Below are 112,283 nucleotides of genomic sequence, written 5' to 3'. Positions count from 1 at the left end.
AAGCGCTGGCTGATGCGGAGAAACTGCTGGCCAAGTTGGAAAAGCAACGCGTCAAGGCGCAGGAAAAACTGCATAACGGCCGCCTGAAGTTGCAGGACGCGGCCAAGGCAGGCAAAGCCAAGGCCCAGGGCAAAGCGCAGAAAGCCATTGGCGAACTTGAAGGGTTGCTCGACTCGCTCAAAGAGCGCCAGACGCAAACCCGTACTTATATTCAGCAACTCAAGCGCGATGCCCAGGAAAGCCTGAAACTGGCCCAGGGTGTTGGCAAGGTACGCGAGTCGGCTGGCAAGGCACTGGAGCAGCGCGCGGTAGCGGCGAAGTCGGCCAAGGCTGCGGCCAAACCAGCGGCCAAGGCACCTGCAAAAGCGGCCGCCAAGCCTGCGGCCAAAGCGGCTGCTAAACCTGCAGCCAAGGCGCCAGCCCGCGCAGCAACCACCAAGGCCCCAGCGCGTACCGCAGCTGCCAAGCCGGCCGCAGCCAAGGCACCGTCCAAAGCGGCTGCAGCCAAACCCGCCGCTGCCAAAGCTACCCCGGCAAGAACCGCTGCCGCTAAACCCGCTGCCAAGCCTGCTGCAGCCAAAACCGCTGCTGCCAAGCCTGCTGCGAAAGCGGCGCCGGCCAAAGCTGCAGCCGCCAAGCCTGCTGCAAAACCGGTAGCGGCCAAAGCTGCAGCTGCCAAGCCTGCAGCAAAACCTGCGGCCAAGCCTGCCGCTGCCAAAGCTCCAGCCAAGCCGGCCGCCAAGCCAGCCGCAGCCAAGCCAGCAGCCAGGTCCGCAGGCAAACCTGCTGCCAAGCCAGCCGCCAAGCCGGTTGCCAGCAAGCCAGCCGAAACCAAACCGGCCACTGCGGCTACCCCAGCGACCAACTCGGCTACCCCGGCAGCACCTTCGGCCCCGGCCAGCACCCCAGCTCAGGCGCCGTCTTCGGCCTCCTGAAGCCCTGCGGCCGCGACGCGCAACTGCTCCAGCGCGTCGTGGCCACGGGCCTGGTCTGGCGCAAGCCAGGCCAGCCAATCTTGCGAGCCAACCTGCCCACCTGCAGGCCACTGCTGCGCACACGCCTGCAGGCGCTCCAGCAACGTCCTTTCCGCTTGCAGTTCCAACCCTTTCACTTGCTCCCTCAGCGCCGCCAGGTGCGGTTCGTGCTGCGCGGCTGCCCGCCACGCCTGGCGCAGGCTGCGCAGGGGCGTCACCACTTCCTGCTGCCAAGGTTCGGCAAGCGCACGCAAGGCCTGCACGCGCGCAGGGTCCGGCGTGACGCCACGCGCCTGCAACCAGGTTGCGCACAGAAGCAGGCAGACATCGCCGCCCAATGCCTGCACGTGCAAGCAGGCCGCTTCGACACCCGGCCGTGCATACAGGGCCAGGGCGTGATTCCACAGGTCGGTGTACATGATTCCACTCACGCTACGGGCCGAGGAAGCTGGTAGACTCCGCGACCATCATGATCAGACTATCCAACCTCACTTTACAGCGTGGTCCGCAGCGCTTGCTAGACGGCGCCGAGATGACCCTGCACACCGGTCACAAGGCCGGCCTGATCGGCGCCAACGGCGCCGGCAAATCCAGCCTGTTCGCCTTGCTGCGCGGCGAGCTTTCGCCCGATGGCGGCGACTGCCAGTTGCCCGGTGACTGGCGCATCGCGCACATGCGCCAGGAGGTCGACACCCTCGATCGCCTGGCCGTGGACTATGTGCTTGACGGCGACGTGCGCCTGCGCAAGGTCCAGGCCGAGCTTGCCCTGGCCGAGCAGGCCCACGACGGCACTGCCCTGGCGCGCCTGCACAGTGAGCTGGAAAGTGCCGACGGCTACACCGCCGATGCGCGAGCGCGCAAGCTGCTGGCCGGCCTTGGCTTCACCAACGAGCAGATGGACCGCCGGGTAGGCGACTTCTCCGGTGGCTGGCGGATGCGCCTGAACCTGGCCCAGGCCTTGATGTGCCCGTCCGACCTGCTGCTGCTGGACGAACCGACCAACCACCTGGACCTCGACGCCATCCTGTGGCTGGAAGACTGGCTCAAGGGCTACCCCGGCACGCTGTTGCTGATCTCCCACGACCGCGACTTCCTCGATGCCGTGGTCGACCACGTGCTGCACGTCGAGCAGCGCAAGCTCAACCTGTACAAGGGCGGCTACAGCGCCTTCGAACGCACCCGTGCCGAGCGCCTGGCGCAGCAGCAGCAAGCCTACGAGAAGCAGCAGGCCCAGCGCGCGCACATGGAAAAGTACATTGCCCGCTTCAAGGCCCAGGCCACCAAGGCCCGCCAGGCGCAGAGCCGGATCAAGGCCCTGGAGCGCATGGAAGAGCTGTCGGCGGCGCATGTCGACTCGCCGTTCGACTTCGTCTTCCGTGAGTCGCAGAAAATCTCCAGCCCGCTGCTGAGCCTGTCCGAAGGCCGCCTGGGCTATGGCGACAAGGCGATTCTGGACAAGGTCAAACTGCAGCTGGTGCCGGGTGCGCGGATCGGCCTGCTCGGCCCCAACGGCGCGGGCAAGTCGACCCTGATCAAGAACCTCGCCGGCGAGCTGGAGCCGCTGTCGGGCCGCCTGGTGCGTGGCGAGAACCTTGCCGTGGGCTACTTCGCCCAGCACCAGCTCGACTCGCTGGACGACAAGGCCAGCCCGCTGCTGCACCTGCAGCGCATCGCCCCGGCCGAACGCGAGCAGACCCTGCGCGACTTCCTTGGCGGGTTCGACTTCCATGGCGACCGCGTCGACGAGCCGGTGGTGAATTTCTCCGGCGGCGAAAAGGCCCGCCTGGCCCTGGCGCTGATCGCCTGGGAACGGCCAAACCTGCTGCTGCTCGACGAACCGACCAACCACCTCGACCTGGAAATGCGCCTGGCGCTGACCATGGCCTTGCAGGAATTTTCCGGCGCCGTGGTGGTGGTTTCCCACGACCGTCATCTGCTCAAGAGCACCACCGACGAATTCCTGCTGGTGGCTGACGGCAAGGTCGACACCTTCGATGGTGACCTCGACGACTACAGCCGCTGGCTGGTCGAGTACCGCCAGCGCAGCGCGCCGGCGAGCACGGGTTCGGCCAACCCGGACAAGACCGACAAGAAGGCCCAGCGCCAGGCTGCTGCCGCCTTGCGCCAGCAACTGGCGCCGCACAAGAAGGCCGCCGACAAGCTGGAAGCCGAGCTCAACCAGGTGCATGCGCAGTTGGCCGAGATCGAGGCGGCGTTGGCTGATAGTGGGCTGTACGAGGCGGCGCGCAAGGATGAGCTGCGTGACCTGCTGGCTCGCCAGACCAAGCTCAAGCAGCGCGAAGGCGAGCTTGAGGAAGGGTGGATGGAAGCGCTGGAAACCCTTGAGAGCATGCAGGCTGAGCTCGAGGCGTTGTCCTGATCGCTTGGTGTCGAGAGTGCGGGCCCTATCGCCGGCAAGCCGGCTCCCACAAGTAGCCGGCGATAGGCGAAAGGATTTCTGTAGAAATCACTGGTCATTTTTTCACCAACCCCTTAGCTTAACGTTTTGAAACATACGTTGAGCGAGGTGTGTGATGTCGATGGAAGTGTGGTTGGGCTTCTTTGCCGCGTGTTGGGTGATCAGCCTTTCACCGGGCGCCGGGGCGATTGCCTCGATGTCCAGCGGCCTGCAGTACGGTTTCTGGCGCGGTTACTGGAACGCCCTGGGCCTGCAGCTGGGCCTGATCGTGCAGATCGCCATCATTGCCGCCGGCGTCGGCGCCATCCTCGCCGCTTCCGCCACCGCGTTCCAGGTCATCAAATGGTTCGGCGTCGCCTACCTGATCTACCTGGCCTACAAGCAATGGCGCGCCCTGCCGATGGACATGACCGAAGAATCCGGCGTGCGCCCGATCGGCAAACCGCTGAGCCTGGTGTTCCGCGGCTTCCTGGTCAACGTCAGCAACCCCAAGGCGCTGGTGTTCATGCTCGCGGTGCTGCCGCAGTTCCTCAACCCGCATGCGCCGCTGTTGCCACAGTACATCGCGATCACGGTCACCATGATCAGCGTCGACATGCTGGTGATGGCGGGCTACACCGGCCTTGCCTCGCGGGTGCTGCGCCTGTTGCGCACGCCCAAGCAGCAGAAGCGCTTGAACCGTACCTTTGCCGGGTTGTTCATTGGCGCTGCCACCTTCCTCGCGACCTTGCGCCGCGCGCCGATCTGACCGCTTGCCAGGGGCCTTGTGAAGGCCCCTTTTCATTTCTGCCGGTCCACCATTCCCTTGAGCAAGTCCAGCGGCATCGGAAACACGATGGTCGAGCTCTTGTCGCCGGCAATCGACCCCAACGTCTGCATGTAGCGCAGCTGCATGGCCCCGGGCTCCTTGCTCAGCATCTGCGCCGCCTGCATCAGCTTCTCGGAAGCCTGCAACTCGCCTTCGGCATGGATCACCTTGGCCCGCCGCTCGCGTTCCGCCTCGGCCTGGCGGGCAATGGCACGGACCATCGATTCGTTGAGGTCGACGTGCTTGATCTCGACGTTGGCCACCTTGATGCCCCAGGCGTCGGTCTGCGCATCGAGCACATGGCGGATGTCCAGGTTGAGCTGCTCGCGCTCGGCCAGCAGCTCGTCCAGCTCGTGCTTGCCCAGCACCGCGCGCAGGGTGGTCTGCGCCAGCTGGCTGGTGGCGACCAGGAAGTCCTCGACCTGGATGATCGCCTTCTGCGGGTCGAGCACGCGAAAGTACAGCACGGCATTGACCTTGACCGAGACGTTGTCGCGGGTGATCACATCCTGCGGCGGCACATCCAGCACCACGGTGCGCAGGTCGACCCGGACCATCTGCTGGATCACCGGGATCAGCAGGATCAACCCCGGCCCCTTGACCTGCCAGAAGCGCCCGAGCTGGAACACCACGCCACGCTCGTACTCGCGCAGGATGCGAAAGGCCGAGAGCAACAGCATCGCCAGCACGACCAGCACGGCGCCAAAACCCACTTGCATGAACATCGTCATTCCCCTTGCGCCGCTGCGGCGGCGCTCACTTCCAGCATGACCCCTCGGCGTGCCGTGACGCGCACGTGCTGGCCGGTTTGCAGGGGTGTGGCGCAATGCACTTGCCACTGTTCCCCCTGGGCCAGCACGCAGCCGCAGAAGGGGTCGTTCGCGGTTACCTGGGTCACGGTGACCAGGCTGCCGACCAGGCCGGCATCGCCGCTGACCAGCGCCCGCCGGCGCGCTTTCAGGGCCATGCCCAGCACGCCGCCGATCAGCAGTGCAGAAAGCACCGCCAGGGTGGCGATCAGCGTCAGCGGGATGCCGAAGCCGGGGGCGTCGGTGTCGACCAGGATCAATGCGCCGACCACGAAGGCCACGATGCCGCCGAAGCCGACCACGCCGAAACTGGGCAGGAATGCTTCGGCAATCATGAAGGCGATGCCGAGCAGCACCAGCGCCACGCCGGCAAAGCTCACCGGCAGCAGCTGCAGGGCGTACAGCGCCAGCAGCAGGCAGATGCCACCAACCACGCCACCGACCGCGGAACCCGGGTTGATGAATTCGAACAGCAGGCCGTACACCCCGATCATGATCAGGATCAGCGCCACGCTGGGGTTGGTGATCACCGCCAGCAGGCGCGTGCGCCAGTCGGGCAGGTGTTCCACCAGGCTCGCGTCGCGGGTGTGCAGCTGGCGCGGCTGGTCGGCGGCGGTCACGGTCTTGCCGTCGAGCTGGCGCATGAGCTCGGGCAGGTCGCTGGCCAGCTGGTCGATCACCTTCAGGCGCAGGGCTTCGCTGGCGGGCAGGCTCACCGCGTCGCGCACTGCCTGCTCGGCCCACTCGGCGTTGCGCCCGCGCAACTGCGCCAGGCCACGGATGTAGGCGGCGGCGTCGTTGACCTGCTTGCGCGCCAAGGTGGCGTCATCGCCTGAAGGGCTGGCCTTGTCGTCCTTGGGCAGCCCGGGCGCGCCACCGATCTGCACGGGCGTCGCCGCGCCGAGGTTGGTGCCGGGGGCCATGGCCGCCACGTGGCTGGCATAGAGGATGTAGGTGCCGGCGCTGGCGGCACGGGCGCCGCTGGGGGCAACGTAGGTGGCTACCGGCACGGGGCTGGCGAGGATCGCCTTGATTATCTGGCGCATGGCGCTGTCCAGCCCGCCCGGGGTGTCCAGGCGGATGACCACCAGCTGCGCGCCCTGGTCCTTGGCCTGCTCCAGGCTGCGCACCAGGTAGTCGGCGCTGGCCGGGCCAATGGCGTCATCGATGCTCAGCACCCACACCGCGCCGGGCGCGGCGCTGCCACTCGGGGCGAAGCCAAGTACCAGCATCAGCATCAACCAGCGGCAACATCGAGCGAGCACCTGTCGTCACCTCGCGGGCCTGTGTTCTAGAAGTTTAGCTGTGGCTGCCGGGGTACGGCCTAAACTTGAAGATTGGGGGCGAAACCGGAGGTGCATCATGCGTATGGCCAAGACCTTGCAGCAGCGCCTGGACCAGGCCAACTGCGATTACGACATCATTCCCCACCCACACTCGGCCACCAGCCTTGAGTCGGCGCGCACGGCCGGGGTGCCTGCCGAACGGGTAGCCAAGTCGGTCATGCTCGATGACCGCCATGGCAACTACCTGATGGCCGTGCTCCCGGCCAACCGGCACCTGGACATGAGCAAGGTGCGCGTGTCCGGCGCCTGGCAGCTGACCCGCGAAAGCGGCCTGCCGAGCCTGTTCGGTGATTGCGAGCGCGGCGCCATCCCGGCCATGGGCGACGCCTACCAGATAAAAATGCTGCTCGATTCGAGCCTTACCCGCCAAGGTGATGTCTACCTGGAGGCGGGTGACCACGATCACCTGATCCACATGAGCATGGAGCAGTACCTGAAACTGGTACCGCAAGCCGAAGTACGCGAGCTGTGCTGATGTACACACACCAATGTCGGGTGGGCGTCGTGGACGGCCTGCCCGGCACATGAGGAGGAAACATGGACGCACCGATTCATCCATTCGCCGAACTGTTCAAGCAGCTGGGGCTGGCGGACGATCCGCAGAGCATCGACCAGTTCATCACCAGCCATTCCCCTTTGAAAAACGAAATCAAGCTGGTGGACGCGCCGTTCTGGAACGACGCCCAGCGCGCGTTCCTGAAAGACAGCATCATTGAAGATTCCGATTGGGCCGTGCCCTTCGATCAACTCAACGAGGCTTTGCGCCGCCCGCGAAAATAAAGCGCCGAGCGGCACCTGATGAGTGATTTGGCCGTTGCTATGCTCAGGAAAACAATAAGGGGATAGGCGCAATGAAAGATCCCTACGCACCAGGTTTCTGGTGCTCCGTGACGATCCTGGGCACCCTGACGGCCAGTTACTTCTACGGCATCCGCCAGACCCAGCAGATGAACCAGGCCGTGCAGTTTCTCTACGCTGCAGCCGCAATCACCGCGGCGGTGGCGTTGCTGGCATTGACGTGGATCGCCTGGCAGCAGTTGCACCTGAACCGGCGCGAAGTGGCCCAGGGGCGAACGTTGCTGACCATCTGGAACACCAAGGTTGCGCTACGCCGCGTCGAGACGGTGTTCGACCGCTATTTCTGGGGTAGCTACTGGCATTCGGGGCGCACCTTCGAGGAGGTGATGGGCGAGCTCAAGGGCACGCCGCTGGAGCAGAGCCTGGATGCCCTGAAGCGCCAGTGCCGGGCGCTCGACCGCGAAACCCACGACCATCATCACCACTGGCTGGCCAATGCCCGCGACCTTTCCAGCGTGGCCACGGCCATGGCGCGCGAGCGCTACCAGCTCGACCTGTGCGAGCCGTCGAGCACCGGCCATGGCAACACGGCAGTGCTCAATCGTGACCTGGAAGTGCTGGTGTACACCTGGTCGGCGCGCCTGCGCAGCTTCGACCATCAGCTGGACGAGCTGGAGCGCGCCTATCACTGAGTGGGCTCATTCGCCGCGGATGTACTGCTCCAGCTGCTTGATCAGGCTGGCCTGCTCGGCGATGGTTTCCTTGACCAGGTCGCCGATCGACAGCAGCCCGAGCAGCTCGCCATTGCTGACCACCGGCAGGTGGCGCAAGTGGCGGTCGGTCATCAGGTTCATGCAGTACTCAAGGTTCTGTTTCGGCTCGACCGTGACCACCGGCGCGCTCATGATGTCGCGCACAGGCGTTGCCGCCGACGAGCGGCCCTTGAGCACCAGCTTGCGTGCGTAGTCACGTTCGCTGACGATGCCCACCACCTGGTTGTTCTCCACCACCGGCAGCGCGCCGACGTTTTTCTCCGCCAGCATTTTCAGGGCGTCGAGTACCGAGTCATCCGGGCCGATGGTGTAGACGGTCTGGTGCTGGGACTTGGTCTTGAGGATTTGTTCGACGTTCTTCATACAGGCCTCTGCGGGTGGTAAACCGAGCTCTTGGAGTAAATAAAGCATCCAGCACGCCGGCCTGCACGGCAATGCAGGAAACGGCATGGAGTCGATTGAAAAACGTCATTGCCCTGCTTGAGTACCCGGTACCCGCACGTGGGCGAAATTACCTATACGGAAGTGGCCTTCGGGTTGGGGCCGAAGCGGTTGTCGCCAGGAGTGCCGTCCTGGATCAGGAAAATCAGGTTCACGATCGGCAGCAGCAGCCACCAGCCGCTTCGGTCGCTGTCATGCAGGCGACGTACACCGACAGCGATGGTGGGAAGCAAGAGCCCCCAGTTGTAAATGTTGATGAGGATCTGTGAATCACCCGCCAAGGCTTCGACGACAGCGATGGCAAGGGAGATCAGCGTACTGACCAGAAGAAACAACCAGTATTCCTTGCGGCGGGCGCGCCCTTGGAACGTGGCGTATTTCTTCAGCACCCTAGGGAATACATTGCCGAAAGTGATCGGCGTGTTGTCGGCTACAGCTGTAGCTGCCACACCACCGTTGGCAACCTGGGGCGCGCCACACCCCGGGCAGCTCAAGGCGGTTTCATCAATCTGTTTGGCGCAGCCGCGGCAGAACACCATGCTCATTTGTTTTCCCTCACCGTTGATTAGCTTCTTGAAAGACCGATGTAGAAGAACAGCGATATGCCAGACAAGATCAAGCCGGCGATGGCGAGGCCATTGCCGGGCCTCTTCTGGCTGATGCTGATGATGCCCATGATCAGGCCCATGCCGGCGAACAAACTCAGGCCCAGCAGGGTGTCGTTGTCCCATTCACCGTCATCGAACAGCGTGCTCAGGCCGTTGACGCCGAGGATCAGGGATATGGCTCCCAGCCACGGTGTTTGGCCACCGCTGGCCTGGGTGTTTGCAGGCACTGCAAATTGAGGGGCGCCACATTGTGGGCAGGTGGGTGCCGATTCGTGCAGCTGACGAGCGCAGCCGCGGCAAAAAACCATTGCCATTTGTGAGTCCTTTCAAACGGTCGGCGAACATGTTCGTGGGAACAGGCTCAGGAGGTTAGCAAATATCTCGTTAGTGGCGAAACAATAGCGCCGATGGATCGATCGGGAATGCTGTCGAAAAAAGGCGCCTTAGGCGCCTTTTTTCATGGAAAACGATCAAAGCTTGGGCATCTGCCCGATCCGCGCCACCATCTCGCTCACCACCTGCAGGTCGAGCATGAACTGCTCCACGGTCTTGAACTCGTTGTCGTTGTGCCCGGTGTACTTCACGTCCGGCATGGCCAGGCCGAACTGCACGCCGTTGGGCAGGTCATGCACCGAGGTGGCGCCGGCCGATGTGCCGAACGCGTGCTGCATGCCCAGGTTCTCGCTGGCAACATCGAGCAGGGCCTTGACCCATTCACCCTCGGGGTTGCGGTACATCGGCTCGTCGAGGCTGTAGTTGAAGGCCACCGAGGTGTGGCTCTGGCGGGCCCAGTCGCCCAGCTTGTCGGCCAGTTCGTCCTTGATCGTGGCCAGTGGCTTGCCCTTGGGGATGCGCAGGTTCACCGCCAGTTTCAGGCCTTTCTTGTCCACGCCGACAAAGGTCAGCGAGGCGGTCAGCGGGCCCATGAAGTCGTCCTTGAACGCCACGCCGAGCTTGTTGCCCAGGTAGTCCAGGCCCCAGTTGTCGGCGGCATAGCGGGCGGCGTCGGTGAACTGGTTGTGCTTGAGCGGCACCTGCTCGCCCAGGCCGTTGATGAACCCGAGCATGCGCGCCACCGGGTTGACCCCGGATTCCGGCTCGGAGGAGTGGGCCGAAACACCGGTCACCGTGAGCAGCACCTTGTCGCCTTCGGCCTTGGCGGTGATCTTGAAGTCGTTGCCGTTGCGCTGCACGTAGTCGGCGCCGGCTTTTTCCAGTTGCGCGGCCAGTTGCGCCGGCTTGTCGCTTTTCAGCGTGGCCACCGAGGTGGTCGGAATCTGGTTGGTGGCCAGGCCGCCGGTCAGGTTGACGATTTCCGCACCCTTGCCGCTGGCCGGGCGTTTGCTGAAGCTGGCCATGATGGTGCCGTAGCCTTTTTCGGCGATCACCACCGGGTAGCCGCCATCGAGCGCCAGGTTGTAGTCGGGCGTCGGGTTGCGGGCGAAGTAGTAGGGGATGGCCTCTCCGCTGGTTTCTTCGGTGGTGTCGATCAGCAGCTTGAACTGCCGGGCCAGGGGCAGTTTCTCGTCCTTGGCCACCTTCAGCGCATACAGCGCCACGACGATGCCGTTCTTGTCGTCCTCGGTGCCGCGCCCGTACATGCGGTCGCCGACCAGGGTGACCTTGAACGGGTCCAGGCGGGTGCCGTCGTCCAGCTTCCAGTTGTCCGGGTTGACCGGCACCACGTCGGCATGGGCATGGATACCCACCACTTCCTTGCCCTCGCCGAGGGAAATCTCGTACACGCGGTTGTCGATGTTGCGGAAGGCCAGGCCAAAGCCTTCGGCCAGGGCCTTGATCTTGTCGGCGATCTTGAGGAACTCGGGGTTCTCGTGCTGCGGCACGCCTTCGACGCTGAAGGTGGGGATGGCCACCAGCTCGCGCAGGGTTTCGGTGGCAGCCTTGCCGTACTTGATGCGGGTGTACAGGCCCAGCAGGCGGTTGATCTCGTTCTGCTGCTCGGCGCTCAGCGGCTTGTTGGCGAGGAAGGCCTCGAGGGTTGCGCCGAGGTTGTCGGCCTTGGCCAGATCACTGCCGTTGAGCTTGCCGATGAACGCCTTGAAGTCGGCAGGATCGGCGCCGTCGTAGGCCTTGATGATGGCCGCGGACTGTTGCTGCGAGAGGTTGGCGTGGGCGGGGAGCATGAGCAGGCCGGCACTGGCCAGCACGAGCGTTGCAGTCAGTTTTTTCAGGAGCATGAGCGTGCGCATTCCTTCGCGAGACGGGAAAAAGGATGCTCACGCTATCACCAATGCGCAGTGGCACGGGAGTGCCTGGAGTGCGACATGTCGCACAAATGAAAAAGCCCCGGGCTCAGGCCCAGGGCTTCTCGTGATATGGCGCACTCGGCGGGATTCGAACCCACGACCCCTGCCTTCGGAGGGCAGTACTCTATCCAGCTGAGCTACGAGTGCAACGCGCACGCATGATACCCATCTGATTCGGCGTCGTCCATCGCCTTGATCTTTGGCCATTTTTCCCGATTGCCCAGGCCGGCCACGACAAACCCATCTATCCATATGCATTAACAGTATTTCCAGCGCGTTTCTTATGCCCGCTACTATCTGGTCACAACTTGTTATAACAAGTCACCGAACAGCGAAGAGACCCATGGCCGAACTGCTCCCCCTGTCCCCCGTACCGCTCTACACCCAGCTCAAGGCACTGCTGCGCGAGCGCATCCTCGACGGCACCTACCCTCCGCACAGCCGCATGCCCTCGGAAAACGAGCTGGGCAAGGCGTTCGATGTCAGCCGCATCACCGTGCGCCAGGCGCTGGGTGACCTGCAGAAAGAGGGGCTGATCTTCAAGATCCACGGCAAGGGCACCTTCGTCGCCAAGCCCAAGGCGTTCCAGAACGTCAGCACCTTGCAGGGCCTGGCCGAGTCGATGACGCAAATGGGCTACGAAGTGATCAACCGCCTGCGCAGCTTCCGCCACGTGCCGGCCAGCGCCCTGGTGGCGGCGCGGCTGCAGGTCGAGGAGGGGAGCCTGGTGACCGAGATCCGCCGGGTGCGGCTGATCAACCGCGAGCCGGTCTCGCTGGAGCTGACCTGGCTGCCCAAGGCCGTGGGCGAAAAGCTGGAGAAGGCCGACCTGGTCACCCGCGACATCTTCCTGCTGCTGGAAAACGACTGCGGCATCGCACTCGGCCACGCAGACCTGGCCATCGACGCCGTGCTGGCCGACAGCGACCTGACCCAGGCGCTGGAGGTGCAGGAGGGCGCGCCGATCATGCGTATCGAGCGCCTCACCCACACCGCCGACGGCGCGCCGCTGGACTTCGAACACCTCTACTACCGCGGCGATGCCTTCCAGTACCGCCTGCGCATCGACCGCCAGAAAGGGAGCACGGCATGAGCATCCAGACCCAGGACTACGACATCATCGTCATCGGCGGCGGCACCGCCGGCCCGATGGCGGCGATCAAGGCCAAGGAGCATGACAAAGCGCTGCGCGTGCTGTTGCTGGACAAGGCCAACGTCAAGCGCAGCGGCGCCATCAGCATGGGCATGGACGGCCTGAACAACGCCATCATCCCCGGCCACGCCACGCCCGAGCAGTACACCAAGGAAATCACCGTGGCCAATGACGGCATCGTCAACCAGGCCACTGTGCATGCCTATGCCACCCACAGCTTCGAGACCATCGAGCAGCTCGACCGCTGGGGCGTGAAGTTCGAGAAGGACGAAACCGGCGACTACGCATTGAAGAAGGTGCACCACATGGGCGCCTACGTGCTGCCCATGCCCGAAGGGCACGATATCAAGAAGGTGCTCTACCGCCAGCTCAAGCGCGCCCGCGTCGAGATCAGCAACCGCATGGTCTGCACCCGCGTGCTGCTCGATGGCGAAGGCGCCGCTGCTGGCGTGCTCGGGTTCGACTGCCGCAGCGGCGAGTTCCGCGTGGTGCGTGCCAAGGCGGTGATCCTTGCCTGTGGCGCCGCCGGGCGCCTGGGCCTGCCGTCCTCGGGCTACCTGATGGGCACCTACGAAAACCCGACCAATGCCGGCGACGGCTACGCCATGGCCTACCACGCAGGCGCGGAGCTGGCGAATTTGGAGTGCTTCCAGATCAACCCGCTGATCAAGGACTACAACGGCCCGGCCTGCGCCTACGTGACCGGCCCGCTGGGCGGCTACACCGCCAACAGCAAGGGCGAGCGCTTCATCGAGTGCGACTACTGGAGCGGGCAGATGATGTGGGAGTTCCACCAGGAACTCGAAGGCGGCAACGGCCCGGTGTTCCTCAAGCTCGACCACCTGGCCGAGGAAACCATCCAGAACATCGAAGAGATCCTGCACAGCAACGAACGCCCCAGCCGTGGCCAGTTCCATGCCGGGCGCGGCACCGACTACCGCCAGCACATGGTCGAGATGCACATCTCCGAGATCGGCTTCTGTTCCGGGCATTCGGCCTCGGGGGTGTGGGTCAACGAGAAGGCCGAGACCAGCGTCAAGGGCCTGTACGCCGCCGGTGACATGGCGGCAGTGCCGCACAACTACATGCTCGGTGCCTTCACCTATGGCTGGTTCGCCGGTGTCAACGCCGCGCAGTACGTGGCCGGGCGCGCGCTTGCCGAGGTCGATGCGGCCCAGGTCGAGCGCGAGCGCGAGCGGGTGTTCGCGCCACTGCAACGCGAGCACGGCCTGCCGCCCGCGCAGGTCGAGTACAAGCTGCGGCGCATGGTCAACGACTACCTGCAGCCGCCCAAGGTGACCAAGAAGATGGAAATCGGCCTGGCGCGGTTTGCCGACATCGAGCGCGACCTGGCCCAGATGAAGGCCAGCAACCCCCACGAACTGATGCGCGCGATGGAGGTGACGGTGATTCGCGACTGCGCCGAAATGGCCGCCCGCGCCTCGCTGTTTCGCCAGGAAAGCCGCTGGGGGCTGTACCACCACCGGGTCGACTTCCCCGAGCGCAACGATGGCGAGTGGTTTTGCCATTGCCACCTGAAGAAGGGCGATGACGGCCAGATGACCAGCTTCAAGAAGGCTGTCGAACCCTACCTGATCGCCCTGGATGCCGAGGAACAGACCGCCTACGACCGGCTGCGGGTCAAGGCCGATGCCGCATGAACCGGGGCCGCGCCCACACGGTCAGCGGTGATCGGTGTGGGAGCCGGCTTGCCGGCGAAAGGGCCATCAGCCTCACCGAATAACCAGAACAAAGGACCCCGTGACATGCCCTACCAACCCCAGGAAATCTTCTTTCGCAGCAGCGCCCCGGTCACCATCGACGAAGACAAATGCATTGCCGAAAAGGGCTGCACCGTGTGCGTCGAGGTCTGCCCCATGGACCTGCTGGCGATCAATCCGGCCACGCAGAAGGCCTACATGGCGTTCGACGAATGCTGGTACTGCATGCCCTGCGAGAAGGACTGCCCCACCGGTGCGGTGAAGGTCGACATCCCTTACCTGCTGCGCTGAACCACCCGCCACTACGGACCGCGCCATGACTGAACGAAACACCGACAACCCCGAGATCCTTGCCCTGCTGCCGCGCCTTGAGGCCAGCGACGCTGGCGTGCGGCGCATCGCCCTGATCGAGCTGGCCGACCTGGAAGACCCGGATGCCTTGCCTTGGCTGACCGATGCGCTGCTGGTCGATGCCGCCGCCGAGGTTCGCAGCGAGGCCGCCCGGCTGCTCGAAGCCTGGGAGGAGCCCGAAGTGGTGCAGGCCTTGTGCGCCGCGCTGGCCGATGGCGCCGAGCCGGTGCGCCTGGCAGCAGCCCAGAGCCTCAGCGAACTCAAGAGCCTCGAAGCCGGCCAGCTGATTTTGCCCTGGGCCAGCCACGCCGATGCCTTCGTGCGCGCCAGCGCCCTGCGTGCCTTGCGCGAGCTGCGCCTGGAAGAGGCCGCGGCGCCGGCGCTGCTGGCGCTGGCCGATGACGATGCGGCCGTGCGCCGCGAGGCGGTGGGGATTCTCGGTTGGCTCAAGCATCAGCCCGCGTTGCCGGCCCTGGCCCGGCTGGCCGAGGCCGAGCCGGACACCGAAGTACGCCGGGCGGCCATTGGCGCGCTGGGCCTTGCCCGCGACAGCGCCGTGCTGCCGGCGTTGATCGCCGCGCTGCATGACGAGGCCTGGCAAGTGCGTGAAGAAGCCGCCACCACCCTGGGCAAGGTAGGCCAGGAGCAGGCCGGCCCGGCACTGGTCGCGGCGCTTGCCGATGGCTTCTGGCAGGTTCGCCTGCGCGCTGCGCGCTCATTGGGGCGGCTGCGCCATGCCGCGGCGCTGGACGCGCTTGGCGAGCTGCTCGGCCATGGCATAGCCAACCTGCGCAAGGAGGCTGCCCTGGCGCTGGGCGAGCTGGGCCAGGCGCGTGCCTTGCCGGTGCTGCAGGCTGCCGAGGCAGACAGCGACCCGGAGGTGCGCAAGGCCGTGCGCATTGCCTTGGCGCAACTGCGCGGGGCAGCGTGATGAATGCGCCGGCGGCCATTCGCAACCTGCGTGGGCCTGGGGCGTTGGTGTTGCAGTGGGCCGATGGCGAGCGCAGCATCAGCCACGCTCGCCTGCGCGGCGCCTGCCCGTGCTCGCAATGCCGTGCGGCGCGGCTTGCCGGGCGCATCGCCGTGGTCCGCGAGGATGTGCGCGTGGAGCGGGTCGAGGTGCAGGGGTATGGGGTGCAGCTGGTGTTCAGCGATGGGCATGAGCGGGGGATCTATCCCTGGGCCTACCTGCACGATCTGGGTTGAAGCGACCGGCCCCATCGCCGGCAAGCCGGCTCCCACAGGTACAGCGCAGGGCTTGAGAACTGTGCGGTCCCTGTGGGAGCCGGCTTGCCGGCGATAGGGCCAGTAGCCTTCACAAGGCAATCAGCTCCGGCCTCAACCCCTCGACGCGCCTTGCTGGCGCCGGCAGATACCCTCCATCCCCCGTGATCTGGTGCAGCACCTTCTCGCGCAACCCATGCAGCGCCACCCCCGTGCGCAGCCGCGGGTGCGGCAGGTCGATCTCGACCACCGCTTTGATCCGCCCCGGGCGCGGCTCCAGCACCACCACCCGGTCCGCCAGGTAGGTGGCTTCCTCGGCGTCGTGGGTCACCAGCAAGGTGGTGATCCCGGCCCGTTCGCGGATGGCCAGCAGCTCATCCTGCAGCTGCTGGCGGGTCAGCGCATCCAGGGCACCGAACGGCTCGTCCAGCAACAGGATGCGCGGGCTGGCCACCAGCCCGCGGGCGATCGCCACGCGCTGGGCCATGCCGCCGGAGAGCTGGTGCGGGTAGGCCGACTCGAAGCCGACCAGGCCCACCAGCAGCACGAATTCATGCACGCGGCGGGCGCGTTCGCCCTGGGTCAGCGGCTCGTTGACCAGGCCCAGGGCGATGTTCTGCTCCACCGTCAACCAGGGGAACAACCGATGCTCCTGGAACACGATCCCGCGCTCGCCGCCAATGCCGCGAACGGCCTGGCCATCGACGCGGATGTTGCCGCTGTAGTCGGTGTCCAGCCCCACCAGCAGGCGCAGCAGGGTCGACTTGCCACAGCCGGACGCCCCGACGATGGCAATGAACTCGCCTTCGTTGATCGACAGGTTGAAATTGCGGATGGCCTCGAAGGGCTGGCCATCGACGCTGAACACCTTGCCGACGTTGTCGAAGCTGACCAGCGCGGGCGTGCTGTCGGGTTGGTTGGCGGCCAGCAAGTGCGATGTGTTGAAAGCGTTCATGCGGTTCTCCAGCGCGTGGCGCGCGATTCGAGGCGTTGTCCAAGGGTGCCGAGCAGGGCGCCGACCAGGCCGATCAGGACCATGGCCGCCATCACCTGGTCCATGCGAAACAGCTGCTGCGCGCCGATCATCAGGCTGGCGATGCCGCCGTCCGAGGGCATGAAGTATTCGGCGCCGATGGTGCCCAGCCAGGCATAGATCAGCGACAGGCGCAGGCCGGCGAAAATCGCCGGGGCAGCGCCGGGCAGCACCAGCAGGCGCAGGCGTTGCCACAGGTTCAGGCGCAGCGTGCGGGCGGCTTCGCCCAGTTGCGGCGAGAGGCTGGCGATGCCGCGCTGGGTGGCGATCAGCAGCGGGAAGAACGCGGCCAGGGCGACGAACACCTGCTTGGCGCCTTCACCCAGGCCGAACCAGGCCGTAAGCAGCGGCACCCAGGCAAACAGCGCGACCTGGCGCAATGCCGACAGGCTCGGCCCGAACAGCCGCTCGGCGGTGTGCGAAAGGCCCAGCAGCAGGCCCATCAGCAAGCCCGCGCCGCCGCCGAGCAGCAAACCGCCCAGGGTGCGCTGCAGGCTCAGCAACATGGCTTGCGGCAGCGAACCGTCGGCCAGGCCAGTGAACAGCGTGTGCAGTACTTCAAGTGGCGAGGTCAGGATGTTCGCGTCGACCCAGCCCAAGCTGCTGCTGGCCTGCCACAGCGCCAGCAGCGCTGCCGGCAGCAGCAGGCTTTGCCAGCCCTTGGGCACTGGCCCGCGCTGCTGTTCGCCGGTAGCCGGTTGCGGCCAGTACAGCAGGCGCTTTTCCAGGGACGAAAAGCTGCGCTCCAGCAGTGCGCCGACCAGGCCGATCACCAGGATGCACAGCAGCACCAGGTCGAGCATGAACAGCTGCCGGCCCCACACCATCAGGTAACCGATGCCTTCGCTGGAGGCCAGCAGTTCCACGGCCAGCAGCGAGGTCCAGCCTGTGGCCAGGGCCAGGCGCACGCCGGTGAGGAAGGCGGGTAGGGCAGCCGGCAGCAACAGCCGCAGGAACAGCAAATGCCGCGGCAGGCGCAGCGCGGCAGCGGCTTCGCGTAGCTTGGGCTGGGCATCGCGCACACCGACCAGGGTGTGCAGGGTGACCGGCACTACCACGGCCTTCACCAACACCACCAGCTTGAGCAGTTCGCCGATGCCGAAGCACAGCATGAACAGCGGGATCCACGCCAGGGTGGGGATCTGCGCCAGCGCCACGAAGGTCGGCAGCACCAGCGTTTGCGCACGCCGCGAAGTGCCCAGCCAGGTCCCCAGCAACAGGCCGCTGGCGATACCGGCGAGCAGCCCCCAGAACAGCCGCTGCAAACTTATCCACAAGTGCCCCCAGAGCTCGCCGGAGCCAAACTCCAGCGCGCTCTGCCACACCAGCGAAGGCGCCGGCAGGATCTGCTCGCTCATCCAGTGCTGCCGGCTCGCCACCACCCACAGCAGCGCAATCAGCAGCGGCAGCACCCACGGCAGGGTGTGGGAGCGGCCCAGTGCCGCGAATGGGCCAAGCAGCGGCCCCCGAATGCCCTCTCGCCCCTTGCTCAGAACTCCATTCATCAGGCATCTCTCGAAGCGTTTCTAGGTTATGCACTTATGGAATGAAAAATTCACATATGTGCCTTTCAAGAGATAAGAGCATGCAGCTCTTGCAGGCGGAAGCCTCCTGCCATTGCGTTTTCCTCATATTTTCCATGCGTTTTCCGCAACCTGCCCGGTGGGCCGCATACCGCTTGGTTTATGTCTTCTGGTTACTAAAAAATGAAGTTTTGATCTTTGTAGGTTCTAACCAGACCTGCCTAGCTTCTGGCCAAAGCGCCGGCCCTCGCCGGTGGCAGCCTGCCAAGGAGCCTTGCCATGAAAACCCCATTGCGCCACCTGATCCACGCCCTCGGGCTGGTCGGCCTGTTCACCCTCAATGCCCAGGCCGCCGAGCCGGCCAAGCCCGAAACCATCCGCATCGCCGTGCCCGACCTGAGCGCAGGCAGCAAGCACAGTGCCGGCGGCGTGGTCGATGTGCTGCGCGATCAGCAGCTGCTGGAGAAGGAATTCGCCAAGGACGGCATCCGCATCGACTGGCACTTCTTCAAAGGCGCGGGGCCGGTGATCAACGAGGCGCTGGCCAACGGCCAGGCCGACTTCGCCTACCTGGGCGACCTGGCGGCGATCGTCGGCAAGGCCAATGGCCTCGACACCCGCGTGCTGACGGCCGGCGTGCGTGGGGTGAAAAGCTACCTGGGCGTGGTGCCGGGCTCCGGCATCAAGACCCTGCACGACCTCAAGGGCAAGCGTGTCGCGGTGTTTCGCGGCACCGCCAACCAGCTGTCGTTCGCCAGTGCGCTGGCCAGCCAAGGCTTGTCCGAGCGCGACCTGAAAGTGATCAACCTGGACTTCAATGCGGCCAACGCCGCCATTGCCGCCCGGCAGATCGACGCCACCTGGGGCCTTTCCAGCCTGCTGTCGCTGCGTGAGCGCGGCCTGGTCGAGCTGCCGGTCAGCTCCCGCGACCTGCAAGGCGCCGGCAGCACCCAGGCGGTACTGCTGGGCACCGGCGAATTCATCGGCAAGTACCCCGAGCTGGTGCAGCGCCTGGTCAATGCCCAGGAGCGTGCCGCCAGGTGGCTGCGCGACGAACACAACCGCGACGCCTATGTCGACCTGGTGGCCAGCAATGCGAACTGGCCGCGCAGCATCCTCGCCGACGACCTGGCCCAGGAAGACCTCGCCCACTACTTCGATCCACGCCTGGATGCAGGCTTCGTCGCCCAGCTGCAGCAAGGCGTCGACCTGGCCGCCAAGGAACGCCTGATCCGCCGCAGCTTCCAGGTGGCCGACTGGATTGATACCCGCTTCCTCGATGCTGCCTTGCAACAGGAACAGGCCGTGCAGGCCGCCCGTTGAACCCACACCCGACCATGACTGAGAAAGGACCACGACCATGAGCAATGCCGCACTGGCCACCGCGCCGCAAGCCCTCGAACTCGATATCCACCCGGTCGCCGGCCGCATCGGCGCCGAAATCCGCGGGGTGAAGCTGTCCGCCGACCTCGATGCCGACACGGTCGCGGCCATCCAGGCCGCGCTGGTCAAGCACAAGGTGATCTTCTTCCGCCAGCAGGCGCACCTGGACGACCTGAGCCAGGAAGGCTTCGCCAAGCTGCTCGGCGAGCCGGTGGCGCACCCCACCGTGCCGGTGGTCGACGGCACCAAGTACCTGCTCCAGCTCGATGGCGCCGAAGGCCAGCGGGCCAACTCCTGGCACACCGACGTGACCTTCGTCGATGCCTACCCCAAAGCCTCGATCCTGCGCAGCGTGGTGGCCCCGGCTTCCGGTGGCGACACCGTGTGGGCGAACACGGCTGCGGCCTACCAGGAGCTGCCCGAGCCGTTGCGCGAGCTGGCGGACAAACTGTGGGCGGTGCACAGCAACGAATACGACTACGCCAGCATCAAGCCCGACGTCGACCCGGCCAAGCTCGAACGCTACCGCCAGGTGTTCACCTCGACCGTATACGAGACCGAGCACCCGGTGGTGCGGGTGCACCCGGTCAGTGGCGAGCGGGCGCTGCAGCTGGGGCATTTCGTGAAACGCATCAAGGGCTATTCGCTGGCGGATTCGCAGCATTTGTTCGCGGTGCTGCAGGGGCATGTGACGCGCCTGGAGAACACCGTGCGCTGGCGCTGGCAGGCGGGCGACGTGGCGATCTGGGATAACCGGGCGACGCAGCATTATGCGTTGGATGACTACGGCACCCAGGCGCGCATCGTGCGCCGCGTGACCTTGGCGGGCGAGGTGCCGGTGGGGGTCGATGGGCAACTGAGCCGGACTACGCGTAAGGGCTGATATTGCTGGGGCCGCTTTGCGGCCCTTTCGCGACACAAGGCCGCTCCTACAGGGGATCGCGTATTCCTGTAGGAGCGGCCTTGTGTCGCGAAACGGGGGCAAAGCCCCCGCCCATCACCCCTCGCCATCACAGGCAATCAGTTGCCTGACCAGCCCCTGCGCCAACGGCGACAAGCCATACCCCACCCGGCTCACCACCCCGTAACGGGTGTAGAACGACTCCTCCTGCTCCGGCGCCAGGTCCGCCAACTCAAGCGCCACAAGCCCTGTCTGGTAGGGCCGCAGGTTGGCACTGCAGGCGATGCCGATGGTGTCCGAGTGCATCACCACATTCAGCAGTGCATAGCCATGCTCGCATTCCACCGTCGGCAGAAAGTCCTGCCGGCCGCTGAGGTCGCTGAGCACCTTGCGGATGTTTGGCGGGCGGAAGGTGGTGGCCAGCGGGTAATCGAACAGGTCCCGGGCATTGACCTGGCTGCGCGTGGTCAGCGGGTGGCCGGCGCGGCAGCAGAAGTGCCAGCGCTGGGCTGTCAGCTTGTGCACGCGGTAGTCCGGGTCGGACTCGAACTGGCGCGTGTCGGCGACGAAGAACTCGATCTCTTCGGCCATCAGCTTGCGGTTCAAGGCCTGCCAGTTATCCACCTGGAAGCAGGTGCGCGCCGCCGGGTATTCGGCGACGAAACGCGCCACGGCCCGCGGCACCAGGCCGCCGGCTGGCGCAGGGCCGGAGCCGAAGCGCACCACGCCGGTGGTGGCGCCGTTGAACTGGTGGATCTCGTTGACCAGGTTGTGCGCCCCGTGCACCAGGCGCCGCGAATGCTCCAGTACCAGCAAGCCCTGGCGGGTGGGCGACAGCTCCTTGCTGGCGCGGTCGACCAGGCGGCAGCCAACGTTGTGCTCCAGGGTCTGGATGCTGCGGCTGAAAGCCGATTGCGACAGGTTCACCGCAGCCGCCGCAGCGACAAAACTGCGGTGCTCGACAAGGGCGATGAAGTGGCGGAGCTGGCGGAGGTCGATATGCATTTTCTACATGGAAACTTTCGGTCGAATGCAATTGATGAACAGGGTGAGCCCCCTTATAAAGGGTGTTACTTATTCCACAAAATATGAATTACAAATATTTATATCACTTAAAAGAATATAAGCCCGACTGACCGCGATTCGGTTCCGCCAACGGAAATGCTCGCTCAGGGCCCATGCCTCAAGGAGCATTTGCATGACCCGAGTTTCTCGTTGGCCAACGCGCGTGTCGCGGGCCGCCTTGCACCCCCTGGCCGCTGGCGTGTTGCTGGCGGCTTCGGGCAGCAGCTTCGCCGAAGCGCTGCCCAGCACTGCCACCCCCGGCGTGGAACAGGACGCCAAGCTTGGCACCGTCACGGTCAATGCCCGGCGCCGCGAGGAAACCGCGCAGGACGTGCCCACGCCGATCAGCGTGCTCGACAGCGAAACCCTGGAAACCCAGCGCATCTACCGTGTGCAGGATCTGCAACAGCTGGTGCCCAGCACCAACGTGGCCTATGTGCATGCGCGCCAGTCGAGCATCTCGATTCGCGGCCTGGGCAACAACCCGGCCAGCGACGGCCTGGAAGGCAGCGTCGGCATCTACCTCGACAACGTCTACCTGGGGCGCCCGGGCATGGCGGTGTTCGACCTGCTCGACGTCGAGCAGCTCGAGGTGCTGCGCGGCCCGCAGGGCACGCTGTTCGGCAAGAACACCACGGCGGGGGTGCTCAACATCACCACGCGCAAGCCGACCTTCCACCGCGAAGGCAGCATCCAGCAGTCGATCGGCGAAGATGGCTACCTGCAGACCCAGGGCAGCTTCTCCGGGCCGATCAGCGACACCCTGGCCGGGCGCATCAGCGCCTACCACACCGAAGACGACGGCTACGTGAAGAACATCCACGACGGCCACGACCTCAACGGCGGCAAGCGCCAGGGCTTTCGTACCCAACTGCTGTTCAAGCCCAGCGAAACCTTCAACCTGCGCTGGATCGGCGACTACAACGAAGAGGACTCCGACAACGGCATCCTCAGCCTGTACAGCACCGGGCCGACCATCAATGGCGTCAACCGCTACGAAAGCCTGGCGGCCCAGGCGGGCGCGACGCTGGTATCGGGCAAGCACCGCAAGGTCAATTTCGACGCCGACCAGCAAGTGACGGTGTTCCAGGGCGGCACTTCGGTCGAGGCCAACTGGACCCTGCCCAACGACTTCACCCTGACCTCGATCACCGCCTACCGCTGGTGGGACTTCACCCCGCGCAACGACGACGGCCTCAACGTGCCGGTGTTCTACAGCGCCGGGGTCTCGGTGCGCGACAAGCAGTACTCGCAGGAAATCCGCCTGGCCTCGCCCACTGGCGGTGCCTTCGACTACGTGCTCGGCGCCTACTACTTCAAGCAGGACCTGGACAACACCTCCTTCACCTATTACGGCCCCCAGGCCGACGTCTGGAACCTCACCCCGGCCGGCGCGCTGAACAACGTCAACACCATTGGCGACGGGCACATCGACACCGACAGCTACGCCCTGTTCGCCCAAGGCACCTGGCACCTCACCGAGCGCCTGGACTTCACCGCCGGCGTGCGCGGCACCTATGAAGAAAAAAGCGCCTGGGTAACCCGCGATGCGCCGGCAGGTGGCGCTGCAGTAACCGGTGCCGCCGCAGCGGCGCGCCAGGGCCGGGTGGGGGCCTACGATTCGGGCGACCTCAACCAGTACAGCTTCAGCCCCTCGGGCCTGCTCGGTTTGAGCTACCGCTTCAACGAGCAACTGCTCGGCTACGCCACCCTGACCCATGGCGAGAAGTCCGGCGGCGTCAACCTCACCGTGGGTGCGGCGCCGCGCCTGGGTACCGATTCGTTGCTGGTCGGCAGCGAGCGGGTCAACAACGCCGAGCTGGGCCTCAAGAGCACGCTGTTCGACGAGCGCCTGCTGCTCAACGCCAACCTGTTCTGGGCCGAAGTACATGGCTACCAGGCCAACGTCTACGACGAGACCAACCGCGTGCAGTACCTGGCCAACGCCGGCAGCGTGCGCTCGCGGGGCCTGGAATTCGAAGCCACGGCGCTGCCGATTCGCGGCCTGACGGTGAACTTCAACGGCTCGTGGAACGACGTGCGCTACACCGACTACGAAGATGCCCCGTGCCCGCCGGAAGTGAGCCTGGCCAACGCCGCCGCCACCTGCGACCTGTCCGGCCACCAGGTGGTCGGCGCCTCCAAGTACATCGCCAACCTCAACGGCCAGTACAAGTGGCAGCTGGCCGAGCACGTCGAGCCCTACGTCACCGCCAGCTATGCGTTCCGCTCCAAGGCGGTGGGCACCATCGACGATTCCGACTACGGCCAGATCCCCAGCTACGCGCTGGTCAACCTCTCCACCGGCGTGCGCCTGGACCAGGGCGACGGCGTGCTCGACCTGTCGCTGTGGGTGAAGAACGCCGGCGACAAGACCTACTTCACCAGCCTGTGGAACTCCGCCAACGGTGGTTATGCCGGTGTGCTCGGCACCCCGCGCACCTTCGGCGCCACCGCCCGTTACGACTTCTGAGTAAAAAGGAGCTTTGCCATGAATGCCAAAACCGAAAACCCCGTATTGCCTGAAGGCGCCTGCCTCACGGCCAAGGTGCCCGAGCATGACGACGCGCTGCTCGGCGATGTGCTGGTCAACCCGTACCGCCTGGCGCCGCTGACCGCGATCATCCGCGACGGCGGGCGCGCCCTGAGTTCGGCCCACGTGCGCGTGCTGGGCCGTGGCGAGCGCGGTGTCGACATCGCCTACGAGGTGTCCGACCGTTCGCTGTGGACCTACGGCGGCATCCCGGTGTTCGGCCTGTACCCGGACTACGTCAACCAGGTGGAAGTGACCTACAAGCTCGATGGCGAACGCATCCGCCAGCGCTACCAGATCTACGCGCCTGCCGTGCGCCTGCCGGTGGTGGCCAAGCAGACGGCCGCGTTGCCGGAAGTGGAGCCGGTCAAGGTCGCCCCTGGCTTTGAAAACCGCCTGTACCTGTTCAACCACCTGCAAGGTGACATCCCCGGCGCGCGCGCCTTCAAGTGGAACGGCCTGGGCGGCGCCGCCGAGTGGGACCAGGTGGGCAACAACTGGATCGCCGACAGCAATGGTGACGTGCGCTGGTACCTGGACATCGAGCAGATCCACGACTCCAACCGCCGCGACGGCTTGGGCGGCACCATGGGCTTCCAGCAGACCCGCGACGGCAAGCTGATCTGGGGCCAGGGCCAGACCTACTCCAAGTTCGACCTGCTCGGCCGGCGCATCTGGCAGCGGACCCTGCCCGACAAGTTCGCCGACTTCTCCCACGAAATCCGCGAGACTGCCAACGGCACCTACCTGCTGCGCGTCGGCACCAGCGACTACCGCCGCCCGGACGGCAAGCGCGTGCGCTCGATCCGCGACCACATCATCGAGGTCGATGAAGCGGGTGATGTGCTGGACTTCTGGGACCTGAACCAGATCCTCGACCCCTACCGCGGGGACCTGCTGGAAACCCTGGGCAAGGCGGCGTTGCAACTGCCTGAGGGGGTACGCAAGCAGGACGACCGCCTGGCCAACGAACTGGCCGAAGGCGACCTGCCGTTCGGCGACACCCCGGGCGTGGGCACCGGGCGCAACTGGGCGCACGTCAATGCCATCGACTACGACGCCGATGACGACAGCATCATCGTTTCAGCTCGCCACCAGGGCGTGGCGAAGATCGGCCGCGACAAGCAGGTGAAGTGGATCCTGGCCTCGCCGCAAGGCTGGCCGCAGCGCTTGCAGGGCAAGGTGCTCAAGCCGATTGCCAGCGAAGGCTTCGACTGGTCCTGGACCCAGCACACCGCCTGGTTGACCGGCAAAGGCACGCTGACCGTGTTCGACAATGGCTGGGGGCGCGACTTTGCCCCGACCAAGCTCAGCGGCAACTACAGCCGGGCGGTGGAATACAAGATCGACGAGGCCAAGGGCACGGTCGAGCAGCTGTGGGAGTACGGCAAGGAGCGTGGCGACGAGTGGTACAGCCCGGTGACCTCGGTGGTGGCTTACCGGCCGGAAACCGATACCCAGTTCATCTATTCGGCTTCGGTGAACTTCCTCACGCCGGAGAAGCTCACCACCACCGTGCTCAACGAAGTGCGCCGCGGCACCCAGGAGGTGCTGGTGGAGCTGAAGGTGCATAGCCGCCAGCCGGGGAGTGTGGGTTACCGGGCTTTGGTGATCGACTTGGCCAAGGCGTTCTGAGTCATTCTGTTCGGGAGGGCCGTCGGTCCTCCTTTCACATTTTCTTCAGTTCATTCGTCTAACCTGTACTGGCCCTATCGCCGGCTTGCCGGCGATAGGGCCAGTTGCTGCTACAAAAAACATGAAATCCCCTCCGGGTGTTCAACCATTCGTTCTTTTTTTCGAACAGCCTATTGTCCTACACCCCAGCATCCCCTTAGCATTCGTTTGAGATTTCAAACGCTCGATGCCCTGTATTGGGCGCTTTTCAATAATTCAACAATTCGGGAAGCCGACATGCAGCTCAAAGACGCTCAGTTGTTCCGCCAGCAAGCCTTCATCAACGGTGAGTGGCTGGATGCGGACAGCGGCCAGACCATCAAGGTGACCAACCCGGCCACCGGTGAAGTCATCGGTACCGTGCCGAAGATGGGCACCGCGGAAACTCGCCGCGCCATCGAAGCCGCCGACAAGGCCCTGCCGGCCTGGCGTGCACTGACCGCCAAGGAGCGTTCGGCCAAGCTGCGTCGCTGGTTCGAACTGATGATCGAGAACCAGGAAGACCTGGCCCGCCTGATGACCACCGAGCAGGGCAAGCCACTGGCCGAAGCCAAGGGCGAAATCGCCTACGCTGCCTCGTTCATCGAGTGGTTCGCCGAAGAAGCCAAGCGCATCTACGGCGACACCATCCCGGGCCACCAGGCCGACAAGCGCCTGATCGTCATCAAGCAGCCGATCGGCGTTACCGCCGCCATCACCCCGTGGAACTTCCCGGCCGCGATGATCACCCGTAAAGCCGGCCCGGCCCTGGCCGCCGGTTGCACCATGGTGCTCAAGCCTGCCTCGCAGACCCCGTACTCCGCCCTGGCCCTGGTCGAGCTGGCCAACCGTGCCGGCATCCCGGCTGGCGTGCTGAGCGTGGTAACCGGCAGCGCTGGCGAAGTCGGCGGCGAGCTGACCGGCAACTCCCTGGTACGCAAGCTGTCCTTCACCGGCTCGACCGAAATCGGTCGCCAGCTGATGGAAGAATGCGCCAAGGACATCAAGAAGGTTTCCCTGGAGCTGGGTGGCAACGCCCCGTTCATCGTGTTCGACGACGCCGACCTGGACAAGGCGGTCGAGGGCGCGATCATCTCCAAGTACCGCAACAACGGCCAGACCTGCGTCTGCGCCAACCGTATCTACGTGCAGGACGGTGTCTACGACGCCTTCGCCCAGAAGCTGGCCGCTGCTGTTGGCAAGCTGAAGATCGGTAACGGCCTGGAAGAAGGCACCACCACTGGCCCGCTGATCGACGGCAAGGCTGTCGCCAAGGTCCAGGAACACATCGACGACGCCGTATCCAAAGGCGCCAAGGTACTGGCCGGCGGCAAGATCATCGAAGGCAACTTCTTCGAGCCGACCATCCTGGTCGACGTGCCGAAGTCGGCTGCTGTGGCCAAGGAAGAAACCTTCGGCCCACTGGCGCCGCTGTTCCGCTTCAAGGACGAGGCCGAAGTCATCGCCATGTCCAACGACACCGAATTCGGCCTGGCCTCGTACTTCTACGCCCGCGACATGAGCCGTGTGTTCCGTGTTGCCGAGGCCCTGGAATACGGCATGGTCGGCATCAACACCGGCCTGATCTCCAACGAAGTCGCGCCGTTCGGCGGCATCAAGGCTTCGGGCCTGGGCCGTGAAGGTTCCAAGTACGGTATCGAGGACTACCTCGAGATCAAGTACCTGTGCATCAGCATCTGATGTACTGAAGGTTTTACCTCTGCCAGCGGGGCGCGAGAGCGACGTCTCGCTGGCCTTTTTGACATGCAGTACCTGGTGGCCTGGGCACCTGTGACAGTCGATCAACGAATACTGATCACAGGCACACCCAGCCACCCCCGAGTAAAAGCGCCGCTGACCGGCGCAAATGAGGGCATTATGAGCAAGACCAACGAATCCTTGATGCAACGTCGTGTAGCCGCCGTCCCACGTGGCGTTGGCCAGATCCACCCGATCTTCGTCGACACCGCGAAGAACGCGACCGTGATCGACGTTGAAGGCCGCGAACTGATCGACTTCGCCGGCGGCATCGCAGTACTGAACACCGGCCACCTGCACCCGAAAGTGGTTGCAGCCGTGCAAGAGCAGCTGACCAAAGTCAGCCACACCTGCTTCCAGGTGCTGGCCTACGAACCCTACGTAGAGCTGTGCGAGAAGATCAACAAGCTGGTTCCAGGCGACTTCGACAAGAAGACCCTGCTGGTGACTTCCGGCTCCGAAGCCGTTGAAAACGCCGTCAAGATCGCCCGTGCCGCCACTGGCCGCGCTGGCGTGATCGCCTTCACCGGCGGCTACCACGGCCGTACCATGATGACCCTGGGCCTGACCGGCAAGGTCGTGCCGTACTCCGCTGGCATGGGCCTGATGCCAGGCGGCATCTTCCGCGCCCTGTTCCCGAGCGAACTGCACGGTATCAGCGTTGACGACGCCATCGCTTCGGTCGAGCGCATCTTCAAGAACGACGCCGAGCCACGCGACATCGCCGCCATCATCCTCGAGCCAGTACAAGGCGAAGGCGGCTTCCTGCCAGCGCCGAAAGAGCTGATGAAGCGCCTGCGCGAGCTGTGCGACAAGCACGGCATCCTGCTGATCGCCGACGAAGTACAAACTGGCGCCGGCCGTACCGGTACCTTCTTCGCCATGGAACAGATGGGCGTCGCGCCTGACCTGACCACCTTCGCCAAATCCATCGCTGGCGGCTTCCCGCTGGCCGGTGTGTGCGGCAAGGCCGAATACATGGACGCCATCGCTCCAGGCGGCCTGGGCGGCACCTACGCCGGTTCGCCGATCGCCTGCGCCGCGGCCCTGGCCGTCATCCAGGTGTTCGAGGAAGAGAAACTGCTGGACCGCAGCAAGGCTGTTGGCGAGCGCCTGACCGCTGGCCTGCGCCAGATCCAGGAAAAGCACCCGATCATCGGCGACGTGCGTGGCATGGGCTCGATGATCGCTGTGGAAGTCTTCGAAAAAGGCACCCACACCCCGAACGCTGCTGCCGTCGCCCAAGTGGTTGCCAAGGCACGTGACAAGGGTCTGATCCTGCTGTCCTGCGGCACCTACGGCAACGTCCTGCGTATCCTGGTTCCGCTGACCGCCGAAGACGCGCTGCTGGACAAAGGCCTGGCCATCATCGAAGAGTGCTTCGCTGAACTCGCCTGATGTGACGCGCTTCATAAAAAAACCCGCCTAGGCGGGTTTTTTTTGTGCCCAAGAAAGGCCCGTGAGGCTAAGGTGATGGCAGGACTTGCCTTGGAAGCTGCGACGGATTGCGTGTCAGGGATATCAGGAGTTGGCCATGAACGCTGCAGACCCCACACCACCTAGCGTACTGATCGCCGAGGGCGACCCCTGGGTACGCGACATGCTGCGTGAAATGCTGCTGAGCGTGCGCTGCGACGCCCGCCTGCAGGTGTGTGCCGATGGCGCCCAGGCGCTGACGGCGCTGGCCAGCAAACCCGACCTGATCATTGCCGCCCGCGAGTTGGCCGGTATCGATGGCCTCGACCTTTTGCGCAAGGTGCGCGCCAAGGGGCCGGGCCTGCCGTTCATCCTCATGAGCAGCCGCAGCGACAGTGCCAGCGTGCGCGAGGCGTTGCCCCTGCACCCCACGGCCTACCTGAGCAAGCCGCTGAACATGGACAACCTGCGCAAGCGCCTGGAGGAGCTGCTGCTGGCCGTGGGCCAGGAAATCGCCTGCCCGGTGCCACCGCTGCAGCCCGGTGCCAGCTTGCCGGCCTTTCTCGAGCAGCGCCGCGCCAGCGCCGACGGCGGCCCGCTGTTCGCCGATGTGCAGCAGGCGATCCAGCGCGCGCTCAACCCCCAGGGCTTGAACCTCAAGGTGCTGGAAGAAGAGGTGCGCAGCGACCCGCAAGTGACCGCCGTGCTGATCGCCGCCGCCAACAGCGCTGCCTTGCACCGCGACGCACCGGTGCAAACCCTGATGCAGGCGCTGAACAAGCTGGGCAGCACCCAGAGCATGAACCTCATCCTGGGCCTGACCCTCAAGCGCAGCGCACGCCTGAGCGACCCCTTGCTGGCGCAGCAGGCTGCGCATTTCTGGAACCTGTCGCTGCACACCGCCGAGTACGCCCGTTCGCTGGCGCGCATGCTCGAACTGGACGAAGAGCGCTGCTACTGCGCCGGGCTGTTGCATTGCCTGGGCGACCTGGCGGTGTTGCGCTGCCTGCAGGAGTGGCAATTGGCTGGTGGCGAGCTGGACGAGGCGCGGGTCAAGGCCTCGCTGGATGACTTCGGCGCGGCGTTCGGCTCGGCCTTGCGCACCCGCTGGCGCTTGCCGCTGAGCCTGCGTGAGCTGATTGCGGCGATCTACCAGCTGGGCGGTGGGGTGTATTCGCGGGAGATTTTGGCGATGAACCTGGCCGGGCAGTTGGCGCGGTTGCCGGCGGCGCAGGGGCTGGAGAAGGTGGCCAGCAACAAGACGGCGCGCTTGCTCAAGGTGGGGCTGCCGGAGTTGAGCCGGTTGCGCAAGGTGCAGGCGCCTGTGGATGAACGGCAGGGAGATGAAATCAGGGATGAACAACCGCCTGCGCCTGACGAAACTGTTTCGACTTGAGATCCTGGGGCCGCTTCGCGGCCCTTTCGCGACACAAGGCCGTTCCTACGGTCTCCTGTAGGAGCGGCCTTGTGTCGCGAACGGGGCGCATAGCGCCCCCCGCTAACCCCGCACGATCTGGTTCTTGCCCTGCCGCTTGGCCCGGTACATCGCCGCGTCGGCCCGGGCAAACAGGCTGTCCAGCGCTTCGTCCTCATGGCTGAGCCCCGTCAACCCCTGGCTCACCGTCACCCCATACGTCTGCTCGCCATGGCTGAAGCTCAGCCGCTGAATCTCCCGCTGCAGCCGCTCGGCAATCTGCTCGGCAACCTGCGCACTGCAGCCTGGGAACACCGCCGCGAACTCTTCGCCACCAATGCGCCCGAACAGGTCGCCGCGGCGCAGCACGGCCTTGCCGCTGTCGGCGATGCGCTGCAGCACCTGGTCGCCTTCCTGGTGGCCGTAGTTGTCGTTGATCTGCTTGAAGTCATCGATGTCCAGCAGCAAGAACGCCAACGGCGTGCCGTCCTCGCGGGCGCTGTCGAAGGCCTGGCGGGCGCAGTCGAAGAAGTGCCGGCGGTTGCTGCTCTGGGTCAGCACATCGGTGGTGGCCAAGCGCTGCAGCTCGCCCTCGAGCTGCTTCTTTTCGGTGATGTCCTCGGCGATGCCGACGATGATCACCCGGTCACCCTCGCGCTGCTGGTTGATGTAGCACTTGTCGCTCAGCCAGCGCAGTTCGCCGCTGGCGTTGAGGATGCGGTACTCGCGGTCTTCCACGGCGCCCTTAATCAGCACCTGGGCCAGGCTGCGCTCGGCGTACTCGAGGTCGTCGGGGTAGATGCTGTCGCGCCATTCGTTGTAGTCGGCCAGCACCAGGCTGGCCGGGCGGCCGAAGATGCGTTCATAGGCGGGGCTGACGTAGAGCACCTGGCGGGTTTCCCAGTCGAACGCCCAGAGCACGGCGTTGACGCTGTCCAGCAGGGCACTGTAGAGCTGCTCGCGCTCGCTCAGGCGGGCGACTTCGCCCTGGGCGTGGAGCAGGGCGAGCAGGGTTTGCGCCGCTGCGGGCGGGGCGTTGCCGGGCAGGGATGAATTGATGTTCTTGGCCATGTGCACGGAGCGGTTCTCGACGGGAAGGCGTGCGGCCACGAACCGGCCCGCCACGCGGGCGATGTGCCGGATTCGAGTGTGTCGGAGGGGGTGAAGTTCCGGGCCGGCACGCCCCGCAGCAGGGCGTGCCGATCAACGGCATCAGGCGCCGTTGGGGCGCAGGGAGTAGGTTTTCAGCTGTGCGGCGAAGTCGTGCAGGGCATGGATGCCGCTGGCTTCGGCCTCGTGTACCCAGTCCTTCATGGCCGCCAGCATGTCGTGGCCGTTGGCACTGGTGCGGGCCCAGATCTGCTGCAGCGCCAGGCGTTTTTCGTAGATGGTCTTGAGCGCCTGGCTATGGGCGAGCATCGACTCGATGCGCACGTGGTGGCGGTCCTGCAGCAGGCTGGTTTCCCGCGACAGCAGGCGCTTGGCGCGGCGGAAGCGGTGGCGCATCGAGGTGTCGACCTTGGCCAGCTCCTGCTTGACCAGCGGGCCGATCACCAGCTTGCGGTACTGGGCCATGATCTGGAAGCGGTTGTTGAGGATGGCCATGGCGGTGTCCATGTCCAGGCTGGCCTTGCCTTCGACGCGGTGGGCGATGGGCGCCACGCGCTGCACCTTGGCCAGGCGCAGCAGGCACAGCACGCGGATCCACATCCAGCCCATGTCGAACTCCCAGCGCTTGACCGACAGCTTGGCCGAGTTGGGGTAGGTGTGGTGGTTGTTGTGCAGCTCTTCGCCGCCAATGATGATGCCCCACGGCACCAGGTTGGTGGCGGCGTCGCGGCACTCGAAGTTGCGATAGCCCACCGCGTGGCCCAGGCCGTTGACCACGCCGGCGGCCCAGAACGGAATCCACATCATCTGGATGGCCCACACGGTGATGCCCAGGGTGCCGAACAGCAGCAGGTCGAGCACCGCCATCAGGGCGATGCCGCCGAGCTTGTAGCGCGAGTAGACGTTGCGCTCGACCCAGTCGTCGGGGCAGTTCTTGCCGTAGATGCGCAGCGTCTCGGGGTTGCGCGCCTCTTCGCGGTAGAGCTCGGCGCCCTTGCGCAGCACGGTGCTCAAACCCTTGTACACCGGGCTGTGCGGGTCATCCGGGGTTTCGCACTTGGCGTGGTGCTTGCGGTGCACGGCCGTCCATTCACGGGTGTTCTGCGCCGTGGTCAGCCAAAGCCAGAAGCGGAAGAAATGCTTGAGCGCGCCGTTGAGTTCCAGGGCGCGGTGGGCGGAATAGCGGTGCAGGTAGATGGTGACGCTGACGATGGTCACATGAGTCATCAGCAGGGTAACGCCGACCAGTTGCCAGGCGGACAGGTCGAGCAGGCCGTAATACCACATAGGAGCAAGCCCTCGGAAAAGCAAGAATACAAGGCTGCATTATCCCAAGGTTTCTATAAAAAAATAGGGCCGATTAGTCCTGCCTGTAACAAAATTTGGCTGTGAATGACAAACCTATCATTTCTGCCAGTTGCGGGTTGGCGCGCAGTGCTGTGAACTTGAGGCAAGGTAATGTTCATAAGGGCTGCAGGATGGATAGTAATTTTTTCTATCAGAATGACCGAGTGGCTTCCGTGGTTCTGAGGGGTTCAATACGTTCGTGGCTTCGTAATGAAGGTGCGCCCTTGGCATCGGTATCCCATGGCAACGGGCGTACGGCATGCGAAATTTATGCAGTGGATTTCGCCAGTTCGGTAGTGGGTCATTCTAGAAATTATACGCCTTATGGATACTTGCATGTTCAAGATGCGGGTGCACGCCCGCAGCTTTTGTATGTCGGCCAACGGCTGGATGCCCTTTCTGAATTGTATTTTTTGGGCAATGGACGTCGAGCCTTCTGTTCGCGGCAGGGGCGTTTTTTTTCGGCGGATTCTTACAGCCCGTTTGGCTTGGGCGGTATTAATGCTTACATGTATTGTGGTGGGGATCCGGTTAACCGGTCTGATCCTTCTGGTCGTGTTGGCAGGCGGTTGTTCAACTTCTTGCGTGGCCGTGGATGGATAAAAAATGATAAGAGTGTAGAGTTGAATGATTTAAAGAGAGCGGTTGAGAGTTATGGGGAAGAGCGCGTGAAGGTTGATGCCTATATAGAAAGCCACTACGGAGACTATTGGGCGAACGAGTTAAAATACCAACGGGGTCGCGACGGCGGGGATATTGCTTCTTTAAGTCCAAACCCGAAGCCAAGGCCGAGGTTTTCATCTTATGAAACTTCAAATTCAAATTCAGATTCAAATGAAAATCTGAAATTGGCGGCTCGACGTCAAGTAGCGTTGTTTGGTGATTATAGAAGAAAAGGTGTCTCGTCGGGTGTGCTCGTTGCCAGTAGAGAGTTGCAGGGCAACCGCAGGAATTTTTACGAACTCGCTCATCATATTGATGCTGGTTATATGGATGCCACTTGGCGTGGCGGGGAGTTAAGCCTCGAGTCGAAGGTGAAGATTGTGCGTAAACAAAGTTATCCCTGATTGCTGTGCCGAGGCGAGTGGATCAATCATCAGCACAGGATGCCATGTGTGCGTTGAACGGAGGTGCATTGAAAACGGTGATGCCTCTCGTGGAGTGAACAAGATGATGAGTAGCTATTTTTATAAAGGCGGCAGTGTTGCATCGGTCCTGCAAGAGGTATCGGTATGGTCATGGCTATACGAGGGCAGTACACCTCTGGCAGCACTTCACAATGCTAATGCGAACTCAGTAGCCAGGCTGTATGTAACGGATTTTGCCAATTCGGTGATGCTTCGGTCTGGAAGCTATACGGTTTATGGGTTCCTGCGGCCTCACGGTTTAGGCGCAAGTCCGCTACTCTTATACACGGGTCAACGCTTTGATAATCTCTCGGGCTTGTATTTTTTGGGGAATGGTCATCGAGCTTTTAACCCATCGTTGGCGCGGTTCTGCTCTGCTGATGAGCACAGTCCATTTGGGTTGGGTGGTATCAATGCCTACATGTATTGTGGCGGTGATCCGGTGAATAAATCCGATCCCTCGGGTCGGTTTGGAAGGCGATTACTCAATCTGTTAAAGGGCAATGGGTATGTAAAAAATAATAAAAAAGCCAAAATCACGGCTCTCAAAGCCGAGTTAGATGAACTCGTTAAGCAGCAAGATGTATATACCAATTCCGGGCTGTATCAGGGGGCTGGCTCGCGCAGTCAGTTAGATAGGGATGTAATTGCTCGGGAGGAAATCGGAAAATTAAAAGGAATTAAGCGCGGGGTGCGACAAGATCAGCGGCAAGCAGCGCTGGATCGATTGGTTGAAATTGAAGAGCGGCGGGTATTTGAACGGGGTGTGCTTGACGGGATCGTCATTGCCGAATATTTGTCACCGGGGGATAATGGCAATTTGCTTGATATGTTAAATTATGCAAGCGGTCCAGGTCTCGGCGTGGTGGATGAATTTAATAGAGTTAAGGCTGAGGCGTTGAGTGTGCGGAGAAAAAGCACCCGTTGGTAATTTCCTTGGCCGGGTTCGCTATTTGGTAGTGGCACGAATGGCTATTCACATGCCTACAGCCATCGGCTAAGCACCCCGCTATCAAAAATCTACCCACTTCATTCGTATGGCGACTATATAATGCTACGAATTTTCGCACATTCGTTGGTCCCCAATGTCTGTTTCCGCCCGCGACGCTTTGCGTATGGCTACTCTTTACCTATTTCTCTCGATCGTCTGGCTTACACTGTCAGAATGCGTATTGCGGAGCATCACCGATGACCTTCAGGCCTTGATTGTGGGCCGGCAGATCAACGTGGTGGTGTGGGTGTTGCTCAGCACCCTGCTGATCTTCTTTTCCCGCGCGCGCCTGCTCAATTTCATCGGTGTCGGCGCGCGCCTGCGCCGTGAGGACCGCGAACGCCTGCGCATGGCCGCAGCAGTGTTCGACAGCACCCTGGAGGGCGTGCTGGTGACCGACCGCGACGGCTTGATCGTGCACGTGAACCGGGCCTTCATGCGCATCACCGGCTACCAGCAGGACGAAGTGCTCGGCCAGCGCCCGAGCAAGTTCAAGTCGGGCCGCCATGGCGTGCCGTTCTACCAGCAGATCTACGCCACCCTGGCCGAGAAGGGCGAGTGGAGCGGCGAGATCTGGAACCGGCGCAAGAACGGCGAAATCTACCCACAGTGGCAGACGATCTGCGCCATTCGCGACGACAGCGGCGAGCTGACCCACTATGTGGCCGTGTTCAGCGACATCAGCGCGATCAAGCATTCCGAGCAAGAACTGGCCTACCTGGCCAACCACGACCCGCTCACCGGCCTGCCCAACCGCCTGCTGTTCAACGACCGCGTCGAGCACGCGCTGGCCGCCGCCGAGGCCAACAAGCGCGGCTGCGCCTTGCTGCTGCTGGACCTGGACCACTTCCAGAGCATCAACGACGGCCTGGGCCACACCATCGGCGACCAGCTGCTCAAGCTGGTGGGCGAGCGCCTGCGCGAGCTGCTGGGCAACGGCGTGACCCTGGCGCGCCTGGGCGGTGACGAGTTTGCCGTGCTGGCCGAGAACTGCCAGGAAGTCGGCCAGGCGGGCAAGCTGGCGCAGAGCATCATCGAGCGTTTGCGCGAGCCGTTCGCCTTCGATGGGCATCGGCTGTTCATCGGCGCCAGTGTCGGCATCAGCCTGTTCCCCAGCGATGCGCTGGGTGCCGAGCAGTTGTTGCGCAATGCCGACTCGGCGCTGTTCAAGGCCAAGAACAATGGCCGCGGCTGCTACGCGCTGTACACCGAAGAGCTGACCGCCCACGCCCAGCACCGGGTGGAAACCGCAGGCGAGCTGCGCCGAGCGCTGGAGCAGGATGAGCTGCGGGTGTTCTACCAGCCGGTGTTCGACCTGTTCACCGCGCGCATGGTCGGTGTCGAGGCGCTGGTGCGCTGGCAGCACCCGCTGCGCGGCCTGGTGCCGCCGGGGGAATTCATCCCGATCGCCGAGCGTACCGGGCTGATTGCCGACATCGATGCCTGGGTGCTGCGCCGGGCGTGCCGGCAGATGGTCCAGTGGCAGGAGAATGGGCGCAAGCTGGAGTTTGTCGCGGTCAACCTGTCCAGCCGCCTGTTTGGCCAGCGCGACCTGTACCGGCAGGTGGCCGAAGTGCTGCACGACACCGGCCTGGACCCGGCGTTGCTGGAGCTGGAGGTGACCGAAAGCGCGGTGATGGAAGACCCGGAGGTGGCGCTGGAGCAGCTGCACCGCTTGCGTGAGCTGGGCCTGAACCTGGCGATCGACGACTTCGGCACGGGCTACTCGTCGTTGCTGCGGCTCAAGCGCTTGCCGGTGCAGAAGCTGAAGATCGACCAGGGCTTCGTGGCCGGGCTGCCGCTGGATGATGACGACATCGCCATTGTGCGGGTGATCATCGCCCTGGCGCGGAGCATGGGCATGCAGGTGCACGCCGAGGGCATCGAGCAGGCGGAGCAGGCGCGGTTCCTGCTGGAGCAGCAGTGCCAGCTGGGGCAGGGGTACTGGTTTGGGCGGCCGGTGCCGGCGCAGGATCTGCGTTGGGGTTGAGGGCCAATCGCCGGCAAGCCGGCTCCCACAGGTTCACCATCGCCCTGCCTGTGGGGCCCAGCACTAGCGCTTGTTCAGGCCTTTGGCCAAGCGATCTCCACCCAGCTGGATCAGCGCCACCAACGCCACCAGCATGGCGATCACGGTCAGCATGATCTGGCTGTCGAAGCGCTGGTAGCCATACCGATAGGCAATATCCCCCAGCCCACCTGCACCAATCGCCCCGGCCATGGCCGAGGAGTTGATCAAGGTCACCAGGGTAATGGTGAACCCGCCGACGATTCCCGGCAGCGCCTCGGGCAGCAGCACATGCCAGACGATGTGCCAGCGCCGGCAACCCATGGCCTGTGCGGCCTCCACCAAGCCATGGTCGACCTCGCGCAGGCTCACCTCGGCAATGCGTGCGAAGAACGGCGTGGCAGCGATGGTCAGCGGCACCACCGCAGCCCACACCCCATAGGTGGTGCCCACCACCAGGCGGGTGAAGGGGATCAGCGCGACCATCAGGATCAGGAACGGGATCGAGCGGAACAGGTTGACGAAGGCGCCCAGCACCCGGTTCAGCAGCGGCGCCTGGTAGATGCCGCCCTTGTCGCTGGTGACCAGCAGCACCGCCGTCGGCACCCCCACCAGCAAGGCGATCGTCGAGGACACGCCCACCATCAGCAAGGTGTCGAGCAGGCCTTGGAGCAGGCGATCAAACCACATGGCCCAGCACCTCCACGTCTTGCGCCCAGCGGCGGGCGCGTTCAAGCAATTGATGGGTGTCGTGGGGCGAGCCCTGGACTGCCAGGATCAGCTGCCCGAGAGCATGCTCGCCGATGGTTTCGACCCCGCCCTGGAGCAGGCGAACCCGCCCGCCGAGGTCGTGGAACAGCTCCGACAGCGATGGCTCGCCGAGCACGCTGAGCTTGAGCACCAGGGCACTGTCCCGCCCAGCGGGGTTGGCCCGCAGGCGCGCTTGCAGCGCAGCCGGCAGCTTGGTCTGCAGTGGCGCGAGCAAGGTGCGGGTGACCTCATGCCGGGGTGTGCCGAACACTTCCCAGACCTCGCCCTGTTCCACCACCTGCCCGCGCTCGAGCACCACCACCCGATGGCAGATGTCGCGGATCACCGCCATTTCGTGGGTGATCAACACCACCGTCAGGCCCAGGCGCTGGTTGATGGTGCGCAGCAGTTCGAGGATCGACGCGGTGGTTTCCGGGTCCAGTGCCGAGGTGGCCTCGTCGCACAGCAGGATCTCGGGGTCGTGCACCAGGGCGCGGGCGATGCCCACGCGCTGTTTCTGCCCGCCCGACAGCTGCGCCGGATAGACGTGGTGCTTTTCCTGCAGGCCGACCAGCTCCAGCAGCTCGCGCACCTTGCGCTGGCGCTCCGGCTTGGCCACGCCAGCCACTTTCAGCGGCAGCTCGACGTTCTGCCACACGGTCTTGGCCGACATCAGGTTGAAGTGCTGGAAGATCATGCCGATGCGCCTGCGCAGCGCCACCAGGCGGTCTTCGTCGAATGGCGCGATGTCCACCTGGTCGATCAGCACCCGGCCCTGGCTGGGCTGCTCCAGGCGATTGATGGTGCGCAGCAGCGACGACTTGCCCGCCCCACTGCGGCCGATGATGCCGAAGATCTCGCCCCGGCGGATGTTCAGGTCGATGCCTTGCAAGGCCGGCTGCTCCTGGCCCGGGTAGGTCTTGCCAAGGCCGATGAAGCGCACATGGGCTTCATTGACTTCGGGGCGCAAGGCCTGCTCCCGAGCCGGTGGCGGCGCGGTTCGAGCGGTGGGCGCCGCAAGGGCGCTGGCGTGGCTCATGTCAGCCTTCCCAGCCGGCTTGGTAGAGGTTGCCGTGGGCTTTGTTCAGCGCCGCGCGCACGGCCGGCGAGTGCTGGTAGATGTCGACGAACTTGGCCAGGCGCGGGTCGCCCTTGCTCTGCGGGCGGATGACGAACTGGATCACGTATTCCTTGTTCTCCAGGCCATCGAACAGCAGCGCCGAGGTGGCGTCGAAGCTGTTGGCCAGGCGGATGTAGGCGGGGTAGCCCTGCACCAGGTCGGCATCGTCATAGGCGCGCACCAGCTGCACGGCCTCCACCTGGAGGATCTTGAGCTTCTTCGGGTTGGCGATGATGTCGTCCTCGGTGGCCTTGTAGCCAACCCCCGGCTTGAGCGTGATCAGCCCGGCCTTGGCCAGCAGTTGCAGGCCGCGGCCACTGTTGATCGGGTCGTTGGCGATAGCCACGCTGGCGCCTTCGGGCAGTTCGGCGAAGCTTTTGTACTGTTTCGAGTAGAGGCCGACGTTGTTGATGATGCCGGGGGCGAAGGGCACCAGGTTGAAGCCTGCGGCGGCCTTGGCGTTTTCCAGGAAGGGGATGTGCTGGAAGTAGTTCACGTCGATGTCGCCGCTGTTGAGGCTGACGTTCGGCGCGATCCAGTCGCTGAACTCGATCAGCTTCACCTCCAGGCCCTGTTTGTGGGCTTCTTCCACCGCCGCTTCCAGCGGGATGGCGAAGGCTGCGGTGGTGCCGACCTTCAGCGGCTCGGCAGCGGATGCGGCGCCGGCAAGGCCGAGGGTGAGGGCGATGGCCGCGACGGGCCGGAACAATTTCTCAAGCATGTTGTGCGACTCCAGTCGGGGTGGGGGTGTGGCGGTAGGTCGAGCCGACATGGTCGGCGGGCAGGTGCGGCTGGCTGGCGAACAGTTTTTCGCGCAGGGTGCCTGCGGCGTAGGCGGTCTTGTAGCGGCCACGCTGTTGCAGTTGCGGCACCACCAGGTCGATGAAGTCTTCGAAGCTTTCCGGGGTGACGGTGCGGGTCAGGTTGAAGCCGTCCAGGCCGGTTTCATCGATCCAGACGATCAGTTGCTCGGCGACCTGCGCCGGCGCGCCGACCAAGGTCACGTAGCGCCCGCCCAAGGCGTGCTGCTCCAGCAGGCGGCGGCGGGTCCAGGCGTTTTCCTGCAGCTGGCGGGTCGCCGACTGGATGGCGTTGCCTTTGCTGGCGCCGATCGGCTCGTCCAGCTCAAAGGCGGCAAAATCGATGCCGGTGGAGGCGGCGAAGTGCGCCACGCCCGCTTCCGGGCTGGCATGGCGCAGGTACTCGGCGTACTTGGCCTGGGCCTCGCCCTCGCTGGGCGCGACGATCACCGTGATGCCCATGAACACCTTGACCGCCTGTGGATCGCGCCCGGCCGCCTGGGCGGCGGTGCGCACCTTGTCGACCTGGGCACGGGTCGCGGCCTTGTCCTGGCCGCTGATGAACACGCACTCGGCATGGTTGCCGGCGAACGCCAGGCCACGCGGCGAGCTGCCGGCCTGGAACAGCACCGGGGTGCGCTGCGGCGAGGGCTCGCACAGGTGGTAGCCCTCGACCTTGTAGAACTCGCCGTGGTGGCGGACCTTGCGCACTTTCCCTGGCTCGGCATACACCCGCCGCGCGCGGTCCTCGACCACCGCATCGTCGGCCCAGCTGCCTTCGAGCAGCTTGTACAGCACCTGCAGGTATTCATCGGCCTGGTCGTAGCGGCGGTCGTGCTCCGGCTGCTGCTCCAGGCCCATGGCGCGGGCGGCGCTGTCGAGGTAGCCGGTGACGATGTTCCAGCCGACCCGGCCATTGCTCAGGTGGTCGAGCGTGGACAGGCGCCGGGCGAACAGGTACGGCGCCTCGTAGGTGAGGTTGGCGGTGAGGCCGAAGCCCAGGTGGCGGGTGACCGCGGCCATGGCCGAGACCAGCAGCAGCGGGTCGTTGACCGGCAGCTGGATCGACTCTTTCAGGGTCACGTCCAGCGACTTGCCGTAGATGTCGTAGGTGCCGACGATGTCGGCGATGAACAGCCCGTCGAACAGCCCGCGTTCGAGCAGGCGCGCCAGGTCGGTCCAGTAGCTCAGCGACTTGTACCGGGTCGAGGTGTCCCGTGGGTGGGTCCACAGGCCGTGGTTGATGTGCCCGATGCAGTTCATGTTGAAGGCATTGAGCAGGATCTCTTTGGCCATCAGATCGTCCCCCGGCGTGGTGGGTTTTCGTCGTTGAGGTAGTAGTTGCCGATGGCGTGGTACTTCCAGCGCACGGGGTCGTGCAGGGTATGCACGCGGGCGTTGCGCCAGTGGCGGTCGAGGTTGTGCTCGGCGAGGGTGGCCTGGCTGCCGGCCAGTTCGAACAACGTGGTGCCGGCGGCAAGGGCGATTTCGGTGCTGAGCGCGCGGGCCTCGGCCACGGCGATGGAGGCGGCGGCGACGGTGCCTGCGTTGCTGTCGGCCTGGGCGCGGTCGAGGTATTCGCCGGCGCGTTCGAGCAGGGCTTCGGCGGCGTGCAGGCGGATGCTCAGGTGGCCGAAGCTTTTCAGGGTCAGCGGGTCTTCGCTGGCCTTGTCGAGGCCGGAGTCGACCCATGGCCGGCTGCGGGTGCGCACGAAGTGCAGGGCGTCTTCGTAGGCGGCGCGGGCGATGCCGGTGTCGATGGCGGCGTGGAGGATCTGCGCCAGCGGGCCGACCGGGGTAGGGCGCTCGAAGGCCGACTGGAACGGCAGCACGTCTTCGCTGCGCACGAACACGTTGTCGAACACCACCGAGCCGCTGCCGGTGGTGCGCTGACCAAAGCCGCTCCAGTCGTCGATCACCTGCAGGCCCTGGCTGTCGGCCGGCACGAAGGCCAGGTGCTGCACGCCATGCTCGTCGATCACCGAGGTGGGGATGCGCTGGGCGTAGAGCGCGCCGGTGGCGTAGAACTTGCGGCCGTTGATGCGGTAGCCGTCGGCGTCGCGGGCCAGGCGGGTGGTGCGGTCGTGGGCGGTGCGGGTGCCCAGCTCGGCCAGGGCATTGCCCAAGCGCTGGCCGGCCAGCACCTCGGCGTAGAGGCGCTGCTGCTGGGCGGGGGTGCCGTTTACCCGCAGCACTTCCAGGGCGTAGAAATGGTTTTGCGGGATCTGCCCGAGCGAGGCGTCGGCCTGGGCAATGCGCGCGATGACCTTGGCCAGGGTGACGTTGGACACGCCGGCGCCGCCGAAGGCCTTGGGCACGCTGATGGCCCACAGGCCGCTTTGGCTGAACAGGTCCAGTTCGGCATGGGGCAGGCGGCGTTCGCGGTCGCGCAGGGCGCTGTCGCGGCGCAGGTGCTGGGCGAGTTCTTCGGCGACTTCCAGGGCTTGGGTGTCGGTGGTGATGATCGATGTCGTCATGGTGTTCTCCGGGGCCTCGGGGGCCGCCTTGCGGCCCTTTCGCGACACAAGGCCGCTCCTACAGGAGGCTGCGGTTGTCTGTAGGAGCGGCCTTGTGTCGCGAAAGGGCTGCACAGCAGCCCCAAGGCGCAAAAATCAGATCCAGGAATGCCGCGCCGGCAAGGTCCCGTTGAGGTAGTAGGCGCCCACCGCGTGGTACTTCCAGCGCACCGGGTCATGCAGCGTGTGCACCCGGGCATTGCGCCAATGGCGGTCGAGGTTGAACTCGGCGAGCGTGGCGCGGCTGCCGGCCAGCTCGAACAGCTTCTCGCTGGCCTGCAGGGAAACCTCGGTGGTCAGCACCTTGGCCTCGGCCACGGCAATCGAGGCCCGCGCTGCCGCTTGCGCATCGATGGGCGCTGCGTTGACCTCGTCGAGCACCCGCGCCGCCTTGCGCAGCAGCGCCTGGGCGGCATGCAGCTCGAGCTTCAGGCGGCCGATGTCGGCGATCACGTAAGGGTCGTCGCTGGCCCGCTCGACCTTGGCTTCGATCCACGGCCGCGACTTGTCCCGCACGAAGTGGATGGCGTCGTCGATCGCCGCTTCGGCAATGCCGGCATCGATTGCCGCCTGGATCAACTGCGAGCCGGCGCCCTGGATGTTGGGCAGGTCGCGCTGGCGCCAGTTGTCGATCACCAGTTCCGCGTCCACCGGTACCTGGTCGAGCAATACGGTGCCGCTGGCGGTGGTGCGCTGGCCGAAGCCCGACCAGTCATCGACGATACGCAGCCCCGGCGCGCCGCGGCGCACGAAGGCCAGGCGCTGACGGCCTTCATCGTCCAGGGCCTTGACCGCGACCCAGTGGGCGAAGAGGGCGCCGGTGGAATAGAACTTCTCGCCGCTGATGCGATAGCCATCGCCGCTGCGGGTGATGCGCGCCTTCAGGGTCAGGGTGTCCTTGGTGCCGCGCTCCGGCCCGGCATTGCCGATGCGCCAGCCGTCGAGCACGCTGCGAAAGATCTGCGCCTGTTGCGCCTCGGTGGCGGTCACGCGCAGCAGTTGCAGCATGCCGAACTGGTTCTGCGGGATCTGCCCCAGGGCCGGGTCGGCGGCGCTGATGAGGCGGAACACTTCGGCGATGGTCTCGAACGACACGTCGGGGCCGCCATGGGCCTTGGGCACGCTGATGCTGCCCAGGCCGCTGCGGGTGAATTGTTCGATTTCGGCCCAGGGCAGCTTGCGCTGCTGGTCGCGGCGCGCGGCTTGCTCGCGGGCGGCGTCGGCCAGTTCGCGGGCGGCTTGCAGGGCTTCGGCGTCGTTGCGCAATACCTTGGCCGGCAGCAGCAGGGGCGAGCTGTCGAGGTCGCTGTGGAATTGGGTTTCTGGCAGGGTAGACATCAGTACCGAACCTCACAAAGTGGATGCGTCGCTTCAGCTGATGGCGACAAACGTTTGCTGGTCCGGTGGTCCGGTGCATATACCCTAAAGGCTTATCAAAAGTTTATGAACTAACCTTTTGGAATATATATAGAAGTGGTGAATTGCTCGGGGCGTGAGGGCCTCATCGCGGATAAATCCGCTCCTACATGGCCCTTGTAGGAGCGGATTTATCCGCGATGAGGCCGGTAAGTCATTCCGAAGCCGCAGCACCGAGGAATTTGCGCAAGAACTGCCGGGTCCGCTCTTCCCTGGGGTTGGCGAACAGCGCCTTGGCCTCGCCCTGTTCGACGATCACCCCCTTGTCGAAGAAGATCACCCGGTTCGCCACGTCGCGCGCAAAGCTCATTTCGTGGGTGACGATGATCATCGTGCGCTTTTCCTCGGCCAGCCCACGAATGGTCTCCAGCACCTCGCCGACCAGTTCCGGGTCGAGCGCCGAGGTGGGTTCGTCGAACAGGATCACCTCCGGCTCCATGGCCAGGGCGCGGGCGATGGCCACCCGCTGCTGCTGGCCGCCCGAGAGGCGCCGGGGGTAGGCGTCTTCCTTGCCGGCCAGGCCGACCTTGGCGAGCAAGCGCTTGCCCAGCTCGATGGCCTGGGCGCGGGGCGTCTTCTTGACGATCACCGGCCCTTCAATGACGTTTTCCAGGGCGGTGCGGTGGGGGAACAGGTTGAAGTTCTGGAACACGAAGCCGGCCTGCTGGCGCAAGCGGCGGATCGCACTTTGCTGGCCACCCAGCGGGCGGTTGGCGTCGATGCTGATGTCGCCGATCTGGATGCGCCCGGCATCGGGAGTTTCCAGCAGGTTCAGGCAGCGCAGGAAGGTGGTCTTGCCCGAGCCGCTGGGGCCGATGATGGCCACCACCTCGCCGGGGTGCACGGTCACGTCGATGCCGTTGAGCACGGTCTGGCCCTTGAACCGCTTGGTCAGGCCTTCTACGACAATCATTTCAAGGCTCCCGGTCGTGCTGGTTGACCCGCGCTTCCATGCGGTTCTGGAAGTGCGCGAGGATGCTGCACAGCACCCAGTAGATCACCGCCACCGCCAGGTACATGGTGAACACTTCGAAGGTGCGCGCGGTAATCAGCTGCGCCTGGCGGAACAGCTCGGGCACCTGGATGGTCGCCGCCAGGGCGGTGTCCTTGACCAGCGAGATGAAGCTGTTGCCCAGCGGCGGCAGTGCGGTGCGCAGCGCCTGGGGCAGGATCGCCCGGCGCATGGCCTGGGTGCGGGTCATGCCGATGCTGGCAGCGGCCTCCCACTGGCCCCGGTCGATGGACGAGATGGCTGCACGCAGGATCTCGCAGATGTAGGCGGCCATGTTCAGCGACAGGCCGATCAGCGAGGCCGGGATCGGGTCGAGCTCGATGCCGATCTGCGGCATGCCGAAGTAGATGACGAACAGCTGCACCAGCAGTGGCGTGCCGCGAAAGAACGACACGTAGATCCGCGCCAGCCAGTCCAGCGGCAGGATCTTCGACAGCCGCATCAGTGCCAGGGCAAAGCCCAGCAGCAGGCCGAAGAACATGCCGCCGACGCTCAGCAGCACCGTGTAACCCGCGCCCTTCAACAGGAAGGGCGTGGAGTCGGCAACCAGTTGCAGGCTTTCAGCGATCATTGGGTGACATCGGCACCGAAGTATTTCTCGGACAGCTTGGCCAGGGTGCCATCAGCCTTGAGCTTGTCGATGGCCTTGTTGATGGCAGCCAGCAGTTCCGGTTCGCCCTTGCGCAGGGCCACGCCGCTTTCCAGGCGCGAGAAGGCATCGCCGGCAAGCTCGGTGTCCTTGGCTTTCTGGGCGTATTCCAGGGCGGCCAGGCGGTCGATCAGGATGGCGTCGATGCGGCCGTTGCGCAGGTCGGCGAACTTGCTCGGGTCATCTTCGTAGGTGCGCACTTCGGCTTTCGGCACGTCCTGCTTGACCCACTGCTCGTAGTTGGTGCCCAGGCCCACGCCGACTTTCTTGCCGGCCAGGTCCTGCGCTGTCTTGATGTTCAGCTGCTCGGCTTTCTTCTTCAGCACCAGGGCCTGGATGCCGGAAACGGTGTAGGGCTCGGAGAAGTCGTATTTCTTCTTGCGCTCATCGGAGATGGTCACCTGGTTGACCACCACGTCCAGGCGCTTGGACTCCAGCGCAGCGAGGATGCCGTCCCACTTGGTCGGCTGGATCTTGGCCTTGACCCCCAGCTCCTTGGCCAGCAGCTCCGACAGCTCGACTTCGAAGCCGGCCAGCTTGCCGTTTTCATCCTGGAAGCTGAACGGTGGGTAGGTGCCTTCCAGGCCGACGTTGATCACGCCCTTTTCCTGGATGGTCTTCAACTGCTCGCCGGCGAATGCCTGGCCGAGCAGGCCGGCACCGAGGAGGATGGCCAGGCTGGCGTTGAGAAGCGGTTTGGCGAATTTCGACATGTCAGGCCCCGCGCTTGTTGTGGAAGTAGTGGGTGGCGACTATAGAGTTGGCCTGATAGGCCAGGAAATAATAAAAACTTATTTTCTTATGCTTTTTTATAAAAAGGCTCAGGCACACGCTGAGTTGAGGGTAGGCGAGGTTGCCCGGTTCGTCATCGCCGCTTATGCCTGACTTAGCGCAGGATGGAATAAAGCGTTGTTTTTTCCAAGGGACGGATTTGCCGTAGAGTGGATTGCAAAATATTGCATGCCACCCGGCAGGAGAACACCGTGAGCGACCAACCTTCATCCGCGCATTGGCAGTTGCACAGCATCGTCAGCGGCCTGCGCAGCGCCCGTGAGCAATGGCGCAGCCGCAATGGCCGCAGCATCGGCGAGCAGGGCGGGCGCGAATTGCCCTCGCGCGAGGCCATGCGCCAGATCCTCGAGCAGCTGTGCGGGGCGCTGTTCCCGATGCGCCTGGGCCCGGTGGACCTGCGCGAGGAGAGCGAGGACTTCTACGTCGGCCATACCCTGGACGCGGCGCTCACCTCCCTGCTGGCCCAGGCACGCCTGGAGCTGCGCTATGCCGCGCGCCAGAGCAACGGCGAACTGGCAACCGTGGATGCCCAGGCCCTGCGCCTGATCCAGGATTTCGCTGCGGCCCTGCCTGGGCTGCGGGTGATGCTCGATACCGATGTGCTGGCGGCCTACCACGGCGACCCGGCGGCGCGCAGCGTCGATGAAGTGCTGCTGTGCTACCCGGGGATCCTGGCGATCATCCACCACCGCCTGGCCCACCACCTGTACCGCGCCGGCTTGCCGTTGCTGGCGCGGATCAGCTCGGAGCTGGCGCATTCGGCGACGGGCATCGACATCCACCCGGGCGCGCAGATCGGGCCGAGCTTCTTCATCGACCATGGCACCGGCGTGGTGATTGGCGAGACGGCGATCATCGGCGAGCGGGTGCGCATCTACCAGGCGGTCACGCTGGGGGCCAAGCGCTTCCCCAGCGACGAGTCGGGGACGCTGCACAAGGGGCTGGCGCGCCACCCGATCGTCGAGGATGACGTGGTGATCTATGCGGGGGCGACCATCCTGGGGCGCATCACCATCGGCAAAGGCTCGACCATTGGCGGCAATGTGTGGCTGACCCGCAGCGTGCCGGCTGAAAGCAACATTACCCAGGCGAACTTGCAGCTCGATTGCCAGGACAAGAACTGAGGCTGTTGGCTCCCACGGTACTTGTGGGAGCCGGCTTGCCGGCGATAGGGCCGGTACAGGCATGCACCGATCAGCACCCCGGTTCGCATTGAAATCCGATCCATGTTTAACTTGAACGCTTGTTCAACGAAAAACGCTGGTCCGCTGCCGGTGTTCAACAGGAGGATTCCTTTGCTGAACCCGTTCATTCCGAACCTCACGTCAATCGACGAGGTGCATGTCCCATGAGTGCACCGACCCCTTCACTTGCCGCTGGCAAGATCCGCATGAACCCGCCGGTGTTCTACTTTGCGGCAAGCTTCATCCTCATCTTCGGCCTGGTGGTCATTGCCTTCCCGCAAGCTGCCGGTGAATGGCTGCTGGCCGCGCAGAACTGGGCGGCCAACACGGTCGGCTGGTACTACATGCTGGCCATGACCCTGTACCTGGTCTTCGTGGTGGTCACCGCGTTGTCCGGCTACGGCAAGATCAAGCTTGGTGCCGATCACGACGAGCCCGAGTTCAGCTACCTGTCCTGGGCCGGCATGCTGTTCGCCGCCGGCATCAGCATCACCCTGTTCTTCTTCTGCGTCTCCGAGCCGCTGACCCACATGCTCCAGCCGCCGCAAGGCGAGGCGGGCACGGCCGAGGCCGGGCGCCAGGCGATGCAGATCCTGTTCCTGCACTGGGGCCTGCATGGCTGGGGCGTGTTCGCCTTCGTCGGCATGGCGCTGGCCTATTTCGCCTACCGCCACAACCTGCCGCTGGCGCTGCGCTCGGCGCTGTACCCGCTGATCGGCAAGCGCATCAACGGGCCGATCGGCTATGCGGTGGATGGCTTCGGCATCATCGCCACGGTGTTCGGCCTGGGCGCCGACATGGGCTTTGGCGTGCTGCACCTCAATGCCGGCCTCGACTACCTGTTCGGCATCAGCCACAGCCAGTGGGTGCAGGTGATGCTGATCGCCCTGATGATGGGCGCGGCGGTGGCCGTGGCGGTCGCCGGGGTGGAGAAGGGCGTGCGGGTGATGAGCGACATCAACCTGTTCCTGGCCTGCGCGCTGCTGCTGTTCGTGCTGTTCGCCGGCCCTACCCAGCACCTGTTCAACACCTTGATCCAGAACTTGGGCGATTACCTGGGGGCCTTGCCGCGCAAGAGCTTCGACGTGTACGCCTATGGCGAGAACCGCGACTGGCTGGGTGGCTGGACAGTGTTCTACTGGGCCTGGTGGATTGCCTGGGCGCCGTTCGTGGGGCTGTTCATCGCGCGCATTTCGCGTGGCCGCACCATCCGTGAATTCGTCTTCGGCGTGCTGCTGATTCCGCTGGGCTTCACCTTGGCGTGGATGTCGATCTTCGGCAACAGCGCCCTGGACCAGGTGATCAACCACGGCATGACCGCCCTGGGCCAGTCGGCCCTGGACAACCCGTCGATGAGCCTGTACCTGCTGCTGGAAACCTACCCATGGAGCAAGACGGTCATCGCGGTGACGGTGTTCATCAGCTTCGTGTTCTTCGTCACCTCGGCCGACTCCGGCACGGTGGTGCTGTCGACCCTGTCGGCCAAGGGCGGCGACGCCGACGAAGATGGCCCGAACTGGCTGCGCATCTTCTGGGGCGTGATGACCGCGCTGATCACCAGCGGCCTGCTGTTCGCCGGCAGCATCGACTCGCTGAAATCGGCGGTGGTGCTGACGTCGCTGCCGTTCTCGCTGATCCTGCTGTGCATGATGTGGGGGCTGCACAAGGCCTTCTACCTGGAGAGCCAGCGGCAGATCGCGCAGATGCATTCGCTGGCGCCGTTCGCCCAGTCGCGACGTGGCCGTGGCGGCTGGCGCCAGCGCTTGAGCCAGGCCGTGCACTTCCCGTCACGCGATGAGGTGTACCGCTTCATGGACGACGTGGTGCGCCCGGCGATTGCCGATGTGCGCGAAGTGTTCGAGCAGAAGGGGCTGACCCTGATTACCCAGGATGACCCGAGCCATGACAACGTCAGCCTGAAGGTTGGCCATGGCGAGGAACAGCCGTTCATCTACCAGGTGCAGATGCGTGGCTACTTCACGCCGTCGTTTGCGCTGGGTGGGTTGGGCACCCAGGAGTTGAAGAACCGCCGCTATTACCGGGCGGAGGTGCACCTGAGCGAGGGCAGCCAGAATTACGACCTGGTGGGCTACAGCAAGGAGCAGATCATCAACGACATCCTCGACCAGTACGAGCGGCACATGCAGTTCCTGCATCTGGTCAGGTAGACCGCCGGGGCCGCTTTGCGGCCCTTTCGCGACACAAGGCCGCTCCTACAGAACAAAGCGATCCCCTGTAGGAGCGGCCTTGTGTCGCGAAAGGAGGCCAAAGGCCTCCCAAAAATCATCAAAACGGCGCATCCCCAAGAATGGTCGCCCGATGCATCACCCGCCGATTGGGCCGGTAATCATCCACAGCAAAATGCTGTGTCACCCGGTTATCCCAGAACGCCACGTCATTCTCCTGCCAACGCCAGCGAATGCTGAACTCAGGCCTGGTCGCATGGGCGAACAGCAGCTTGAGCAGCGCCTCGCTCTCCAGCTCGCTCAGTTCGTTGATCCGCGTGGTGAACCCTTCATTGACGAACAACGCCTTGCGCCCGCTCACCGGGTGGGTGCGCACCACCGGGTGCGACAACGGCGGGTTCTTGCGCCGGGTTTCTTCCCAGCGCGCCAGGTCCTCTGGCGTGGTACCAAAGCGCTCCAGCGGGAACGACTTGGTGAAATCGTGGGTGGCACTGAGCCCGTCGAGCATCTCGCGCAGCGGCGCCGACAGCGCCTCCAGCGCAGCGATGCCGCTGGCCCACAAGGTGTCGCCACCAAAGGCTGGCAGCTGCTTGGCACTGAGCACCGCGCCCAGCGCCGGGGTCGGCAGGAAGGTCACGTCGGTGTGCCACACGGCATTGTCGCGCACGTCGGTGACGGCGGTATCGAGCACCAGCACCTGCGGGGTTTCCGGCACGTTGGGGTAGATCGGGTGGATGTGCAGGTCACCGAAACGCGCGGCGAAGCGCGCCTGCTGCTCGGGGTTGATCGGCTGGTCGCGGAAGAACAGCACCTGGTGCTTGAGCAGCGCCTGCTCGATGGCGTCGCGCTGCTCGATGCTGATGTCGCGGCTGATGTCGACGCCGCTGATCTGGGCGCCGAGCGCCGGGCTGAGTGGGGTGATGGTCAGGCTCATGGCTTTTCTCGTGCTAGGCGCCGGGTTGCCGGCGTGGTCAGTCCAGTTCAGTGGCTTTGCCCGTGCCAGGGCACCAGCTTGCGTTGCAGGGCGCGCAGGCCCATCTCCAGGGCGAAGGCGATCAGGGCGATCAGCAGGATGCCCAGCACCACCACATCGGTGACCAGGAACTGCGCCGCCGACTGCACCATGAAGCCCAGGCCGCTGGTGGCGGCGATCAGCTCGGCGGCGACCAGGGTCGACCAGCCGACGCCCAGGCCGATGCGGATGCCGGTGAGGATGTCGGGCAGCGCGCTGGGCAGGATCACATGACGAATCAGCTGCGCCCGGGTGGCCCCCAGCGACTGCGCGGCGCGCAGCTTGGCCGGGTCGACGGTACGCACGCCGGTGGCCGTGGCGATGGCGATCGGGGCGAAGATCGCCAGGTAGATCAGCAGCACCTTGGACAGCTCGCCGATGCCGCACCAGATGACGATCAGCGGCAGGTAGGCCAGCGGCGGAATCGGCCGGTAGAACTCGATCAGCGGGTCGAGGATGCCGCGGGCCACGCGGTTGTAGCCGATGGCGATGCCGACTGGGATGGCCGTCAGGGTGGCGGCGGCCAGGGCCAGGCCGATGCGGCCGAGGCTGGCACCCAGGTGCTGCCACAGGCTGGCGTCCATGTAGCCCTGGGTGAGCAGCGCCCAGCCCTTGGCCAGGATGTCGCCAGGCGAGGGCAGGAACAGCGGCTCGATCCAGCCGGCGGCGGTCACCAGCCACCAGGCCAGCAGCAGGCTGGCCAGGGTCAGGGTGCTGATCCAGCGGGTTGAAAGGGGGCGGCGGGCGTTCACGGCTGGCCGGGATTGGGCGTCGCGCTTGCCGGCGACCGGCAGATCGAGGCTGCTCATGCGGGCTCCTGCAGGCTTTGGCGTTGGGAGAACACCCGCGCCAGCACATGCTCGCGGGTTTCGATGAAGCGGGGGTCGGACTTGATCGCCCGGGCCGGCTCGCCGGCGGCGTAGCGCTGGCCGAAGTCCAGCTGCAGGCGCTCGACCACACGCCCCGGGTTGGGTGCCAGCAGCACCAGCTCGCTGGCCAGGAACACGGCTTCCTCGATGTCATGGGTAATCAGGAACACCGGCTTGGCGGTGCGCTGCCACACCTGCAGCAGCAGCTCCTGCATCTGCTCGCGGGTGAAGGCGTCGAGCGCACCGAACGGCTCGTCCATCAGCAGCACCCGTGGGTCGGCTGCCAGCGCGCGGGCCAGGCCCACGCGCTGTTTCTGGCCACCGGACAGCTGCCAGATACGCCGATCGCCGAAGCCGGCCAGGTCGACCAGCGCGAGCATTTCGCGGGCCTTGGCTTCACGTTCGCTGCGCGCCACGCCAGCCAGCTCGAGGCCGAAGGCGACGTTGCCCAGCACGTTCTGCCAGGGCAGCAGGGCGTCGTCCTGGAACACCACGCCACGCTCGGCGCCGGGGCCTTGCACCGGCACGCCATCGAGGCTGATGCGCCCGCCGCTGGGGGCGACGAAACCGGCGATCAGGTTCAGCAGCGAGGTCTTGCCGCTGCCCGATGGCCCGAGGGCCACCAGCAGTTGGCGAGGCCCCAGGCTCAGGTTGATGTCGGCCAGCACCGGGGTGGTGGCGCCGGGGTACTGTGCGCTGATGCGCTCCAGCTCGAGCAAGGCCATGACGGGCTCCGGGTCAGGTTCAGTTGGGCAGGTATTTGGCGCTGACGTAAGGCGAGTAGTCCGGCAGCACCGCGTCGACCTTGCCCTGTTGCTTGAGGAAGGTGGCGGTATCGGTCAGCGCCTTGGTGGTCGGTGCGCCCAGGGCGTTGGCCTGGTCGGCGGCCAGCGGGTAGACGTTGCCTTCCAGCAGCACCGGGATGTCGCTGGCCTTGGCGCCGGACAGCTTGACCAGCTTGGCCACGTTGTCCTGGTTGGCGAGCCAGGCTTTTGGGTCCTTGCGGTAGTCGGCGTAGGCGTCGAGGGTGACCTTGGCGAAGGCCTTGACCACGTCGGGATGCTTGTCGGCGAAGTCCTTGCGCACGATCCAGGCGTCGAAGGTCGGCGCGCCTTGTTCGGCCAGTTGGCCCGAGGTGATCAGCACCTTGCCGTTTTCCTTGGCCACGCCCAGGGCCGGGTCCCAGACGTAGGTGGCGTCGATGTCGCCGCGCTTCCAGGCGGCGATGATCGCCGGTGGCGCGAGGTTGAGGATCTGCACCTTGGAGGGGTCGATGTTCCAGCCCTTGAGCGCCGCCAGCAGGCTGTAGTGGCCGGTGGAAACGAACGGCACGGCGACTTTCTTGCCGACCAGGTCTTGCGGCGTCTTGATGCTGTCACGCGCGACCAGCGCTTCGCCTGCACCGATCTGCGTGGCGATGAGGAAGGTTTGCACCGGTAGCTTGCGGGTGGCCGCTGCTGCCAGCGGGCTGGAACCGAGGTAGCCGATCTGCACGTCGCCGCTGGCGACCGCGGTGATCACATCGGCGCCGTTGTCGAACTTGCGCCAGGCGATGTCGGCTTTGCTGGCCTTTTCGTAGGCGCCATCGACCTGGGCCACCTTGGCCGGGTCGACGGTGGTCTGGTAGGCGACCGTGAGGTCGGCGGCCTGGGCCAACCAGCTGGTGCTGGCGAGAGTCAGGGCGGCGAACAGGCGCAGCGGGGCATGCGGGATCATGGTGAACCTCTCGTCAGGCAATCGATGTGATGGATGGCGAGAAGACTAGATGATCTAAGAAATCGAAAATAAATAACTTTTTCGCATTAGCTTAGGAGCCAAATGCTTTAACGCGGCTTGCCTGGGAAATGCCCACTGGCGGAACACCTGTGCGCTGCTAGTCTTTGTCCCCTCGTCAGGGGTGGTTGACGGGTAACCGGTCGGCAAACGTTTGCAAATAACCTAAAGGTATGATTGACGGGGTCGATACAACTTTTTGCAGTAAAGGTTTCACCTATATTCCGTAAAAATCTTACTAATTCATAAAACGGTCATTTTGGATTTATAGGATTGTCATTATCCTGTAGCGCAGGTTGCGTCCTTAGACCAAAGTCGCGAAACGTTCAGAAACGATTGACTTATTGGTCACGCTTTGGGACTAAATCGCCCATCCACGGTGAGCGGGGCAGAAGACTCCGCCGCCAGAGATACACAAGAATTAGAACGTAGAGGAGCAAAACATGTACAAGTCCAGCCTGGCCGTGGCCGTGGCACTGGGGGTCATCGCCCAAACTGCAGGCGCTGCCGGTTTCGTTGAAGACAGCAAACTGGCGCTGAGCTCGCGCACCATGTACTTCAACAACGACACCCGCGAAGGTGGCGTCAACGACAACCGTGAATCGGGTCAGGGCTTCAAGCTCGACTACATTTCCGGCTTCACCCAAGGTACCGTTGGCTTCGGCGTCGACGCTCAGGCGCTGTGGGGCATCCACCTCGACGGCGGCAAGGGCAAGCACCCTGATAACAGCAGCTTCTTCCCGAGCGCACACGACAAGTCGGCAGAAAGCCAATGGGCTCGCCTGGGCGCCAACGCCAAGGCACGCTTCTCCAAGACCGAAGCGCACTTCGGTAGCGCCCTGGCACCGAACCTGCCAATCCTGGTTTCCAACGATGGTCGTCTGCTGCCGCAGACCTTCGAGGGTGGCACCATCCAGTCGAAGGAAATCGACAACCTGACCATCAACGCCGGTCAGCTGACCCACGCCATGGGTCGCGCCTCGAGCAACCGTACCGGTCTGTCCGTGGCTGGCGCTACTGCAGAAAGCAACAAGTTCCGCTACGGCGGCCTGGACTACAAGCTCACTCCAGACCTGACCCTGCAGTACTACTACTCGAACCTGGAAGACTTCTACAAGCAGCACTTCCTGGGTGCGACCCACGTCTTCAAGATTTCTGACAACCAGTCGTTCAAGACCGACCTGCGCTACTTCGACAGCAGCAGCGACGGCAAGAATGGCAACGACAGCACCTACAACTTCAACAACAACGGCGGCTACGCCAAGCACCTTGGCGAGATCGACAACAAGACCTGGTCGGCGATGTTCACCTATACCCTGGGTGGTCACTCGTTCCTGGTCGGTCGCCAGCAAGTCGGTGACGACGGTGGCTTCGTGTGGCTGGGCCAGGGCAGCCTGGTCAATGACAACGGCAGCTCCGAAGGCGCAGGTGGCTCCAGCTTCTACCTGTTCACCGACAGCATGATCAACCAGTTCGCCCGTGCGGGTGAGAACACCAACTTCGGCCAGTACGCCTATGACTTCGCTGCCCTGGGTGTCCCAGGTCTGAAAGCATCGGTTGCCTACCTGCGTGGTGACGACATTCGCTACCGCAGCGGCCACGGTACCTACAACGAGTGGGAGCGTGACGCGCGTATCGACTACACCATCCAGGACGGCACCCTCAAAGGCCTGGGCTTCAGCCTGCGTCAAGGTGTCTACCGTGGTAGCGGTGGCTCGAGCAGCGAGTTCACCAAAGACCAGGATCAGGCTCGCTTCATCGTGAACTACACTTACGCCTTCATGTAAGTCGTAGCCACACAGAAAGCCTCGCCTAGTGCGAGGCTTTTTTGTGCCTGCCATTCGGTATGCAATAAGGTTATAAATAAATCAGTATTTATTCTTTTTGTTTTTATTCGGATGCAGGCACATTGAACCCCACAAGGCCAGAACACAGCACAGGAGCCGCACCCCATGAGCCTCAAACTCGGCGACATCGCCCCTGATTTCGAACAGGATTCCAGCGAAGGCAAGATCCGTTTCCACGAATGGCTGGGCAATAGCTGGGGTGTGCTGTTCTCCCACCCGGCCGACTTCACCCCGGTGTGCACCACCGAGCTGGGCCTGACCGCCAAGCTCAAGGGCGACTTCGCCAAGCGCGGCGTCAAGGCCATCGCGCTCTCGGTCGACCCGGTCGACTCGCACCACAAGTGGATCGAGGACATCAACGAGACCCAGAACACCGTGGTCAACTTCCCGATCATCGCCGACGCCGACCGCAAGGTGTCCGACCTGTACGACCTGATTCACCCCAACGCCAGCGACACCCTGACCGTGCGCTCGCTGTTCGTCATCGACCCGAATAAGAAGGTGCGCCTGACCATCACCTATCCGGCCAGTACCGGGCGCAACTTCAACGAGATCCTGCGGGTGATCGACTCGCTGCAACTGACCGACACCCACAAGGTCGCCACGCCAGGCAACTGGCAGGACGGCGACGAGGTGGTGATCGTGCCTTCGCTCAAGGACGAGGACGAGATCAAGCAGCGCTTCCCCAAAGGTTATCGGGCGGTCAAGCCGTACCTGCGGCTGACCCCGCAACCCAATCGCTGAAGAATTCCTCGTTGCATTGCTCTTAGCCATAGCAGGGATATTCGGGCCGTTTCGACGGCCCTTTTTTATGCCTGCAACGAGCGCGAGCGATAAATGCAAAATGGAATAAACAAATGAAAAAATATGATTTCTAGATATATAAAAACATTGGTACTGTCACTTCCACAGATCCTCTGATCCCCGTCCTACCGCTGTATCACCTTACTCGCCCGCCAACGAGGCAAGCAGGTGCAACCCGAACCCAATTGCACAGGAGAGCGCCATGCGCACAGTCTTCTTGCGTCGTGGTCTGGTCGCCCTGTTTGCGGCGGCTGTGTCCTTCGGCGCCATTAACCAAGCCCAGGCCGAGAGCCTGCGTATCGGTTACCAGAAATACGGCACCCTGGTGCTGCTCAAGGCCAAGGGCACGCTGGAGAAGCGCCTGGCCGAGCAGGGCGTGCAGGTGCAGTGGACCGAATTCCCAGGTGGCCCGCAGTTGCTCGAAGGGCTGAACGTCGGCTCCATCGATTTTGGCGTCACCGGCGAAACCCCACCCGTGTTCGCCCAGGCCGCCGGTGCCGACCTGCTCTATGTGGCCTACGAGCCGCCTGCGCCGCACAGCGAAGCCATCCTCGTGCCCAAGGGCTCGCCGATCCAGTCGGTGAAAGAACTCAAGGGCAAGAAAGTCGCCCTCAACAAAGGCTCCAACGTCCATTACCTGCTGGTCCGCGCCCTGCAGGACGCCGGCCTTCAGTACAGCGATATCCAGCCGGTGTACCTGCCGCCCGCCGATGCCCGCGCCGCCTTCGAGCGTGGCAGCGTCGATGCCTGGGTGATCTGGGACCCGTACCAGGCCGCCGCCGAGCAGCAGCTGCAGGCCCGGACCCTGCGTGATGGCAAGGGCCTGGTCGACAACCACCAGTTCTACCTGGCCACCCGCAATTACGCGACCCAGCACCCGGCGGTGATCAACACCTTGATCGAAGAAGTGCGCGCCGTGGGCCAATGGTCCCAGGCCAACCCGCAGCAGGTCACCGACCAGGTTGCGCCGCTGCTCGGCCTGCCCGCCGAGATCACCCTGACCTCGGTCAAGCGCCAAGGCTACGGTGCCAGCCCGCTGACCCCCGAGGTCGTGGCTTCGCAACAGAAAATCGCCGACACCTTCACGGCGCTCAAGCTGATTCCCAAGGCGCTGAGCATCAAGGACGTGATCTGGACACCCCCGGCCAAGGTCGCCAGCGCGCCTTGATCGATCAGCCTGCGCCGGGGCGCCGCCCCGGCTTGAGCCACCCCTGAGGAGACAACTCCAATGAGCCTTAACATTTTCTGGTTCCTCCCAACCCACGGTGACGGCAAGTACCTGGGCACTTCCGACGGCGCTCGCGCGGTCGACCACGGTTACCTGCAGCAGATCGCCCAGGCCGCCGACCGCCTGGGCTTCGGCGGCGTGCTGATCCCCACCGGGCGCTCCTGCGAGGATTCCTGGCTGGTGGCCGCATCGCTGATCCCGGTGACCCAGCGCCTGAAGTTCCTGGTCGCCCTGCGCCCGGGCATCATTTCGCCGACCGTGGCCGCGCGCCAGGCGGCAACCCTGGACCGCCTGTCCAACGGCCGTGCGCTGTTCAACCTGGTGACCGGCGGCGACCCGGACGAGCTGGCCGGTGACGGCCTGCACCTGAACCACCAGGAACGCTACGAAGCCTCGGTCGAGTTCACCCGCATCTGGCGCAAGGTGCTGGAAGGCGAGAACGTCGACTACGACGGCAAGCACATCCAGGTGAAGGGCGCCAAGCTGCTCTATCCACCGATCCAACAGCCGCGCCCGCCGCTGTACTTCGGTGGCTCGTCCGAAGCCGCCCAGGACCTGGCTGCCGAGCAGGTCGAGCTGTACCTGACCTGGGGCGAGCCGCCTGCCGCCGTTGCCGAAAAAATCGCCCAGGTGCGTGAGAAAGCCGCTGCCCAGGGCCGTGAAGTGCGCTTTGGCATCCGCCTGCACGTGATCGTGCGGGAAACCAACGAAGAGGCCTGGGCCGCAGCCGACCGCCTGATCTCGCACCTGGACGACGACACCATCGCCCGCGCCCAGGCTTCGCTGGCGCGCTTCGACTCGGTGGGCCAGCAGCGCATGGCTGCCCTGCACGGTGGCAACCGCGACAACCTGGAAGTCAGCCCCAACCTGTGGGCCGGTGTCGGCCTGGTACGCGGTGGCGCCGGTACTGCACTGGTCGGCGATGGCCCGACCGTGGCGGCGCGGGTCAAGGAATATGCCGAGCTGGGCATCGATACCTTCATCTTCTCCGGCTACCCGCACCTGGAAGAGTCCTACCGCGTTGCCGAGCTGCTGTTCCCGCACCTCGACGTGCAGCGCCCGGAGCAGCCGAAAAGCGGCGGCTACGTGAGCCCGTTCGGCGAGATGGTGGCCAACGACATCCTGCCCAAGTCCGTGTCGCAGAGCTGAGGACCGGGCCATGAGTCGTGCAACGTCCTCCACCCTGACCCAGCGCCTGGCGCCGTGGGCACTGCCGCTGGCGCTGCTGGCGGTGTGGCAGCTGGCGGTCAGCGCAGGCTGGCTGTCGACGCGCATCCTGCCAGCGCCCAGCGCGGTGGTCAGCGCCGGTGTCGAGCTGGTGCGCAGCGGTGAAATCTGGACCCACCTGGCCATCAGCGGCTGGCGTGCCGGCCTGGGCTTTCTGATCGGTGGCAGCATCGGCCTGGTGCTGGGCTTCATCACCGGCCTGTCGAACTGGGGCGAACGCCTGCTCGACAGCTCGGTGCAGATGATCCGCAACGTGCCGCACCTGGCGCTGATCCCGCTGGTGATCCTGTGGTTCGGTATCGACGAGTCGGCGAAGATCTTCCTGGTCGCGCTGGGCACGCTGTTCCCGATCTACCTGAACACCTACCACGGCATCCGCAACGTCGACCCGGCGCTGGTGGAGATGGCGCGCAGCTATGGCCTGTCGGGCTTCGGCCTGTTCCGCCAGGTGATCCTGCCGGGCGCGCTGCCGTCGATCCTGGTCGGGGTGCGCTTCGCCCTGGGCTTCATGTGGCTGACCCTGATCGTGGCCGAGACCATTTCGGCCAACTCCGGCATCGGCTACCTGGCGATGAACGCCCGTGAATTCCTGCAGACCGACGTGGTGGTGCTGGCGATCGTCCTCTACGCCGTGCTCGGCAAGCTCGCCGACCTCGCCGCTCGCGGCCTGGAGCGTGTGTGGCTGCGCTGGCACCCGGCCTACCAAGTGGCCAAGAAGGAGGGCGCATGACCGTGCTCAAGGAACAACCGCCACGCTTGCTGCGGGGCATCCCGCTGGCCGCCAACGGCCTGCGCAAGACCTTCGGCCAGCGTGAGGTGCTGCGTGGCATCGACCTGCACATCCCGGCCGGCCAGTTCGTTGCCATCGTCGGGCGCAGCGGCTGCGGCAAGAGCACCTTGCTGCGCCTCTTGGCCGGGCTCGACCAGCCCAGCGCCGGCGAGCTGCTGGCAGGCCCGGCACCGCTGGCCGATGCCCGCGAGGACACCCGTCTGATGTTCCAGGATGCACGCCTGCTGCCCTGGAAGAAGGTGATCGACAACGTCGGCCTGGGCCTGCGTGGCGACTGGCGCCAACGCGCGCTGGATGCCCTGGAGGCGGTCGGCCTGGCTGACCGTGCCAATGAATGGCCAGCGGCGTTGTCCGGCGGCCAGAAACAGCGTGTGGCCCTGGCCCGCGCACTGATCCACCAGCCGCGCCTGCTGCTGCTGGACGAGCCACTGGGCGCGCTGGATGCGCTGACCCGTATCGAGATGCAGCAACTGATCGAACGCCTGTGGCGTCAGCACGGCTTCACCGTGCTGCTGGTGACCCACGACGTCAATGAAGCCGTCGCGGTGGCCGACCGGGTGATCCTGATCGAGGACGGCGAAGTCGGCCTGGACCTCACTGTCGAGCTGGCAAGGCCCAGGGCGCGTGGTTCGCACCGCCTGGCCGCGCTGGAAAGCGAAGTGCTCAACCGCGTTCTGTCGGCCCCGGGCACACCGCCCGAGCCGGACCCTGTAGCCCCTTTGCCCACGCAACTGCGTTGGGCGCACTGACGACTCACTTACCAGACTGAAGCCAAAGAGAAGGAATCAAGCCATGACTATCAAAGCGATCAACGTCCGTAACCAGTTCAAAGGCACCGTGAAAGAAATCCTCGAAGGCCCGGTGCTGTCGGAAATCGACGTGCAGACGGCCTCGGGCATCGTGACGTCGGTGATTACCACGCGTTCGGTGAAAGAGCTGGAGCTGCAGGTGGGCAGTGAAGTGATTGCCTTCGTGAAATCGACCGAGGTCTCCATCGCCAAGCTGTGAGGCCGTGGCAGCGACCGCTATCGCCGGCAAGCCGGCTCCCACAGGTTCTCTGCAGGCGTTGGCCTTGCACGGTACCTGTGGGAGCCGGCTTGCCGGCGATAGGGCCGGTGAATTCCTTAGCGTTTCGCCAGAAACGGCGGCAGATACAACCCCAGGTACGCCTCGAACACCCGCTTGCCTTCCTCGGCCATGCGCGGGGTGATCTGCTCATGCAGCTGCACCGAGCGCGCATAAACGCGGTCGCTCAGCTCCATGGCCAAGGCAAACACATCCACATCGCCAGGCATCACCGGCAGCTTGAAATGCTGGTCGAACAGCTTGTGCATCAAGTCGCCCAGTTCCATGTCGTGCTGCCGGTCGGCCTGCACCACCTCGCTCAGCCCGTGCTGCGCCAGAATCAGCTGCCGCGCCGCAGCGTCCTCGTTGTAGATGGCCAGCATGCGCTGCTCGATCAGGCGGGACAGCTCATGCCAGGTATCGAATGCGCTGCTGTCGATCGGCGCGCGCAACGCTTCGCGAAAGGCCCGGTGCACATCGGCGGTCAGCGCTTCGAGCAAAGCCGGCACGCTGGCGAAGAAGTGGTACACCGACGAAGGCGGGATCTGCGCCCGCTCGGCCACGCTGTAGATCGACAACGCCGCCACCCCTTGCCCGGCCAGCAGCTCGCGCGCGGCCGCCAGGATCGCTTCGATCCTGGCCTGGCTGCTGGCGCGTGGCTTGCGTGGGGTGGGGCTGCGGGTCATCAGTTGCTGATCGCCAGGATGCTGGCCTGGTACGCACCGACGAACAGGTCGAAGTCGCCGACCTCCTGTTGCTCCAGGCGCGACTGCTCGGCCAGCGAGTCGCGGGCCAGGGTCTCGTAGGCCTGCTGGCGCTCGGCGGGCAGCGGCTGCTCGCGGAAGGTTTCGGCATGGATGCGGCTTTGGCGCAGGGAGAACTGCACGAAGTTTTCGTCATGCTCGGTCATGCGCGCCAGGACCTGCGCCGACGGCGTCAGCGAGGCGTCGTCGACCTTGGCCTGCTGCTCTTCCAATGCCTTGGCGTGTTCATCGCCGCCGTGGGTGCGGTCGAGCAGGTCGGCCAGCTGGCCGATGCGCCCGATCAGCTCGGTGGCCCAGGCCTTGAGTGTGATCGGCTGGCCATCGCGGTGCAGCTCCAGGCCTGGGCGACGGCCTTCCTTGACCACGGTGAGGAAGTTGCTGGTGCACTGGCTGCATTCGCCGTTGTCCAGCTGCGGGCTTTCTTCCAGTGCGCAGAACAGCAGGAACGCATCGAGGAAGCGGGCCTCGGTCAGGTCGATGCCCACCGGCAGGAACGGGTTGATGTCCAGGCAGCGCACTTCCACATACTGCACGCCGCGCGAGGTCAGGGCCTGGATCGGCCGCTCGCCGGTGTAGGTGACGCGCTTGGGGCGGATGTTCGAGTAGTACTCGTTCTCGATCTGCAGGATGTTGGTGTTCAGTTGCACCCATTCGCCATCCACATGGGTGCCGATCTCGACATAGGGCGGGTAGGGCGTGCCGACGGCCTTGCGCAGGCTGTCGGTATAGCTGTCGAGGTTGTTGTAGCAAGGCGTGAGGCCGGCCTGGGCGTTGCTCTGGTAACCCAGGTCGCTCATGCGCAGGCTGGTGGCGTAAGGCAGGAACAGGGTTTCGCCATCGAGCTCTTCGAGCTGGTGCGGGCGGCCCCGCAGGAAGCCTTTGTCCAGTGCCGGCGAGGCGCCGAACAGGTACATCAGCAGCCAGCTGTAGCGGCGGAAGTTGCGGATCAGCGCAATGTAGGCCGAGGACTGGTAGTCGCGGTCGCTTTCGCTGCTGCCTTCGGCGTCGCGCAGCAGGGGCCACAGCGCTTCGGGCAGCGAGAAGTTGTAGTGGATACCGGCGATGCACTGCATGGTGCGGCCGTAACGCAGGGCCAGGCCCTTGCGGTAGACGTGCTTGAGCTTGCCGATATTGGAGGTGCCGTATTCGGCGATCGGGATGTCCTCCTCGGCCGGCAGCGTGCACGGCATCGACGGGCTCCACAGGTATTCGTCGGCGAGCTTGCTGTAGACGAAGCGGTGGGTCTGTTCGAGGCTCTCGAGCACCTTGGCCGGGTCTGCCAGGGCTGGGGTGATGAACTCCAGCAGCGACTCGGAATAATCGGTGGTGATCTGCTCGTTGGTCAGCGCCGAACCCAGCGCTTCGGGGTGTGGGGTCTGGGCCAGGCGACCTTCATCGGTCACACGCAGGCATTCGCGCTCAATACCGTGCAGGCACTGCTCGAGCAGGGGGAGATTGGCGCCGAGCAGGCTCAGGCGGCGGTTGAGGAGGTCGCTCAAGATGGATTCCTTCACGCGTCAGTCGCCCCAATATGGGGGTAGAGATAACGGTCTACAAGGGTAGGAACAAAGGAACTGGCGTTGTCGCCTGGTTTACGCGGTTCCGGCAGTGCCAGCGCACTGCCGGAAAATACCGCAGATACCCCTTGGTGAGCTAGAGAACCGCGAAGGTTCCTTGCGCTTTTGCCACCAGTTTGTCGCCTTGGACTACGTCGGCGTCGACCACCAGGGTGCGGCGCCCGGCGTGCAGCACGCGGGCGGTGCACAGCACTTCACCGTCGCTGACGGCGCGCAGGTAGTTGATCTTGCACTCGATGGTCACGCTCTGCTGGTCGAAGCCATGGCTGGCCGAGCAGGCCAGCCCCATGGCGATGTCCACCAGGCTGAAGATCGCCCCGCCGTGCAGCTTCTGGCCGCGGTTGCGCAAGTGCGGCTCGAGCGCCAGGGCCACCTCGGCAACGCCTGTGTCCAGGCGTTGCACGCGGCAGCCAAGCAGCTGGCTGTAGGCGCTTTCGACCAGTTCCTTGGGGATTTCCATCATTTCTTCTTCAGCTGCTTGGCGTTGGCGAACAGCGCCGCCATGGCGTTGTTGGCCGGGGCTGCGGTGGCCGTTTCACGCTGGCGTGGGGCCTGCTGCGGGCGGTTGCCGGCATTGCCACGGTTGCCGCCGCGGTTGCCTTCGACCTTCTCGCCCGGCGTGTCGCTCATGCGCATGGACAGGCCGACGCGCTTGCGCGGGATGTCCACTTCCATGACCTTGACCTTCACCACGTCGCCGGCCTTGACCGCTTCGCGCGGGTCCTTGACGAACTTCTCCGACAGCGCCGAGATGTGCACCAGGCCGTCCTGGTGCACGCCGATGTCGACGAAGGCACCGAAGTTGGTGACGTTGGTGACCACGCCTTCGAGGATCATGCCCGGCTCCAGGTCCTTGAGGTCCTCGACGCCGTCCTGGAAGGTGGCGGTCTTGAACTCGGGGCGTGGGTCGCGGCCGGGTTTGTCCAGTTCCTGGAGGATGTCGGTGACGGTCGGCAGGCCGAAGGTTTCGTCGGTGAAGCGCTTGGGGTCGAGGCGCTTGAGGAAGCCGCTGTCGCCGATCAGCGAGCGGATGTCGCGTTCGGTATCGGCAGCGATGCGCTTGACCAGCGGGTAGGCCTCAGGGTGCACGGCCGAGGCATCGAGCGGGTTGTCACCGTTCATGACGCGCAGGAAGCCTGCGGCCTGCTCGTAGGTTTTTTCGCCCAGGCGGCTGACTTTCTTGAGCGCGACGCGGGTGGCGAACGGGCCGTTGGCATCGCGGTGGGCGACGATGTTCTGCGCCAGGGTCGCGTTGAGGCCGGAGATGCGGGTCAGCAGCGCCACCGAGGCGGTGTTGACGTCCACGCCCACGGCGTTCACGCAGTCCTCGACCACGGCGTCCAGGCCGCGGGCCAGTTTCAGCTGGGACAGGTCGTGCTGGTACTGGCCGACACCGATGGATTTCGGGTCGATCTTCACCAGTTCGGCGAGCGGGTCCTGCAGGCGACGGGCGATCGACACCGCGCCGCGGATCGACACGTCCAGGTCCGGGAATTCGCGGGCGGCCAGCTCCGAAGCCGAATACACCGAGGCGCCGGCTTCCGAGACCATGACCTTGGTGATCTTCAGGGCTGGGTATTTTTTCACCAGCTCGCCCACCAGCTTGTCGCTTTCACGGCTGGCGGTGCCGTTGCCGATGGCGATCAGCTCCACCGAGTGCTTGGCGCACAGGGCAGCGAGGATGGAGAGGGTGCGGTCCCAGTCGTTCTTCGGCGCATGCGGGTAGACCGTGGTGTGGTCCAGCAGCTTGCCGGTGGCATCGACCACGGCGACCTTGCAGCCGGTACGCAGGCCCGGGTCGAAGCCCAGGGTGGCGCGCGGGCCGGCCGGGGCGGCCAGCAGCAGGTCGTGCAGGTTGTGGGCGAAGACGTTGATCGCCTCGCCTTCGGCGTTGTCGCGCAGCTCGCCGAACAGGTCGGTTTCCAGGTGGGTGTAGAGCTTGACCTTCCAGGTCCAGCGCACCACTTCGCCCAGCCATTTGTCGGCCGGGCGGTTGTGGTTTGCCAGGCCGAAGTGGCTGGCGATCATCACCTCGCACGGGTGCAGGGTGCCTGGCAGCTCTTCGCCGACCTTCAGCGATGCGCTCAGCACGCCTTCGTTGCGCCCGCGGAAAATCGCCAGGGCGCGGTGCGACGGGGCGTTGCGCAGCAGTTCGTCATGGGCGAAGTAGTCGCGGAACTTGGCGCCTTCCTCTTCCTTGCCGGCCACCACGCGGGCGCTGAGCACGGCTTCGTGCTTGAGGAAGTTGCGCAGCTTGTCGAGCAGCGCGGCGTCTTCGGCGAAGCGCTCCATGAGGATGTACTTGGCGCCTTCCAGCGCGGCCTTCACGTCGGCCACGCCCTTGTCGGCGTCGACGAAGCGCGCGGCTTCGCTCTCCGGGGCCAGCTGCGGGTCGTTGAACAGGCCGTCGGCCAGCTCGCCGAGGCCGGCTTCCAGGGCGATCTGGCCCTTGGTGCGGCGCTTTTGCTTGTACGGCAGGTAAAGGTCTTCGAGGCGGGTCTTGGTGTCGGCCAGCTTGATCTCGCGGGCCAGCTCCGGGGTCAGCTTGCCCTGCTCCTCGATGCTGGACAGGATGCTGGCGCGGCGCTCGTCGAGTTCGCGCAGGTAGCGCAGGCGCTCTTCCAGGTGGCGCAGCTGGGTGTCGTCCAGGCTGCCGGTCACTTCCTTGCGGTAGCGGGCGATGAAGGGCACGGTCGAGCCTTCGTCCAACAAGCCCACGGCCGCTTCGACCTGCTGCGGGCGAACGCCCAGTTCCTCGGCGATACGGCTGTTGATGCTGTCCATGTAAACCACCTGGCAAGGATTGAAAGCCGCGCATTATACCCATCGAAAAGGCCTTGCGGTGATGGCGCCCGGCCAGTGTCGATGGCCAGGAAGTGGCGCCAGGGGAAAAATCTGCTAACAATGCTCACGGCACGCAGGGTAATGGCTACGCCATAATGCGCGGCGATATCAGAGGAGTTATTCATGACTGGCACCCCCAACACCGCTGAAGGTGACAAGATTCTCATCGTCGACGACGATCCGGGGCTCAGCAGCCTGCTGGAACGTTTCTTCACCAGCAAGGGCTATCGCGCCCGCGCGGTGCCCAACACCGAACAGATGGACCGCCTGCTGCAGCGCGAGGTGTTCAACCTGGTGGTGCTCGACCTGATGCTCCCGGGTGAAGACGGCCTGTCCGCGTGCAAGCGCCTGCGCCAGTCGAACAACCAGATCCCGATCATCATGCTCACCGCCAAGGGCGACGAGCTCAGCCGCATCAAGGGGCTGGAGCTGGGCGCCGACGATTACCTGGGCAAGCCGTTCAACCCGGACGAGCTGATGGCCCGGGTCAAGGCCGTGCTGCGTCGCCAGGCCCCGAGCGTGCCGGGCGCCCCGGGCAGCGAGGACGAGTCGGTCACCTTCGGCGACTACGAGCTGTCGCTGGCCACCCGCGAGCTCAAGCGCGGTGACGAAGTGCACATGCTCACCACCGGCGAATTCGCCGTGCTCAAGGCGCTGGTCATGCATGCCCGTGAGCCGCTGACCCGCGACAAGCTGATGAACCTGGCCCGTGGCCGCGAGTGGGACGCCCTGGAGCGTTCCATCGACGTGCAGATTTCGCGCCTGCGCCGCATGATCGAGCCAGACCCGTCCAAGCCACGCTATATCCAGACGGTCTGGGGCGTGGGCTACGTGTTCGTTCCAGACGGAAACGCTGGTAAATGATGCTGCGCCGTCAATGAAAACACCGCTTTGGTTCCCGCAGAGTTTCTTTGCTCGCACCCTGTGGCTGGTACTGATCGTCGTCCTGTTCTCCAAGGCGTTGACCCTGGTCTACCTGCTGATGAACGAGGACGTGCTGGTCGATCGCCAGTACAGCCACGGCGTGGCGCTGACCTTGCGCGCCTACTGGGCCGCCGATGAAGAAAACCGCGACAAGATCGCCGAGGCGGCCGGCCTTATTCGGGTAACCGGCTCGGGTGTGCCCGAAGGTGAGCAGCACTGGCCGTACAGCGAAATCTACCAGCGCCAGATGCAGGCCGAACTGGGTGAGGACACCGAAGTGCGCCTGCGCATCCACGCGCCGCCGGCGCTGTGGGTCAATGCCCCGAGCCTGGGCCCGGGCTGGCTCAAAGTACCGCTGTATCCTCATCCGCTGCGCGGGCAGAAGATCTGGAACGTGCTGGGCTGGTTCCTGGCCATCGGCCTGTTGTCCACCGCCTCGGCATGGATCTTCGTGCGCCAGCTCAACCAGCCGCTCAAGCGCCTGGTGTTCGCCGCTCGCCAGTTGGGCCAGGGGCGCAGCGTGCGCCTGCCGATCAGCGATACGCCCAGCGAAATGACCGAGGTGTACCGGGCGTTCAACCAGATGGCCGAAGATGTCGAGCAGGCCGGGCGCGAGCGTGAGCTGATGCTGGCGGGGGTTTCCCACGATTTGCGCACGCCGCTGACACGCTTGCGCCTGTCGTTGTCATTGCTGGACAGCGACAACGAGCTGAGCGATGACATGGTGCGCGACATCGAGGACATGGACGCCATCCTCGACCAGTTCCTGGCGTTCATCCGCGATGGCCGTGACGAACCGGTGGAAGAAGTCGACCTTGCCGACCTGGTGCGTGAAGTGGTGGCGCCCTACAACCAGCCCCACGAGCGCGTGCGCTTGTGCCTGGAGCCGATCCCGCCATTCCCGCTGCGCCGGGTGTCGCTCAAGCGCATGCTGGGCAACCTGATCGGCAACGCCTTGCACCATGCGGGCAAGGGCGTGGAGGTGGCTGCCTATGTGTCGGGTGACGAGAGTGCGCCGTATGTGGTGCTGAGCGTGCTTGACCGGGGTGCCGGGATCGACGAGTCGGAGCTGGAGACCATCTTCAACCCGTTCATTCGCGGGGACCGTGCCCGGGGCGGCAAAGGTACCGGGCTGGGCTTGGCGATCGTCAAGCGGATCGCGGCGCAGCATGGCGGCAATGTCGAGTTGCGCAACCGCTCCGGCGGCGGGATCGAGGCGCGGGTGCGGTTGCCGTTGGGGCTGTTGCTGCCGCGCAATGCTGTGTGATTCTCGCTGGCCCTATCGCCGGCAAGCCGGCTCCCACAGGTACACCACAATGCTCTGAATCTGTGGCGAACCTGTGGGAGCCGGCTTGCCGGCGATTAGGGCCGGTACAGGCTTGAATCAACCTTTGCCCTTGGTCCGGGTCTGATTCGGCCCGCCATTCTTCTCCAGATGCTCGATGATCATCCCGGCAACGTTCTTGCCGGTGGTCACTTCGATGCCTTCGAGGCCTGGCGAAGAGTTCACCTCCATCACCAGCGGCCCGTGGTTGGAGCGCAGGATATCCACACCCGCCACACTCAAGCCCATCACCTTGGCCGCACGAATGGCCGTAATCCGCTCTTCAGGCGTGATCTTGATCAGGCTGGCAACGCCGCCGCGATGCAGGTTGGAGCGGAATTCGCCTGGCTTGGCCTGGCGCTTCATCGAGGCAATCACCTTGTCGCCCACCACGAAGCAGCGAATGTCGGCGCCGCCGGCCTCCTTGATGTACTCCTGAACCATGATGTTCTGCTTCAGGCCCATGAACGCCTCGATCACCGATTCTGCCGCCTGGGTGGTCTCGCACAGCACCACACCGATGCCTTGGGTGCCTTCGAGCACCTTGATCACCAGGGGCGCGCCATTGACCATCTGGATCAGGTCGGGGATGTCGTCCGGCGAGTGGGCGAAACCGGTAATCGGCAGGCCGATGCCGCGGCGCGACAGCAGCTGCAGCGAGCGCAGCTTGTCACGGGAGCGGGCGATGGCCACCGACTCGTTGAGCGGATACACACCCATCATCTCGAACTGGCGCAAGACCGCGCAGCCGTAGAAGGTCACCGAGGCGCCAATGCGCGGGATCACTGCATCGAACCCCTCCAGTGGCTTGCCGCGGTAGTGGATCTGCGGCTTGTGGCTGGCGATGTTCATGTAGGCACGCAGGGTATCGATCACTACCATTTCGTGGCCACGCTGGGTACCGGCTTCGACCAGGCGGCGGGTGGAATACAGACGCGGATTGCGCGACAGCACAGCGATCTTCATGCAGCACCTGTGACAGGGGAAAGGGTGGCCGCGAGGGCCGGTTTGTCTTGAACGTACTTCAGGCCCGGGTTGACCACCAACTGGCCATGGATCAGCGCCTTGGAGCCGAGCAGCAGGCGGTAGCGCATGTTCTTGCGGCAGGCCAGGGTGAATTCGACCTCCCACACGCGGTCGCCGAGCGCCAGCGGCGTGCGGATGACGTAGCGGGTCTGGGCATGGCCGTTGGAGCTCTTGATGGTCTTCATGGTGACCAGCGGCGCCTCGCAGCGGCGGTGGCGCAGCTGCACCATCGAACCCAGGTGAGCGGTGAAACGCACCCAGGCCTGGCCGTCGCGTTCGAATGTCTCGACCTCGGTGGCATGCAGGCTGGAGGTACTGGCGCCGGTGTCGATCTTGGCGCGCAGGCCCGCCACGCCGAGGCCGGGCAGCGCGACCCACTCGCGCAGGCCGATCACAGTCAGATGGTCAAATGTCTTCACGAAGCACACCCTGCGAATGAGGTGGTGAACTGTAAGCACGCCGGGGACTTTTTGCATCTGATCGTTACGGTAGTACAGTTCGATGAAAGACAGAATTCGAGGAAACGCTATGGCACAAAAAGCCGAGGACGACGACAAGGTCCGCCTGGACAAATGGCTGTGGGCGGCCCGCTTCTACAAGACGCGCGCGCTGGCCAAGGCGGCGATCGAAAGTGGCAAGGTGCATTGCCGGGGCGAGCGTTGCAAGCCGGGCAAGGAGCCGCGCGTAGGCGACGAATTCGTGCTTCGCACGGGCTTCGATGAGCGCACGGTGGTGGTCAAGGCGCTGTCGGTGGTGCGCCGGGGCGCGCCCGAGGCGCAGGCGTTGTATGAAGAAACCGAAGAGAGCCTGCGCCGGCGTGAGCAGGCGGCCGAGATGCGCAAGGCTGGTGCCATGGGCATGACCACCGATGGCCGGCCGAACAAGAAGCAGCGGCGGCAGATCCATCAGCTGCATGGCAGCTTTGATTGAGTGGGGCCGCGTGGCGGCCCAATCACAGGGTCTGTAGCTGGGGGTAGGGCTGCTGAGCAGCCCTTTGACGATCTAGCGAACCACCGCCAGCCGGCCGACCAACGGCAACTTGGCTGCCAGGGCAAACAGCGGCGCTGTCCAGCGCATCAGCAGGGCACTGCCCTTGGCCGCCAAGGGCGTATGGCAACTCCAGCCCAAGGCCAGCAGTGCCATCAGCAAGCCCCCGATGTAGTCGTCCTGCCCCCAATGGGCACCGGCCACCAGGCGCGGCAACATGAACAGCACGGCCAGGCCCCAGATCACCAGGTACTGCCCCAGGCGCCGGCTGAACAGGCTCATGAACAGCGCCCAGATCAGCAGCACCGAGGCGTGGTCGCCAGGGAAGCTCTTGCCGGAGCGGTCCTTGAGTTCCCAGGCCTTTTCCAGGTTCGGGTAGTAGTCGCTCAGGTGCACGACGTTGTCGAACACCATCGAAGGGCTCACATGTTGCCAGCCGGCAGCATCCACCCACTTGGAAAACAGCGCGCGAATCACCACTAATAGGATCAGCGTGACGAGGAAGCCGAAAAACGCTTCGCGCACCTGGCTGGCCTTGAACACCCAATTGCCACGGATCAGCACGGTGAGCAGGATCAGGCCGACGACGATGTCGAACGGTCGCAGGCTGCCAAGGGTCCAGATGTAACGCCACAGGGTGTTATCGGCTAACGGCGCATTGAGGCTGCGGAACAGCCATTCGTCGAAAGTCAGGCACAGTATCTGGCCAATGGGCCATAACCAGAAACACAGTAGAGCGATGGGTAGCAGGGTACAGGCTGCCAATGGGCCCCAGGACCACCTTGCTTGGAACAGTGGTCGATTGTCCATAAAATACCTCTATTGCCAACAGGATTCGGAGCGCCTTGTGAGCGCTCTGCCACGGGCTTTCGCAATGTGTCGAAAGCCCGTGTAACCATTTTGTCATCATTTTTTAGATAGCCAAAACCTATGAGCGAATTGCCGGATACCGATTTCACCCAGCGTTTCATCTTCGACGACCGCGATATCCGCGGTGAGTGGGTGGCGCTGGACGACAGCTACGCCGCCGTGTTGGCGCGTCACCAGTACCCGCAGCCAGTGGCGGCGGTGCTCGGCGAGCTGATGGCCGCCACGGCATTGCTGGTGGGCGCGATGAAGTTCGACGGGCTGCTGATTCTTCAGGCGCGTTCGGCAGGGCCGATCCCGCTGCTGATGGTCGAGTGCTCCAGCGAGCGCGAAATCCGCGGCATGGCGCGCTACGAAGCCGAGCAGATCCCGGACGGCGCGACGCTGTCGCAGCTGATGCCCGACGGCCACCTGACCCTGACCATCGACCCGATCAAGGGCCAGCGCTACCAGGGCACCGTCGAACTCGACGGCGCCAACCTGTCGGAGTGCTTCACCAACTACTTCGTTCAGTCGCAGCAGACCAACACCCGCTTCTGGCTCAATGCCGAAGGCGGCAAGGCCCGTGGCCTGCTCCTGCAGCAACTGCCGGTGGACCGCGAGCGCGACGAGGAAGACCGCGAGAACAGCTGGCAGCACGTGGTGGCCCTGGCCAGCACGCTCAAGGCCCAGGAGTGGTCCGAAGACAACGAGACCCTGCTGCACCGCCTGTACCACGAAGACGCCGTGCGCCTGTTCGATATCCAGTCGCTGCGCTTCCAGTGCAGCTGCTCGCGCGAACGTTCCGGCAATGCGCTGGTCAGTCTTGGCGAGCACGACGCCAAGCAGCTGGTCGAGGAATGTGGCGGCAAGGTGGAGATCGATTGCCAGTTCTGCAACGAGCGCTATTTCTTCGATGCCAGCGATGTTGCGCAACTGTTTGCAGGTGGCGGCACCGACACGGCCTCAGAAACTCGCCACTGAAACGGTTAATCACAGGTAAATCTCTTGTCTAATTGCGCAAAAGCGCAGTTACGACAGGAGGGGCCTACTTTTTTTGGGCGTTTCTGGCATAATCCGGCCACTTTTTTCGCTGTAGTAGTTTTTTCGAGACAACTACAAAACGTTTGGAGCACTCGGCCTCGGGCCGGATGGGGTATCTCATGACGCAAGCCAACAACACCGTGTACACCGACCTGAGCGTCGATGAGCTGGTTAAAGAAGCGCTGTCCCGCGGTGAAGGCGTGCTGGCCGATACTGGCGCACTGGTCGTCGAAACTGGCCACCGTACTGGCCGTTCGCCGGCTGACCGTTTCATCGTCGAAGAACCTTCCACCCAGGCCGCCATCGCCTGGGGCCCGATCAACCGCAAGTTCCCGGCCGACAAGTTCGATGCCCTGTGGGACCGCGTCGAGGCGTTCAACAACGCCCAGGATCACTTCGTTTCCTACGTTCACGTAGGTGCGGCCGCCGAGCACTACCTGCCGGTGAAGATGACCACCCAGACTGCCTGGCAGAACCTGTTCGGCCGTTGCCTGTTCATCAACCCGGAGCAGTTCAACCCGGCTGGCCGCGACCAGTGGCAGATCCTCAACGTCGCCAACTTCGTCTGCGAGCCTGAGCGTGACGGCACCAACTCCGATGGTTGCGTGATCATCAACTTCGCCGCCAAGAAAGTGCTGATCGCTGGCATGCGCTACGCCGGTGAAATGAAAAAAGCCATGTTCTCGGTGCAGAACTTCCTGCTGCCGGCCGCTGACGTGCTGCCAATGCACTGCGCTGCCAACATCGGCGAAGAAGGCGACGTAACCCTGTTCTTCGGCCTGTCCGGCACTGGCAAGACCACCCTGTCGGCCGACGAAAGCCGTTACTTGATCGGTGACGACGAGCACGGCTGGGGCGAGGGCGTTGTCTTCAACATGGAAGGCGGCTGCTACGCCAAGTGCATCGACCTGTCCGAGAAGAACGAGCCGGTCATCTGGAAAGCCATCAAGCATGGCGCCGTGCTGGAAAACGTCGTGCTCGACGCCAACAAGCACGCCGACTACGCCGACGTCAGCCTGACCCAGAACAGCCGCGCCGCCTACCCACTGGAGCACGTCGCCAAGCGCGCCGAAGCCAACCTGGGTGGCGAGCCGAACGCAGTCATCTTCCTGACCTGCGACCTGACCGGCGTTCTGCCTCCGGTTTCGATCCTGAACAACGAGCAGGCGGCCTACCACTTCCTGTCCGGCTACACCGCGCTGGTCGGTTCCACCGAAATGGGTTCGGGCGGCGGCATCAAGTCGACCTTCTCCACCTGCTTCGGCGCACCGTTCTTCCCGCGCCCGGCCGGCGAATACGCCGAGCTGCTGATCAAGCGTATCAACGCCTTCGGCTCCAAGGTCTACCTGGTCAACACCGGTTGGACCGGCGGTGGCTACGGCGTCGGCAAGCGCTTCAGCATCCCGACCACCCGTGGCGTGATCGCTGCGATCCAGAGCGGTGCTCTGGTCGGTGCCGAAACCGAACACCTGGACATCATCAACCTGGACGTGCCAAAAGCCGTTCCAGGCGTCGAGACCGAACTGCTCAACCCACGCAACACCTGGGCTGACAAAGCGGCCTACGACGAAGCGGCCAAAGGCCTGGCCGGCCTGTTCACCGAGAACTTCAAGAAGTTCGACGTGTCCGACGCCATCAAGGCCGCTGGCCCACAGCTGTAAGCTGACGCCAGCCGCAACGAGAAAGCCGCCCCAAAGGGCGGCTTTTTTGTGCGCGGCTCAAGGCCATTGTTGCCTGGCGTGCAAGAGGCGAACGATTTCCACGTTTTCACCCACAAGCCGAAACACCATCACATAGTTGGGGTGAACGACAACTTCTCTCGTACCGGGAACCCTGCCCGCTCTATACAGGTAAGGGTCGAGGGCTGCTTGCCTGGCTTTTTCGGCGAAGCGTTCGTCCAGTGCCAGTGCGGCCTGGGGATTGTGCTGGGCAATGTGCTCCATGATGTGCAAACGGTCTTCGCATGCCATTGCACGCCACGTCAGGCGCATCAGCGGAGTCTGGCTTTGAGTTCGGCACGGCGGGCTGCGAACAACCGCTGTACTTCGTCATCCTCCAAGGGGGGGGTTGGGTCCTGCAGGCTGGCATTCACCTGTTCGGCGAACCAGGCATCGTAAGCCGCTGCTTCATGGGCGCGCTTCAAGGCTTGCGCACGATCAGGGCGTTGGTAGGTACGCGTCTGACCGCGGTCGAAGGCAGAGGTATCGACTTCGAAATGGTCGATGCCGATGTCGAGCAGGTAGGTCACCAGCGTTTCGAACTTCTTGAACAGCCGCACGTTGCCGCTTCGCTGGGCGATGAGCACATGTTCCTGATGGTTGACGTCGACCTGGATTGCCCAACCGCCAGGCTGGCCCACGATGTGGGTGGCAAGGACACTGCCGCATTCCACCATTCGGCTGAGGTTGGCATGATCTAATTGATGAGTCGGCATTGGGGCATATCTCGGTTTCATCGGGATCGACCATGCTATGCAATCTATAGTTGATTGCGACTATAGTCCTTCCTGTCTTGCTGTGGGAAGCTTCCTCACGTTGTTACCAATTGTGGAACTGTCATGATCGAATCCCCCAACCGCACAGCCTTTTCCCACTTTCACCCGATCCTCACCCGCCCCCAGGACAACGACCACAACGGCCACATCGGCGGCGCCACCGTGCATGGCTTCTTCGAGACCGCCGTGCAGGCGTTTCTGGTGGAGCAGGCCGAGTTCGACCTGCGCGAGGGCGAGCTGGCGGCCTTCGTCGTCAGTTCCGCGGCAGACTTCTACGCGCTGCCCAGCTTCCCCGACGTGCTGGAGGTGGGCCTGGGCGTGACGCGCCTGGCGGGGAGCACGGTGGAGTACCGGCTGGCGCTGTATCGCCCGGGCGAGGCGGATGCCTGTGCGGCGGGCACGCTGGTGCAGGTGTTCATCGAGCGCGCCAGCGGCACGCCGGTGCCCTTGCCTGAGCCGCTGCAGCGCATCCTGGCCGGCCTGCAGCTCGAAGCCCAGGCATGAAAAAGCCCCGCCGGTGAGGGCGGGGCTTTTTTACTACCAGGGAGGTGCCCCGGTATCAGTGGCGCCAGTGCTTGTGCTTGCGGTGGCCGTAGTGGCGGCCACGGTCATAGTGACGACGGTCGTCGTAACTGCGACGGTAGCGGCGATCATCGTGGCGCTCGTCTTCATCGGCCTTGTTGCCCATGTAGTTACCCAGCGCGCCACCGGCACCACCGCCTGCGGCTGCGCCGATGTAGCTACCGGTGGTGCCGCCTACCGAGCGGCCGACCACGTTGCCGCCAGCGGCGCCCAGCGCGCCACCGATGGCCGCCTCGCCGCGCTGGCGCTTGTCGGCACCCAGGGCACCGCCTGCGGCGCCACCCAGGCCGGCGCCGATGGCACCGCCGGTGCTACCACCGATGGAGTTGCCCACCACGGAGCCGAGTACCCCACCTAGTGCGCCGCCAATGCCGGCCTCGGTATTGCCACCGGCCATGGCAACGCCGCTGAGCAAGCTGAAAGACAACAACAGAATCGAGGAGTACTTCTTCATCAACAGAGCCTCATAGGGATGACGAGGCGAAATTTGAGGCTCCGAGGTGCCCGTGGCAACGCAAATCCGACGAGTAGCACGAGTTGTACACAATTTTCTAAGTTATTGTTTTTGCGATGAAACTTTCTCGAATATTGCAGGTCTGAAATAATTGTGACGAAGCCCTGACCCCTTGTGGAGCAGGGCTTTTTGCGTTTTTGCCGGTCGATTTACAGGATGCGCCCATCGTCCCGCGCACGCTCCAGTTTGATCGCGACGAACTTGGAAGTCGGCGTGTGGCTACCCTCGCCAATGCTCTCCAGCGGAATCAACGGGTTCACTTCCGGGTAGTACGCTGCCGCCTGCCCGGCCGGGATATCGAACGCCAGCAATGTGAAGCCATGCACCCGGCGCACGTGCTCATCGCCCCACAACGACACGATGTCGACCTTCTGCCCCGGCTGGAAGCCCAGGCGGACGATGTCGGCTTCGTTGGCGAACAGCACGTCGCGCTGGCCACGCACGCCGCGGTAGCGGTCATCCAGGCCGTAGATGGTGGTGTTGTACTGATCGTGCGAGCGCATCGATTGCATGATCAGGTCCGGCAGCTGGCCGCTGGCGCGCACACGCGCATCGAGCAGGCTGTCCGGCAGCAGGTTGGCCTTGAAGTTGGCGCGGCCCGAGGCGGTCTTCCATTCGCGGCTGGCGGCGCTGTTGCCCAGGTAGAAACCGCCGGGCTGGCGCAGGCGCTGGTTGAAGCCGCTGAAGCCGGCGATGGTGTCGCCGATCAGGTCGCGGATGCGGTCGTAGTCGGCCACCAGCCAATGCCAGTCCACCGGGTGCTTGCCCAGGGTCGCGGCGGCGATGCCGGCGACCACTGCGGGCTCCGAGCGCATCTGCGACGACAGGGGTTTGAGCTGGCCGTTGGAGGCGTGGACCATGCTGAAGGAGTCTTCCACGGTGACGGCCTGTGGCCCGCCGGCCTGCAGGTCGATGTTGGTGCGCCCCAGGCACGGCAGGATCAGGGCCTGCTGGCCGTGGATCAGGTGGCTGCGGTTGAGCTTGGTGCTGATCTGCACGGTGAGCGCGCAGTTGCGCAGCGCCTGGGCGGTGCGCTCGGTGTCCGGGGTGGCTTGGGCGAAGTTGCCGCCCAGGCCGATGAAGACCTTGGCGCGGCCCTCGAGCATGGCATGGATGGCCTCGACGGTGTTGTGGCCGTTGTGCCGGGGCACCGGGAAGCCGAAGCGTTTTTCGATGGCATCGAGCAGCGCCTGCGGCGGGCGTTCGTTGATGCCCATGGTGCGGTCGCCTTGCACGTTGCTGTGGCCACGCACTGGGCACAGGCCGGCACCGGGCGCGCCGATGTTGCCGCGCAGCATCTGCAGGTTGACGATTTCCTGGATGGTCGCCACCGAGTGGCGGTGCTGGGTGATGCCCATCGCCCAGCACATGATCACGCGTTTGCCACGGCAGTACATGCGGGCGGCCAGTTCGATATCGGCCAGTGTCAGGCCCGATTGCTCCTCGATCTGCTGCCAGGCGGTGGCATCCACCACCGCCAGGTATTCGTCGACCCCCTGGCCATGCTCGGCGATGAAGGCATGGTCGAACACGGCCGGCTCACCCTTGGCCTGCGCCTCGCGCTCCCACTGCAGAACGAATTTGGCCATGCCGCGCAGCAGCGCCATGTCGCCGCCCAGCGCCGGGCGGAAGAACGCCGTGTTGGTCGGCCGGTCGCTGTTGGTGAGCATTTCCAGCGGGTTCTGCGGGTGCTGGAAGCGCTCCAGGCCACGCTCCTTGAGCGGGTTGATGCACACCACCTGGGCGCCGCGTTTCACTGCATCACGCAGCGGGTCGAGCATGCGCGGGTGGTTGGTGCCGGGGTTCTGGCCCCAGACGAAGATCGCGTCGGCGTGCTCGAAGTCGTCGAAGGTGACGGTGCCCTTGCCCACCCCGACGCTTTGCCCCAGGGCCACGCCGCTGGCTTCGTGGCACATGTTCGAGCAGTCGGGGAAGTTGTTGGTGCCATAGGCACGCACGAACAGCTGGTAGAGATACGCCGCTTCGTTGCTGGCGCGCCCGGAGGTGTAGAACTCGGCCTGGTCAGGGCTGGCCAGCTTGTTCAGCTCGCGGGCGATCAGGGCGAAGGCGGCGTCCCAGGCGATGGGCCGGTAACGGTCGCTTAGCGGGTCGTAGACCATCGGCTCGGTCAGGCGGCCCTGGTATTCGAGCCAGTAGTCGCTCTGCTGGCGCAAGGCGCTGACGCTGTAGCGGGCGAAGAAGGCGGCGTCGACGCGGCGCTTGGTGGCTTCCCAGTTGACCGCCTTGGCGCCGTTCTCGCAGAACTTGACCATGCCGCTCTCGGGCGAGTCGCCCCAGGCGCAGCCCGGGCAGTCGAAGCCGCCGTTCTGGTTGGTCTTGAGCAGCGCGCGGATGTTCTTCAGCGCGTTGTCGCTGCCGACCCAGGCCTTGGCCACGCTGCGCAGCGCGCCCCAACCACCGGCGGGGCCGTGGTAGGGCTGGTAGCGAGGGGAGGAGGCTGGGGCGTTGTCCGGAAGGTTCTGGTACGAGGTCACGGCTGTTACGACTCCGCCGCTGGGCTATAGACCCGCGGTGCACTGTGTTTGGGCAGGTGAATGAGGTTGAGGTTGTGCTTGCGCGCCCATTGCAGGGCAAGGCCGGTGGGCGCCGACAGGCTGACCAGGGTCTGGATGCCGGCGCGCAGCACCTTCTGGATCAGCTCCAGGCTGCAGCGGCTGGTGACGATGGCCAGGCCGCCGGTGGTGCTGATGCCTTGGCGCAGCAGGGCGCCGATCAGCTTGTCGAGGGCGTTGTGCCGGCCGATGTCTTCGCGGCCCAGCAGCAGTTCGCCCTGGTCATTCATGAACAGCGCCGCATGCACGGCGCCGCAATGCTGGCCCAGTGGCTGGAAGGCATCGATACGCTGGCGCAGGCCGGCCAGCCACTGCGCCGGCGGCAGCGAGGCGCCCGGCAGCGCGGCCAGTTCCGGCAGCGCCTGCTCCAGGGCCTCGACCCCGCATAGGCCGCAGCCACTGGTGCCGGCCAGCTGGCGGCGCTGGTTCTTCAGGTTCCAGAACGCGCGGCTGGAAATTTCCAGGTCGGCATACATCGCCGAGCCGCTGCCGGAGAGTTTCAGGTCGTAGATTTCTGCCGTGCCTTCGACAATGCCGCTGCCGACGCTGAAGCCGACGGCAAAGTCTTCAAGGTCGGTGGGGCTGACCAGCATCACTGCCTGGTTGAGGCCGTTGTAGGCGATGGCCAGGGCCACTTCCTCGGCCAGCGGCGTGCTCGCCAGCTCGCCATCGTCGAGCTGGGCATAGTCGTAGGTATTGCTGGCGGCGGGCAGGGCCAGAGGCGTGGAGGCCGCGCAGACCGGAGGTTTGCTGTTCATCGGGGCTGACTACCGGCGGCTATCTGATAGCACCAGCCTAGGCCGGCGGGCTGCGCGCGTCTAATCGCTAGGGTCTATGCCTTGATAGAGCGCGTCGATGAGCGGCAAGCGGCGGGGTGGGCAAAGCTGGCCTAGACTCCTTGCTCCGAAGGTATACGTCAACAAGGAGCGCGTCATGAGCCTGTTCAGTTTCGTGAAGGAAGCCGGCGAGAAGTTGATCGACCTGCTGACCCCCGGCAACGCCAACGCCGAGGAGCAGTTGAAGAAGCACGTGGAAAGTGTCGGCCTGGGCAACCCCAACATCACGGCCACCGTGGAGGGTGACAAGATCATCCTCAAGGGCGAGGTGGCCAGCCAGGAGGAGAAGGAAAAGATCATCCTGGCGGCGGGCAACATCAATGGCGTGGCCAGCGTCGATGACCAGATCACCGTGACCGGGCCGGTGGTCAAGGCTGCGCGGTTCGTGACCGTGAAGAAGGGCGACACGCTGTCAGCCATTTCCGTGGTCGTTTACGGCAATGCCAACCAGTACAACAAGATCTTCGAGGCGAACAAGCCGATGCTGTCGCACCCGGACAAGATCTACCCGGGGCAGGTGCTGCGTATTCCTGACTGATAGATCTTCATCGGCTTCATCGCCGGCAAGCCGGCTCCCACAGGTTCGCCACCGCGTTCCCTGTGGGAGCCGGCAATAGGGCCATTCACAGCCCCACCAGCAACTCCCGATAATCCTCCACCGCCGCGAACTCCTGGGTATCGCGCGGCGCCGCCTGGCTGTCCGGCTGGCGCACCGCCAGAAGGTGCGCCACACCAAAGCGCCGCGCACTGCGCAAGATGGCCAGCGTGTCATCGATGAACAGGCTGCGCTGCGGCTCGAAGCCGATATCCGCCTGCAGCGCATCCCAGAACTGTGGGCTCTCCTTGGGGTAGCCATAGTCATGCGAGCTGATCAGCCGCTCGAAATACGGCGCCAGCTCCACCCGCTCCAGCTTCAGCGACAGCGAATCGCGGTGGGCGTTGGTGATCATCACCACGCGCTTGCCGGCCTGGCGGATGGCTGCCAGGAAGGTATCGGCATCCGGCCGCAGGGCGATCAGGTCGGCGATCTCGCGCTTGAGCTCGCGGATCGGCAGCTTCAGTTCGCGGCTCCAGAAGTCCAGGCAGTACCAGTTCAGGGTGCCGGCGTTGCGCTCGAACAGCGGCTGCAGCTCCATTTGCGCCATGGCCTGGCTCACCCCGTGCAGCTCGGCGTAGCGCTGGGGCAGGTGGTCGAGCCAGAAGCGGTTGTCGTAGTGCAGGTCGAGCAGGGTGCCGTCCATGTCCAGCAGGACGGTATCGATGGCGGACCAGGGAAGAACAGGCATGGGAAACTCTCGTTCAGTCGGCAAGCCACGGTATAGTAACCCGTTCACGCCAAGGAGCCGCCCCATGCGCCAGAAACCCACCGTCCTCAGCCGCGAAATCGTCGCCAGCAGCCGCCTGTTCCGCGTCGAGGCCGTGCAGCTGCGCTTCAGCAATGGCAACGAGCGCACTTACGAGCGCCTGGTCGGCCGTGGCAATGGCTATGGCGCCGTGATGATCGTGGCCATGCTCGACGCCGAACACGCGGTGCTGGTCGAGGAATACTGCGGCGGCACCGATGAATACGAGCTGTCGTTGCCCAAGGGCCTGATCGAACCGGGTGAGGACGTGCTGGCCGCGGCCGACCGCGAGCTCAAGGAAGAGGCCGGGTTTGGCGCACGCCAGTTGGAGCACCTGACCGAGCTGTCGCTGTCGCCGGGCTACATGAGCCAGAAGATCCAGGTGGTGCTGGCCAGCGACCTGTACGAAGAGCGCCTGGAAGGCGACGAGCCCGAGCCGATGCGCGTCGACAAGGTCAACCTGCGCGAGCTCTCGGCCCTGGCCATGCACCCGCAGTTCACCGAAGGGCGGGCGTTGGCGGCGCTGTACCTGGCCCGTGACCTGCTGATCCAGCGGGGGCTGCTCGAGGTATGAACGACCAGCAACTGATGCTCGAAGTGGTCAAGCTGGCCGGCTTGGCCGGCGAAGCGATCCTGCCGTTCTGGCGCGCCGATGTCGCGGTGACCAGCAAGGCCGACGACTCGCCGGTGACCGCCGCCGACCTGGCCGCGCACCAGGTGATCGCCGACGGCCTGCAGGCGCTGGCGCCGCAGATCCCGGTGTTGTCCGAGGAAGACTGCAATATCCCCCTGGCTACCCGCCAGGGCTGGCAGCGCTGGTGGCTGGTCGACCCGCTCGACGGCACCAAGGAGTTCATTGCCGGCAGCGAAGAGTTCACCGTCAACATTGCCCTGATCGAAAACGGCGAGGTGGTGTTTGGCGTGGTGTCGATGCCGACCAGCGGGCGCTGCTATTTCGGTGGGCGCAGCCTGGGCGCTTGGCGCGCAGAGGCCGGCGCGGATGCCCTGCCGATCCAGGTGCGCAACGCGCCACCAGCCGACGGCCGCTTCACCGTGGTGGCCAGCCGTCGCCACTCCAGCCCGCAGCAGGAGGCGTTGCTGGCAGGGTTGGGTGCTGCGGTGGGGGCGCTTGAGCTGGCCAATATCGGCAGCTCGCTGAAGTTCTGCCTGCTGGCCGAAGGCAGCGCCGACTGCTACCCGCGCCTGGCGCCGACGTCGCAGTGGGATACCGCAGCGGCGCAAGGTGTGCTGGAAGGTGCTGGTGGTGAGGTGATCGGCCTGGATGGGCAGCCGTTCCGCTACCCGCCGCGTGAGTCGCTGCTCAACCCGTTTTTCCTGGCCTTGCCCGCTGCAGCAGGCTGGCGCCAAGCGCTCATCAAGTTGGCAGGGTCCCTGTAGGAGCGGCCTTGTGTCGCGAAAGGGCTGCGCAGCAGCCCCAGGGATATAGCGGCGAAACTGAAATTGCTGGGGCTGCTGCGCAGCCCTTTCGCGACACAAGGCCGCTCCTACAGCAATCAGCGATGTAGCACATACTGCCCGCTGAACCTCACCGCAGGCTCGTCGCTGCCAAGGTTGCTCACCGTGGTTTCCAGCGTCAGCCGCGCACGCCCTCGGCGCTGGTACATCGTCACGAAGCGTTCCCAGGTCTTCTCATCCGGCGCCGCACAGCGCGCCACCGCCGCGCCCGTCACCGGCAGCGGATAACTGATCTGCCCCTCCTGGATGACGATATGCCCATCATCGATGCCCAGCTCGCGCAGGCGCAGGTGCAGCCAGCCCCAGCCCACCAGCACTGCGGCGCAGTACAGGCTGCCGCCGAACATGGTGCTCTTGTGGTTGACGTTGGCGGCCAGCGGCAGCTGCAGGCGCAGGGTCTGGGCTTGCCAGTCGAGCACCTCCAGGCCCATTTCACGGGTCAGCGGGATGTCGCCGTGCAGCACGTGCTGCAGGTACTGGCTATCGGAACTCATGGGCGGTTTTCCTCGTGATCGTCTGGCCCGCTGCTGCCACCTTCGAAGTGCAGGCCGTGTTTGCGCAGCTTGTCGTGCAGGGTCTTGCGCGGGATGCCGAGGGCCTCGGCAAGGCTGCGCATGGAGCTGTGGGGCTGGGCCAGTTCGGCGGCAATCAGCGAGCGCTCGAAACGCTCCACCTGCTCGCTCAAGTTGCCCAGCAGGATCGGCGCCGCCGCCGGCGCTGCAGCGGCCACCTGGCCGTCCAGGGCCAGCTCCAGGCCCAGGGCGAAACGCTCGGCGGCGTTTTGCAGTTCACGCACGTTGCCCGGCCAGCCATGGCGCAGCAGCATGGCGCGTTGCGCCGGTTGCAGGCTGTGCGGCGGCAAGCCGTGGCGCTGGCTGGCAGCGTCGGCGAAATGCTGGAACAGCACCAGGATGTCGTCCCCGCGCTCGCGCAGCGGCGGGATGCGCAGCGGCGCCACGTTCAGGCGGTAATACAGGTCGGCGCGAAAACGCCCCTGGTCGGCGGACTGGCGCAGGTCTTCCTTGGTGGCGGCAATGATGCGGATATCCAGCGGGATCAGCTGGTTGCCGCCCAGGCGCTCGACCACCCGTTCCTGCAACAGGCGCAGCAGCTTTACCTGCACGTCCAGGCTCATGCTCTCGATTTCGTCGAGGAACAGCGTGCCGCCGTTGGCGAATTCGAACTTGCCGATGCGGCGCTTCTGCGCGCCGGTGAAGGCTCCCGGCTCGTGGCCGAACAGCTCGCTTTCCACCACCGACTCGGCCAGCGCCCCGGCGTTGATGGCCACGAATGGCCCATCGCGGCGGCTGGACAGGTCGTGCAGGGCGCGCGCCACCACCTCCTTGCCAGCACCGGTTTCACCAAGGATCAGCACGTCGGCGCGGGTGCCGGCCAGGGCGCCGATCTGCTCGCGCAGGCGCAGCATGGACGGCGAATGGCCGACCAGGCGCGTGGCCAGCTGCTGGCGGTCGCTCAGGGCCAGGCGCAGGCTGCGGTTGTCCAGCACCAGGCGGCGCAGGGCCAGGGCGCGGCGCACGCTGTCGAGCAGGGCATCGCTGGCGAAGGGTTTTTCCAAAAAATCATAGGCCCCGGCGCGCATCGCCTGCACCGCCAGCGGCACATCGCCGTGGCCGGTGATCAGCAGCACCGGCAACTCGCTGTCGCGGCCATGCAGCTGTTCCAGCAGCTGCAGGCCATCGATGCCCGGCATGCGGATATCGCTGACCACCACGCCAGGCCAGTCCAGTTCCAGGCGCTCGGCCAGGCCCTGCGCATCGGCCAGGGCGACCACCTTGAGCCCGGCCAGGTCGAGGGTCTGGCTCAGGGCCTGGCGCAAGTGCGGGTCGTCGTCCACCAGCAGCACCTGGGCCTGGTTGTCGATCTGTGTCTCGGTCGTCATGCCGAGGGGTCCTCCGAGGGTTGCAGGTTGGCGCCGGGCGCGGCCGTGCGCAGTTGCAGGGTCAGCAGCGCGCCACCTTCCGGGTGGTTGGCCAGCAGCAGTTCACCGCCCAGGGCACGCATCAGGCTTTCACAGATGGCCAGGCCCAGGCCCAGGCCCTGGGTGCGGGTCTTGGTGGTGAAGAACGGCTCCTTGGCATGCTCCAGGGCCTGGCGGCTGAAGCCCGGGCCGTTGTCGCGGATGTACAGGTAGACGTAGCCATCGCGGGTTTCGGCACTGAGCCACAGGCGCCGCGGGTTGGCCTTTTCGGTCAAGGCGTCGAGGGCGTTGGCGAGCAGGTTGCCGAGCACCTGGCGCAGGCGTGTTTCGCCGGCCTGGACCCACAAGGTAGCGTCCGGCAGGTCGCGCACCAGCTCCACGGCCATGGCCCGGCGGCGCTTGGCCAGCAAGGCCAGGGCATCGTCCAGTGCCGGCTGCAGGGCCACGCTTTCCGGGGCGTGGCGGTCGCGGCGGGCGAAGGCGCGCAAGTGGGCGATGATCGAGGCCATGCGCCCGGTCAGCTCGCCGATCAGCTTGAGGTTGCCGCGGGCATCCTCGGTGCGCTGGTGGTCGAGGAGAATCTCGGCGTTTTCCGCGTAGCTGCGGATTGCCGCCAGCGGCTGGTTGAGCTCGTGGCTGATGCTCGCCGACATGGTGCCGAGCACCGACAGCTTGCCGGCCTGCACCAGTTCGTCCTGGGCCCGCACCAGCTCCTGCTGGGCGTTTTCGCGCTCGAGCACGGCATTTTTCAGCCGGGTGTTGAGGCCTTCGAGGTCGGCGGTGCGCTGCACCACGCGGTTTTCCAGCTCCTGCCGGCCCCGGGCCTCGAAGTCGATGCGGTCGATGTAGTGGCGCCGGCGCTGCATCACCAGGCCGGCCAGCAGCATCAGCACCAGCAGCGCACCACCGCCAATGGCCATCACCGTCTGCACCGAGCGGTCGACCAAGGCGCGGGGCGCCAGCAGGCTCACTTGCCAGCCGGTTTCCTTGATGTCACGGCTTTGCGTGAGCCAGGCGTCCGGGTTCAGCACCAAGGGCTGCGGCGCCTGGGTCGGGTAGGGCTGGATGGCGATGATCGCCTGGCGCTCGGCCTCGGTCAGCGCGCGGGTGGCACGGAAGCGCCAGTCGGGCCGCGAGGTGAGGATGACCACGCCATTGTGGTCGGTCAGCAGCAACTGCTCGGGGGTGCGGCCCCACAGGGTTTCGGTGTGGTCGAGGTCGACCTTGACCACCAGCACGCCGACGATGCGCTCGCGGTCGTGCACGGCGGCGGCGAAGAAGTAGCCGCGCTTGGCCGAGGTGGTGCCCTGGCCGAAGAAGCGCCCCAGGTGCCCGTCCATGGCTTCGATGAAGTAGGGGCGGAAGGAGAAGTTGCGGCCCACGAAGCTGTCGCGCTTGTCCCAGTTGGAGGCGGCCAGGGTGTTGCCGCTGACGTCCATCAGGTACATCACCTCGGCGCCGGTCTGCTGGACGATGTCCTTGAGCAGGCGGTTGGCGTTGGTGACCGCCTCGAGCTTGAACGGGTCGGCCAGCACCGTGCGCAGCGCCGGCAGTTCACCGAGGATCTGCGGCAGGGTTTCGTAACGGTGCAGGGTGCCGAGCAGGTTGGCCACGTACAGGTCGAGGGTCTGGCGGTTCTGCGAGGCCAGTTCGTCCTGGTAGTAGCGTTCGGCAAGGTGGTGCAGCGGCCACAGCAGCGGCGCCAGGCACAGCGCCAGCAGGGCCAGGCTGCGCCAGCGGGGGCGTCGGGGGGGCGTCGGTTTTGCAATCATTGCGTAAATGCGCCAGAAGAGTCTGGCGCAATTATGCGCTACTTGAGGCAGTCGATCAGCGCCTGCTGCCAGTGCGGCAGGTGGATGTCCCATTCATGGGCCAGGCGGCTGCAGTCCAGGCGCGAATTGAGCGGGCGGCGGGCGGGGGTGGGGTAGTCGCTGGAGGGGATCGGCAACAGCTCGGCGCAGGGCAGGCCGCGGGCCTGGAGCTGTTCGGCGATGGCCTGGGCGAAGCCGAACCAGGAGGTTTCGCCCTGGGCGGTCAGGTGGTAGGTACCCCAGGCGCCAGCCTGGCCGGCCTGCCAGCGCTCGATCAGGGCGCGGGTGCTGGTGGCGATGGTCGCGGCCCAGGTGGGCGCGCCAACCTGGTCAGCGACTACCCGCAGTTGCGGTTTTTCCTGCAGCAGGCGTTGCATGGTCAGCAGGAAGTTGCGCCCGTGTAGCGAATACACCCAGCTGGTGCGCAGGATCAGGTGCTCGCCATCGACGGCGGCGATGGCCTGCTCGCCGGCCAGCTTGCTGCGGCCATAGACGCTCAGCGGGTTGGGCTTGTCGGCTTCGTTGTAGGGCAGGGCCTTGCAGCCGTCGAACACGTAGTCGGTGGAGTAGTGGATCAGCGGCGCACCCAGGCGCAGTGCTTCTTCGGCCAGTACCCGCGGGGCGTCGGCGTTGACCGCATAGGCCGCATCCGCGTCGCTTTCGGCCTGGTCCACGGCGGTATAGGCCGCGGCGTTGACGATCAGGTCGGGGGCCAGCCGGCGCAGCGGTTCGCGCAAAGCCTCGGGGCGGGCCAGGTTCAGCTGCTCGCGGCCCAGCAGGTGAAGCTCGCCAAGGCCTGCCAGCTGGGTGCCGAGCGCTTGGGCAAGCTGGCCGTTGTGGCCACAGACGAGAATTTTCATGGGAACAGGTCCGCGTTGGCCAACCAGGCGCCAGCCTGGTCCTTGGCCGACAGCAGCGGTGGTGCCTGCAGGCCCCAGTCGATGGCCAGGTCCGGGTCATCCCAGCGGATGCTGCGCTCGGCAGATGGGTTGTAGTAGTCGGTGGTCTTGTACAGGAAGTCGGCCGACTCGCTCAGCACCAGGAAGCCATGGGCGAACCCTGGCGGGATCCAGAACTGGCGGTGGTCGTCGGCATTCAGGCGGGTGGCGACCCAGCGGCCGAAGGTCGGCGAGCTGCGGCGGATGTCCACGGCCACGTCGAGCACGGCGCCCTGGGTGACCCGCACCAGTTTCCCCTGGGGGTTGTCGATCTGGTAGTGCAGGCCGCGCAGCACACCGCGCTGGGAGCGGGAATGGTTGTCCTGGACGAACTGCGCCTGGATCCCCGTCGCCTCGGCAAAGTCGCGGGCGTTGAAGCTTTCGAGGAAAAACCCTCGGCTGTCGCCGAAGACCTTCGGTTCGATGATCAGTACATCGGGTATTGCGGTGGCGATTATGTTCATGGCGATTGGTCGACCAGTAAGTTCAGAGTTAGACCGTACCGGTCATCTGCAGTTTTGCCGCCCCTGGCCCTTTGCAGCCTAGATGGCAGAAGGATCCGAGCGTTGACGCATGATCATCATTTCATCTTTGCCACTTGTTTATCGGCCTTGGCAGTGGCGAGATAAGCGAAAAGTAAAAGAGGTTTCATCTTCCATGCCCCTCAGCACCCTGATCCAGCGTTCCAGCCTGCCCAGCCCATCGCTCAGCGAAGCCCAGGCCCATGCCTTGCTGCAGGCGCATTACGACCTTGCCGGTAGCCTGTGTGCGCTGGGCAGCCAGCAGGACCTGAACTTCCGGCTGGACACGGGCCAGGGGCGCTACGTACTCAAGGTCTGCCATGGCAGCTATGCCCAGGTGGAGCTGGAGGCGCAGCATGCGGCCTTGGCCTACCTGCGCGAGCAGGGCGTGCCGGTGCCGGGCGTGCGCCCGGCGCGCGATGGGCAGGCCTTGCTGGCGCTGGACATCGACGGGCAACCGCTGCGGGCACGCGTGCTCGATTATATCGAAGGGCAGCCGCTGACTCGACTCAAGCACATGCCGGCGCGCCTGATCGCCGAGCTGGGCGCGCTGTGCGCCCGGGTCGACAAGGCCCTGGCCGGCTTCGACCACCCGGGTCTGGCGCGGACCCTGCAATGGGACCCGCAGCACGCCCAGGCGCTGATCGAGCACCTGCTGCCGGTGCTGCAAGACCCGGCCCAGCGTGCACGCATCGAGCAGGCCACCCGCCAGGCCAGCGCGCAACTGGCGCCGCTGGTGGGGCAACTGCCAAGCCAGGCGGTGCACCTGGACATCACCGACGACAATGCCGTGTGGGCCCGCGATGGCGAACGCCAGTGGCAACTGCAGGGCGTCATCGACTTCGGCGACCTGCTGCGCACCTGGCGCATCGCCGACCTGTCGGTGACCTGCGCGGCATTGCTGCACCACGCCGAAGGCGACCCGCTGCGCATCCTGCCGGCGGTGCGTGCCTACCAGGCCATCAACCCGCTGAGCGAGGCCGAGCTGCGCGCCCTGTGGCCGCTGGTGCTGAACCGCGCCGCGGTGCTGGTGCTGAGCAGCGAGCAGCAACTGGCCGTGGACCCGGGCAACCAGTACACCCGCGACAATATCGCCCACGAGTGGGAGATCTTCGATACCGCCACCGCCGTGCCCTTCGCCTTGATGCAGGCCGCCATCCTGCAGGCCGCAGGCGTCGAGCCCGGCCTCCCCGACCTGGCCGATTGCGCCCCCTTGCTGCCGGCGCTGGCCGGGCAGGCGGTCAAGCGCCTGGACCTGGGTGTGCTCAGCCCCCATTGCCAGGCCGGCAACTGGGAGCAGCCCGGTTTCGACCAGCGCCTGCTGACGGCGCAACCCGCCCCGGCCTGCAGCCTGCATGGGCAGTATCGCCTGTCGCTAACCCACATCGACCGCGCCGACGAGCCGGCCACCTGCGCCCTGGGCGTCGAGTTGCATGTGCCCGATGGCGCTGCGGTGCAGGCGCCGCAGGCAGGCACCTGGCAGCACCTTGGCGACGGGCGTGGCTGCCTGCGCACCGCGCACTGGGCCTTGTGGCTGAGCGGCCTGGAAGGCACCCCGGCCGATGGCCAGGCCGTGGCCAAGGGGCAGGCGTTGGGCAGCAGCTGTGGTTTTCTCAGCGTGCAACTGTGCCTGGACGCCGCCCTGCAGCCGCCGTTCTTCGCCACGCCTTCGCGTGCCGCTGCCTGGCTGGCGCTGTGCCCGTCACCGGCCGCGCTGCTGGGCTTTGATTGCGACGCCGAGCCGCTGCCCGATGCACAGGCCCTGCTGGCCCGCCGCGACGCCAGCTTCGCCCGCTCGCAGAAGCACTACTACGCCCAGCCGCCACAGATCGAGCGCGGCTGGCGCAACTACCTGATCGACCTGCAGGGCCGCTCCTACCTCGACATGCTCAACAACGTCGCGGTACTCGGCCACGGCCACCCGCGCATGGCGGCCGAATCGGCGCGGCAATGGTCGCTGCTCAACACCAACTCGCGCTTCCATTACGCCGCCATCGCCGAGTTTTCCGAGCGCCTGCTGGCGCTGGCGCCCGAAGGCTTCGACCGGGTGTTTCTGGTCAACAGCGGCACCGAAGCCAACGACCTGGCGATTCGCCTGGCCTGGGCCTACAGCGGTGGGCGCGACCTGCTCAGCGTGCTGGAGGCCTACCATGGCTGGTCGGTGGCGACCGACGCCATCTCCACCTCCATCGCCGACAACCCCCAGGCCCTGGAAACCCGCCCGGACTGGGTGCACCCGGTCGAGGCGCCGAACACCTTCCGCGGCCGTTACCGGGGCGCCGACAGCGCGGCCGACTACCTGCGCGATGTCGATGCCAAGCTTGCCGACCTCGACGCCCGTGGCCGCCAGCTGGCCGGCATGATCTGCGAGCCGGTGTATGGCAACGCCGGGGGCATCTCGCTGCCGGCGGGCTACCTGCAACAGGCCTATGCCAAGGTGCGCGAGCGCGGCGGCGTGTGCATCGCCGACGAGGTGCAGGTGGGTTACGGGCGCCTCGGCGAGTACTTCTGGGGTTTCGAGGAGCAGGGCGTGGTGCCCGACATCATCACCATGGCCAAGGGCATGGGCAACGGCCAGCCCCTGGGCGCGGTGATCACCCGCCGCGAAATCGCCGAGGCGCTGGAGGCCGAGGGCTACTTCTTCTCCTCGGCGGGCGGCAGCCCGGTGAGCTGCCGTATCGGCATGGCGGTGCTGGAGGTGATGGACGAGGAGGGGCTGTGGCAGAACACCCGCGACACCGGGCGCTATTTCAAGGCGCGCTTGCAGGCCTTGGTCGATAAACATCCGCTTGCCGGGGCGGCACATGGCTCGGGCTTCTACCTGGGCCTGGAGCTGGTGCGCGACCGCCAGACCCTGGAGCCGGCCACCGAGGAAACCACCCAGCTGTGCAACCGCCTGCGTGACCTGGGCATCTTCATGCAGCCGACCGGGGATTACCTGAACATCCTCAAGATCAAGCCGCCGATGTGTACCACGCGGGCCAGCGTGGACTACTTTGTCGACAGCATCGATCGCATCCTGTCGGAAGGCCTGTAATCACAGTGAAACCGCGTATGTCGATTGTTATCGACATACGCGGTTTTTTTATTCCTTAACGGTTGGTTGGTTGGCTTTTATTGTCGATATATATCGGGTATAAAACCGCCATGCCTTCCCCTATTCCCCAGAGGTTACCGATGAAGACCCTCAACTCCACGCCTCGCGCCGATGGCTTCCACATGCCCGCCGAATGGGCGCCGCAAAGCCAGGTCTGGATGGTCTGGCCCGAGCGTTCGGACAACTGGCGCCTGGGCGGCAAGCCTGCCCAGGCCGCCCACGTGACCCTGGCCAAGGCCATTGCCCGCTTCGAGCCGGTCACCGTTGCCGTGTCTGCTGGCCAGTACGAAAACGCCCGCCGCCAGCTCGACCTGCCGAACATCCGCGTGGTGGAAATCAGCAACGATGACGCCTGGGTGCGCGACACCGGCCCAACCTTCGTGATCAACGATGCCGGCGAAGTGCGCGGCGTGGACTGGGGCTTCAACGCCTGGGGCGGCTTCGACGGCGGCCTGTACGCGCCGTGGAACCGCGACGAAGAGCTGGCGGCCAAGGTACTGGAAATGGAGCGCTGCCAGCGCTACCACACCGAAGGTTTCGTGCTCGAAGGCGGCTCGATCCACGTCGACGGCGAAGGCACCCTGATCACCACCGAAGAGTGCCTGCTCAACCGCAACCGCAACCCGCACCTGAACCGCGAGCAGATCGAAGAGATCCTGCGCGAGCACCTGGCGGTGGAAACCATCGTCTGGCTGCCGGATGGCCTGTACAACGACGAAACCGATGGCCACGTCGACAACTTCTGCTGTTACGTCAGCCCAGGCGAAGTGTTACTGGCCTGGACCGATGATTCCAACGACCCCAACTACGCCCGCTGCCACGCCGCGTTCGAGGTGCTGAAAAACAGCCGTGATGCCAAAGGCCGCGAGTTCGTGGTGCACAAGATGCCCATTCCTGGCCCGCTGTTCGCCAGCGAAGAAGAGTGCGCCGGTGTCGACCACGTGGTCGGCAGCCAGGAGCGCGACCCGTCGGTGCGCCTGGCCGGTTCCTACGTGAACTTCCTGATCGTCAACGGCGGCATCATCGCGCCAAGCTTCAACGACCCGGCAGATGCCCAGGCCAGAGCGATCCTGGCGAAGATCTTCCCCGACCACGAAGTGGTGATGATCCCTGGCCGCGAGCTGCTGCTCGGTGGCGGCAACATCCACTGCCTGACCCAGCAGCAACCGGCGCCGTTCTAGCGCTGAGGCTGCGATGCAGAAAAGGCCCGTCGGATGACGGGCCTTTTTTTTGCGTGGGCGATATGCGGCGCTGTGAATGGCATATGTTTTGTATTGATTTCAGGGAGTTACTGAAGCACGTCGGATCTCCGTCTTGTAACAATCACTACGTAAATTAGCCGCTCACGGGCCAAGGGAGTACGTGTAGACATGAATGCAGCAAGTGAGACGGCTTTGCGCCCATCGTCAGTGAATCGCCAATCGCTCAGAATGCTGGCGCAGTGGTTGAAACACCATGGAAGCAATCGGGTCAGGACGACCGACCCACGACGTCTGCTTGACGGCCGCTATCCGCAAGGGCTGATCAGCGATGCGGAGCTTGAAGCACTGCTGGGTGTGTGGCACTGAAACAGGGCAGGAGCCCGACCCCATGAAAAACGCCACCGTGAATGCGGTGGCGTTTTCGTTTGTGGGGTGTCAGTGGCGGCCCCATCGCCGGCAAGCCGGCTCCCACAAGGGGCAGCGCAGGCTGTGTAGGAGCCGGCTTGCCGGCGATGGGGCCGGCGCAGGCAACCATCAGAAGCTGTAGGTACCGGTCACCACCAGGCTACGCGGGTCTCCTGGCTGAATCTGCGCGGCACTGGTCGCCGAGCTGTAGTAGGTCTTGTCGGCAATGTTGCTCAGCGCCGCCCGCACATCCCACTCCCGGGTCCGGAAGCCCGCCAGCGCATCCCAGCGCCCGTAGCCCGGCAGCACCGTGGTGTTCTGGTTGTCGGCATAACGCTCGCCCACCAGGGTCAGGCCGGTTTCCGCGTACCAGCCAAGCTCGGGCTTCCAGGTCACGAACAGGCTGGCGTTGCGTTTGGCCACATCGTTGATGCGGTTGCCTTCCAGGCCGTTGTTGTCCTTGACGATGGTGGCGTCCTGCAAGCCGATACCGCCGCGCACGTACCAGTTGCCGACGACGTTGCCGGTGGCGGTCAGCTCGATGCCGCGCGAGCGCTGCAGGCCGCTCATCACGGTGATTTCCGGGTTGATCGGGTCACGCGTGCGGCGGTTGTAGAGCTCCAGCTCGTAGATCGCCAGCGTGGTGGTCAGGCGCTCGTCCAGCCAGTCGCTCTTGACCCCGATTTCCTTCTGCCGGGTCAGCTCGGGGCTGGTGTCGTTGGTGTTGCCCGGGGCGCCTGGGGTGATGCCGATCAGGCCGCCGCCGACCGGCGAGAAGGTCTTGCTCCACGAGGCATAGAACGAATGGTCGCGCCACGGCGTATAGACCACGCCCAGGCGGGGGCTGGTGGTGGTGCTGTCCTGTTTTTCGGAAAGGTCGCGCACCTTGTTGGTGGTTTCCACTTCGAACTGGTCGAAACGCACCCCGGCGAGGATCTGCCACTGATCGTTCAGGCGGATCTGGTCTTGCAGGTACAGGCCACGGCTGTCGACCACCGTGTGGTTGTCGCTCGACACCACCATCTTGCCGTTGTGCTGCAGGTCACGGTTGGGGTTGTTCAGGTCCAGCGGCGGCACCGGCGTGCCACCGGCCGAAACTGCCGCGGCGTTGTACAGCGTCGGGTCGCGGCGCTGGTGGCCCAGCTCCAGGCCCACGAGCAGCTTGTGCTCCACGCCCCAGGTGGCGAAATCGCCTTCGGCCTCGAGGTTGTTGAACAGGTTGCGGGTGGTCAGGTCCTGCTGCCAGCGCTGGCGAGTGACGGTGTTGTTGCTGGCGTTGTAGGCGGTTGCGTAGGTGTTGTCGAAATCGCTGTCGAGCTGGAACAGGCCCAGGGTATGGCGCAGCTGCCAGGTGTCGTTGAGCTGGTAGTTCAGGCGCGAGCGCAGCGACTGCGCGCGGTCGTCGATGTAGTCGCGCTGGGTGTCGCCGTAGGTGGTGCTGCGGCTGACGTCGGCAGGGCGGCCGTTGACCCCGGGGATGCCGCGGTCGGGGGTGCGGTTGTAGCGGCTGTATTCGTACTGCACCAGCCAGTTCAGGTCCTGGGAGATCTGCCAGCTCATCGACGGGGCGAACAGCTGACGGCTGCCATCGACGCCATCGCGGAAGCTGTTGTTGTCCTGGTTGCCCAGGTTCAGGCGCAGGCTCACGGTGTCGCTGGGGTCGGCGCTGAGGTCGGCGTACAGGCTGCGCAGGTCTTCGCTGCCGCCCTGGGCTTCGATGGACGAGCGCCGGCCCTGCTCTGGGGCCTTGCTCACCCGGTTGACGATGCCGCCCTGGCTGCCACGGCCATACAGCACGGCTGCCGGGCCCTTGAGCACTTCGACCCGTTCGATGTTGTGCAGGTCGCGGATGTACTGGCTGTCGTCGCGAATGCCGTCCAGGTAGAAGTCGTTGCTGGCCTCGAAGCCGCGAATGCGCACGCTGTCGAAGCGCGTGTCGGCGCCGCTGCTGACGTTGGGGATGCCTTCGAGCGCCTTGCCCAGGGTGTTGCTGCCGTAATCCAGCACGTTGGCGGCTTTTACCGTGTCGATGGCCTGCGGCACGTAGCGCACCGGCGTGGACGTGCGGGTGGCGGTGCTCACTTCCTTGACCCGCGGGTTGTCTTCTTCGCGCTCGCTGTCGGCGGTTACCGACAGTTCCGGCAGGGTGGTGGTGGCGGCGCTGGCCAAGCTGGCGCTGAACAGCAGCGAGAGGCCGAGTGTCAGGGGTGAAAGGCGGCAAGGGGCAAGCATGGAGGCATCCAGACCTGGGGCAGGTGAAAAGGGATGCGAATGGTAATGCTTGCTATTTGCTACTGCTCGGGAATTCGTAAAGGCTTGTCTTTACGTTTGTATCACTTTGTTACTAGTCAATTGGCAGGGTGCCATCAGGTAAATCCTGATTGAGATCAAAATGAGATTTCTGACAAAAGATAAATTGCCTGCTGATGGCGCGAACGTGCGCGCAAATGCAGCGTTCCTCTGCTTGATTTTGGTTATAACGACCTGCATTTCACGACTTTTTGACATTTGTAATCGCACACGGCTAGGATTCCGCCAACGCCTGCTGGCCATGACCTGGCCATGCTGCTGTTCAAGGCCCGCCACATAAGCTTCGGCGGGCTTTTCAGTTTGGATCCGCATAGCGTCGAACCTACGAAGGGGCGTTGGTTCCTGGCGTCATATTGCAGAGCGTTTTTGATTAGGAATAAGGAAAACAACATGTTGAAAACCAGGATCAGCCTGGTCGCCCTGGCGATGATCGCCGCGACCCAGGCCCAGGCCAACGAGCAGGCCGACAGCAAGGGCTTCATCGAGGACAGCCACGCAAACGTTCTCCTGCGTAACGCCTACATCAACCGTGACAAGAAGCACGGCACTGATGACCAGATCGAATGGGGCCAGGCGGCCATCGCCAACTTCTCCTCCGGCTTCACCCAGGGCACCGTCGGTGTCGGCGTCGACGCATTCGGCTTGTACGCCGTGCGCCTGGACGGCGGCAAGGGCCACAACGGTGGCGCCGGTGTCGACTTCTTCAAGCCGCACAACACCACCAACGCCGACGGCAACGCCAGCGGCCCGCATGACCTGGCCCGCGCCGGTGCAGCGGTGAAGTTCCGCTTCTCCAACACCGTGCTTAAGTACGGTGACCAGATGCCGACCCTGCCCGTGCTGCAGTACGACGATGCGCGCCTGCTGCCAGAAAGCTTCACGGGCACCCTGATCACCTCCAAGGAAATCCAGGGCCTGGAGCTGAACGCCGGTCGCTTCACCCAGGAAGCGCGCAAGAGCGCCGAGCGTCGTGACGGTGGCGGCCTGAAGTCGATCAACGTGCTCGGCGGCAGCTACAAGTTCACCGACAACTTCACCGCTTCGCTGTACACCGCAGACAACGAAGACGTGATGAAGAAGCACTACCTGGGCCTGAACTACGTCTTCCCGATCGCCAATGACCAGTCGCTGACCCTGGACTTCAACGGCTACAAGTCGGACATCGACAACAAGTACGTGCAGGCCGCCGGCCTGAACGGCGACTCCAACACCATCTGGAGCCTGGCCGCGACCTACGCCTACGGCGCGCACTCGTTCACCATCGCGCACCAGCGCAGCACTGGCAGCACCGGCTACAACTACGGCTGGTACCAGAACGAAGGTGGCGTGGGTGACGGTGGTTCGACCATCTACCTGGCCAACTCCTACTGGTCCGACTTCAACGCCGAAGACGAGCGCTCCTGGCAGCTGGGCTACGGCCTGGACTTCGGTGCCTACGGCATCCCGGGCCTGACCTACAAGCTGGCCTACGTGGTGGGTGACAACATCAACACCCGCAACGTCGCCAACCCAGAAGGCTTCGGCGAAGGTAAAGAGCGCGAGATCTTCAACCAGATCCGCTACGTGGTACAGGACGGCCCGGCCAAGGACCTGTCGATCAAGCTGCGCAGCTCGTTCCTGCGCACCAACAACGCTGTACAGCAGAACGGCTACAACGACGACGGCAACGAAGTCCGCGTATTCGTCGAGTACCCGATCAGCATCTTCTGATACTGATCAGGCGTACCCAACAGCCCTGGCTTATGCCGGGGCTGTTTCTTTTCTGCGCACCGGTGCCGCTGGCGCCGCTGCCGCCTCCCCGGTCTCTGGCGCAAAGCTGTCGCTGCGGGCCATCCGCCACATCCGCGCATAGAACTCGCTTTCGATCGAGCCGCTGAGCAGTTCGCCCGGCTTGAGGAATTGGTGCAGGTCGGAAAACAGGCTGATCTCGCTGGTGCTGATGCGCCGCGCCAGGTGCTTGGGCTTGAGCTCCGACGGGTGCTCAAGGCCCGCCGCCGCGAGCATTTCGGCCAAGGCGTGCAAGGTATTGCGGTGGAAGCTGGCCACCCGCTGGGCCTTGTCCGGCACCACCAGCGCGCGCTGGCGCAGTGGGTCCTGGGTGGCAACGCCAGTCGGGCACTTGTTGGTGTGGCAGCTCTGCGACTGGATGCAGCCGATGGCGAACATGAAGCCGCGCGCCGAGTTGACCCAGTCGGCGCCGATCGCCAGCACGCTGGCGATATCGAAGGCGCTGACGATCTTGCCCGCCGCGCCGAGGCGGATGCTCGAGCGCAGGTTCAGGCCCACCAGGGTGTTGTGCACGAACATCAACCCTTCGCGCATGGGCACGCCCATGTTGTCGCTGAATTCGCGTGGCGCCGCGCCCGTGCCGCCTTCCTTGCCATCGACGACGATGAAGTCGGGGGTGATGCCGGTCACCAGCATGGCCTTGGCGATGCCCATGAATTCCCACGGGTGGCCCAGGCAGAACTTGAAGCCCACCGGCTTGCCCCCAGACAGCTCGCGCAGGCTGGCGACGAAGTGCAACAGCTCCATCGGGGTGTGGAAGGCGCTGTGCGCGGCGGGCGAGATGCAGTCCTGGCCTTCGCGCACGCCGCGGGTGGCGGCGATTTCCGCACTCACCTTGTGGCCTGGCAGGATGCCGCCATGGCCCGGCTTGGCGCCCTGGCTGAGCTTGATCTCGATCATCTTCACCTGCGGGTCGCTGGCCTGGGCGGCAAAGCGCTGCGGGTCGAACTGCCCATCTTCCGTGCGGCAGCCGAAGTAGCCGCTGCCGATTTCCCAGATCAGGTCGCCGCCGTGTTCGCGGTGGTAGGGGCTGATGCTGCCTTCGCCGGTGTCATGGGCAAAGCGGCCCAGGCGCGCGCCCTGGTTGAGCGCGGCGATGGCGTTGGCGCTGAGGGCGCCGAAACTCATCGCCGAGATGTTGAAGATCGACGCCGAGTAAGGCCGGCGGCACTGCGGCCCGCCGATGGAAATGCGAAACGAGGCCGGGTCCGGCGTTGCCACCGGCAGCATCGAATGGCTGATGAATTCGAAGCCCGGCTTGTAGGCATCGTTGAGCGTGCCGAACGCCTTCTCGGCGCTTTCGTTCTTGGCCCGGGCGTAGACCAGCGAGCGCTGCGAGCGCGAGAACGGCAGCTTGTCGTCGTCGCCTTCGATCAGGTACTGGCGGATTTCCGGGCGGATGGTTTCGATCAGGTAACGGATGTTGCCCAGGATCGGGTAGTTGCGGCGCACGGCGTGGTGGCTCTGGCGCAGGTCGTTGAGGCCGACCAGGCTGAGCAGGGCGGTGACCACCGTCAGCGGCCACAGCCAGGCGTGTTCGGCGAGCAGGGGGAGGCTGGCGAAGGTGAACAGCAGGCACAGGGCCAGGCAGGCGTAGCGGCTGGGTAGGGAGTGTTTCATGGGTCCATCGCAGGCAGGATGACCGGGCCAAGCATAGGCAAACTGCGCGTTTGGAAAACCAGGCGAAACGGTAAAACACTGTTACCTGATAGTGGGTTGCTTTGTGGCTGCGGGCCTCATCGCCGGCAAGCCGGCTCCCACAGAAGTAGACCGCACTGGGCCTTGTGGGAGCCGGCTTGCCGGCGATGAGGCCCGCAAAGCCCCCTTAGCCAGGTAGCCGAACGCTGGCCCGCAAGCCACCCCCGTCGCGGTTGGCCAACAGCAATTCACCGCCATGGCTGGCCGCGATGCGCTGGGCGATGCTCAGCCCCAGCCCATACCCACCAGAGCCCTGGTTGCGCGAGCCCTCGCCACGCACGAACGGGTCGGTAATGGTGGCCAGCAACCCCGGCGCAATCCCCGGCCCACGATCATCGACGTGGATGAGCACCCCCGTGGCGCTGCGCTCCAGCGTGACCGACACGTCCCTGGCATAGCGCAAGGCATTGACCAGCAGGTTCTGCAGGCAGCGCTGCATCAGCAGCGCATCCACTCGCACGCTGCCGGCCTTGCCCTGCACGGGCAGTGCTTCCTCGCCAGTGGCCAAGTCGGCGCACTGCCGCGACACCAGCCGGTCGAGGTCCACTTGCTGCAGGTTCTGCTGCTCGCCTGCGCGCACATAATCCAACACCTGGCCGATCATGCCGTCCATCTGCGTGATGTTCTGGCGCAAGCGCTCGCGGTGTTCGTCGTCGGCCAGGCGCTCCAGGCGCAGGCGCATGCGGGTCAGCGGCGTGCGCAGGTCGTGGGAAACGGCGGCGAGGAAGTAAGCCTTGTCGTTGACCATGCTGATCAGGCGCTGCTGCATGGCGTTGAAGGCCTGGGCTGCCTGGCGAACCTCCTGCGGGCCTTCCAGTGCCAGCGGTGCCTGCGCTAGGTTGCTGCCCAGGCCACGGGCCGCGTCGGCCAGGCGCTGCAGCGGGCGCAGGCACAGGCGCACCGCCACCAGGCACACCAGCAGCACGGCGAGCATGCGCACGGCATACACCCGCAGCAGGTAATCGCTGATCAGCAACCAGGCCGATTCGCCACTCCAGCCCTGCAACTCCTGGCCATCGACCAGCAGCCAGTGGCCGTCGGCCAGCGGCACGGCGAACTGCAGGTGCGCCTGGGCCGTGCGCAAGCCGAACAGGCTGTGCCAGACGATCGGCTGGCCCTGCTCGTCGGTGAGGTGGGCCTTGAGCAGCCGCACCGCCTGCGCATGCCCCAATTCGTAGCTGAGCGACTGCTGCAGCAACTGCGCGATGCGCCGATGGCCGCGGCGCTGGTTGTCTTCGGGCCCCGGCGGGTGGTCGGCGCAGCGCACATGGTAGTGCCTGGGCACCTGCACGCCGGCGGCCTGGCAATCGGCCTGGGCAATCAGCGGCGCGCTGCGGGCGGCCATCAAGCGCACAGGGGCTTCGAGCACCTGGGCGAAGCGCACATCGAACCAGATGCTGCTCGACATCAGCTGGATCACCAGCGTGCCGCTGACCATGATCAGCAACAACTGGCCGAACAGCGTGCGCGGCCACAGGCGCCGCAGCCAGCGCATGCTCAGCCGGCCTCGGCGCGGTGGATGCTCAGCAGGTAGCCTTCGTTGCGGATGGTGAGGATCTGCGCCGCGTTGGCAGGCGCCCGGCGCAGTTGCTGGCGCAGGCGGCTGATGCACATGTCCACCGAACGGTCGTCGGGCAGGTGCTCGCGGCCGAACGCGCTGCGCGTGAGCTGATCGCGCGATACCACGCGGTTGTTGGCCTCCAGCAGTTCACGCAGCACCCGGTAATCGGACCGGGGTAGCGTCAGCGCCTGGCCGTCGGGGCGGGTGAGCAGGCGTTTGACGTGTTCCAGGCTGAAGCCGGCAAAGTGCTGGGCCTCGGCCGCTGGCGCCTCGCTCGGGCTATCCAGGCGCTGCGGGCGGCGCAGCACGGCCTTGATGCGGGCAATCAGCTCGCGCGGCTCGAAGGGCTTGGCCAGGTAGTCATCGGCGCCCACTTCCAGGCCTATGATGCGGTCCAGGGTGCTGCCCTTGGCCGACAGCATGATCACCGCCAGGCCCGGGGTGGCCTGCAGCTGCCGGCACAGGCTCAGGCCGTCTTCGCCTGGCAGCATCAAGTCCAGTACCACCAGGTCGACCTTGTGCCGGGCCATCTCTTGGCGCATGCCATCACCGTCGGCCGCCGCCACGACCGTGTAGCCGGCATCGGTCAGGTAATCGCAGAGAAGTTCGCGGATCTCGTCGTCATCATCGACGACCAGCAGGGTCGTGCTCATCGGGGAAAACACCTGTTCGGGGAGGGCCTTCAGCGCTCGTTACGTTCAATTACATGCCCGTACAAGCCGAGCATGGAGCGCAGAGGGCGCATCCCTAGAATCGTAACAAAAAATCATCTGCAAATACGAAGTCTTCCCAAATGAAACCTCAAAGCATGAAGCTTCACCCGCTCGCCTGCGTCGTCGCGCTGGCCGTCAGCGGCAGTGCCCTGGCCGCCGAAACCCAACCCATGGAGCTGCAAGCCACGCAGATTCAAGACAGTGCCTTGCTGCCAGCCGACGCTGCCGGCCAGCTCGGCTACACGGTGGAAAACACCCGCAGCTCCACAGGCCTGGCCCTGACGCCCCGGCAGACGCCGCAGTCGGTCACCAGCATCACCCGCCAGCAGATGGACGACCGCGATATCCACACCATCGCCCAGGCACTGGACACCACGCCGGGGGTGACCGCCAACCAGTCCGAGGTAGGCGGGCGCACCGATTTCCGTGCCCGCGGCTACTCGATCAGCAACTGGAAGGTCGATGGCTTGCAGTTCCAGGGGGGCTCCGACTTCAGCGGTGGCGGCAATGCGCTGAACATGGACCTGTACGAACGCATCGACATCGTGCGCGGCGCCAACGGCCTGCTCGGTGGCACCGGCGACCCGTCGGCCACCGTCAACCTGCTGCGCAAGGCCCCGACCACCACCTTTGGCGGCAGCGCCTACGCCACCTACGGCAGCTGGGACAAGCGCCGCCTGGGCGCCGACCTCAACCTGCCGCTGTCGGCCGATGGCCGCCTGCGTTCGCGCCTGGTGATGACCCAGCAAGACGCCAACTCCTTCCGCGACAACCAGTCCGAGCGCGCCCGCGCGGCCCTGGCCAACTTCGAATTCGACCTGGACGACGCCACCACCCTGGGTGCCGGCTACCAGTACGAATACAACAAGGTGGTCGGCGGCGGCTGGGGTGCCAACATCCCGATCTGGTACCGCGACGGCAGCACCACCGACCTGCCGCGCAGCACCAACCTGGCGCCGAGCTGGAGCTTTGGCGAGTACACCACCCGCACCGCCTTCGGCTCGCTGCAGCACCGCTTCGACAACGACTGGTCGCTGGACCTGAAAGCCGCCCAGAGCACCAGCGAGGTGCTCAACCACCGCGGCCTGGCCAAGGTCAACTCGGCCGGGCGCGGCCGCTACGGCGGCTACTGGGACCAGGATGGCAGCGGCGCGGTGCTCAATGGCCTGCACAGTTCCAGCGACACCACCCAGCAGTCCGCGCAGCTCGACCTGTCGGGGCCATTCCAGCTGTTCGGCCGCACCCACCAGGCGATGGTCGGCTACAACGACAGCCGCACCGTGGCCTGGTCGCCGGAGTACAGCTGCACCATGGTCAGCGATGCCCGCGTCAGCGCCCCCGCGCTGGGCTGCCAGTTCCGCGCCAACAACGGCCTGCCGCTGACCGACTGGCACAACGGCGTGGACAGCGACTTCGACATGCTCGCCTCGCGCACCGGCCGCCACAGCAAGACCACCACCCGCCTGCAGGGCATGTACGCGGCCACCCGCCTGAGCATTACCGACCCACTGTCGGTGATCATCGGCCTGCGCTCCACGGACTACTCCGCCACCACCCGCAGTGTCGGCGGCGTGCGCAGCAATCAGCAGAACCACGGCATCGTCACGCCTTACCTGGGCGCGGTGTACGACCTGGACGACACCTATTCGCTGTATGCCAGCTACACCGACATCTTCAACCCGCAAACGGCCGAGACAGAGAGCGGCACCAAGGTCGAGCCGATTCGTGGCCAGAGCTACGAAACCGGCATCAAGGGCGCGTGGCTGGAGGGGCGGCTGAATGCCTCGGTGGCGTATTTCCGGACCAAGCAGGAGAACAAAGCCGTGCTCGACGATGGCCTGACCACCCCCACCGGAGGTGATGCCTACAAGGCCGGCACCGGCCAGGAAACTGACGGGATCGACCTGGAAATCGCCGGCGCCCTGACGCCGAACTGGAATGTGTATGGCGGGTATACGTACCTGCATTTCCGCCGTGTCGACAGCGACGGGCGTAGCGATCCTTCGCATCTGTTTAAGGCGTCGACGACCTATCGGTTGTCTGGGGCGCTTGATCGGTTGACTGTGGGGGCGGGGGTGAAGGCGCAGACCAACATCCGCGCGATCTCAAGCCCGGCGGGGCAGCCGGTGAATGGGGTGAGTGCGGGGGCTACCGATGTGAACTGGTCGGGGTATGCGATCTGGAATGCGATGGCCAAGTATCAGGTGACCGACGAGACGGCGGTTAGCGTGAATGTGGATAACCTGTTCGACAAGCATTACTACACGCAATATGGGTTTTATGCGGGGGCGATTTATGGGGATCCGCGGAGTGTGTCGGTTGGGGTGAGTACGGCGTTTTGATTTGTAGGTTCATGCCTTTGGTTGTGTAGGGGGGTGGAGATCGAGCGCCGCCCGCGCGGCGCATCGCGGATGAAATCCGCTCCTACATTTGTTGCAACGTGCCACGGTCTGTCAGGCCATGGTTGTCCGCCTTGGCGCCCGCCGAAAAACCCGGTAGGTATCCGTGCCAACCAAAAAATCGCGTCGAGCCAACAAGGCTGGCAACCATGGCCTATCAGGCATAGGTACGTTGCAACAAATGTAGGAGCGGATTTCATCCGCGATGCGCCGCGCGGGCGGCGCTCGATCTCAACGTCCCCGCATCACTAATGCCGTACACCCGGCCGCCTCACGCCCCCTCACCTGGGCGCCTTCCCCGCTGGTCCACATCATCCTTCTGCAAATGCCCACCCAGACTGTCCCAATCCTCCCCAAACAACTCGACCGGGTGCATGGTCCGGTCTGCGCCATTGCCACAGGCCAGCGCTTTGGCCGGGCAATACAAGTCGCACCCCCAGCAGATGCGCTCTGGGTGGGAGGGGTTGTGGGGAAACTTCTTGGCCATGGCATGCCTCCGGGAGGAGATCGTGTGATCTGAACCTACGCTTGCCACTCCAGCCAGGGCTGACTGAGATCAAGCTTTGTTGAGGTATAGCCAAATTGGCGACATGATCGAGAAGGTCTGTTGTAGGAGTGGATGAAATGGCATCGATGAAACGTCCTCGCCTGCGGGCTGTTCAGCCCCGCCCGGGCGCCAAACTGGAGCTGACATTTACCAATGGCCAGCGATTTACCTTGGGCATGAGCGACGCGCTGCAAGCGTATCCAGGGCTAGCGCCGCTGGCCAAGGCCAAAGCGTTCGAAGGCGCCATCTTGGGAGATGGCGGCTGGTCGGTGGAATGGCCGCAGCTGGATATTCAGATCGGTGCCGACACCTTGTTGCTGGATGCGCTGGCCCAGACAGCACCGGATGAGAACACACGAATTTTCATTCGCTGGCGCTTGCGGCATCGGATGACACTCGACCAAGCGGCCGAAGCGCTTGGTGTGAGTGCGCGGAGCATCAGTCGTTACAGCAGTGGTCGCGAAGCTGTGCCACGCACGTTGGCACTGGCGTGTCTGGGCTGGGAGGCGTTGGAGCAGAAAGCTGCCTAAGCGGCATGGGGAAAACCCGAAACAAAAAAGGCCCACCTTTCGGTGAGCCTTTTTTGATACTGCGTATGGTGCCGGCACCAGGAATCGAACCCGGGACCTACTGATTACAAGTCAGTTGCTCTACCATCTGAGCTATACCGGCAATGGGGCGTCATTATAGCGATCGGTTGGCGCCTGTAAACCACTTCCTTTCGATTGTGCGCAAATGAGCTAAGTCACCGGCCTGAAAGGGGAATTTTCCTACCAGCCGCGGTGGATGGTGTTGACGTTCGGTTCGGTCTTGCCGGGGTTGAAGAACAGCTTGTCGTTGTCGCAGCCGCGCTTGCGGCAGGGGCTTTCGACGCGCAGGGGCAGGCCGTTGTCGCCGCCCAGCTGCATGCCGGGGGTGTTCCAGTCGAGGTGGCTGGTGTGGGGCGCTGGGGTGCTGGTGGCGCAGGCGCCCAGGGTCAGGGTGCAGGCCAGCAGGGTCAGGGGTTTGGCTTGGGTCACGATGCGAAAGTCCGGTAGTCCATTGTCGGTTCTGGCGCGACGCCAGAAGGTCGCGAGGCTGGCGGGCAGCGTGCGACTCGGCTTTTTACTGATTTGGGGCGGGGATGATACACCGGTGGCAGGGTTTGCGGGAAAGGGCCTGTCGCCGTAAGGGAATTCTGAACCTGGAGCTAAATGCTTCAGGAAATCAGCATTTGGGAATTATCCTACGCACGCTTGCGAAGTTTCACTGTTGGCGGGGAAGTGGCCCAGGGATACCGTTCCCCGGTCGCCAATACCTGGCGACCGGGTGTGAGAACCCGCTAAGGAGTTACTGAGCTTGCTGTTATGGCAGTCGTACACGGGCAGACTTCGGTCTGGCCGAGCTTTGTAGCTCCCTCGGTTTTCTCACCCCGTGTATGACTGCCGCCTTGATCCGTGAGAAAGGTCTCTGTGGCAGTCCAACCGGAGCTGCTGCCATGAATAAGATTGTCCCCGACCCACCCCGCCAAAAAATCCTCCACACCCCATTCTTCTCGATCCACAGCGACATCACCCCGCCCGACGCCCTCGTATACGCCGCCGAGCTCCTGTGTGGCGTGATCGACACCCTCGACGAATACTGCCACCTGCACGCCGGCGAACCCGGCCTGAACATCCTCGGCAACGCCGCCCACGCCACCGATTCGGCACGGGTACTCGCCGAGCACGCACTGGCGCGGATAAACGCCGAAAAGGAAGGGGAGTGAGGCCATGACCGACAAACCCACAACCCTTCTCACGGCGGGCGCTGAAACCTTCCTCGAAGTCGGCAACCCACCCATCGACCTGCTGCGGGTGCAGCCGGGCATCCCGGTAGACGACGCCTACGAACAGGTCTCGATCCTGCTCGGCTACATCAAGCACCTGGTTCGCGAAGGCGATATGGAAGATGACCACAAGCTGCTGGGCGCCGCCGACTACCTCAGCGCCTTGGCCAAGGCCTTGATGAACGACATCGAGATGGCCAAGAACCGCCTGCATTGACGCCCCGCGCCTACGCACAAGAAAAGCTTATGCACAAGAGGCATGCGCTGCTTGCGCGAAAGGCATGCCGAACCACGCCACCGCTGGTCTTTGCGCAAACGCCTGTTTTTACTGGGCTTGAAGCACACGAGGGAATAACCGGGCGGCTTGAAATAGCGCTCGGCTTGATCCAGTCATCAAAAGCTTGTTCACAGACTTATCCACAGGTTGTGCTGCGGCTAACGGTCGCGTTCGGCCAGCAGCAGCAGGTTGCGTGGAGTCAAAGGATAGTCGCAGAAAGTGCCAACGCGAACGCTGTAGCCCTGTTCTTCGAGGAACAGGGCGCGATCGAGCACCAGCCACAGTTCCAGCGGCCGGCGGAACAGGTTGCGCAGGCGTTCGAGGTTGCGCACTTCGGCCAGGCGCTGCCAGCCGGCGGCTTCCAGGGCTGCCCAGTCTGCAGTGAGGGTCAGCTCCAGCCCGCGCAGCTCGGCCAGGTCGCGGCAGTACTGGGCGAAGGGTTTGTCCAGCCAGGCAACTGGCAACGATGGCGTGGGCAGGTATTCATCGCACTGGCGCTGCTCGCGCTGCAGCAGGTCGAAGCCCAGGCGCCGGGCCATCGAGCGGTCGCGCTGGTGGCGCACGCGGGCGCCGGCGGTGACGGTTTCGCTCAGCGGCAGGCCAAGGTCGTTCAGCGACAGCTGCAGCGGCGAGCGCTGCGCGGCTGTGGATAACGCCTGGTAGTGCTCGCCCGGCACGCGGTTGTAGCAGCACGGGGCCACGGCCAGGTGGCGGCAGCCTTGCTGGCTGGCGCTGCGCAGCAGGTGCACGTGCAGCTCGCCGCAGGCGTGCAGGGCCACCACGCTCTTGTCGCTGCCCAGGTACCGGGCGCTGCCTGCGGCCATCACGTCCTGGTGAACGTGGGTGGCGGGCAGCTGATGGTGATCGCTCAGGGCCTGGCCGGCGCGGACCAGCTCGGCATCGTATTCCAGGCAGGTCAGTTGCTGGCCGGGCTGCAGCAGGCGGCGGCCGAGGTGGCCTTTGCCCGAGCACCAGTCCAGCCAGTGCTGGGTCTGCTGGTGAAAGCCCAGGCGGCGGCTGAAGGCTTCGATCTGCTGCCATTTGCGGCCAGGGACGTTGGCGTCGAGGCGGTGGCCGGCGGGGGGCAGGCCGGTGTCGGGGAGCTCACCTACGGCCGCTAGCTGCTGGGCTTGCTGGGCCAGCTGCGGGAAGGGGGCGGGCAGACCTTGCGGGTCGATGTTGGCCTCGGCGTCGGCCAGGGGGCATTGGCGCAGGTGGGCGGCGAGCTCGGGGTATGCGGCCTCCCAGTCGAGGCGCAGGGCGGTGAAGGGGCGGGGTTTCCACAGCTGTTGGTGGCTGGCCAGGAACTGGTCGAGGGCCTGGAAGCGGTCGCTTAGGTGATGGCTGTGGAGGATGGGGTGCATGGGGTTGGCCATCAGGTGAGTTAGAGGGCCCTATCGCCGGCAAGCCGGCTCCCACAACAAGGGCGGTGGAGCACCTGTGGGAGCCGGCTTGCCGGCGATGCGGTCAATCCGGGCTCAACGGCCCTGGCAGGCGTCCACGCGCAGCCAGCGCTCGAGCAGCTTGAAGCCTTGCACCAGCACGAACGAGATCACCAGGTAGAACACGCCGGCAGCGAAGAAGATTTCCACCGGCAGGTAGGTGCGGGCAATGATGGTGCGGGCCATGCCGGTCAGTTCCAGCAGGGTCACGGTACTGGCCAGGGCGCTGGCCTTGAGCATCAGGATCACTTCGTTGCTGTAGGCCGGCAGGCCGATGCGCGCCGCGCGCGGCAGCATGATGTAGAACAGCGTCTTGCCGCGCGACATGCCCAGTGCCCGCGCCGCCTCGATCTCGCCCTTGGGGATGGCCTGCAGCGCACCGCGCAGAATCTCGGCGATGTAGGCGGCGGTGTGCAGGGTCATGGTGACCACGGTGCACCAGAACGGGTCGCGCAGGTAAGGCCACAGGCTGCTCGAACGCACCAGGTCGAACTGCGCCAGGCCGTAATAGACCAGGAACAGCTGCACCAGCAGCGGCGTGCCGCGGAAGAAGAAGATGTAGCCGTAGGGCAGGGCGCGCACGTACCAGTGCCGCGACGAGCGGGCGATGCCCAGCGGGATGGCCAGGATCAACCCGGCAACCACCGCGATGGCCACCAGCTCCAGGGTCAGGGTGGCGCCCTGGGCCAGGCGTGGCAGCCACTTGATGATCACTTCCCAGTTCATTGTTCAGCCCTCGCAAAGCCGCGAGCGGCGCGTTTTTCCAGGAAGTGCATGCCGGTCATGGCGATGATGGTCAGGCTCAGGTAGATGCAGGCGGCGACCATGTAGAAGGTGAACGGCTCCTTGGTCACGGTCACGCCGATTTGCGCGTGGCGCATGATTTCTTCCAGGCCGATCACCGACACCAGCGCGGTGTCCTTCATCAGGATCATGAACAGGTTGCCAAGGCCGGGCAGGGCGATGCGCCACATCTGCGGCAGGATGATCCGCGACAGGATGCGCGCCTTCGACAGGCCCAGCGCCAGGCCGGCCTCGCGATGGCCCTTGGGGATGGCCAGGATGGCGCCACGGAACACTTCGGTGGCGTAGGCGCCGAAGCACAGGCCCAGGGCGATGACGCCGGCGGCGAAGGCGCTGAGTTCAAGGCCTGGGTTGTTGAAGGCGGCGCCGAGGCTGTTCATCAGCCCGACAGTGCCGAAATAGATCAGCAGCACCCACAGCAGTTCGGGCACGCCGCGAACCAGGGTCGAGTAGAAGCCGCCAAGCCATTGCAGTGGCTTGACCGCGGAAGTCTTGGCCAGGGCGCCGAGCAGGCCCAGGACCAGGCCCAGCAGCAAGGCGCAAAGCGCCAGTTTTACGGTCATCAGGGTGCCAGCCGCCAGGGCCGGACCGAATCCGTGCAGGTCGATATTCATGGGCAGGGTCGTTCTAGGGACCGGCACGCCCAAAGGCGTACCGGTCGGGGCGAATCAATAGATGCTGAACGGGAAGTACTTGTCGTTGATCTTCTTGTAGGTGCCGTCGGCGACAATTTCCTTCAGTGCGGCGTTGAGCTTGTTGCGCAGCTCATCGTCGCCTTTGCGCACGGCGATGCCGACTTTGTCGCTGTCGTTGACCGGCTCACCTTTGAACTCATAGTTCTTGCCGGCTTCGGACTTCAGCCAGTCGTAGTTGGCGTACTTGTCGGCCAGGATGGCGTCGAGGCGGCCGGAGGTCAGGTCCAGGTAGGCGTTTTCCTGGCCGTCATACAGGTTGACCTTGAACTTGCCGTCCATGCCGCCGTGATCGTCCAGCCAGGTTGCAGCCTGGGTGGCGCGCTGGGTGCCGATGGTCTTGCCTTCGAGCGATTTGTCGTCGGTCTTGAAATCGACGTTTTTCGGCGCAATGAACTGCTGCTTGTTCGAGTAGTACGGGTCGGTGAAGTCAACGGCCTGCTTGCGCTCGTCGGTGATCGACAGCGAGGAGATCAGGAAGTCGAACTTCTTGGCGTTCAGGGCCGGGATGATGCCGTCCCAGTCGGAGGTGACGACTTCGCACTCGACCTTCATCTTGGCGCACAGGGCGTCGCCGATGTCCTTGTCGAAGCCGACGACCTGGCCGCTGGCATCCTTGTTGTTGAACGGTGGGTAGGCGGCTTCGATACCCATGCGCAGTTTTTCTGCGGCCATGGCGTTGGCCGACATCACCAGCGTGGCAGCGGCTGCCAGGAGGAATTTCTTGTAGGTCTGCATTCGTGTTGCTCCGTTAGCGGTGGCTGGACATGAATTGCTTGCAACGCGCCGAGGTCGGGTTCTCGAAGACCTGCTGCGGCGATCCTTGCTCTTCAACCAGGCCCTGGTGCAGGAAAACCACTTCACTGGACACCTGGCGGGCAAAGTTCATCTCGTGCGTCACCAGCAGCATGGTACGGCCTTCTTCGGCCAGTGCGCGGATAACGTTTAGCACTTCCTGGACCATTTCCGGATCGAGCGCCGAAGTTGGCTCGTCGAACAGGATGACTTTAGGCCGCATGGCCAGGGTGCGGGCGATGGCGGCACGCTGCTGCTGGCCACCGGAAAGCTGGGCGGGGTAGCTGTGGCGCTTGTCGAAGATGCCGACCTTGTTCAGCAGCGCCTCGGCGGCTTCGATGGCCTCGGCCTTGCTCTGGCCGAGCACGCGGCGTGGCGCCTCGATGATGTTGTCGAGGATCGACATGTGCGGCCACAGGTTGAAGTTCTGGAAGACGAAGCCGATTTCGCTGCGCAGGCGGTTGATCTGGCGGTTGTCGGCGGCAATCAGGTCGCCGTTCTTGGCGGCCTTGAGCTTGAGCGCTTCGCCGGCCACGAGGATTTCGCCCTGGTGCGGGTTTTCCAGCAGGTTGATGCAGCGCAGCAGGGTGGACTTGCCGGAGCCGGACGATCCCAGGATGGAGATCACGTCACCGTCACGCGCGGTCAGCGAAATGCCCTTGAGAATTTCCTGCTCGCCGTAACGTTTGTGCAGATTGCGGATTTCCAGCGCGGGCGTGGCCTGGGCCATGTGCGGTCCTCATGTGTTCGGGTGCGTTCCCAGCTGTTGGCGGCCTTCCTGGCGTGCGCCAAGCTAGCATAGCGGCATCAGGGCGGCCAACAGGGTCGCAGGGGGCTCGGGGCAGTGCTGGGGCAGTTTGTCGCATCGCTGCAGTGCAACGTCGCGCAGATGTCCGCGCAGGTGTCGCCCAGCTCCAGAGCCTTGATGAAAAAAGGCGCGATGGTGCCAGCTTTGGGCGGGACTGGGAAGCAGTTTTGCCCCTATCGCGGCTAAAGCCGCCCTCAAGGTTGCCCTTGCCCTCCGTAGGAGCGGCTGCAGCCGCGACAGGGCCCACACAGAAAAAGGTTGTACCCAAGGTTGCACTTTTTTGCCTTGCAATGGTGCAAGGGTGTTACCGAGGGGCACCTCTGGTGCATTTGTAAGTGGGTATTTCCGTAATCCAGCCTTTCCCTGTGGATTTGGCGGCCATTCTGCCAGTTGTTGGCCGAAAGCCCTGCAAGCCGCGTCCTTTACGGGCCGCCGGTGTCATCTGACGAATGCATTCAGCACATGGCCCACTTATTGCCGTCTGGAAACCGCCGATTGCAGCGACGCCTAAATCAACCCCGGGCGCGCTTCGTACTCAGTCGGGTGGTCCACTCCTTACAAAGGTAGTTTTATGAGCGGTAACAATTCCAATGACCTCGCTCAGGGGCTCAAACAACGGCATGTCACCATGCTGTCCATTGCTGGCGTCATCGGCGCCGGCCTGTTCGTCGGCTCCGGCCACGCCATCGCTGCCGCCGGCCCTGCCGTGCTGCTGGCCTATGCCGCTGCCGGTACCCTGGTGGTGCTGGTGATGCGCATGCTTGGCGAGATGGCCATCGCTTCGCCGGATACCGGTTCGTTCTCCACCTACGCCGACCGCGCCATTGGCCGCTGGGCCGGTTTCACCATTGGCTGGTTGTACTGGTGGTTCTGGGTGCTGGTGATCCCGCTGGAAGCCAACGCGGCTGCAGCGATCCTGCATGCCTGGTTCCCGGCAGTCGACCTGTGGGCCTTCTCCCTCCTGATTACCTTGGCGCTGACCGCGACCAACCTGTGCAGCGTGAAGAACTACGGTGAGTTCGAGTTCTGGTTCGCCCTGCTCAAGGTGCTGGCGATCATCGGCTTCATCGTGGTCGGTTGCGCTGCCATGTTCGGCTTCGTGCCTAACAGCCAGGTCAGCGGTGCCAGCCACCTGTTCGACACCCAGGGCTTCATGCCCAATGGCCTGGGCGCGGTGCTGGCGGCCATGCTCACCACCATGTTCTCGTTCATGGGCACCGAGATCGTCACCATCGCAGCGGCCGAATCGAAAGACCCGGGCAAGCAGATCAGCCGCGCCACCAACTCGGTGATCTGGCGTATCTGTCTGTTCTACCTGGTGTCGATTTTCCTGGTGGTGGCCCTGGTGCCGTGGAACGACCCGGCGCTGGCCGAAACCGGCTCCTACCAGACCGTGCTGAGCCGCATCGGCGTGCCGAACGCCAAGCTGATCGTCGACATCGTCGTGCTGATCGCCGTCACCAGCTGCCTGAACTCGGCGCTGTACACCTCTTCGCGCATGCTGTTCTCGCTGAGCAAGCGTGGCGATGCCCCGGCGGTTGCCCAGCGCACCACCAAGGCGGCGACCCCGCATGTGGCGGTGCTGATGTCGACTGCGGCGGCGTTTCTGTGCGTGTTCGCCAACTACGTGGCGCCGGCCCAGGTGTTCGAGTTCCTGCTGGCCAGCTCCGGCGCCATCGCACTGCTGGTGTACCTGGTGATTGCCATTTCCCAGCTGCGCATGCGCAGCCAGCGTGAAGCGCGGGGCGAGAAGATCGCCTTCAAGATGTGGCTGTTCCCGGGGCTGACCTGGGCGACCATTGCCTTCATCGTTGCCATTTTGGTGGTGATGGCGCTGCGTGAAGACCACCGTGCCGAGATCATCGCGACGGCGTTGCTGAGCATTGGCGTGGTGGCGGCGGGCTTGCTGGTGCATCGCAAGCGCGAGGCTGCAGGGCGGGTGGCGCTGGATAACTGACCTGCGCTGGCTGCAATGAAAAAAGGCCGCGCCCGGTGTAGGGCGCGGCCTTTTTTGTTTGCCTGATCCGGCCCTATCGCCGGCAAGCCGGCTCCCACGGAGCCTGCCAGCTTCAGGGCGGTGGCATTCTTGTGGGAGCCGGCTTGCCGGCGATAGGGCCAGTGAGGCCTCAGCCGAACTGCTTCTGCTGTTGCTGCTGCTTGGCCACCACCTCGGAAGCGGTGATGTAGGCTTGCTGGAACTCGTCGCTCTCAAGCCAAGCCATGGTGGTGTCTTCGTCGGCGCCGTCGAGCCAGGTGCGGTAGGCATTGAACACCAGCACGATGTAGTCGGTGGCGTGCTCTTCCTTGTGGCCCTTGAGCACCAGTGCCAGCAGCGGGTCGACCAGGAACACCGAGATCATCGCCACCAGGCTGGTTTGCTGCGCTTCTTTCATCTTGTTGAACAGCTCTTTGTAGCTGTCCGACTCCATGGCCTTGTGGAACACCTGCTCGATGCTGGCGCTGTCACCGGCGCTGGCCTTCACCGCCTGGCCGCTGCGCACCATGCGGTTTTGCTTGGCCTTGCTGGCGGCGCGCTTGGCGCGTTTTTGTTGCTTGGTATTGGAGGCCATGGGGCGATTCCTTGGGTGTGTCCTGAAAGTGCGCGTATTGAAGCGCAGCAGTCTCGGCTATTCAACTGCCCAGCGCAGAACCCTCATCCTCCTCGAAGCCACGCGCCACCCGGCCAACCAGCAGCTCATCGGGCGCATGCGCCACGCTGTGGTCCTTGCCCGGATAGTCCAGCGAATGCAGGAAGTGGCGGATGCAGTTGATCCGCGCGCGCTTCTTGTCATCCGACTTGATCACCGTCCACGGCGCATCGGCGGTGTCGGTGTGGAAGAACATCGCCTCCTTGGCGGCGGTGTAGTCCTGCCATTTGTCCAGCGACTTGATGTCGATGGGCGACAGCTTCCAGTGCTTGAGCGGGTCATCACGGCGCGAGATGAAGCGGCGCAGCTGCTCTTCGCGGTTCACCGAGAACCAGTACTTGAACAGCAGGATGCCGCTGTTGCACAGCATGCGCTCAAGGTCCGGCGCCTGGCGCATGAACTCCAGGTACTGCAACGGCGTGCAGAAGCCCATCACCTTCTCGACCCCGGCGCGGTTGTACCAGGAGCGGTCGAAGAAGACCATTTCACCGGCCGTGGGCAGGTGCTGGATGTAGCGTTGGAAATACCACTGGCCCAGCTCGTGCTCGGAAGGCTTCTCCAGCGCGACGATCCGCGCGCCACGCGGGTTCAGGTGCTCCATGAAGCGCTTGATGGTGCCACCCTTGCCCGCGGCGTCGCGCCCTTCGAACAGGATCACCACCCGCTGGCCGGTTTCCTTGACCCAGCTTTGTACCTTCAGCAGCTCGATCTGCAGCGCGTGCTTGGCCTTCTCGTAGTCCTGGCGGCGCAGGCGGGTGCGGTACGGGTAGCTGGCCGGCAGGCGCGCCGAGGTGCTGTCTTCGTTGCTGCCTTTGGGCGCGGTGGCCACTTCGAGCGCGGCGGGTTGCTGGCTGATCTCGGTGATGCTGGGCTCGGGCTTGCGCTGGCGTGGGCGGCGAGGGCGCGGGGTGGGGGAGGCGCTGGTCGAGGGTT

At 64.7% G+C, this 112,283-nt stretch carries 104 protein-coding genes and 2 tRNA genes (1 of these 106 running past the window's edge); 48 read left to right on the top strand and 58 right to left on the bottom strand.

The window, feature by feature from the left end; genetic code table 11:
* Positions 1-935, top strand: partial view of an AlgP family protein gene (locus L6D75_RS03170; RefSeq protein ID WP_176511417.1) — the 3' portion only. Its footprint begins 94 nt before the window's first position; 935 of the gene's 1,029 nt are visible here — the last part of the coding sequence; its start codon lies beyond the left edge, outside the window; it ends in the stop codon at positions 933-935.
* On the opposite strand, the gene L6D75_RS03165 is transcribed toward L6D75_RS03170, so the two are convergent.
* Positions 911-1,393: a TIGR02444 family protein gene (locus tag L6D75_RS03165; protein ID WP_176511418.1), complete on the bottom strand. Its 483-nt coding sequence runs from the start codon at positions 1,391-1,393 to the stop codon at positions 911-913. The genes L6D75_RS03170 and L6D75_RS03165 overlap by 25 nt on opposite strands.
* Positions 1,394-1,443: 50 nt before the next feature.
* Here L6D75_RS03165 and L6D75_RS03160 point away from each other — a divergent pair, with 50 nt between their 5' ends.
* Together L6D75_RS03160 and L6D75_RS03155 are read left to right on the top strand one after the other, a co-directional pair.
* On the top strand, positions 1,444-3,354 hold the full coding sequence (locus L6D75_RS03160; RefSeq protein ID WP_176511419.1) for an ATP-binding cassette domain-containing protein: 1,911 nt from the start codon (positions 1,444-1,446) through the stop codon (positions 3,352-3,354).
* 154 nt (positions 3,355-3,508) lie between these two features.
* Positions 3,509-4,141: a LysE family transporter gene (locus L6D75_RS03155; RefSeq protein ID WP_176511420.1), complete on the top strand. Its 633-nt coding sequence runs from the start codon at positions 3,509-3,511 to the stop codon at positions 4,139-4,141.
* Positions 4,142-4,173: 32 nt separating this feature from the next.
* Here L6D75_RS03155 and L6D75_RS03150 read toward each other — a convergent pair whose 3' ends face one another.
* Entirely contained in the window at positions 4,174-4,926 is a 753-nt protein-coding gene (locus L6D75_RS03150; RefSeq protein WP_176511421.1) for a slipin family protein, read from the bottom strand.
* Positions 4,927-4,928: 2 nt separating this feature from the next.
* The gene (locus L6D75_RS03145) at positions 4,929-6,275 is read right to left on the bottom strand and encodes an NfeD family protein (RefSeq protein WP_176511422.1); all 1,347 of its coding nucleotides are present in this window, start codon (positions 6,273-6,275) and stop codon (positions 4,929-4,931) included.
* 97 nt (positions 6,276-6,372) lie between these two features.
* Between L6D75_RS03145 and L6D75_RS03140 the strand changes: the two genes are divergently transcribed.
* The 3 genes from L6D75_RS03140 (at position 6,373) to L6D75_RS03130 (ending at position 7,846) form a co-directional block, all read left to right on the top strand.
* Positions 6,373-6,831, top strand: coding sequence for an aminoacyl-tRNA deacylase (locus tag L6D75_RS03140; RefSeq protein ID WP_176511423.1), 459 nt, complete (start codon positions 6,373-6,375; stop codon positions 6,829-6,831).
* Between the two features lie 62 nt (positions 6,832-6,893).
* Positions 6,894-7,136 carry a DUF2789 domain-containing protein gene (locus L6D75_RS03135; protein ID WP_176511424.1) on the top strand — a complete coding sequence of 81 codons (243 nt, stop codon included), beginning with the start codon at positions 6,894-6,896 and terminating at the stop codon, positions 7,134-7,136.
* A gap of 71 nt (positions 7,137-7,207) precedes the next feature.
* A complete protein-coding gene (locus L6D75_RS03130; protein WP_176511425.1) occupies positions 7,208-7,846 on the top strand; it encodes an NADH:ubiquinone oxidoreductase subunit N in 639 nt (212 codons plus the stop codon).
* Positions 7,847-7,852: 6 nt separating this feature from the next.
* Here the strand turns inward: L6D75_RS03130 and L6D75_RS03125 are convergent, their stop codons facing one another.
* From L6D75_RS03125 to L6D75_RS03105, 5 genes are all read right to left on the bottom strand, one after another.
* Positions 7,853-8,290, bottom strand: coding sequence for a CBS domain-containing protein (locus L6D75_RS03125; RefSeq protein ID WP_176511426.1), 438 nt, complete (start codon positions 8,288-8,290; stop codon positions 7,853-7,855).
* A 152-nt stretch (positions 8,291-8,442) separates the two neighbouring features.
* Positions 8,443-8,907 (bottom strand): DUF805 domain-containing protein, encoded by a 465-nt coding sequence (locus L6D75_RS03120; RefSeq protein ID WP_176511439.1) that lies wholly within the window; start codon positions 8,905-8,907, stop codon positions 8,443-8,445.
* A 26-nt stretch (positions 8,908-8,933) separates the two neighbouring features.
* Entirely contained in the window at positions 8,934-9,290 is a 357-nt protein-coding gene (locus L6D75_RS03115) for an RING-HC finger protein (RefSeq protein ID WP_176511427.1), read from the bottom strand.
* Positions 9,291-9,446: 156 nt separating this feature from the next.
* Positions 9,447-11,174 carry a dipeptidase gene (locus L6D75_RS03110; protein ID WP_176511428.1) on the bottom strand — a complete coding sequence of 576 codons (1,728 nt, stop codon included), beginning with the start codon at positions 11,172-11,174 and terminating at the stop codon, positions 9,447-9,449.
* 139 nt (positions 11,175-11,313) lie between these two features.
* Positions 11,314-11,390 (bottom strand) — tRNA-Arg (locus L6D75_RS03105).
* A gap of 196 nt (positions 11,391-11,586) precedes the next feature.
* Between L6D75_RS03105 and L6D75_RS03100 the strand changes: the two genes are divergently transcribed.
* The 5 genes from L6D75_RS03100 (at position 11,587) to L6D75_RS03080 (ending at position 15,674) form a co-directional block, all read left to right on the top strand.
* On the top strand, positions 11,587-12,336 hold the full coding sequence (locus tag L6D75_RS03100; protein ID WP_176511429.1) for a GntR family transcriptional regulator: 750 nt from the start codon (positions 11,587-11,589) through the stop codon (positions 12,334-12,336).
* The gene (locus L6D75_RS03095) at positions 12,333-14,057 is read left to right on the top strand and encodes a fumarate reductase/succinate dehydrogenase flavoprotein subunit (RefSeq protein WP_176511430.1); all 1,725 of its coding nucleotides are present in this window, start codon (positions 12,333-12,335) and stop codon (positions 14,055-14,057) included. Before L6D75_RS03100 ends, L6D75_RS03095 begins: the two co-directional genes overlap by 4 nt.
* 105 nt (positions 14,058-14,162) lie before the next feature.
* Positions 14,163-14,408 (top strand): 4Fe-4S dicluster domain-containing protein, encoded by a 246-nt coding sequence (locus L6D75_RS03090; protein WP_176511431.1) that lies wholly within the window; start codon positions 14,163-14,165, stop codon positions 14,406-14,408.
* A 25-nt stretch (positions 14,409-14,433) separates the two neighbouring features.
* Positions 14,434-15,399, top strand: a complete 966-nt coding sequence (locus L6D75_RS03085) for a HEAT repeat domain-containing protein (RefSeq protein WP_176511432.1) — start codon at positions 14,434-14,436, stop codon at positions 15,397-15,399.
* Positions 15,399-15,674 carry a DUF971 domain-containing protein gene (locus L6D75_RS03080; RefSeq protein WP_236193414.1) on the top strand — a complete coding sequence of 92 codons (276 nt, stop codon included), beginning with the start codon at positions 15,399-15,401 and terminating at the stop codon, positions 15,672-15,674. The genes L6D75_RS03085 and L6D75_RS03080 overlap by 1 nt, the downstream gene beginning before the upstream one ends.
* Before the next feature lie 109 nt (positions 15,675-15,783).
* On the opposite strand, the gene L6D75_RS03075 is transcribed toward L6D75_RS03080, so the two are convergent.
* A complete protein-coding gene (locus L6D75_RS03075; RefSeq protein WP_176512006.1) occupies positions 15,784-16,647 on the bottom strand; it encodes an ABC transporter ATP-binding protein in 864 nt (287 codons plus the stop codon).
* On the bottom strand, positions 16,644-18,230 hold the full coding sequence (locus tag L6D75_RS03070) for an ABC transporter permease (RefSeq protein WP_236193413.1): 1,587 nt from the start codon (positions 18,228-18,230) through the stop codon (positions 16,644-16,646). The genes L6D75_RS03075 and L6D75_RS03070 overlap by 4 nt, the downstream gene beginning before the upstream one ends.
* 297 nt (positions 18,231-18,527) lie before the next feature.
* On the opposite strand from L6D75_RS03070, the gene L6D75_RS03065 reads away from it, so the two are divergent.
* Positions 18,528-19,571 carry an ABC transporter substrate-binding protein gene (locus L6D75_RS03065; RefSeq protein ID WP_176512005.1) on the top strand — a complete coding sequence of 348 codons (1,044 nt, stop codon included), beginning with the start codon at positions 18,528-18,530 and terminating at the stop codon, positions 19,569-19,571.
* A gap of 37 nt (positions 19,572-19,608) precedes the next feature.
* The gene (locus tag L6D75_RS03060) at positions 19,609-20,514 is read left to right on the top strand and encodes a TauD/TfdA dioxygenase family protein (RefSeq protein ID WP_176512004.1); all 906 of its coding nucleotides are present in this window, start codon (positions 19,609-19,611) and stop codon (positions 20,512-20,514) included.
* 114 nt (positions 20,515-20,628) lie between these two features.
* On the opposite strand, the gene L6D75_RS03055 is transcribed toward L6D75_RS03060, so the two are convergent.
* On the bottom strand, positions 20,629-21,537 hold the full coding sequence (locus tag L6D75_RS03055; RefSeq protein ID WP_176512003.1) for a LysR family transcriptional regulator: 909 nt from the start codon (positions 21,535-21,537) through the stop codon (positions 20,629-20,631).
* Positions 21,538-21,730: 193 nt separating this feature from the next.
* Between L6D75_RS03055 and L6D75_RS03050 the strand changes: the two genes are divergently transcribed.
* From L6D75_RS03050 to L6D75_RS03030, 5 genes are all read left to right on the top strand, one after another.
* Entirely contained in the window at positions 21,731-24,070 is a 2,340-nt protein-coding gene (locus L6D75_RS03050; protein WP_176512002.1) for a TonB-dependent receptor, read from the top strand.
* Between the two features lie 18 nt (positions 24,071-24,088).
* The gene (locus L6D75_RS03045; protein ID WP_176512001.1) at positions 24,089-25,765 is read left to right on the top strand and encodes an aryl-sulfate sulfotransferase; all 1,677 of its coding nucleotides are present in this window, start codon (positions 24,089-24,091) and stop codon (positions 25,763-25,765) included.
* A 276-nt stretch (positions 25,766-26,041) separates the two neighbouring features.
* On the top strand, positions 26,042-27,484 hold the full coding sequence (gabD, locus tag L6D75_RS03040; RefSeq protein WP_176512000.1) for an NADP-dependent succinate-semialdehyde dehydrogenase: 1,443 nt from the start codon (positions 26,042-26,044) through the stop codon (positions 27,482-27,484).
* Between the two features lie 177 nt (positions 27,485-27,661).
* Positions 27,662-28,939: a 4-aminobutyrate--2-oxoglutarate transaminase gene (gabT, locus tag L6D75_RS03035; RefSeq protein ID WP_176511999.1), complete on the top strand. Its 1,278-nt coding sequence runs from the start codon at positions 27,662-27,664 to the stop codon at positions 28,937-28,939.
* A gap of 136 nt (positions 28,940-29,075) precedes the next feature.
* Entirely contained in the window at positions 29,076-30,353 is a 1,278-nt protein-coding gene (locus L6D75_RS03030) for a response regulator (protein ID WP_176511998.1), read from the top strand.
* Between the two features lie 102 nt (positions 30,354-30,455).
* On the opposite strand, the gene L6D75_RS03025 is transcribed toward L6D75_RS03030, so the two are convergent.
* Positions 30,456-31,442, bottom strand: a complete 987-nt coding sequence (locus L6D75_RS03025; RefSeq protein WP_176512009.1) for a GGDEF domain-containing protein — start codon at positions 31,440-31,442, stop codon at positions 30,456-30,458.
* A 141-nt stretch (positions 31,443-31,583) separates the two neighbouring features.
* Complete coding sequence (desA, locus tag L6D75_RS03020; protein WP_176511997.1) at positions 31,584-32,768, bottom strand: delta-9 fatty acid desaturase DesA; 1,185 nt, start codon at positions 32,766-32,768, stop codon at positions 31,584-31,586.
* 284 nt (positions 32,769-33,052) lie between these two features.
* On the opposite strand from desA, the gene L6D75_RS03015 reads away from it, so the two are divergent.
* The 3 genes from L6D75_RS03015 to dibA all read left to right on the top strand — a co-directional run bounded on the left by L6D75_RS03015 (position 33,053) and on the right by dibA (position 36,936).
* Positions 33,053-33,895: an RHS repeat-associated core domain-containing protein gene (locus tag L6D75_RS03015; protein WP_236193411.1), complete on the top strand. Its 843-nt coding sequence runs from the start codon at positions 33,053-33,055 to the stop codon at positions 33,893-33,895.
* 103 nt (positions 33,896-33,998) lie between these two features.
* Positions 33,999-34,886 (top strand): RHS repeat-associated core domain-containing protein, encoded by an 888-nt coding sequence (locus L6D75_RS03010; RefSeq protein WP_176511996.1) that lies wholly within the window; start codon positions 33,999-34,001, stop codon positions 34,884-34,886.
* A 154-nt stretch (positions 34,887-35,040) separates the two neighbouring features.
* Positions 35,041-36,936, top strand: coding sequence for a phosphodiesterase DibA (gene dibA / locus L6D75_RS03005; RefSeq protein ID WP_176511995.1), 1,896 nt, complete (start codon positions 35,041-35,043; stop codon positions 36,934-36,936).
* 63 nt (positions 36,937-36,999) lie between these two features.
* Here the strand turns inward: dibA and L6D75_RS03000 are convergent, their stop codons facing one another.
* The 9 genes from L6D75_RS03000 to tcyJ form a co-directional block, all read right to left on the bottom strand.
* A complete protein-coding gene (locus L6D75_RS03000; protein ID WP_176511994.1) occupies positions 37,000-37,644 on the bottom strand; it encodes a methionine ABC transporter permease in 645 nt (214 codons plus the stop codon).
* Positions 37,634-38,743, bottom strand: coding sequence for a methionine ABC transporter ATP-binding protein (locus tag L6D75_RS02995; protein WP_176511993.1), 1,110 nt, complete (start codon positions 38,741-38,743; stop codon positions 37,634-37,636). The genes L6D75_RS03000 and L6D75_RS02995 overlap by 11 nt, the downstream gene beginning before the upstream one ends.
* A 1-nt stretch (position 38,744) precedes the next feature.
* Positions 38,745-39,545: a MetQ/NlpA family ABC transporter substrate-binding protein gene (locus L6D75_RS02990; protein ID WP_176511992.1), complete on the bottom strand. Its 801-nt coding sequence runs from the start codon at positions 39,543-39,545 to the stop codon at positions 38,745-38,747.
* Positions 39,538-40,920 (bottom strand): LLM class flavin-dependent oxidoreductase, encoded by a 1,383-nt coding sequence (locus L6D75_RS02985; protein ID WP_176511991.1) that lies wholly within the window; start codon positions 40,918-40,920, stop codon positions 39,538-39,540. Before L6D75_RS02985 ends, L6D75_RS02990 begins: the two co-directional genes overlap by 8 nt.
* Positions 40,920-42,101, bottom strand: coding sequence for an SfnB family sulfur acquisition oxidoreductase (locus L6D75_RS02980; RefSeq protein ID WP_176511990.1), 1,182 nt, complete (start codon positions 42,099-42,101; stop codon positions 40,920-40,922). The genes L6D75_RS02985 and L6D75_RS02980 overlap by 1 nt, the downstream gene beginning before the upstream one ends.
* Positions 42,102-42,236: 135 nt before the next feature.
* Entirely contained in the window at positions 42,237-43,478 is a 1,242-nt protein-coding gene (locus L6D75_RS02975) for an SfnB family sulfur acquisition oxidoreductase (RefSeq protein WP_176511989.1), read from the bottom strand.
* A gap of 232 nt (positions 43,479-43,710) precedes the next feature.
* A complete protein-coding gene (tcyN, locus tag L6D75_RS02970; RefSeq protein WP_176511988.1) occupies positions 43,711-44,469 on the bottom strand; it encodes an L-cystine ABC transporter ATP-binding protein TcyN in 759 nt (252 codons plus the stop codon).
* Between the two features lies 1 nt (position 44,470).
* A complete protein-coding gene (tcyL, locus tag L6D75_RS02965; protein ID WP_176511987.1) occupies positions 44,471-45,139 on the bottom strand; it encodes a cystine ABC transporter permease in 669 nt (222 codons plus the stop codon).
* A complete protein-coding gene (gene tcyJ, locus L6D75_RS02960) occupies positions 45,136-45,930 on the bottom strand; it encodes a cystine ABC transporter substrate-binding protein (protein WP_176511986.1) in 795 nt (264 codons plus the stop codon). The genes tcyL and tcyJ overlap by 4 nt, the downstream gene beginning before the upstream one ends.
* A gap of 270 nt (positions 45,931-46,200) precedes the next feature.
* Here tcyJ and epsC point away from each other — a divergent pair, with 270 nt between their 5' ends.
* Positions 46,201-47,133, top strand: a complete 933-nt coding sequence (gene epsC / locus L6D75_RS02955; protein ID WP_176511985.1) for a serine O-acetyltransferase EpsC — start codon at positions 46,201-46,203, stop codon at positions 47,131-47,133.
* Between the two features lie 266 nt (positions 47,134-47,399).
* Positions 47,400-49,361: a choline transporter BetT gene (gene betT / locus L6D75_RS02950; protein ID WP_176512007.1), complete on the top strand. Its 1,962-nt coding sequence runs from the start codon at positions 47,400-47,402 to the stop codon at positions 49,359-49,361.
* Between the two features lie 118 nt (positions 49,362-49,479).
* On the opposite strand, the gene tauD is transcribed toward betT, so the two are convergent.
* Genes tauD through tauA form a run of 4 tightly spaced genes read right to left on the bottom strand, consistent with a single transcriptional unit; the run spans position 49,480 to position 52,976 of the window.
* Positions 49,480-50,313, bottom strand: a complete 834-nt coding sequence (tauD, locus tag L6D75_RS02945) for a taurine dioxygenase (protein WP_176511984.1) — start codon at positions 50,311-50,313, stop codon at positions 49,480-49,482.
* Positions 50,314-50,360: 47 nt separating this feature from the next.
* Positions 50,361-51,200, bottom strand: a complete 840-nt coding sequence (gene tauC, locus L6D75_RS02940) for a taurine ABC transporter permease TauC (RefSeq protein ID WP_176511983.1) — start codon at positions 51,198-51,200, stop codon at positions 50,361-50,363.
* Positions 51,197-51,985 (bottom strand): taurine ABC transporter ATP-binding subunit, encoded by a 789-nt coding sequence (gene tauB / locus L6D75_RS02935; protein ID WP_176511982.1) that lies wholly within the window; start codon positions 51,983-51,985, stop codon positions 51,197-51,199. The genes tauC and tauB overlap by 4 nt, the downstream gene beginning before the upstream one ends.
* Before the next feature lie 19 nt (positions 51,986-52,004).
* Positions 52,005-52,976 (bottom strand): taurine ABC transporter substrate-binding protein, encoded by a 972-nt coding sequence (tauA, locus tag L6D75_RS02930; RefSeq protein WP_176511981.1) that lies wholly within the window; start codon positions 52,974-52,976, stop codon positions 52,005-52,007.
* Positions 52,977-53,476: 500 nt separating this feature from the next.
* Here tauA and L6D75_RS02925 point away from each other — a divergent pair, with 500 nt between their 5' ends.
* The 7 genes from L6D75_RS02925 to L6D75_RS02895 all read left to right on the top strand — a co-directional run bounded on the left by L6D75_RS02925 (position 53,477) and on the right by L6D75_RS02895 (position 59,937).
* A complete protein-coding gene (locus L6D75_RS02925) occupies positions 53,477-54,820 on the top strand; it encodes an OprD family outer membrane porin (protein ID WP_176511980.1) in 1,344 nt (447 codons plus the stop codon).
* A 165-nt stretch (positions 54,821-54,985) separates the two neighbouring features.
* Positions 54,986-55,624: a peroxiredoxin gene (locus tag L6D75_RS02920; RefSeq protein ID WP_176511979.1), complete on the top strand. Its 639-nt coding sequence runs from the start codon at positions 54,986-54,988 to the stop codon at positions 55,622-55,624.
* Positions 55,625-55,886: 262 nt separating this feature from the next.
* Positions 55,887-56,852 carry a sulfonate ABC transporter substrate-binding protein gene (locus L6D75_RS02915; protein ID WP_176511978.1) on the top strand — a complete coding sequence of 322 codons (966 nt, stop codon included), beginning with the start codon at positions 55,887-55,889 and terminating at the stop codon, positions 56,850-56,852.
* A 60-nt stretch (positions 56,853-56,912) separates the two neighbouring features.
* Positions 56,913-58,061 carry an FMNH2-dependent alkanesulfonate monooxygenase gene (gene ssuD, locus L6D75_RS02910; RefSeq protein WP_176511977.1) on the top strand — a complete coding sequence of 383 codons (1,149 nt, stop codon included), beginning with the start codon at positions 56,913-56,915 and terminating at the stop codon, positions 58,059-58,061.
* Between the two features lie 10 nt (positions 58,062-58,071).
* Positions 58,072-58,869, top strand: a complete 798-nt coding sequence (ssuC, locus tag L6D75_RS02905) for an aliphatic sulfonate ABC transporter permease SsuC (protein ID WP_176511976.1) — start codon at positions 58,072-58,074, stop codon at positions 58,867-58,869.
* Positions 58,866-59,678: an aliphatic sulfonates ABC transporter ATP-binding protein gene (gene ssuB / locus L6D75_RS02900; protein WP_176511975.1), complete on the top strand. Its 813-nt coding sequence runs from the start codon at positions 58,866-58,868 to the stop codon at positions 59,676-59,678. The genes ssuC and ssuB overlap by 4 nt, the downstream gene beginning before the upstream one ends.
* A 43-nt stretch (positions 59,679-59,721) precedes the next feature.
* Positions 59,722-59,937, top strand: a complete 216-nt coding sequence (locus tag L6D75_RS02895) for a TOBE domain-containing protein (protein WP_008095172.1) — start codon at positions 59,722-59,724, stop codon at positions 59,935-59,937.
* Between the two features lie 116 nt (positions 59,938-60,053).
* On the opposite strand, the gene L6D75_RS02890 is transcribed toward L6D75_RS02895, so the two are convergent.
* The 4 genes from L6D75_RS02890 to L6D75_RS02875 form a co-directional block, all read right to left on the bottom strand.
* A complete protein-coding gene (locus L6D75_RS02890; protein WP_176511974.1) occupies positions 60,054-60,680 on the bottom strand; it encodes a TetR/AcrR family transcriptional regulator in 627 nt (208 codons plus the stop codon).
* Entirely contained in the window at positions 60,680-62,257 is a 1,578-nt protein-coding gene (gshA, locus tag L6D75_RS02885; RefSeq protein ID WP_176511973.1) for a glutamate--cysteine ligase, read from the bottom strand. The genes L6D75_RS02890 and gshA overlap by 1 nt, the downstream gene beginning before the upstream one ends.
* Positions 62,258-62,411: 154 nt before the next feature.
* On the bottom strand, positions 62,412-62,795 hold the full coding sequence (locus L6D75_RS02880) for a PaaI family thioesterase (protein WP_176511972.1): 384 nt from the start codon (positions 62,793-62,795) through the stop codon (positions 62,412-62,414).
* Positions 62,795-65,119 (bottom strand): Tex family protein, encoded by a 2,325-nt coding sequence (locus L6D75_RS02875; RefSeq protein WP_176511971.1) that lies wholly within the window; start codon positions 65,117-65,119, stop codon positions 62,795-62,797. The genes L6D75_RS02880 and L6D75_RS02875 overlap by 1 nt, the downstream gene beginning before the upstream one ends.
* 183 nt (positions 65,120-65,302) lie before the next feature.
* Between L6D75_RS02875 and ompR the strand changes: the two genes are divergently transcribed.
* Positions 65,303-66,043, top strand: coding sequence for an osmolarity response regulator transcription factor OmpR (gene ompR, locus L6D75_RS02870; protein WP_008099008.1), 741 nt, complete (start codon positions 65,303-65,305; stop codon positions 66,041-66,043).
* A 13-nt stretch (positions 66,044-66,056) separates the two neighbouring features.
* Positions 66,057-67,370, top strand: a complete 1,314-nt coding sequence (locus L6D75_RS02865) for an ATP-binding protein (protein ID WP_176511970.1) — start codon at positions 66,057-66,059, stop codon at positions 67,368-67,370.
* 117 nt (positions 67,371-67,487) lie between these two features.
* Here the strand turns inward: L6D75_RS02865 and rimK are convergent, their stop codons facing one another.
* Both rimK and rimB read right to left on the bottom strand, forming a co-directional pair.
* Positions 67,488-68,393, bottom strand: coding sequence for a 30S ribosomal protein S6--L-glutamate ligase (rimK, locus tag L6D75_RS02860; protein ID WP_012316721.1), 906 nt, complete (start codon positions 68,391-68,393; stop codon positions 67,488-67,490).
* Entirely contained in the window at positions 68,390-68,872 is a 483-nt protein-coding gene (gene rimB, locus L6D75_RS02855) for a retropepsin-like aspartic endopeptidase RimB (protein WP_176511969.1), read from the bottom strand. The genes rimK and rimB overlap by 4 nt, the downstream gene beginning before the upstream one ends.
* 109 nt (positions 68,873-68,981) lie before the next feature.
* Between rimB and L6D75_RS02850 the strand changes: the two genes are divergently transcribed.
* Positions 68,982-69,383, top strand: a complete 402-nt coding sequence (locus L6D75_RS02850; protein WP_176511968.1) for an RNA-binding S4 domain-containing protein — start codon at positions 68,982-68,984, stop codon at positions 69,381-69,383.
* 72 nt (positions 69,384-69,455) lie between these two features.
* Here the strand turns inward: L6D75_RS02850 and L6D75_RS02845 are convergent, their stop codons facing one another.
* Positions 69,456-70,250, bottom strand: coding sequence for a phosphatase PAP2 family protein (locus L6D75_RS02845; RefSeq protein ID WP_176511967.1), 795 nt, complete (start codon positions 70,248-70,250; stop codon positions 69,456-69,458).
* 120 nt (positions 70,251-70,370) lie between these two features.
* Between L6D75_RS02845 and hslO the strand changes: the two genes are divergently transcribed.
* Positions 70,371-71,270, top strand: a complete 900-nt coding sequence (hslO, locus tag L6D75_RS02840) for an Hsp33 family molecular chaperone HslO (RefSeq protein ID WP_176511966.1) — start codon at positions 70,371-70,373, stop codon at positions 71,268-71,270.
* 179 nt (positions 71,271-71,449) lie between these two features.
* Positions 71,450-72,991 carry a phosphoenolpyruvate carboxykinase gene (locus L6D75_RS02835; RefSeq protein ID WP_176511965.1) on the top strand — a complete coding sequence of 514 codons (1,542 nt, stop codon included), beginning with the start codon at positions 71,450-71,452 and terminating at the stop codon, positions 72,989-72,991.
* A 57-nt stretch (positions 72,992-73,048) separates the two neighbouring features.
* Here L6D75_RS02835 and L6D75_RS02830 read toward each other — a convergent pair whose 3' ends face one another.
* Positions 73,049-73,321 carry a type II toxin-antitoxin system RelE/ParE family toxin gene (locus tag L6D75_RS02830; RefSeq protein ID WP_176511964.1) on the bottom strand — a complete coding sequence of 91 codons (273 nt, stop codon included), beginning with the start codon at positions 73,319-73,321 and terminating at the stop codon, positions 73,049-73,051.
* Entirely contained in the window at positions 73,321-73,764 is a 444-nt protein-coding gene (locus L6D75_RS02825) for an antitoxin PaaA2 family protein (RefSeq protein ID WP_176511963.1), read from the bottom strand. The genes L6D75_RS02830 and L6D75_RS02825 overlap by 1 nt, the downstream gene beginning before the upstream one ends.
* Before the next feature lie 123 nt (positions 73,765-73,887).
* On the opposite strand from L6D75_RS02825, the gene L6D75_RS02820 reads away from it, so the two are divergent.
* Positions 73,888-74,328, top strand: coding sequence for an acyl-CoA thioesterase (locus L6D75_RS02820; RefSeq protein ID WP_176511962.1), 441 nt, complete (start codon positions 73,888-73,890; stop codon positions 74,326-74,328).
* 55 nt (positions 74,329-74,383) lie between these two features.
* On the opposite strand, the gene L6D75_RS02815 is transcribed toward L6D75_RS02820, so the two are convergent.
* The 3 genes from L6D75_RS02815 to fdhD form a co-directional block, all read right to left on the bottom strand.
* Entirely contained in the window at positions 74,384-74,860 is a 477-nt protein-coding gene (locus L6D75_RS02815) for a glycine zipper domain-containing protein (protein WP_176511961.1), read from the bottom strand.
* 209 nt (positions 74,861-75,069) lie between these two features.
* The gene (locus tag L6D75_RS02810) at positions 75,070-77,415 is read right to left on the bottom strand and encodes an FdhF/YdeP family oxidoreductase (protein WP_176511960.1); all 2,346 of its coding nucleotides are present in this window, start codon (positions 77,413-77,415) and stop codon (positions 75,070-75,072) included.
* 5 nt (positions 77,416-77,420) lie between these two features.
* Positions 77,421-78,251, bottom strand: a complete 831-nt coding sequence (gene fdhD / locus L6D75_RS02805; protein ID WP_176511959.1) for a formate dehydrogenase accessory sulfurtransferase FdhD — start codon at positions 78,249-78,251, stop codon at positions 77,421-77,423.
* 175 nt (positions 78,252-78,426) lie between these two features.
* Here fdhD and lysM point away from each other — a divergent pair, with 175 nt between their 5' ends.
* Positions 78,427-78,867 carry a peptidoglycan-binding protein LysM gene (gene lysM, locus L6D75_RS02800; RefSeq protein WP_176511958.1) on the top strand — a complete coding sequence of 147 codons (441 nt, stop codon included), beginning with the start codon at positions 78,427-78,429 and terminating at the stop codon, positions 78,865-78,867.
* A gap of 85 nt (positions 78,868-78,952) precedes the next feature.
* Here the strand turns inward: lysM and yrfG are convergent, their stop codons facing one another.
* On the bottom strand, positions 78,953-79,615 hold the full coding sequence (gene yrfG / locus L6D75_RS02795) for a GMP/IMP nucleotidase (protein WP_176511957.1): 663 nt from the start codon (positions 79,613-79,615) through the stop codon (positions 78,953-78,955).
* A gap of 64 nt (positions 79,616-79,679) precedes the next feature.
* Here yrfG and nudE point away from each other — a divergent pair, with 64 nt between their 5' ends.
* Complete coding sequence (gene nudE / locus L6D75_RS02790) at positions 79,680-80,246, top strand: ADP compounds hydrolase NudE (protein WP_176511956.1); 567 nt, start codon at positions 79,680-79,682, stop codon at positions 80,244-80,246.
* Entirely contained in the window at positions 80,243-81,070 is an 828-nt protein-coding gene (gene cysQ, locus L6D75_RS02785; protein ID WP_176511955.1) for a 3'(2'),5'-bisphosphate nucleotidase CysQ, read from the top strand. The genes nudE and cysQ overlap by 4 nt, the downstream gene beginning before the upstream one ends.
* A 116-nt stretch (positions 81,071-81,186) precedes the next feature.
* On the opposite strand, the gene L6D75_RS02780 is transcribed toward cysQ, so the two are convergent.
* From L6D75_RS02780 to rfbC, 5 genes are read right to left on the bottom strand one after another with little or no spacing between them, the layout of a single operon-like run.
* Positions 81,187-81,642 carry a thioesterase domain-containing protein gene (locus L6D75_RS02780; RefSeq protein WP_176511954.1) on the bottom strand — a complete coding sequence of 152 codons (456 nt, stop codon included), beginning with the start codon at positions 81,640-81,642 and terminating at the stop codon, positions 81,187-81,189.
* On the bottom strand, positions 81,639-83,048 hold the full coding sequence (locus tag L6D75_RS02775) for a sigma-54-dependent transcriptional regulator (RefSeq protein ID WP_176511953.1): 1,410 nt from the start codon (positions 83,046-83,048) through the stop codon (positions 81,639-81,641). The genes L6D75_RS02780 and L6D75_RS02775 overlap by 4 nt, the downstream gene beginning before the upstream one ends.
* Positions 83,045-84,859, bottom strand: a complete 1,815-nt coding sequence (locus L6D75_RS02770; protein WP_176511952.1) for a sensor histidine kinase — start codon at positions 84,857-84,859, stop codon at positions 83,045-83,047. Before L6D75_RS02770 ends, L6D75_RS02775 begins: the two co-directional genes overlap by 4 nt.
* A gap of 38 nt (positions 84,860-84,897) precedes the next feature.
* The gene (gene rfbD / locus L6D75_RS02765; protein ID WP_176511951.1) at positions 84,898-85,758 is read right to left on the bottom strand and encodes a dTDP-4-dehydrorhamnose reductase; all 861 of its coding nucleotides are present in this window, start codon (positions 85,756-85,758) and stop codon (positions 84,898-84,900) included.
* Positions 85,755-86,300, bottom strand: coding sequence for a dTDP-4-dehydrorhamnose 3,5-epimerase (rfbC, locus tag L6D75_RS02760; RefSeq protein ID WP_176511950.1), 546 nt, complete (start codon positions 86,298-86,300; stop codon positions 85,755-85,757). Before rfbC ends, rfbD begins: the two co-directional genes overlap by 4 nt.
* Before the next feature lie 193 nt (positions 86,301-86,493).
* Here rfbC and L6D75_RS02755 point away from each other — a divergent pair, with 193 nt between their 5' ends.
* The 3 genes from L6D75_RS02755 to L6D75_RS02745 all read left to right on the top strand — a co-directional run bounded on the left by L6D75_RS02755 (position 86,494) and on the right by L6D75_RS02745 (position 91,022).
* Positions 86,494-89,394: an aminotransferase gene (locus L6D75_RS02755; protein WP_176511949.1), complete on the top strand. Its 2,901-nt coding sequence runs from the start codon at positions 86,494-86,496 to the stop codon at positions 89,392-89,394.
* A gap of 140 nt (positions 89,395-89,534) precedes the next feature.
* A complete protein-coding gene (gene aguA, locus L6D75_RS02750; protein ID WP_176511948.1) occupies positions 89,535-90,635 on the top strand; it encodes an agmatine deiminase in 1,101 nt (366 codons plus the stop codon).
* Between the two features lie 189 nt (positions 90,636-90,824).
* Entirely contained in the window at positions 90,825-91,022 is a 198-nt protein-coding gene (locus L6D75_RS02745; RefSeq protein ID WP_236193409.1) for a hypothetical protein, read from the top strand.
* A 168-nt stretch (positions 91,023-91,190) separates the two neighbouring features.
* Here L6D75_RS02745 and L6D75_RS02740 read toward each other — a convergent pair whose 3' ends face one another.
* Positions 91,191-93,293: a TonB-dependent receptor gene (locus tag L6D75_RS02740; protein ID WP_176511083.1), complete on the bottom strand. Its 2,103-nt coding sequence runs from the start codon at positions 93,291-93,293 to the stop codon at positions 91,191-91,193.
* A 468-nt stretch (positions 93,294-93,761) separates the two neighbouring features.
* Between L6D75_RS02740 and L6D75_RS02735 the strand changes: the two genes are divergently transcribed.
* Positions 93,762-95,081 carry an OprD family porin gene (locus L6D75_RS02735; RefSeq protein WP_176511084.1) on the top strand — a complete coding sequence of 440 codons (1,320 nt, stop codon included), beginning with the start codon at positions 93,762-93,764 and terminating at the stop codon, positions 95,079-95,081.
* 30 nt (positions 95,082-95,111) lie between these two features.
* On the opposite strand, the gene L6D75_RS02730 is transcribed toward L6D75_RS02735, so the two are convergent.
* From L6D75_RS02730 to L6D75_RS02720, 3 genes are all read right to left on the bottom strand, one after another.
* Positions 95,112-96,779, bottom strand: coding sequence for an FMN-binding glutamate synthase family protein (locus L6D75_RS02730; RefSeq protein ID WP_176511085.1), 1,668 nt, complete (start codon positions 96,777-96,779; stop codon positions 95,112-95,114).
* A gap of 205 nt (positions 96,780-96,984) precedes the next feature.
* Complete coding sequence (locus tag L6D75_RS02725; RefSeq protein WP_176511086.1) at positions 96,985-98,352, bottom strand: ATP-binding protein; 1,368 nt, start codon at positions 98,350-98,352, stop codon at positions 96,985-96,987.
* Between the two features lie 2 nt (positions 98,353-98,354).
* Entirely contained in the window at positions 98,355-99,071 is a 717-nt protein-coding gene (locus L6D75_RS02720; protein ID WP_176511087.1) for a response regulator, read from the bottom strand.
* Positions 99,072-99,226: 155 nt separating this feature from the next.
* Here L6D75_RS02720 and L6D75_RS02715 point away from each other — a divergent pair, with 155 nt between their 5' ends.
* Positions 99,227-101,473 (top strand): TonB-dependent siderophore receptor, encoded by a 2,247-nt coding sequence (locus L6D75_RS02715; protein WP_236193407.1) that lies wholly within the window; start codon positions 99,227-99,229, stop codon positions 101,471-101,473.
* Between the two features lie 328 nt (positions 101,474-101,801).
* On the opposite strand, the gene L6D75_RS02710 is transcribed toward L6D75_RS02715, so the two are convergent.
* The gene (locus L6D75_RS02710; protein ID WP_176517779.1) at positions 101,802-102,017 is read right to left on the bottom strand and encodes a DUF3079 domain-containing protein; all 216 of its coding nucleotides are present in this window, start codon (positions 102,015-102,017) and stop codon (positions 101,802-101,804) included.
* Between the two features lie 137 nt (positions 102,018-102,154).
* On the opposite strand from L6D75_RS02710, the gene L6D75_RS02705 reads away from it, so the two are divergent.
* Entirely contained in the window at positions 102,155-102,607 is a 453-nt protein-coding gene (locus L6D75_RS02705) for a DUF2442 domain-containing protein (protein WP_176517778.1), read from the top strand.
* Positions 102,608-102,673: 66 nt separating this feature from the next.
* Here the strand turns inward: L6D75_RS02705 and L6D75_RS02700 are convergent.
* Positions 102,674-102,749, bottom strand: a tRNA-Thr gene (locus L6D75_RS02700).
* 98 nt (positions 102,750-102,847) lie between these two features.
* Positions 102,848-103,096: a hypothetical protein gene (locus L6D75_RS02695; RefSeq protein WP_176517777.1), complete on the bottom strand. Its 249-nt coding sequence runs from the start codon at positions 103,094-103,096 to the stop codon at positions 102,848-102,850.
* Positions 103,097-103,554: 458 nt separating this feature from the next.
* On the opposite strand from L6D75_RS02695, the gene L6D75_RS02690 reads away from it, so the two are divergent.
* Positions 103,555-103,824, top strand: coding sequence for a hypothetical protein (locus L6D75_RS02690; protein ID WP_176517776.1), 270 nt, complete (start codon positions 103,555-103,557; stop codon positions 103,822-103,824).
* Between the two features lie 4 nt (positions 103,825-103,828).
* On the top strand, positions 103,829-104,101 hold the full coding sequence (locus tag L6D75_RS02685) for a DUF3077 domain-containing protein (protein WP_176517775.1): 273 nt from the start codon (positions 103,829-103,831) through the stop codon (positions 104,099-104,101).
* Between the two features lie 218 nt (positions 104,102-104,319).
* Here L6D75_RS02685 and L6D75_RS02680 read toward each other — a convergent pair whose 3' ends face one another.
* The 5 genes from L6D75_RS02680 to L6D75_RS02660 all read right to left on the bottom strand — a co-directional run bounded on the left by L6D75_RS02680 (position 104,320) and on the right by L6D75_RS02660 (position 108,624).
* Positions 104,320-105,525 carry a methyltransferase gene (locus L6D75_RS02680; RefSeq protein ID WP_176517774.1) on the bottom strand — a complete coding sequence of 402 codons (1,206 nt, stop codon included), beginning with the start codon at positions 105,523-105,525 and terminating at the stop codon, positions 104,320-104,322.
* Between the two features lie 114 nt (positions 105,526-105,639).
* Complete coding sequence (locus L6D75_RS02675; RefSeq protein ID WP_236193405.1) at positions 105,640-106,329, bottom strand: ABC transporter permease; 690 nt, start codon at positions 106,327-106,329, stop codon at positions 105,640-105,642.
* A complete protein-coding gene (locus tag L6D75_RS02670) occupies positions 106,326-107,021 on the bottom strand; it encodes an ABC transporter permease (RefSeq protein ID WP_176518103.1) in 696 nt (231 codons plus the stop codon). The genes L6D75_RS02675 and L6D75_RS02670 overlap by 4 nt, the downstream gene beginning before the upstream one ends.
* A gap of 54 nt (positions 107,022-107,075) precedes the next feature.
* On the bottom strand, positions 107,076-107,837 hold the full coding sequence (locus L6D75_RS02665) for an ABC transporter substrate-binding protein (RefSeq protein ID WP_008091477.1): 762 nt from the start codon (positions 107,835-107,837) through the stop codon (positions 107,076-107,078).
* Positions 107,838-107,850: 13 nt separating this feature from the next.
* On the bottom strand, positions 107,851-108,624 hold the full coding sequence (locus L6D75_RS02660; RefSeq protein WP_176518104.1) for an ABC transporter ATP-binding protein: 774 nt from the start codon (positions 108,622-108,624) through the stop codon (positions 107,851-107,853).
* Positions 108,625-109,273: 649 nt separating this feature from the next.
* On the opposite strand from L6D75_RS02660, the gene gabP reads away from it, so the two are divergent.
* Positions 109,274-110,659, top strand: a complete 1,386-nt coding sequence (gabP, locus tag L6D75_RS02655; RefSeq protein ID WP_176518105.1) for a GABA permease — start codon at positions 109,274-109,276, stop codon at positions 110,657-110,659.
* 169 nt (positions 110,660-110,828) lie between these two features.
* On the opposite strand, the gene L6D75_RS02650 is transcribed toward gabP, so the two are convergent.
* Positions 110,829-111,272, bottom strand: a complete 444-nt coding sequence (locus tag L6D75_RS02650; RefSeq protein ID WP_176518106.1) for a hypothetical protein — start codon at positions 111,270-111,272, stop codon at positions 110,829-110,831.
* Between the two features lie 61 nt (positions 111,273-111,333).
* Positions 111,334-112,206, bottom strand: coding sequence for a polyphosphate kinase 2 (gene ppk2, locus L6D75_RS02645; RefSeq protein ID WP_236193430.1), 873 nt, complete (start codon positions 112,204-112,206; stop codon positions 111,334-111,336).
* Between the last annotated feature and the right edge of the window lie 77 nt (positions 112,207-112,283).

Source organism: Pseudomonas faucium, from assembly GCF_021602585.1.
GTDB classification, from domain to species: Bacteria; Pseudomonadota; Gammaproteobacteria; order Pseudomonadales; family Pseudomonadaceae; genus Aquipseudomonas; species Aquipseudomonas faucium.
Note: the sequence above shows the minus strand (reverse complement) of the source record. Positions and strands in the feature narration are given on the sequence as shown.

Coding starts and splice junctions, on each gene's coding strand:
- L6D75_RS03165 (WP_176511418.1), bottom strand. CDS start 1,393: ATGTACACCGACCTGTGGAATCACGCCCTGGCCCTGTATGCACGGCCG.
- L6D75_RS03160 (WP_176511419.1), top strand. CDS start 1,444: ATGATCAGACTATCCAACCTCACTTTACAGCGTGGTCCGCAGCGCTTG.
- L6D75_RS03155 (WP_176511420.1), top strand. CDS start 3,509: ATGTCGATGGAAGTGTGGTTGGGCTTCTTTGCCGCGTGTTGGGTGATC.
- L6D75_RS03150 (WP_176511421.1), bottom strand. CDS start 4,926: ATGTTCATGCAAGTGGGTTTTGGCGCCGTGCTGGTCGTGCTGGCGATG.
- L6D75_RS03140 (WP_176511423.1), top strand. CDS start 6,373: ATGCGTATGGCCAAGACCTTGCAGCAGCGCCTGGACCAGGCCAACTGC.
- L6D75_RS03135 (WP_176511424.1), top strand. CDS start 6,894: ATGGACGCACCGATTCATCCATTCGCCGAACTGTTCAAGCAGCTGGGG.
- L6D75_RS03130 (WP_176511425.1), top strand. CDS start 7,208: ATGAAAGATCCCTACGCACCAGGTTTCTGGTGCTCCGTGACGATCCTG.
- L6D75_RS03125 (WP_176511426.1), bottom strand. CDS start 8,290: ATGAAGAACGTCGAACAAATCCTCAAGACCAAGTCCCAGCACCAGACC.
- L6D75_RS03120 (WP_176511439.1), bottom strand. CDS start 8,907: ATGGTGTTCTGCCGCGGCTGCGCCAAACAGATTGATGAAACCGCCTTG.
- L6D75_RS03115 (WP_176511427.1), bottom strand. CDS start 9,290: ATGGCAATGGTTTTTTGCCGCGGCTGCGCTCGTCAGCTGCACGAATCG.
- L6D75_RS03110 (WP_176511428.1), bottom strand. CDS start 11,174: ATGCTCCTGAAAAAACTGACTGCAACGCTCGTGCTGGCCAGTGCCGGC.
- L6D75_RS03100 (WP_176511429.1), top strand. CDS start 11,587: ATGGCCGAACTGCTCCCCCTGTCCCCCGTACCGCTCTACACCCAGCTC.
- L6D75_RS03095 (WP_176511430.1), top strand. CDS start 12,333: ATGAGCATCCAGACCCAGGACTACGACATCATCGTCATCGGCGGCGGC.
- L6D75_RS03090 (WP_176511431.1), top strand. CDS start 14,163: ATGCCCTACCAACCCCAGGAAATCTTCTTTCGCAGCAGCGCCCCGGTC.
- L6D75_RS03085 (WP_176511432.1), top strand. CDS start 14,434: ATGACTGAACGAAACACCGACAACCCCGAGATCCTTGCCCTGCTGCCG.
- L6D75_RS03080 (WP_236193414.1), top strand. CDS start 15,399: ATGAATGCGCCGGCGGCCATTCGCAACCTGCGTGGGCCTGGGGCGTTG.
- L6D75_RS03075 (WP_176512006.1), bottom strand. CDS start 16,647: ATGAACGCTTTCAACACATCGCACTTGCTGGCCGCCAACCAACCCGAC.
- L6D75_RS03070 (WP_236193413.1), bottom strand. CDS start 18,230: ATGAATGGAGTTCTGAGCAAGGGGCGAGAGGGCATTCGGGGGCCGCTG.
- L6D75_RS03065 (WP_176512005.1), top strand. CDS start 18,528: ATGAAAACCCCATTGCGCCACCTGATCCACGCCCTCGGGCTGGTCGGC.
- L6D75_RS03060 (WP_176512004.1), top strand. CDS start 19,609: ATGAGCAATGCCGCACTGGCCACCGCGCCGCAAGCCCTCGAACTCGAT.
- L6D75_RS03055 (WP_176512003.1), bottom strand. CDS start 21,537: ATGCATATCGACCTCCGCCAGCTCCGCCACTTCATCGCCCTTGTCGAG.
- L6D75_RS03050 (WP_176512002.1), top strand. CDS start 21,731: ATGACCCGAGTTTCTCGTTGGCCAACGCGCGTGTCGCGGGCCGCCTTG.
- L6D75_RS03045 (WP_176512001.1), top strand. CDS start 24,089: ATGAATGCCAAAACCGAAAACCCCGTATTGCCTGAAGGCGCCTGCCTC.
- gabD (WP_176512000.1), top strand. CDS start 26,042: ATGCAGCTCAAAGACGCTCAGTTGTTCCGCCAGCAAGCCTTCATCAAC.
- gabT (WP_176511999.1), top strand. CDS start 27,662: ATGAGCAAGACCAACGAATCCTTGATGCAACGTCGTGTAGCCGCCGTC.
- L6D75_RS03030 (WP_176511998.1), top strand. CDS start 29,076: ATGAACGCTGCAGACCCCACACCACCTAGCGTACTGATCGCCGAGGGC.
- L6D75_RS03025 (WP_176512009.1), bottom strand. CDS start 31,442: ATGGCCAAGAACATCAATTCATCCCTGCCCGGCAACGCCCCGCCCGCA.
- desA (WP_176511997.1), bottom strand. CDS start 32,768: ATGTGGTATTACGGCCTGCTCGACCTGTCCGCCTGGCAACTGGTCGGC.
- L6D75_RS03010 (WP_176511996.1), top strand. CDS start 33,999: ATGATGAGTAGCTATTTTTATAAAGGCGGCAGTGTTGCATCGGTCCTG.
- dibA (WP_176511995.1), top strand. CDS start 35,041: ATGTCTGTTTCCGCCCGCGACGCTTTGCGTATGGCTACTCTTTACCTA.
- L6D75_RS03000 (WP_176511994.1), bottom strand. CDS start 37,644: ATGTGGTTTGATCGCCTGCTCCAAGGCCTGCTCGACACCTTGCTGATG.
- L6D75_RS02995 (WP_176511993.1), bottom strand. CDS start 38,743: ATGAGCCACGCCAGCGCCCTTGCGGCGCCCACCGCTCGAACCGCGCCG.
- L6D75_RS02990 (WP_176511992.1), bottom strand. CDS start 39,545: ATGCTTGAGAAATTGTTCCGGCCCGTCGCGGCCATCGCCCTCACCCTC.
- L6D75_RS02985 (WP_176511991.1), bottom strand. CDS start 40,920: ATGGCCAAAGAGATCCTGCTCAATGCCTTCAACATGAACTGCATCGGG.
- L6D75_RS02980 (WP_176511990.1), bottom strand. CDS start 42,101: ATGACGACATCGATCATCACCACCGACACCCAAGCCCTGGAAGTCGCC.
- L6D75_RS02975 (WP_176511989.1), bottom strand. CDS start 43,478: ATGTCTACCCTGCCAGAAACCCAATTCCACAGCGACCTCGACAGCTCG.
- tcyN (WP_176511988.1), bottom strand. CDS start 44,469: ATGATTGTCGTAGAAGGCCTGACCAAGCGGTTCAAGGGCCAGACCGTG.
- tcyL (WP_176511987.1), bottom strand. CDS start 45,139: ATGATCGCTGAAAGCCTGCAACTGGTTGCCGACTCCACGCCCTTCCTG.
- tcyJ (WP_176511986.1), bottom strand. CDS start 45,930: ATGTCGAAATTCGCCAAACCGCTTCTCAACGCCAGCCTGGCCATCCTC.
- betT (WP_176512007.1), top strand. CDS start 47,400: ATGAACCCGCCGGTGTTCTACTTTGCGGCAAGCTTCATCCTCATCTTC.
- tauD (WP_176511984.1), bottom strand. CDS start 50,313: ATGAGCCTGACCATCACCCCACTCAGCCCGGCGCTCGGCGCCCAGATC.
- tauC (WP_176511983.1), bottom strand. CDS start 51,200: ATGAGCAGCCTCGATCTGCCGGTCGCCGGCAAGCGCGACGCCCAATCC.
- tauB (WP_176511982.1), bottom strand. CDS start 51,985: ATGGCCTTGCTCGAGCTGGAGCGCATCAGCGCACAGTACCCCGGCGCC.
- tauA (WP_176511981.1), bottom strand. CDS start 52,976: ATGATCCCGCATGCCCCGCTGCGCCTGTTCGCCGCCCTGACTCTCGCC.
- L6D75_RS02925 (WP_176511980.1), top strand. CDS start 53,477: ATGTACAAGTCCAGCCTGGCCGTGGCCGTGGCACTGGGGGTCATCGCC.
- L6D75_RS02920 (WP_176511979.1), top strand. CDS start 54,986: ATGAGCCTCAAACTCGGCGACATCGCCCCTGATTTCGAACAGGATTCC.
- L6D75_RS02915 (WP_176511978.1), top strand. CDS start 55,887: ATGCGCACAGTCTTCTTGCGTCGTGGTCTGGTCGCCCTGTTTGCGGCG.
- ssuD (WP_176511977.1), top strand. CDS start 56,913: ATGAGCCTTAACATTTTCTGGTTCCTCCCAACCCACGGTGACGGCAAG.
- ssuC (WP_176511976.1), top strand. CDS start 58,072: ATGAGTCGTGCAACGTCCTCCACCCTGACCCAGCGCCTGGCGCCGTGG.
- ssuB (WP_176511975.1), top strand. CDS start 58,866: ATGACCGTGCTCAAGGAACAACCGCCACGCTTGCTGCGGGGCATCCCG.
- L6D75_RS02895 (WP_008095172.1), top strand. CDS start 59,722: ATGACTATCAAAGCGATCAACGTCCGTAACCAGTTCAAAGGCACCGTG.
- L6D75_RS02890 (WP_176511974.1), bottom strand. CDS start 60,680: ATGACCCGCAGCCCCACCCCACGCAAGCCACGCGCCAGCAGCCAGGCC.
- L6D75_RS02880 (WP_176511972.1), bottom strand. CDS start 62,795: ATGGAAATCCCCAAGGAACTGGTCGAAAGCGCCTACAGCCAGCTGCTT.
- L6D75_RS02875 (WP_176511971.1), bottom strand. CDS start 65,119: ATGGACAGCATCAACAGCCGTATCGCCGAGGAACTGGGCGTTCGCCCG.
- ompR (WP_008099008.1), top strand. CDS start 65,303: ATGACTGGCACCCCCAACACCGCTGAAGGTGACAAGATTCTCATCGTC.
- L6D75_RS02865 (WP_176511970.1), top strand. CDS start 66,057: ATGAAAACACCGCTTTGGTTCCCGCAGAGTTTCTTTGCTCGCACCCTG.
- rimK (WP_012316721.1), bottom strand. CDS start 68,393: ATGAAGATCGCTGTGCTGTCGCGCAATCCGCGTCTGTATTCCACCCGC.
- L6D75_RS02850 (WP_176511968.1), top strand. CDS start 68,982: ATGGCACAAAAAGCCGAGGACGACGACAAGGTCCGCCTGGACAAATGG.
- L6D75_RS02845 (WP_176511967.1), bottom strand. CDS start 70,250: ATGGACAATCGACCACTGTTCCAAGCAAGGTGGTCCTGGGGCCCATTG.
- hslO (WP_176511966.1), top strand. CDS start 70,371: ATGAGCGAATTGCCGGATACCGATTTCACCCAGCGTTTCATCTTCGAC.
- L6D75_RS02835 (WP_176511965.1), top strand. CDS start 71,450: ATGACGCAAGCCAACAACACCGTGTACACCGACCTGAGCGTCGATGAG.
- L6D75_RS02830 (WP_176511964.1), bottom strand. CDS start 73,321: ATGCGCCTGACGTGGCGTGCAATGGCATGCGAAGACCGTTTGCACATC.
- L6D75_RS02825 (WP_176511963.1), bottom strand. CDS start 73,764: ATGCCGACTCATCAATTAGATCATGCCAACCTCAGCCGAATGGTGGAA.
- L6D75_RS02820 (WP_176511962.1), top strand. CDS start 73,888: ATGATCGAATCCCCCAACCGCACAGCCTTTTCCCACTTTCACCCGATC.
- L6D75_RS02815 (WP_176511961.1), bottom strand. CDS start 74,860: ATGAAGAAGTACTCCTCGATTCTGTTGTTGTCTTTCAGCTTGCTCAGC.
- fdhD (WP_176511959.1), bottom strand. CDS start 78,251: ATGAACAGCAAACCTCCGGTCTGCGCGGCCTCCACGCCTCTGGCCCTG.
- lysM (WP_176511958.1), top strand. CDS start 78,427: ATGAGCCTGTTCAGTTTCGTGAAGGAAGCCGGCGAGAAGTTGATCGAC.
- yrfG (WP_176511957.1), bottom strand. CDS start 79,615: ATGCCTGTTCTTCCCTGGTCCGCCATCGATACCGTCCTGCTGGACATG.
- nudE (WP_176511956.1), top strand. CDS start 79,680: ATGCGCCAGAAACCCACCGTCCTCAGCCGCGAAATCGTCGCCAGCAGC.
- cysQ (WP_176511955.1), top strand. CDS start 80,243: ATGAACGACCAGCAACTGATGCTCGAAGTGGTCAAGCTGGCCGGCTTG.
- L6D75_RS02780 (WP_176511954.1), bottom strand. CDS start 81,642: ATGAGTTCCGATAGCCAGTACCTGCAGCACGTGCTGCACGGCGACATC.
- L6D75_RS02775 (WP_176511953.1), bottom strand. CDS start 83,048: ATGACGACCGAGACACAGATCGACAACCAGGCCCAGGTGCTGCTGGTG.
- L6D75_RS02770 (WP_176511952.1), bottom strand. CDS start 84,859: ATGATTGCAAAACCGACGCCCCCCCGACGCCCCCGCTGGCGCAGCCTG.
- rfbD (WP_176511951.1), bottom strand. CDS start 85,758: ATGAAAATTCTCGTCTGTGGCCACAACGGCCAGCTTGCCCAAGCGCTC.
- rfbC (WP_176511950.1), bottom strand. CDS start 86,300: ATGAACATAATCGCCACCGCAATACCCGATGTACTGATCATCGAACCG.
- L6D75_RS02755 (WP_176511949.1), top strand. CDS start 86,494: ATGCCCCTCAGCACCCTGATCCAGCGTTCCAGCCTGCCCAGCCCATCG.
- aguA (WP_176511948.1), top strand. CDS start 89,535: ATGAAGACCCTCAACTCCACGCCTCGCGCCGATGGCTTCCACATGCCC.
- L6D75_RS02745 (WP_236193409.1), top strand. CDS start 90,825: ATGAATGCAGCAAGTGAGACGGCTTTGCGCCCATCGTCAGTGAATCGC.
- L6D75_RS02740 (WP_176511083.1), bottom strand. CDS start 93,293: ATGCTTGCCCCTTGCCGCCTTTCACCCCTGACACTCGGCCTCTCGCTG.
- L6D75_RS02735 (WP_176511084.1), top strand. CDS start 93,762: ATGTTGAAAACCAGGATCAGCCTGGTCGCCCTGGCGATGATCGCCGCG.
- L6D75_RS02730 (WP_176511085.1), bottom strand. CDS start 96,779: ATGAAACACTCCCTACCCAGCCGCTACGCCTGCCTGGCCCTGTGCCTG.
- L6D75_RS02725 (WP_176511086.1), bottom strand. CDS start 98,352: ATGCGCTGGCTGCGGCGCCTGTGGCCGCGCACGCTGTTCGGCCAGTTG.
- L6D75_RS02720 (WP_176511087.1), bottom strand. CDS start 99,071: ATGAGCACGACCCTGCTGGTCGTCGATGATGACGACGAGATCCGCGAA.
- L6D75_RS02715 (WP_236193407.1), top strand. CDS start 99,227: ATGAAGCTTCACCCGCTCGCCTGCGTCGTCGCGCTGGCCGTCAGCGGC.
- L6D75_RS02710 (WP_176517779.1), bottom strand. CDS start 102,017: ATGGCCAAGAAGTTTCCCCACAACCCCTCCCACCCAGAGCGCATCTGC.
- L6D75_RS02705 (WP_176517778.1), top strand. CDS start 102,155: ATGGCATCGATGAAACGTCCTCGCCTGCGGGCTGTTCAGCCCCGCCCG.
- L6D75_RS02690 (WP_176517776.1), top strand. CDS start 103,555: ATGAATAAGATTGTCCCCGACCCACCCCGCCAAAAAATCCTCCACACC.
- L6D75_RS02685 (WP_176517775.1), top strand. CDS start 103,829: ATGACCGACAAACCCACAACCCTTCTCACGGCGGGCGCTGAAACCTTC.
- L6D75_RS02680 (WP_176517774.1), bottom strand. CDS start 105,525: ATGCACCCCATCCTCCACAGCCATCACCTAAGCGACCGCTTCCAGGCC.
- L6D75_RS02675 (WP_236193405.1), bottom strand. CDS start 106,329: ATGAACTGGGAAGTGATCATCAAGTGGCTGCCACGCCTGGCCCAGGGC.
- L6D75_RS02670 (WP_176518103.1), bottom strand. CDS start 107,021: ATGAATATCGACCTGCACGGATTCGGTCCGGCCCTGGCGGCTGGCACC.
- L6D75_RS02665 (WP_008091477.1), bottom strand. CDS start 107,837: ATGCAGACCTACAAGAAATTCCTCCTGGCAGCCGCTGCCACGCTGGTG.
- L6D75_RS02660 (WP_176518104.1), bottom strand. CDS start 108,624: ATGGCCCAGGCCACGCCCGCGCTGGAAATCCGCAATCTGCACAAACGT.
- gabP (WP_176518105.1), top strand. CDS start 109,274: ATGAGCGGTAACAATTCCAATGACCTCGCTCAGGGGCTCAAACAACGG.
- L6D75_RS02650 (WP_176518106.1), bottom strand. CDS start 111,272: ATGGCCTCCAATACCAAGCAACAAAAACGCGCCAAGCGCGCCGCCAGC.